An 87,508-nucleotide genomic window follows, 5' to 3' on the forward strand; every position below is an offset into this window, starting at 1 on the left:
TGGCGGCGGACGAGTTCTTGCCGGCGGTCGTGTTCGACCAGGGCGGCAAGTTCGACAAGTCCTTCAACGAGGCGGCCTACAACGGGGCGGAGCGCTTCAGGAAGGAGACCGGCATCGCCTACCGCGAGTTCGAGGTCACCAGCGAGGGCCAGCGCGAACAGGCGCTGCGCAACATGGCGCGGCGCGGCGCGACCGTCATCACGGCGGTCGGCTTCTCCCAGTCCGCCGCCGTGGACAAGGTGTCGCGGGAGTACCCCGACACGAAATTCTGCCTGATCGACGACAGGCTGGACCTTCCAAACGTCCAATCCGTGACCTTCAAGGAGCATGAGGGCTCCTTCCTGGTCGGCATGCTGGCGGCGCTGGCGTCGCAGACGGGGAAGGTCGGCTTCATCGGGGGCATGGACATCCCGCTGATCCGCAACTTCCTGACCGGCTACGAGCAGGGCGTGAAGCACGTCAAGGCGGGCGGGGAGGTCTTCACGAACATGACCGGCACCACCCCCGCCGCCTGGAACGACCCCACCCGCGGGGCGGAGCTTGCCAAGAGCCAGTTCGGGCGCGGCGCCGACGTGGTCTTCGCGGCGGCCGGGGCGACCGGTCTCGGCGTGCTCCAGGCCGCGGCCGACGCCGGGAAGCTGGGCGTCGGGGTGGACAGCAACCAGAACTGGATTCACCCGGGCAAGGTCCTGACCTCGATGGTCAAGCGGGTGGACGTGACCGTCTACGACTGCATGAAGACGGCCAGGGACGGCACTTGGGCGCCCGGCCACCGCGTCGTCGGCCTGAAGGAGGAGGGCGTCGGCTACGCGCTCGACGAGAACAACCGGAAGCTGGTCACGGTGGAGATGGAAAAGGCCGTCGAGGACGCCAAGCGCAAGATCATCGCGGGCGAGCTGGTGGTGAAGCCGTATCAGCCGTGAGGTGAGTTTCTGCGTCGCCAGCCATTGCCCCCTCCCTGACCCTCCCCCGCTTTCGCGGGGGAGGGGAAAAGCCTCCCTCCCTTGCCGAAGGCGGGGGAGGGGAAAAGCCTCCCTCCCTTGCCGAAGGCGGGGGAGGGAAGGGGCCCACGAAGTGGGAAGGGTGGGGGCAAGAACCTCGCCATAGGGTAACCCCATGCCCCAATCGCCTCCGCCCGCCCTCGAAACCCGCGACGTCAACAAATGGTTCGGCGCCAATCAGGCCAACCGCGACGTGTCGCTGGCCGTGCCGAAGGGCACCATCCATGGCGTGATCGGGGAAAACGGCGCCGGCAAATCGACGATCATGAGCATCGTCTACGGCTATCTGCCCGCCGACGGCGGCACGATCCTGGTGCACGGGCGTCCGGTCGCGGTGCGCAGCCCGCGCGACGCTCTGGCCGCCGGGATCGGCATGGTCCACCAGCATTTCATGCTCGTCGATCCCTTCACGGTGCTGGAGAACGTGCTTCTGGGCGCGGAGGGCGGCGTCACGCTGGCCGCCGGAATGGCGCGGGCGCGGGCGGAGCTGACGCGGCTCGCCCGCGATTACGGGCTGGAGGTGGACCTCGACCGCCCGGTCGGCGACCTGCCCGTGGGGGCGCAGCAGCGGGTGGAGATCCTGAAGGCGCTCTACCGCGGCGCCGACATCCTGATCCTGGACGAGCCGACCGGAGTCCTGACCCCGCAGGAGACCGACCACCTCTTCCGCATCCTCCGCGCCCTGCGGGAGCAGGGGAAGACGGTCGTCATCATCACCCACAAGCTGCGCGAGATCATGGAGCTGACCGACAACGTGACGGTCATGCGGCGCGGGCAGGTGGTGGCGAACGTCCCTACATCCGGCACCAGTCGGGAGCAACTCGCCGAACTGATGGTCGGGCGCAAGGTGCTGCTGCGGGTGGAGAAGGCCCCGGCAAAGCCCGGTCCGCCGGTGCTGGAGGTGGCGGGCCTGCGCGTTCGGGACGGTGCGGGGGTGGAGCGGGTGAAGGGCGTCGGCCTGACCGTGCGCGCCGGGGAGATCGTCGGAATCGCGGGCGTGTCCGGCAACGGCCAGTCGGAACTGCTGGAGGCGCTGGCCGGCATGCGTCCTCTCGTTGGCGGTTCCGTCCGGCTGCGGGGGGAGGAACTGGCGGACCGGCCCGCCCGCTTCAACGCGCGGGGGCTGCGCGCGCTCGGCGTCGGCCATGTGCCGGAGGACCGGCAGAGGGTCGGCCTCGTTCCGAGTTTCGAGGCGCAGGAATGCGCGATTCTCGGCCACCAGGGCGATCCGGCCTTCAACGGGCGGCTTCTGATGAACCGGCGCGCCCTGCACGACCGCTGCGCCGCGGAGATGGACGCCTACGACGTGCGCCCGCGCGACCCGCGCCTGCCCGCCGTCAACTTCTCCGGCGGCAACCAGCAGAAGATCGTGCTGGCCCGCGAGATCGAGCGGAACCCCGACCTGCTGCTGGTCGGCCAGCCCACCCGCGGCGTGGACATCGGCGCCATCGAGTTCATCCACCGCCGTCTGGTGGCGTTGCGCGACCAGGGCAAGGCGATCCTGCTGGTGTCGGTGGAACTGGACGAGATCCGCGCCCTGTCCGACCGCATCCTGGTCATGTTCGACGGCCATGTGGTGGGCGAGGTCGCGCCGGACGAGGCGGACGAGCGGCGCCTCGGCCTGATGATGGCGGGGGTGGCGGAGGCCGCGTAACGCCGACCCCGAACGCTCAGGCTTGCGCTGGACCGTTCGGCGGGGCACCTTCGATTGCATGAACGCCGTCCGGTTCGTGAACGGGCGTGACCATGGATGGAGCCGGGATGGCGCAGGAGGCGGCGCAGGGCGTGACGGGCCGGGGCTTCGGCCGGCCGGGGGAGGTTCCCGGCTGGGTCGGCCTCGCGCTTCTGCCGCTGCTGAACCTGCTGGCCGCCCTTGTCCTGTCGGGGCTGGTCGTCCTGGTGATCGGGGAGAACCCGCTGGACGTGCTGACGCTCCTGGTGACGGAGGCGGTCGGCTATCCGGAGGCCATCGGCTACACCCTCTACTACACGACCAGCTACATCTTCACCGGTCTGGCGGTCGCCATCGCCTTCCATTGCGGGCTGTTCAACATCGGCGGGGAAGGGCAGGCCTATCTCGGCGGGCTGGGGGCCGGGCTGGTCGGGCTTGCGCTGACCGGCTGGCCCTGGCCGGTGGCGGCGCTGGGGGCGGTGGTCCTGTCGGCGCTGTTCGGGGCGGCGTGGGCGGCGATTCCCGGCTGGCTTCAGGCCAGGCGCGGCAGCCACATCGTCATCACGACGATCATGTTCAACTTCATCGCCGCCGCGATCATGACCTATCTGCTGGTGGACGTGCTGATCCGCCCCGGATCGCAGTCGCCGGAAACGCGGGAGTTCGATCCGGGCGTCTGGCTGCCCACCATGGACCGGGCGCTGGGCTGGTTCGGCATCGCGATCCCGGCCTCGCCGCTGAACCTGTCCTTCCTGTGGGCACTGGCCTGCTGCGCGCTGTTCTACCTGTTCCTGTGGCGCACCCGCTGGGGTTACGAGATCCGCACGGTCGGGCGGAACGAGCGGGCGGCGGTCTATGCCGGCATTTCACCGGCCCGCAATATCATTCTCGCCATGGCGATCTCCGGCGCTCTGGCCGGCTTCGTCGGTGTGAACGAGATCATGGGGGTGCAGCACCGAATCCTGCTGAACTTCACGGGTGGGGTTGGCTTCGTCGGCATCGCCGTTGCGCTGATGGGGCGCAACCACCCGGTGGGGATCATCCTGGCGGCGCTGCTGTTCGGCGTTCTGGCGCAGGGGGGCGGGCAGGTGTCCTTCGAGTATCCCACCGTGAACCGGGAACTGGTGATGGTCATCCAGGGTCTCGTCATCCTCTTCGCCGGGGCGCTGGAAAATCTGTTCCGGCCGCAGGTGGAGGCTCTGTTCCGCCGCCGCGACGGGAGGGCAGGGAATGGATGACGCCCTGCTCGTCGCCCTGCTCCTTACCGATGCCACCATCCGCGTGGCGACTCCGCTGGTGCTCGCCGCCTTCGCCGCGCTCTACAGCGAGCGGGCGGGGGTGGTGGACATCGGGCTGGAGGGCAAGATGCTGGCCGGCGCCTTCTTCGCCGCCGCGGTGGCGTCCTCCACCGGCAACCCTTGGCTGGGCTTGGGTGCCGCGGTTGCGGCCTCGGTGGCGCTGGCCCTGGTCCATGGCTTCGCCTGCATCACCCACAAGGGCAATCAGGTGGTGTCGGGCATGGCGATCAACATCCTGGTCGCCGGTCTGGCGCCGACGCTGGCCTACGCCTGGTTCCGCCAGGGCGGCCAGACCCCGCTGCTGCCGGGGGATGCGCGCCTGCCGCAAGTCCATCTGCCGGGGGTGGAGGCGCTGTCCGGCATCCCCGTGCTCGGCCCCGTGCTCGGCCCCGTCTACCGGGAACTGATCGACGATGCCAACGTGCTGATCTGGCTGACCGTCCTTCTCGTCGTGGGGACCCACTGGGTGTTCACCCGCTCCCGCTTCGGGCTGCGGCTGCGGGCGGTGGGGGAGAACCCGTCGGCGGTCGACACGGCTGGGCTGTCTGTCACGCGGCTGCGCTATCAGGCGGTGATCATCACCGGGGTGCTGACCGGCATCGCGGGCGCCTATCTGTCCACCGCGCACGGCGCCGGATTCGTGCGCGACATGACGGCGGGCAAGGGCTATCTGGCGCTGGCCGCGCTGATCTTCGGGAAATGGCGGCCCTGGCCGACGCTGTTCGCCTGCCTGCTGTTCGCCTTCACCGACGCGGTTCAGGTGCGCCTGCAGGGGGTGCCGCTGCCGGTCGTGGGGGTGATCCCGGTGCAGTTCATCCAGATGCTGCCCTATGTGCTGACCGTGCTTCTGCTCGCCGGTTTCGTCGGGCGGGCGGTGGCGCCGAAGGCCGGCGGCATCCCCTATGTGAAGGAGCGGTGATGAGCGATCCGCAAGATTCCCTGATCGCCGCCGCCCGCGCCGCCAGGGCGCGGGCCTACGCGCCCTATTCGCATTTCTCCGTGGGGGCGGCGATTCTGGGCGAGTCCGGACGCATCCACGCCGGGGCGAACGTCGAGAACGCGGCCTATCCGCAGGGCCAGTGCGCCGAGGCCTCGGCCATCGGGGCGATGATCCTGGCCGGTGACCGGAGCATCGAGGCGATCGCGGTGATGGGCGGCCAACCCGGCGACGGGCGGCTCTGCACGCCTTGCGGCGGCTGCCGCCAACGCCTGCGCGAATTCGCCAAAGCCGACACACCGATTCACGTCTGTGGACCGGAAGGGCTTCGCCGCACGTTTACGTTGGAGGAGCTGCTGCCGCACTCCTTCGGCCCCGACAATCTGGACTTCTGAAGGAAACCGACCGCCATGACCGCCGCACGCGCCGCCGCGGAAATCCTCCACCGGGTCCCCGGCTTCCGCCCGCGGGTGGGGATCGTGCTCGGCTCCGGCCTGGGCGGGGTCGCCGACCGGATCGAGGGGGCGACCGCCATGCCCTACGGCGACCTGCCCGGCTTCCCTCTCCCCAGCGTGGAGGGGCACATGGGCCGGCTGGTGCTGGGCCATCTGGGCGGGCAGCCCGTCGCCTGCATGCAGGGCCGCGTCCACGCCTATGAGGGGAACGGGTTCGACGCGCTGAAGACCGCGATCCGCGCGCTGAAGCTGGCCGGTTGCGACACGCTGGTGCTGACCTGCGCCGCCGGCTCCCTGCGGGTGGAGGTCGGGCCGGGGCGGCTGATGGCGATTTCCGACCACATCAACATGCTGGGCGCCAACCCGCTGACCGGCCCCAACGAGGACAGCTTCGGCCCGCGCTTCCCCAGCATGACCGACGCCTGGGACCCGGCGCTGCGCGCGCTGATGCGCCGCCGGGCGCTGGACCTGAACATCGATCTGGTCGAGGGCGTGTACGCCGCCTATCCCGGCCCCTCCTTCGAAACGCCGGCCGAGGTCCGGATGTTGAAGGTCCTGGGGGCGGACGCGGTCGGCATGTCCACGGTGCCCGAATGCATCGTCGCGCGGCATTGCGGCCTTCGGGTCGTGGGATGCGCGGTCATCACCAACCTGGGGGTGGGCCTCGGCGACGGGCCGGTGGACCACGACCAGACCCTGCGCGCCGCCTCGGCCGCCGCCTCCGACCTGGAGCGGCTGCTGACCGGCTTTCTGGACGGGCTGAACGAAGACGAAGGACGCCGGTCATGAAACTTCCCGCCGACTTGCAACTGGCGCTCGACACCGCCGCCGCCGCCAAGGCCGACGCCAAGGGGGCGGGCCGGGCCATCGGCCTGCTGGACCTGACCAGCCTGAACGACGACGACACCGAGGCGACGGTGGAGGCGCTGTGCAAGCGCGCCGTGACCCCCGCCGGAAAGGTCGCGGCGGTCTGCGTCTGGCCGCGCTTCGTCAAGACGGCGCGCAAGGCGCTGAAGGGAAGCGGCGTGAGGATCGCCACCGTCGTCAATTTCCCGACGGGGGAGGCCGACGCGGCGACGGTCGCGGCGGACACCAAGGCCGCCATCAAGGACGGCGCGCACGAGATCGACGTGGTGCTTCCCTACCGGTCCTTCATCGACGGCGCCCGCACCCAGCCGATGAACGTGGTCCGCGCCTGCCGCGAGGCCTGCGGGACCGAGGTGACCATGAAGGTGATCCTGGAGTCCGGCTGTTTTCCCGATGTGGATCTGCTAGCCTGGGCCGCCCGCGATTCCATCGCCGCCGGGGCGGACTTCCTGAAGACCTCCACCGGCAAGGTCCAGCCCGCGGCGACGCTGGAGGCGGCGGCGCTGCTGCTGCACGTCATCCACGAATCGGGCAAGCCGGTCGGCTTCAAGGCGGCGGGCGGCATCCGCGACGCCGACGGGGCAGCGGCCTATCTGGCGCTCGCCACCGCGATCCAGGGGAAGGGCTGGGCCAAGCCGGAGACCTTCCGCTTCGGCGCGTCGGGGCTTCTGGACGCGCTCCTCGCCGCTGCCGGGCATGGCGGCAAGGGCGGTGGGGCGGTTGCCCAGCCGGCCGCCGCCGGTTACTGATCCGGGCGACAGCTTGACCAGAGGACGGACGCACGGATGCTCCCCCAGGAATTGATTCGCAAGAAACGCGACGGCGCCCTCCTGGACGCGGCGGAGATCGGCGCCTTCGTGCGCGGCATCACCGACGGCTCGGTCACGGAGGGGCAGGCGGCGGCCTTCGCCATGGCCGTCTTCTTCCGCGGCATGACTCTGGAGGAGCGGGTGGCCCTGACTCTGGCCATGCGGGATTCCGGGACGGTGATGCGCTGGGACCATCTGGACCTGCCCGGCCCGGTGGTGGACAAGCATTCGACCGGCGGCGTCGGCGACAAGGTCAGCCTGATCCTGGCCCCCGCGTTGGCCGCCTGCGGGGGCTTCGTGCCGATGGTGTCGGGGCGCGGGCTGGGCCACACCGGGGGCACGCTCGACAAGTTCGAGAGCATTCCCGGCTACCGGGCCAAGCCCGACCGGGCGACGCTGGAGCGGGTGGTGAAGGAGGCGGGCTGCGCGGTCATCGGCGCCACCGACGACATCGCCCCCGCCGACCGGCGGCTCTACGCCATCCGCGACGTGACGGCGACGGTGGAGACCATCGACCTGCTGACCTCCTCCATCCTGTCGAAGAAGCTGGCGGCGGGGCTGGACGCTCTGGTGATGGACGTGAAGTTCGGCTCCGGCGCCTTCCTACCCGACATCGGCAAGGCGCGGGAACTGGCGGACAGCCTCGTCACCGTGGCGGAGGGCGCCGGGCTGCCCACCGTCGCGCTGCTGACCGACATGAACGAGGTGCTGGGCCTGACCGCCGGCAACGCGCTGGAGATGCGGGAATGCATCGACATCCTGCGCGGCGGCAAGGCCGAACAGCGGCTCTACGAGGTCACCGCGGCCCAGGCCGCCGAACTGCTGGTGCTGGCCGGGCTGGCGCCGGACACCGCCGCGGGGCGTGCCCGGTTCGACCATGCGATGGCGAGCGGGCAGGCCGCCGAGCGCTTCGCCCGCATGGTCCACGCGCTGGGCGGCCCGGCGGACCTGCTGGACGCGCCGGACCGTTATCTGGACGCCGCCCCCGTCGTCCGCCCGGTCTTCGCGGAGCGCGAGGGCGTGGTGGCGGCCATCGACGTGCGGGCGGTCGGCATCGCGGTGGTGGCCCTGGGCGGCGGGCGCACGAAGACGACCGACCCCATCGACTTCGCGGTCGGACTGGCCGACGTCGCCGGGCTGGGCGCCACGGTCGGCCCGGCGGGGCGCCCCCTTGCCGTCGTCCACGCCCGCAGCGAGGCGAAGGCGGAGGAAGCGGCGGCGATGCTCCGCCACGCCTTCACGGTGGCCGACACCGCCCTGCCGGTTGGGCCGCTGATCGCCGACCGCATCCGGCTGTAAGGGGAATCGGGAGCGGGCGGTGCGCGGGCCAGACCTGCGGTTGCGGCATTGGGCAGGATCGCGGTTGCTCAGATAGTGTGCAACCATGACCCAAGCCGCCGCTCTGCCCCTCGCTTCCGAAGACGACACCCGCCGTGCCATCGGCTGTTTCCTGCTGGCCATCCTGCTGTTCGCGGGGATGGACACGCTCATCAAGTATCTGAGCGGCGGCTATCCGGTGGCCCAGCTCATGTTCGCGCGGTCGGTGGTGGCGCTCGTTCTGGTCGGCGGAATCTCGGTGGCGCGCGGCGGGTGGAGCGGGATGCGGACGCGGCGTCCCTTCGCCCACGTCTTCCGCTCGCTGGCCGGGCTGCTGTCGATGGGCTGCTTCTTCTACGCCTTCAAGCATCTGCCGCTGGCGGAGGTCTATGTGCTCAGCTTCGCCGGGCCGCTGTTCATCACGGCGTTGTCCATGCCGCTGCTGGGAGAGCCGGTGGGCTGGCGGCGCTGGGCGGCGGTTCTTGTGGGATTCGGCGGCGTGGTGGTGATGGCCCGCCCGGAGGCCGACGCACCGCTTCTGCCGATTCTGATCGGCGTGGCGGCGGCCTTCTTCTACGCGCTGGCGATGATTGCGGTGCGCGGTCTGGCGCGGACGGAGAGCAACACGGCCATCGTCGTCTATCTCTTGCTGACCACCACGGTGGTGAGCGGCGTGGCGGCGGTGCCGCACTGGGTGCAGCCGGGATGGTTCGACCTGGGGCTGATGCTTCTGGTCGGCACGCTGGGCGGGGCGGCCCAGGTGTTGATGACCCAGGCGTTCCGCCTCGGACGGGCGGCGGTCGTGGCGCCCTTCGAGTACACCGGGATGATCTGGGCGACGCTGTTGGGCTTCCTGGTGTTCGGCGACGTGCCGACGCCCGCGGTCCTGAGCGGGGCGGGCATCATCATCGCCAGCGGGCTCTATATCCTCTACCGGGAAACGCTGCGCCGCGGTGGCTGACGGCCCGGTGATTTCCGCGTCGCGGAATTGTGATTCCGCGCCAGCCCGCCGCTTGACAGCGGGGCGCCGGACACACACTGTGCACACGAACGGCTGGGGTGCCTGCCGCAAGGCGGGCTGAGACAACACCCATCGAACCTGATCTGGGTCATGCCAGCGAAGGGAGCCGAGCGTTCGAGGCTGTGCCGCCCCCATTCCCCTGGCCTCCTCGTGCTCGCGCGGTTCCCCGCCGGGCAGGAGGAGACACAACCATGCGGCGCTTTCTTTCCATCCTTTCGGCAACGGTCTTCTCGGCGTCCGTCCTTTCGGGGGCGTCCCTTGCCGGCGACGCCTCGGTTCCGGTGCTGGTGCCGCTGACCGGCTTCCTGTCGCTGGAGGGCACGAGCCAGCGCAACGGGGCGGTGCTGGCGTTGAAGGACGCGCCCGCGGGTGTGGCGGTGCGGTCGGAGGTCATCGACACCGGCACCTCGCCGGAGGCCGCCGTCACCGCGCTGGAGCGCGCGGCGGGCGGCAAGGTCACGGCGGTGGCGGCCAGCATGCTGGGGACGCAGATGCTGGCGATGCTGCCGCTGGCGCAGGACTACGGCATTCCGCTGGTCACCGTGTCCGGCACGGCCAGCATCACCGAGCAGGGCAACCCCTGGGTCTTCCGCTTCTTCCCCGGCGACGCCGTGACCAAGGAGGCCCACGCCCGCTATGTGGCGGAGGAGTTGGGTAAGAAGCGCCCGGCGGTGATCTACCAGACCACGGCCTACGGCCAGAGCGGCAAGGCCCATCTGGAGCAGGCGTTCAAAAAGCTGGGTGTCGAGCCGGTGTTCGAGGAGGGGGTGGACCCCGCCGCCAAGGACCTGCTGCCCGTTCTGACCAAGGCGCTGGCCGCCAAGCCCGACGTGCTGGTCCTGCACCTGCATTCCGGCCCGACCGCGCTGTTCATCCGGCAGGCGGCGGCCAACGGGGTGGAGGTGCCCATCGTCGCCGGCTCCGCCATGCACCAGCCGAGCACCGCGGCCCTCCTGGAGCCCGCCGAGTTGAAGGGCGTCTGCGCCGAAACCGCGGCCTCTCCCATCTCGGGCGGCAGCCCGGAATTGGAGGCTTTCACCGCCGCCTACCGCACGGCCTTCAAGGCGGAGCCCGACGCCTTCGCGCTCGGCCAGTATGACGGCATCCGCATGGTCCTGGAAGCGGTGAAGGGCGGGGCGGGCAGCGCGGAGGAGGTGCGCAAGGCGCTGTCCGCCGGAACGCACGCGGGCCTCGCCATGACCTACAAATCGGACGGCAAGGGCAACATGGCGCACTCCGCCGTGATCGTCTGCTACGACGGAGCCTCGCGCGTGCCGGCGGTCGCCAAGCGGTACGAGAATGTGACGGGCGTGGTGAAGTGAAGGGCGTGGTCGGGTTGAGCCTCCGCCCATGACCGCCCTGCAACTCCTCGTCAACGGCGTGGCCCTGGGCGCCGCCTACGCGCTGGTGGCGCTGGGCTTCGTGCTGGTGCTGAACGCCACCTCGGCGGTGAATTTCGCGCAGGGCGACCTCGTGATGGCCGGCGGGCTGCTCGGCGTGGCCCTGGCGCCGTACGTCCCGGCGTGGCTTCCGCTGCCCGGAATGATCCTGCTGCCGGTGGTGCTGGTGCTGATGGCGGGGCTGGGGCTTCTGCTGGCGGGGGCGGCCTACCTGCCGCTGCGGCGACGCCCGCCGGTGGCGGTCTTCATCAGCACCATCGCGGCGGGCATCATCCTTCAGAACGGCGCCTCCGTCCTGTTCGGGCCGGAGCCGCGGGCGGCACCGCCGCTGCTGACCGGGGGCACGCTGGACCTCGGCGGGCTGGTGGTGGCGGAACAGTCGCTGGCCATCATCGCCGTGGCGGCCCTGCTGATCGCCGGTCAGCAATGGCTGTTCGGGCGGACCCAGCTCGGCCGGCGCCTGCGCGCCACGGCGCAGGACCCGGAGATGGCGCGGGCCTGCGGCATCCCGGTCACGGCGATGATCCTGACCACCTTCTCGCTGGGCACGGCCTTCGCCGGAGCGGCGGGGCTGCTGCTCGCCAACCGCTATTTCGTCGCCCCCACGGCGGGCGGCGACCTGATCCTGAAAGCCTACATCGCCGTGACCATCGGCGGCTGGGGCTCGGTGCCCGGAGCGGTCGCCGGGGCGCTGCTGATCGCGCTGTTCGAAGTGGGGGTGTCGTCGGTGCTGTCCTACCCGGTGGCGCTGGGGCTTCTCTACGCGACGCTGCTGGTCATCCTGGTGGCCCGCCCGCAAGGGCTGTTCGGGGAGGCGGCGCGGCGTCGTGCGTAGGGGCGTGCACGAACTGCGGGCGCTTGCCCCCTCCCTGACCCTCCCCCGCTGGGCGGGGGAGGGGATCGGAGTTGCGGTCCTGGTGGCGTATGCTTTGCTGTACGCGTCGCCGTACGGGCTGCGGGTGCTGACGGTGGCGGGGGTGTACGCTCTGGCCGCCATCGGGTTCCAGATCGTCTTCGGGCTGGGAGGCGCGCTGTCGCTGGCCCATGGCGCCTTCTTCGGGCTGGGGGCCTACGCCACGGGCATCCTCGGCAGCCAGTGGGGCCTCGGTTTCGCGGCGACCTTTCCGGTGTCGCTTCTGGTGCCGCTGCTGCTGGCCCTGCTGGTCGGGTTGCCGGTGCTTCGGCTGGAGTCCCATTACTTCGCGCTGGCGACGCTGGGCATCGCGCAGGTGGTGCATCTGCTGGCGGTCAACAGCCCCGCCTTGACGGGTGGGGCCAACGGTTTGCCGGGCGTGCCGGGCATCGTCCTGTTCGGCTGGGCGGTGCCGCGCGGGCTGCCGCTGGCGGCGGTGGTCTGGAGCTTCGTAGCGCTCGGCGGACTGCTGGCCTGGAGGCTGGCGCGCGGGCGCTGGGGGCGGGCGCTGACGCTGGTGCGCGACGACCCGCTGGCGGCGGGCACGCTGGGGCTGGATGTCGGTGGGCTGCGTCTGGCCGCCTTCGCGCTGAGCGCCGTCTATGCCGGGGCGGCGGGGGCGCTGGCCGTTCACACCCAGCGCGTCGTCTCGCCGGAGGTGCTGGAGTTCCCCGTCATGGTCTCCGTCCTGACCATCGCCGTGGTCGGCGGGCGGGGCCGGGTGGCCGGGGCCGTGCTGGGGGCGGTGCTGCTGATCCATCTGCCGGAGTGGTTCCGCTTCCTGGAGCGCAGCTACCTGATCGTCTACGGCGTGGCCCTGCTCGCGACCATCGTGCTGGCGCCGCATGGGCTGACCGGGCTGCTGGACCGGCTGTTCAAGCGGTTGTTCGGGCCCCGCACGGAGCCGCTGCCGAAGCCCGCCGCTCCGCCGGAGACGGTCATCCCCACCGGCCCGCTGCTGCGGGTGGAGGGGCTGGGCAAGAGCTTCGGCGGGGTGCGGGCGGTGGACGGCGTGTCGCTGACGCTGGATGCGGGCACCATCACCGGCCTGATCGGCCCCAACGGCTCCGGCAAGACGACTCTGGTCAACCTGATCTCCGGTCTGGAGAGGCCGGACGGCGGGAGGGTTCTGATGGGCGGCAGGGATCTGGCCGGGCAGCGTCCGGACCGCATCGCGCGCGCCGGGATCGCCCGCACCTTCCAGGCGGTCAGCCTGCCGGAGGGGGCCAGCGTCCTGGCGGCGGTCGCCGCTGCGCGGCTGGAGCGCGACAGCTCCATCGCCCGTGCCGAGGCCCACGCGCTGTGGGCGTTGGAACGGCTGGGCGCGGCTGATCTTGCCCCAAGGCCCTGCGCCGCTCTGCCTGCGGCGCTGCGGCGCCGGGTGGAACTGGCCCGCGCGCTGGCCCGCCAGCCCGCCATCCTGCTGCTGGACGAACCCGCGGCGGGACTGACCGACGGGGAGAAGGCGGATTTGGCGGGTCATCTGCGCGCCATCGCCGCCACGGGCACGGCGCTTCTGGTGGTGGAGCACGACATGGGCTTCCTGCTGCCGCTCGCCGGGCATGTGCTGTGCCTGGACCAGGGGCGCACGCTCTACGCCGGTCCGCCGGAGGGGGTGCGGAACGACCCCGCCGTGGTCGCCGCCTATCTGGGGGAGGGCGCATGATGGGCGAATATCTTTTGCGCATCGAAGAATTGAGCGCCGGCTATGGCGGGGCGGTGGCGGTGGACCGCCTGTCGCTGTCCGTCGCGGCGGGGGAGGCGGTGGCCCTGCTGGGCGCCAACGGGGCGGGCAAGTCCACGCTGCTGAAGGCCATCCTGGGCCTCGTCCCCGCCACCGGCGGGAGGGTCTGGCTGGAGGGGGAGGAGATCGGCGCGCTGGCCCCGGAACGGCGGGTCCGCCGTGGCCTGGGCTATGTGCCGGAGGGGCGGCGGGTCTTCCCCGGCATGAGCGTGCGCGACAATCTGGAGGTGGCGAGCCGTCTGGGCCGGGCCGACCGCACCCATGACCTGGAGCGCGTCTTCGCCCTCTTCCCGGCGCTGGAAGGCAAGGCGGAGGAGCGGGCGTGGCGCCTGTCCGGTGGGCAGCAGCAGATGCTGGCGGTCGGCCGCGCGCTGATGGGCCGCCCACGGGTCCTGCTGCTCGACGAGCCGTCGCTCGGCCTGTCCCCGAAGCTGGCGGGGGAGGTCTTCGCCGCCGTCCGCGCCATCGCCGCGGCGGGAACGGCGGTTCTGGTCGCCGAACAGAGCGCCGCCCGCGCCCTGTCCGCCACCGGACGCGTCGTCCTGCTGCGGCTTGGCCGGACGGTCCATGACGGGCCGGTGGAGGCGCTGCCCGCCGATGCGCTGAGGGACGCCTTCCTGGGCGGCTGAGTGGGCGGCTGAGTGGGCGGGATGGCCGGTTGTGGAGGGGTGCGGTTGACGCATTTCGGCAATGCGGCAACAGGGCGGGATCTTTGTGGTGACCTTTTCGTCTTGCGCTTGCCGATCCGTAATGGCGGGGATAGCTTCCGGCGTCGCCCTGCCCGTAAGGATTACTCCCGCCATGTTGGCCGCCATGTTGGACAAGACCGTCGCCGCTGCTCTTTCCTCGCTTCTTCTGCTGGGCGCCACCGGCGTCAAGGCGGACGGGGCGCAGGTGGCGGAACTGGTCCCCGTCGATCCGCCGGTCATGTATTACCCCGCCCCGTCCTCCGGGCCGGGACCGTCCCGCGCGGCCCCGCAGCCGCAGCCGCAGGCGGCCGCCGACCCCCTGGAGAAGACCGGACCGGCGGAACTCGAGGACGGCTGGGAGGGCGGCCCGTCGCGCGACCGCGAGGGCAAATTCGCATATTGCGCCATCGAGGGCCGTTTCGACACCGGTCACGTCCTGATGATCGCGCGCAACGGCAAGGGCGAGGTCAATCTCGGCATGGGCATTCCGGGCGCCGAAATGCCGGGTGGGGAGCAGTGGAAGGTCAAGGTCACGGTGGACGGCAAGCTGACGCGCGAACGCCGCGCGCTGGCGCCCAAGCCCGACATGCTGGTGATCCCCAACGGCAAGGACGAGGAACTCTACACCGCGCTGATGAACGGCAAGGAGGTGGTCTTCTCCTCCGACGCCGACCGCATGGCCTTCGCGCTGAAGGGCACCAAGAAGGTGCTCACCGACCTGAAGACCTGCGTCGAGAAGGCGGGCGCCGTCCCCCCCATCGACACCCGCACGAAGAAGAACATGGTCCGCGCGGACGAACTGCCGGAAGGGCTGGCCGACCTGCTGAAGGCCGCCGGTGTGCGCGACGTCAAGCGCGTGTCGCTGGACAACGTGCCGAAGGGCGAGCGCCCCGCCGACATGGCCTGGCGGATCGGCCCCATCGTCGGCGGCATCCGCGAGCGGGTGGTGGAGGAGACGGCCAAGCTGGACGATCTCAGCGGCGGTTACGTGGACGCGATGAAGAAGCGCTGCGAGGGCGGCACGCCCACCGCGACGCTGAACCCCATCGAGGAGCTTCCCGGCCTGACGCTGCGCACCGGCTCGGTGGATTGCACGCTGAAGGAAGGGAAGATGCACGTCTCCCTGACCTTCTTCCTGTCGCCGGGCCGCCTGTTCACGATCCTGTTCCACGAGGCGCAGGAAGCCGACATCGGTCTGGCCGACAAGGTGCGGGACAATCTGGCGGAGGTGTTGCGCCGCCTGGCCGTGAACCCGCCGTCGGCCCAGCAGACCCAGTCCCCGGCGCAGGCCCAGACGGGCAAGCCCTAAGGAGGTAGGGCCGCGCCGCAAGGTTGACGGCGCGGCGGCGGCTTACAGATTGTCCGTCATGCCGGATGACATGACGGGAATCCGGGGTGCCGCGGGCGATGCCGCCGGTGCCCTGAACAAAGGACCAAACCCCGGCCGGCGGTTCCTGACGGTGCTGACGCGGCCGAACCTGCGCGACAGCGTGTTGGGCGTCCTGGTGCTCGCCGGGGCCATCGGCGCCGCGATCGGGCTGGCCGTGGCGCTGCTGCACGAGGTGGTGGTCTGGGCGCAGGCGGTCGCCTTTTCGGTCTCCCACGGGCAGGATCTGGGCGAGGCGGCGCTGGCCGATCCCTGGCGGACGCTTCTGGTGCCCGCCGTCGGCGGGCTGCTGCTCGGCCTGATGGTGAAGCTGGTGCGGCGCTGGCGGCCCAACGACATCGTCGATCCCATCGAGGCGAACGCTCTCTACGGCGGCAAGATGTCGCTGATCGACAGCCTGCGCCTGACGCTGGCGACGCTGCTGTCCAACGGGTCCGGCGCGTCGGTGGGGATGGAGGCGGCCTACACCCAGGCCGGGGCGGGCATCGCCTCCACGCTGGGACAGAAGCTCCGTCTGCGGCGGGCCGATCTGCGCACGCTCGTCGGCTGCGGGGCCGCCGCGGCCATCGCCGCCGCCTACGGCACGCCGCTGGCCGGTGCCTTCTACGCCTTCGAACTGGTCATGGGCGGGTACACCATCGCCACGCTGGCCCCTGTGGGGGCGGCCTCGGTCGCCGCGGTCGCCGTGGCCCACTGGCTGAGCGACCCGTCGCCGGTCTTCATCGTCGGGCGTCCGGTGGCGGTGGAGGGCTGGGACTATGTGGCCTGCGGCCTTCTCGGCTTCCTGGCCGGCTGGCTGAGCATCTTCGCCATGCAGGCGGTGACGGTGGCGGAGCGGACCTTCCGCTGGCTGCCCATTCCCGTCTGGGGGCGCCCGGCACTGGGCGGCCTCGCGCTCGGGGGGCTGGCCCTGGCGGTGCCGCAGGTGCTGGGAGCGGGACCCGGAGCCGATCCGTCGCAACTGGCGCAGGGGCTGCAGGCGATGGCGGTGCTTCTGGCCGCGAAGATCGTCGCGTCGGCCCTGTCGCTCGGCTCCGGCTTCCGCGGCGGCCTGTTCAGCGCCTCGCTTCTGCTGGGCGGGCTGTTCGGCGGTCTCGCCTACGGGGTGGTGGAGATGCTGGTGCCGGGGCTGGGGCTCGACCGGATGCTGCTGGTGCTCGCTGGCATGGGGGCGGTCGCCGCCGGCATCATCGGCGCGCCGGTCACGATGGTGCTCCTGGTCCTGGAATCGACGCAGGATTTCTGGGCGGCCTCCGGCGTGCTGATCGGGGTCGTGGTGTCCACCACCGTGGTCCGGCAGTCCTTCGGCTATTCCTTCGCGACGTGGCGCTTCCACCTGCGCGGCGTGCCGATCCGCGGCGCCTACGACGTCGGCTGGGTGTCGGAGCTGACGGCGATGCGGCTGATGCGGGCTGACGTGAAGACGATCCTGACCACCCAGACGCTGGAATCGCTGCGCCGGCTGCACCCGCTGGGCGCCGCCAAGACGGTCTTCGCGGTGGAGCCGGACGGGTCCTACGCCGGCATCATCGACATGGGCGCCGTGCACGATCCGTCGCTGGCCGAGGAGGAGGCGCGGAAGCCGGTCAGCGAACTGGCCCGGCACGCCGACGCCTTCCTGCGGCCCGGCGACGACGTGCGCAGCGTGCTGCGGCGCTTTTGCAGCGCGGAGGTGGAGTCCCTGCCGGTCCTCGCCTCGCCCACCGACCGGCGGATCGTCGGCTACGTCACCGAAGCCTATGCCCTGCGCCGCTACAGCCAGGAGTTGGAGCGGCAGCGTGGCGAGGAGCTGGGCGAGCGCAGCCTCTACGGGCGGGACTGAGCGTGGTCCGCGCCGGGGGTCAGTAGACCTCCGGCACCCAGTTCTGCTTCGACTTCTTCGGGCGCTTGTAGCCGTCGTCGCTTTGCCGCGGCGGCAGGTCAAGTTCCACCGGGGCGATGTCCTGGTAGGGGATCTGCTGAAGCAGGTGATGGATGCAGTTCAGCCGCGCCTTCTTCTTGTCGTCGGCATCGACGATGTACCAGGGCGTCAGCTTCCGGTCGGTGTGCTCCAGCATGGCGTCCTTGGCCTTGGAGTACTCGACCCAGTGCTTGCGGGATTCGAGGTCCATCGGGCTGAGCTTCCAGCGCTTGATCGGGTTGCGCATGCGCTCGGTGAAGCGCTTCTCCTGCTCCTCGTCGCTGACCGAGAACCAGTATTTGACGAGGATGATGCCGGAGCGGACGAGCATTTCCTCGAACAGCGGGCAGGCGCGCAGAAACTCCTGATACTCATCGTCGGTGCAGAAGCCCATGACATGCTCGACGCCGGCGCGGTTGTACCAGCTTCGGTCGAACAGCACGATCTCGCCCTTGGCCGGAAGCTGCGCCACGTAGCGCTGGAAATACCACTGCCCGCGCTCCTTCTCGGTCGGCGTTCCGAGCGCCACGATCCGGCAGACGCGGGGGTTGAGACTTTCGGTGATGCGCTTGATGACGCCGCCCTTGCCGGCGGCATCGCGTCCCTCGAACAGCACACAGACCTTCAGGCCGTTGACCCGCACCCATTCCTGCAGCTTGATCAGTTCGAACTGCAGCCGGGCCAGTTCGTCGATGTACTTGAGTTTCTTGCCGCCCTTCGACGGCTTGCCGCCGCTCAGGTCGCGCCAGTGGGCTTCGATGGCCGCGGCCTCCTTGGCGTCGCGCAGCACTTCGCCGCCGGTAGCCGGCACGCCGAGCCCGAGGTCCTTCAGCTTCAGCGCCTTGCGCTTCTTTCTCGGCTTGTCCTCGGATTCGATTCCGGCACCCGTCTTGACCTCGTCCATCGCACCACATCCCACTTATTGTTTTCCCCGCAAACCAACGCTAGGAGAAGCCGGCGCGTCAGGCAACCGCCCGTGGAAGCCCCGCGACGAAGTGACCGGGGCGGCCGGCTCCGTCCGCCGCGCTCAGTCCTTCCCGGGTCCGTCGAAGGTCAGGTGCACCCCCAGAACCTCCGCGGCGATCTTGGCGACGGTCAGGTCGATGGGCGGCGGCGCGATGTTGACGCCCCGACTCAACGCTTCCGTCACGATCTCCATCACCTTCAGGCGGGCGTGCCATTTGGAGTTGGCGGGGACGACCTGCCAGGGCGCCGTCTCGGTCGAGGTCTTGTCGAACATCGCCTCGATGGCCTTGGTGTAGTCGTCCCAGCGCGAGCGGTTGCGCAGGTCCTCCTCGGTCAGCTTCCAGCGCTTGTAGGGGTTGCTCAGCCGTTCGCGGAAGCGGTCGAGCTGCTCCTCCGGCGTGATGTGCATGAAGATCTTGATGATGCGCGCCCCGTCGTCGGTCAGCATCGTCTCGAACCGGTTGATCTCGTCGTAAGCGCGCTTCCACTGGTCCTTGTCGGCGAAGCCCTCCACCCGCTCCACCAGCACGCGGCCGTACCAGGAGCGGTCGAAGATGGCGAAGGTGCCGGGAGCCGGGAGCTTGGTCCAGAAGCGGTAGAGATAGTGCTTGCCCTGCTCGTCCGCCGCCGGGGCGCCGATCGGCCAGACGTGGAAGCCGCGGGGGTCGAGCGGTTCGGTCAGGCGGCGGATGCAGCCGCCCTTGCCGGCGGCGTCCCAGCCTTCGAACACCAGGATGGCGCGGCGCTTCTCGTGCCAGTAGGTCTGCTGGATGTGCAGCAGGTCCTTCTGGAGTTTGGCGAGGCGGCGCTCGTAGTCGTCCTTGCTGCCGATGCCCGAGGCCGTCATATCGAGCTTGTCGAGCCGGATCTTGCCGTTTCCATTGCCCATGAACGCTCCTTTCGAAATGTCTGGCCCGAGTATCCGGTCTCGGAACCTTCGCGCTTCGCGGGGGTTGAGCGCGTGCGCCCCGCGGGGCGCGCGTTGCAACCTTGCGACGGTCCTTCCTTGCGGCGGTCCTTTGCGACCATCGACGGAGGGTGTCGCGCTTGTCAACCAGCGGCGACCGGCTGGCGTGCCGCTGCCGACCAGGAGGATTTCCCCGATGGCCACCGCCGGACCGCGCATCTACAACCTGTTTCCCACGCTCGTCGGCCCGATGCGCGATTGGGCCGGGCACCTGCCCCGCATCCAAGGCATGGGGTTCGACTGGCTGTTCCTGAACCCCATCCATTACCCGGGCTTTTCCGGCAGCCTCTACGCCGTGAAGGACTATTACCGGCTCCACGACCGCATCCAGGGCGATGCGACGGAGCATCCGGACGAACTGCTGCGCGGTTTCATCGCCGAGGCGGGACGGCACGGGCAGTCGGTGATGCTCGACCTCGTCATCAACCACACCGCCAAGGACGCGCTCCTGGTGGGCGAGCATCCGGACTGGTACCGGCGCGACGCCGACGGCGGCCTCTACAGTCCACGGGCCGTGGACCCCGTTGATCCGTCGCGGGTCACCATCTGGGGCGACCTCGCCATGCTCGACTATGACCGGGCGGAGGTTCGGGCAGGGCTGACCGAATACTGGACCCGCTATCTGCGCCATTTCATCGGACTGGGTGTGAAGGGCTTCCGCTGCGATGCCGCCTACCAAATCCCGGCGGACGTCTGGAAGACGCTGATCGACCGGTCGCGCGACCTCGATCCCGAGGTGAAGTTCTTCGCCGAGACGCTGGGCTGCACGGTGGAGCAGGTGCGCGATCTGTGCGGCGCGGGCTTCGACTTCCTGTTCAACAGCGCCAAATGGTGGGACTTCAAGTCCGACTGGCTGCTCGACCAGTATGACGAGTTCCGCTGGATCGCGCCGTCCATCGCCTTTCCGGAAAGCCACGACACCGACCGTCTGGCGGCGGAGGTCGGAAGCCAGGACACCCAGCGGCTGGCCGCGCATCTGAAGATGCATTACCTGTTCGCCGCCTCCTTCTCCACGGGCGTGATGATGCCGGTGGGGTATGAATACGGCTTCACCCGCAAGCTGGACGTGGTGAACACGACGCCGGAGGACTGGGAGGACCCGAAGCTGGACCTGACCGGCTTCATCGGGGCGGTCAACGCCATGAAGGCGGACAGCCCGGCGCTGAACGTCGAGGGGCCGCAGCGGCGCGTGACGTCGCCGCACAACCCGGTCATCGGGCTGATCCGCAGCACTGGCGGCTGGGCCAACGGGGGCGGCGAGGGGTGTTCCGTCCTGCTCATCAACCCTGACGAGAGTCAGCCGCACCCCATCGACCCCGGCCCGATCCTGGCGAGCACCGGCGGCGGCTTCGCCGATTTCGAGGACGTGACCCCGGAGGCCGAACCGCTGCCCTTCGAGCCGGGTCACGAGCTGCGCCTGCGCCCGCTGGAGATGCGCGTCTTCCGCGCCCGCCCGGCGCAGAGCCGCCCCATCGAACTGAGCCATCTGGGAGAGCGCGGGCCGGAGCACGACGCCGGCAGCCGCGCCTGGATGGACGAACTGGCCGCGCGCCGGGTCACCATCGAGAACGTCTATCCCGAACTGGACGGCGGTCGTTTCCCGGTGAAGCGGGTGGTCGGCGACGTGATGGAGGTGTGGGCGGACATCTACACCGACGGCACCTTCGTCCTGGGCGCCGCCGTCACCTACCGCCCGGTCGACGAGGAGGAGTGGCGCGAGGTGCCCATGACCTTCTTCGACAACGACCGCTGGGTGGGCAAGCTGCCGCTGACCCGCAACACGCGCTACCAGTACAGCATCCTGGCGTGGCGCGACGTGTGGGAAAGCTGGCGCGCCGACTTCAAGAAGAAGCACGACGTCGGGATGGACGTCACCCTGGAGCTGATCGAGGGCCGCCGCTTCGTCGAGCATGCGGTCGGACTGAACCGTGACGGGGACGGGGGCGAGGGCCGCGCCGCGCTGGAGCGGGTTGTGGAGCGGATGAACAGCCTCCACGGGCCGGAACTGATCGCCTACGCCCTGTCGGACGAGCCGCGCCGGGCCATGGCGAAGTATGGCGAGCGGCAATATCTGTCCCGCTACGGCTGCGATCTGGAGGTCTATGTGGACCGCACCGCGGCCCGCTATTCCGCGTGGTTCGAAATCTTTCCGCGCTCCGCCTCCCCGGACCCGTCGCGGCCCGGCACCTTCGACGACGTGTCGAACATGCTGCCCTTCATCCGGGGCATGGGCTTCGACGTGCTGTATTTCCCGCCCATCCACCCGATCGGGCGCAGCTTCCGCAAGGGGCGCAACAACACGCTGAACCCCGGCCCGAACGATCCCGGCGTGCCCTACGCCATCGGTGCGACGGAGGGTGGGCACGCCGACATCGACCCGATGATCGGCGACTTCGAGGGCTTCCGCCGGCTGGTGAAGGAGGCGAGGCGGCACGGGATCGAGATCGCTCTGGACTTCGCGGTCCAATGTTCCCCCGACCATCCCTGGATCAAGTCGCACCCGCAGTGGTTCTACTGGCGCCCGGACGGCACCATCCGTTACGCCGAGAACCCGCCGAAGAAGTACCAGGACATCGTCAACGTCAGCTTCTACCGCGAGGCCTATCCGGACCTGTGGTACGCGCTGCGCGACGTGGTGCTGTTCTGGTGCGACGAGGGGGTGCGCATCTTCCGCGTGGACAACCCGCACACCAAGCCCTTTCCCTTCTGGGAATGGATGATCCGCGAGGTGCAGGACCGCTTCCCCGACGCGCTCTTCCTGGCCGAAGCCTTCACCCGGCCCAAGCTGATGCGGCGGCTGGCGAAGATCGGCTTCACCCAGTCCTACAGCTACTTCACCTGGCGCAACACCAAGGCGGAGCTGACCGAGTATCTGACGGAGCTGACCCAGGGCGAGTCCAAGGACTACATGCAGCCCAATTTCTTCGCCAACACGCCGGACATCCTGCCGCCCATCCTGGTCCATGGCGGGCGGCCAGCCCACATGATGCGCGCCGTTCTGGCCGGGACCCTGTCGGGCGTCTACGGCCTCTACACCCCCTATTTCGTCTGCGAGGCCGATCCCTATCCGGGGAAGGAGGAGTACAATCACTCGGAGAAGTACGAGATCCGGCACTGGGACTGGAACCGGCCCGGCAACATCGTGGACTACGTCACGCGGCTGAACAGGATACGGGCGGAGAACCCGGCGCTTCATCAGTTCACGAATCTGAAGTTCTGCAACGCCTACGACGACAACATCCTGCTTTACGGCAAGATGACGGAGAGCAAGGACAACGTCATCCTGATCGCCGTGAATCTGGACCCGCACAATGGCCATGGCGGCACCATCGAGGTTCCGCTGTGGGAACTGGGGCTGGACGACGGCGCCCATGTGCAGGTGGAGGATCTGTTCACCGGCCAGCGCTTCACCTGGATCGGCAAGTTCCAGCATGTCTGGCTGGACCCGCAACAGAACCCGGCGGCGATCTGGCGCATCCGTCCGCCGGGGCGGTGAGGGTAGGTGGTCGAACCGGGCCCCCCTCCCAACCTCCCCCCACCTTCGGCGGGGGGAGGAATTTAAGCCCTCCCTCGCCGAAGGTGGGGGAGGGTTTGGGTGGGGGCCCAACTCAACCACTCCACCCACCATTCCCCACGACCACCCCGCCGAAAAACTGGCATTCGCCGCAAACCCCAGCTAGAACCCCGCCGGTCCGTGTCAGTTTCTTCATGCGGGTGAGCGGTGCAGTACCGACTGGAGGACGAAGCGTCCTTGTGCTCGATCGACATTCTGGCGCAGGCGGTCGAGCGCATCTGCGTGAAAGGCGTGCTGGAGTTGCGCATGCTCCGCAATGCCCTGCGCGAGGCCGCCGCGACCCCCACGCCGGACGCGGTGAAGTTCGCCTTCGCCATGTTCTCGCGGGTGGACCGCGACTACCGCCGCTTGATCGCTCACGAGGCGCTGACCCTGGCCACCCAACAGAAAGGCCGCTACGCCCCCAAGACGCGGGCGGTCCGACCTCAGCGGATGCTGTAACTCACGCCCCCACCAGCCCGAACTCCATCGCGGGCTCCGCCACCAGCGCTTCCAGAGCCGGACGGGCGAACAGGTAGCCCTGCATCAGCGTGATGCCCAGATCGCGCAGCGCCTGCGCCTCGCCCGCCGTCTCGATGCCCTCCGCCACCGGGGTGATGCCCAGGTCGCGGCACACGGTCAGAATGGCGCCGACGATGCTGCGCCGGGCGCGGTCGCCGTCGATGGCGCGGGTCAGCTCCATGTCCAGCTTGATGATGTCCGGCTGGAATTCGGCCAGCAGGTTGAGGCCCGAATAGCCGGACCCGAAATCGTCGATGGCGGTGTGGAAGCCCTGGCGCTTGTACTCCGTGAAGATCGCCTTCAGATGAGCGCCGTCCACCACCCGCTCGTTCTCGGTCACCTCGAAGATGATGCGCTCCGGCGGGAAGCCGGTGCGGGAGGCGGCGGCGAGCGTGGCGCGGATGCAGGCTTCGGGCTGGTAGACGGCGTTGGGAAGGAAGTTGATCGACAGCCGGGCGCCGGTCTGCCCGAGCCCGAGCCCGGCGGCCAGTTCGATGGCCTTGATGCGGCAGGCCTGGTCGAAGGCGTAGCGGTTGTCTTCCGTCACCTGTTGCAGCACCCAGCCGGCGCCCTGGCCCGCCGTGCCGCGCACCAGCGCCTCATGCGCCCAGGGCCGCCCCGTGCCGACATCGACGATGGGCTGGAAGGCCATGGTGAAGTCGAAGCCCAAACCATTGGCGCACTGTCCGCCGCACCCGCCGATCCTGTTCCGCTCCGCCGTCATGCCCGTTTCTTTCATTGCGGTGTCTCTGGGGGGATTCTGAAAGCGCTTCTATTTCAGACTCTCAATAATGCTGATATTGTCTCAAATGTTTGCAACGCAAGGTGTGACATCGCCTTGGCGAGGGGCCTATGACCATTCTTTCCAAAGGTCCCGTCACTCCGCCGCAAGTCTATTATGGGACTGGATCAAAGACCAGACGGACAGTGGGGTTGCCGGCATGTCGACATGGTCGATGCCGTAGTCGGACAGCGCGTCCACCAGCGCGTTGATGACCGCGGGCGGCGCGCCGATGGCCCCGGCCTCGCCGGCGCCCTTCATGCCCAGCGCGTTGGTGGTGCTGGGCACGCAGTTCAGCTTGATGCGGATGTCCGGCACGTCCACGGCGCGCGGCATCTGGTAGTCCATGAAGGACCCGCTGAGAAGCTGCCCGCTGTCCGGGTCGAAGACCACCCGTTCCTGAAGCGCCTGCCCGATGCCCTGGGCGACCCCGCCATGGACCTGTCCCATGACCAGCAGGGGGTTCACCACCGTCCCGAAATCGTCCACGACGGTGTAGCCGACCACCTCGACCACGCCGGTCTCGGGATCGACCTCCACCTCCGCCACATGGCAGCCGTTGGGGAAGGTGTTGGCCGGCGGGGTCCAGCGGGCCACCTCCGTGAAGGCGACAGGACCCTCTGCCGCGGCCTTGGCGGCAACCTCCTTGAAGGAGACGCTGCGGTCGGTGCCGACGACGGCGAAGCGGCCCTCGCGGAACTCCACGTCCACAGCGGCGGTCTCCAGCAGGTCGGCGGCGACGTCGGTCGCCTTGGTCACCACCCGCGCCGCACCTTCCGCCAGAGCCGCCCCGCCCACCGGGACGGAGCGGGAGCCGCCGGTGCCCGCCCCCCAGGACACCCGGTCGGTGTCGCCCTGCACGACCTCCACATCCTCCGGCGGGACGCCCAGCCGGTCGGCGATGATCTGCTTGTAGGCGGTCTCGTGCCCCTGGCCGTTGGTCTGGGTGCCGATCATCAGGACGATGCGCCCGTCGCCGTTGACCTGGACGGTCGCCTGCTCCGCGCCGCCGCCCGCGCAGGCTTCGATGTAGGTGGCGATGCCCGCCCCGCGCAGCTTCCCGCGGGCCTTCGCCGCCGCCTTGCGGGCGGGCAGGCCGGTGTAATCGGCCAGTTCCAGCCCGTCGCGCAGGTTCCGCTCGAACTCGCCGGTGTCGTAGGTCTGGCCCATCGGTGTGGCGTAGGGCATGGCGTCGGGGGGGATGAAGTTGCGCCGCCGGATCTCCGCCGGGCCGAGGCCGGTGACGCGCCCGGCATGGTCGATCAGCCGTTCCAGCAGATAGGCCGCTTCCGGACGCCCGGCGCCGCGGTAGGCGTCCACCGGCTGGGTGTTGGTGAAGACGCCCTTCACCCGCACATAAACCGCCGGCGTGGTGTAGGAGCCGACGAGCATCGCCGACCCGGCGTCGGTCGGGATGAAGGGGCCGTAATTCGACAGGTAGGCCCCCAGATTGGCCACCGTGTCCACCCGCAGCCCCAGGAAGCGCCCGTCGCCGTCCAGCGCCAGCCGGGCGCGGCTGACATGGTCGCGCCCGTGGTCGTCGCTGAGGAAGCCCTCCGTCCGCTCCGCCGTCCATTTCACGGGCCGGTTCAGGCGGCGCGCGGCGAACAGGCAGACCATGTATTCCGGGTAGTTGAACAGCTTCATGCCGAAGCCGCCGCCGACGTCCGTGGTGACGACGCGGAACCTCTCCTCCGGCAAACCGAAGAGCTGGGCGAACTGCTTGCGCAGGCCATGCACGCCCTGGCTGGTGACGTAGATGACCAGCCGCCCGGTCTCCGGCTCCACCGCGGCGAGGCAGGCGCGGCCCTCCATCGGGTTGGCGACGACGCGGTTGTTGACGATCTCCAGTTCCACGACGCGGGCGGCCCCGGCGAGCGCCGCCTCGACCGCCGGCTCGTCGCCCTGGTCCCAGTCGAAGCAGAGGTTGCCCGGCGCCTCGTCCCACACCTGCGGGCGGTCCGGCTCCAGCGCGTCCGCCGTGCCGGTGACGGCGGGGCGGTCGTCGTAATCGACCATCACCAGCTCCGCCGCGTCGCGCGCGGCCTCCGGAGTCTCTGCCACCACCACGGCGACCGGGTCGCCGACATGGCGCACGCGCCCCTTCGCCAGCGCCGGGCGGGGCGGGGCGACGTAAGGGGAGCCGTCGCGCTGAGTCAGCGCCGCGGCGCAGGGGATCGGCCTGATGCCCTCGGCCTCCAGGTCGGCGACGGTGAAGACCCCCAGGACGCCCGGCTGCGCCGCCGCCTCCGCGATGTCGATGCCGCGGATGTCGGCGTGGGCGTGGGGGGAGCGCACGAACACCGCGTGGCTCTGGCCGGGAAGCGACACGTCGTCGGTGTAGCGCCCGCCGCCCGTCAGCAGGCGCGCGTCTTCGGTGCGGGGGACCGGCTGGCCGATGCCGAACTTCATCATGGGGCGGGGGCCTTTCCTGTGATGCGGGCCTGTGGCGCGGAGACACGGGGAAAAGATAGGCGGAGCCTTGGCCGGCGAAAAGCCTCGGTTGGTCGTACGCCGGCGGTGGCGTGGAGGCGCCGCGCCACCTATTCTAAGAGCATGTGCGGACGCATGATACTCGCCACGCCGGTCGCGGAGGTTCAGCGGCTGTTCGGTTTCCCCGAGCTTCCGAACCTCAAGCCCCGCTGGAACGTGGCCCCCACCCAGCCGGTGCCCGCCGTGCGGCGGGAGGAGGACGGGCGCCATCTGGTGACCCTGCGCTGGGGCCTCGTGCCCTTCTGGGCGGACGACCCGTCCATCGGCGCGCGGTTGATCAACGCGCGGGCGGAGACGCTGGCTGAAAAGCCGTCCTTCCGGGAGGCGTTCCGCAAGCGGCGCTGCCTCGTCCCCGTGGACGGGTTCTATGAATGGAAGGCGGAGGGCAAGCGCAAGCAGGGCTACGCCATCCGCCGCCGCGACCGCGCGCCCTTCGCCTTCGCCGGCTTGTGGGAGCGCTGGAACGGCCCGAAGGGAGGCCCCGCCCTGGTCGAACCCCTGGAAAGCCTGACCATCGTCACCACCACGGCCAACGCGGTGCTGAAGCCGTTGCACGACCGCATGCCGGTGATCCTGGACGAGACGAATTGGGACCTGTGGCTGGACTCCGCCGCTCCGCTTCCCGTCCTGGAGGGGCTTCTGAAGCCGGCGCCCGACGCGCTGCTGGAGGCGTATCCGGTGGGGCCGCGGGTGAACAACGTGCGCAACGACGACGCGGTATGCGCGGCTCCCTTCGACGACGCGCCGACCGACGATTCGTCGACCGACGATTCGCCGACCGACGATGCGCCGACCCTGTTTTGACGGGCGCAGCCTCTTGGTGGCGCTGCTCATCATTGGTTCGACCGGGGTGGCGTATGCCCAGGGCGGGACGACCAAAGGCAAGGTCGCCAACACCCCCAATGAAACGGTAAAAGGGCAGGGTGTCGCCGTGGAGGGCGATCTGCTGACCGTCAAGGGCGCGCCGGTTCGTCTCATGGGGATCGACGCGCCCGATGTGGGGCAGAAATGCCGGAACCGTTATGGGCACGAGCTTGACTGTTTCCGCATCGCCACCGCGGTGCTGGCGAGCCTGATCAAGGACCAGGAGGTGACCTGCACCATCGCCGAAAGGGACCGCAACGGGCAACAGATGGGCGAATGCCGGGTGCGCGGCGTCGATCTGGGTTCGGCCATGGTGTCCCGTGGCTGGGCCTTCGCCTACCGCAGCCTGTCGCCGGCCTACGCCTCCAGCGAGGCCTTTGCGCAGAGCCGGCGGCTGGGGCTGTGGGCGGGCAAGGTGGAGAAGCCCTGGCAGTGGCGCTCCCGTCAGCAGCGTGAGCAGTCGCGGTAGGCCCGGCGTTAGGTCCATCGGCAGATTTCGCCCATGCGGGGTCTGCCAACGGTAGAAGGGGGGTTCGGCTTTTTTTCGGTTCGCCCTCCTTGGGGGGCGTGATAGTGTTTCAGTGTGTTAACAAAACATGAATCGATCCCGCTGGTGGGCGCTTCTGGCGTCGGAACCGGGCGGGCCCACCCACCGGCGCGGAAGAACGGGTCATGCGAGTCTACGCACGACAGCTCTACGATCATCTCCCTTACCTGCGCCGCTACGCGCGCGCGCTGACCGGAGCGACCGAACGCGGTGACGATCTGGTGACGCGCTGCGTCGAGGTCGCCGTGATGGCCCCGTCGCGCTTCGGGTTGGAATCGGACGCGCGCGTGCCACTCTACGCCCTGCTGAACCTGCTGTTCGACGACGACGGGGATGGGCGCCCCGCACCGTCGCCGCACCCCATCGAACGGGCGCTGGCCTCCCTGCCGGAGGGGGAACGGCGCATGTATCTGCTCATCACGCTGGAAGGGCTGACCGTTCCCGAAGCGGCCCAGGTGCTCCAGATTTCCGCTCCGGAAGCCCAGGACCGGCTGACCACGGCGCGCGACAAGGTGCGCAACGCCCTGACCCAGCGGGTGCTGGTGGTGGAGGACAACCCGATCCTGGCGATGGAGATCGGCTCGCTGGTCACCGACATGGGCCACGTCGTCTGCGGCACCGCCAACAACGAGCAGGAGGCCCTGGAACTGCTGGAGGCCGAGAAGCCGACCCTGGCCCTGCTGGACGTCCGGCTGGCCGATGGCGGCAGCGGGGTGGAGGTCGCCCGCCGGTTGCGCCAGAAGCGCGCCATGCGGACCATCTTCGTCACCGCCTTCGACGGCGACCTGGAGGAGGCGGATGCCCGCCATCTGGGCCAGATCGTCCGCAAGCCCTTCACCAACGAGGCGATCCAGGCCGCGATCTCCCGCGCGGTCTTCATGCCCAGCCCAGTGGCGCTGGCCTGACGGAATCCGACGTAACGGTACAAAAGTAAAGGGGCGGCCCCAATGGAGCCGCCCCTTTCTTTATGCTGCCTTGTACCGTCTCGTCAGACGGTGGTCCGGCGCCCGGCGATCATGCGGTAGATGGCCAGGATGACGATGGCGCCCACGATAGCCCCGATGAAGCCGGCCCCTTCGCCCGCCCGGTACCAACCGACGGCCTCGCCCAGATAGGTGGCGACGAAGGCACCCGCGATGCCGAGCAGCGTGGTGATGATGAAGCCGCCCGGATCGCGGCCCGGCATCAGGAACTTCGCGACGACTCCGGCGAGAAAGCCGATGATGATCGTCCAGAGAATACCCATAACCTCTCTCCCTCCAGTATCGGTGTCCTCGATCCCACGCAGCCTTAACGCCCAAAACGGCGTTTGGTTCTGCCCGAAGGAGGAGCCCATTGTGGATAAACCCACCTGGAGCCCGGCCGGGAGGGAGGGAGAGGGGCGATCCTCAGCCCCGCAGGGAGCGGATGTTGGCCGCGTAGCGGTCCGGCCCGCCCGTGAATGTGGCCGTCCCGGCGACCAGAACGTCGGCCCCCGCCTCGATGGCGATGCGGGCGGTGTCGCCGTTGATGCCGCCGTCCACCTGGAGGTCGATGGGCTTGCCCAGCGCGTCGATGCGGCGGCGCAGCTCGTGGATCTTGGGAAGCTGGCTGGCGATGAAGCTCTGCCCGCCGAAGCCGGGGTTGACGGTCATGACCAGAACGAGGTCCAGGTCTTCCAGAAGATAGTCCACGGCCTCCAGCGGGGTGGCCGGGTTCAGCGACAGGCCGGCCTTCTTGCCCAGCGACTTGATGAGCTGGATCGTGCGGTGGACGTGCGGGCCGGCTTCCGGGTGGACGGTGATGATGTCGGCGCCGGCATCCGCGAAGGCGGCGATGTAGGTGTCCACCGGGGAGATCATCAGATGCACGTCGAAGGGCTTCGCCGTGTGCGGGCGCAGCGCCTTCACCACCGCCGGGCCGATGGTGATGTTGGGCACGAAATGGCCGTCCATCACGTCGATGTGGATGTAGTCGGCGCCCGCCGTGTCGACGGCGCGCACTTCCTCGCCCAGCCGGGCGAAATCGGCGGAGAGGATGGACGGGGCGATCTTGACCGGGCGCATGGCGAAATCCTCGACGTGAACGGGGCGGGGCAGGGTGGTGGAAACAGGGCGGTGGGAAAAGCCGCCTTCCCATAACATGGCTCACCCGCCGTCCCAACCCCCTCTCGCCCATCCCATAGGGCAATCGCTTGAAAGCCCTTCTCCCTCGATGGGAGATATGGGGCGCCGGTCCGGTTATGCTCGCGGATCACCGCGACCGGACCCGTCATGAAAGCCTTCGCACCGCCCGCTCCCCAGCGTCCCTGGGGGCACCGCCTGTTCTTTCCCGCCGCCGCGCTCTACGGGGCGTTGAGCGTGCCGCTGTGGGTGGCCGGCTATTTCGGCTGGCTCGGCATCGGCTGGACCCCGGCGCTGCACGCGCACGAGATGCTGATGGGCTACGCGCTGGCGGTGGTCGGCGGCTTCCTGCTGACGCGCCCGTCCGGGGCGGCGCTGTCCATCGCCTTCGCCGCGTGGCTGGCGGGACGCCTGGCGGTGCTGGGCGGCCTTCCGCCGGAGGTCGCGGCGCCGGTGGCGCTGGTCTATCCGGTGGTGCTGTTCGTGGTGGCCGGGGTGCCCTTCCTGCGCGCGGCCAAGAGCGGCCACAACATCCTCTTCGGTCCGGTGATCGGAGCCTTCGCCCTGGCCGAGTCCCTGGTCTGGTGGGGCGGTGACGGCGGACGGACGGGCGCGCTGTTCGCGCTTCATCTCGTCGGCATTCTGATGCTGGTGATGGGCGGGCGAATCATTCCGTCCGCCACGGCGGGCGAACTGCGCCGGCAGGGCGGAACTCTGGTGGAGCGCGTGCAGCCCCGCCTGGAATGGGCGGGCGTCGGCGGGGCGGTTCTTGCCGCCCTGACCATGGCCGCCGGGGACTCTTTTGGGCCGCTGGCCTGGATCGGGGCGGCGGGCGCGGCGCTGGCCGGGGTGACCGCCTGGGCGCGGCTGGCGCGCTGGCGGACGGACGCGGTGCTGAAGCGCCCGGACCTGTGGAGCCTGCATCTGGGCTATGGCTGGCTCGGCCTCGGCTGGCTGTTTCTGGGTGTCGAGCGGCTGGCCCCGCTGACCGGCGGTGCCGGCTGGCATGTGATCGGGGCGGGCGCGCTGGGCACGCTCGCCGCCTCCATGATGGTGCGCGCGACCTTGCAGCGGGAGGCGCTGCCCCCGGACTTCTCCCGGCCCGCCACCGCCGCCATTGCCCTGGTCGGATTGTCCGCCGCGCTGCGGGTCGCCGCCGCCAGCACGGCGCCGGACTGGCTGATGCCTGCCGCGGCGCTGGCCTGGGCAGCGGCGCATTTGCTGGTGCTGTGGGTGCTTCTGCGCGTGCCGAAGCGGATACGGGCCTGAACCCTTCCGCCATGCGGGGCTGCAACCACGGCTTGACGGTTCCCGCCGCAGCTTCGACACTCGACGAAACGGCCAACTCGAAGGGCCATGTCCGCAAGGGGGGATCATGAGCGACGGCGCGGAACCGGCCCGCAGCGCGGGTGTCATCGGGCTCGGCTCCATGGGGATGGGGGTGGCGCTGTCGCTGCTCCGCGCCGGCTTCCGTGTCGTCGGCTGCGACCTGGACGCCGCCCGATGCATGAGCCTCGTCACCCATGGCGGAGAGGCGGCGGGTTCGCCCGCCGACGTCGGGCGCCGGGTGAACCGCGTGATCGTCCTGGTCGCCACGGCGGAGCAGGTGGAGGAGGTGCTGTTCGGCGCGGAGGGCGTGGCCGGCACCCTGCCCAAGGGCGGTGTGGTCGTTCAATCCACCAGCATCCCGCCGGACATGGCCGCCGCGATCGGGCGCCGTCTGGCCGAGCGGGACCTGCCGATGCTCGACGCGCCGGTCGGCGGCGGGCCGGTGCGGGCCGCGGAGGGGCGCATGGTGGTCATGGCCTCCGGGCCGGAGGACGCCTTCGCGCGGGCGGAGGACCTGATCGCCGCCGCGTCGGGCACGCTGCACCGCGTGGGCACGGAGCATGGCCAGGGCTCCGCCGTGAAGGCCGTGGAGCAGATGCTGACCGGAATTCACGCCGCCGCGGTGGCGGAGGCCACGGCCTTCGGCGTCCGCGCCGGAGTCGATCCGCAACGGCTGTCCGAAATCCTCGCCGCCGGTCCCTTCCACATCCCCTCCCAAAGGCCGTTGGGGATCGTCGGGACGGATCTGGGCAACGTCATGGACGCGGCCCGGCGCATGACCGTCCCGACCCCGCTGGCCGCCTCCGCCCTGCAACTCTTCATGATGGCCGCCGCGGCGGGAATGGGACGGGAGAGCGACGGCGCGCTTGTCCGGGTTTTCGACAGGCTGGCCGGCAACCCCCAGGAGGGCTGAAGCATCATGTCATCTGCATTGAAGTCCCTGGCCTTGAAGTCCCTGGCCTTGAAGTCCCTGATCGTCACCGGCGGCGGCCGGGGCATCGGGGCGGCCGTCGCCCGGATGGCGGCGCAGCGCGGCTATGCCGTCACCTTCTCCTACATCGGCAACGCCGGGGCGGCGGAGGCCACGCTGGCGGCGATCCGCGAGGCCGGCGGGCAGGCCCAGGCCGTGAAGGGCGACGCCGCGCGGGAAGACGACATCCGCGCCCTGTTCGACGCGGCGGAGGACCGCTTCGGCCCCACCGCCGGGCTGGTCAACAACGCCGGCATCATCGGCCCCTACGGGCGGCTCGACGAGGCCGCGCCGGACGAACTGCGCCGCATGCTGGACATCAACGTGACCGGCGCCGTCCTCTGCGCGCGGGAGGCGGTGCGCCGCATGTCCACCCGCCATGGGGGGAAGGGCGGCGGCATCGTCAACGTTGGCTCCATCGCCGCCGTTCTGGGTTCGCCCAACGAGTATGTGGGCTACGCCGCCAGCAAGGGCGCGGTGGACAGCCTGACCGTCGGCCTCGCCCGCGAGGTGGCGAAGGACGGCATCCGCGTGAACTGCGTGCGGCCCGGCCTGATCGACACCGACATCCAGGTGATCCCCGGCGTCGGCAACCGGCTGGACAACCCCGCTTTGATCCCGCCCGCCGGTCGTGCGGGGACGGCGGACGAGGTGGCCGAGACCGTGCTGTGGCTGCTGTCCGACGCCGCGTCCTACGTGACCGGCGCCCTTCTCAACGTATCCGGAGGCCGCTGAGCCATGCCCGCGTCGAACCGCTTCGCCATCGGCCATCAGGACATCGTCGAGGCCGCCGGGCGGCTTGAGGGCTTCGCCGTCCGCACGCCGCTGCTGGAGAACGCCCTGCTGAACGAGCGGGCCGGCGGGCGCGTGCTGCTCAAGCCGGAAGTGCTTCAGCGCAGCGGCTCCTTCAAGTTCCGCGGCGCCTTCAACCGCCTGTCGCAACTGACGCCGGAGGAGCGCCGGGGCGGCGTGGTCGCCTGGTCGTCGGGCAACCACGCCCAAGGGGTGGCCGCGGCGGCGGCGCTTCTCGGCATGCCCGCCGTCATCGTCATGCCCAGCGATGCCCCGGCCCTGAAGATCGCCAACACCCGCGGCTACGGCGCCGAGGTGGTGCTCTACGACCGCTGGACCGAAAGCCGCGAGGCCATCGCCAAGGTCATCGCGGAGGAGCGGGGGGCCGCCATCGTGCCGCCCTACGACCACCCGCAGATCATGGCCGGGCAGGGCACGGTCGGGCTGGAGATTGCGGCCCAGGCGCAGGCCATCGGCGCGGTGCCGGACGACGTGATCGCTCCGTGCAGCGGCGGCGGCCTGATGTCCGGAGTCGCCACCGCGGTCCGCCACGCCTTTCCCGACACCCGGCTCTGGGCGGCGGAGCCGGCGGGCTTCGACGACGTGGCGCGCTCGCTGGCCGCGGGGGAGCGGGTGGAGAACGCCGCCGGGCAAAGCTCCATCTGCGACGCGCTGCTGACCCCGACGCCGGGCGCGCTGACCTTTCCGGTGATGAAGGAGCTTCTGTCCGGAAGCCTCGCCGTCACCGACGCCGAGGTGAAGGCCGCCATGGCCTACGCCTTCACCGTTCTGAAGCTGGTGGTGGAGCCGGGCGGGGCGGTGGGGCTGGCCGCCCTGCTGACGGGCAAGCTTCCCGCGGCGGGGCGCACGGTCGTGGTGGTGCTGAGCGGCGGCAACGTCGATCCTGCGACCTTCACGGATGCGCTGGCGGCGGGTTCGTGACGGCGTCGCGCTCCAGCACGTAATAGACGGCGCCGGGGGCGAACTTCCGGCGGAGCGAATCGCGGTGGTAGGCGATGTTCCACCGCGTCAGCGCGCAGGCCGCCTCGTCCAGCCGCACCAGCAGCGGATTGCCGTAGGGCAGGCGGACGCCCAGCAGCGGCCCCAGCCGCTCCGTCAGCGGGAAGGAGCAGAAGCGGCGCTGCCGCACCGTGAAGCCCAGCCGGGCGAAGCGCTCCTCCAGCCATTGGACGGGAAAACCGCGCTCGTTCGCGGTCAGGCCGCGGCGGGGACGGCGCCAGTCGCCCATGGTGCTGATCGGCTCGCGCAGGATGAACAGCCCGCCGGGGGCGGTGACGCGCGCGAACTCCGCCAGCAGCGCGCCCGCGTTCGGGATGTGGTGCAGCGTGTGAAGACAGACCGTCAGGTCGTTGGCCCCGTCCGCGCAGTCGATCCGCCCGCCCAGCGTGGGGCGGCGGTACTCGGCGGGAGTGCCGGCGATGTCGGTCCGCCAGAAGCGCTCGATGGGTTCCACGGCCAGGAAGCGCTCCACCTGCCCGGCAATGGGCGCCACGTCGTCGCCCGCCGCGCAGCCGAAGGCCAGCGCCTGCCGGAAGCGCCGCCCGGCCAGAAAGCGGAAGGCGTGCCGGTGGTTCAGCGCGTGGTATTCGTAACGGTAGCCGGGCCGGTCGGGCGCGCTGCGGGCGAAGCCCCGCGCCGGGTCCCGGGTGTCGACGCCGTACCAGTCGGCGATCCGGTCCGCGTCGAAATCGTCGCCGTAGACGGCGGCTCCGGAGAAGTACCGTTCCTCGAAACTGGCGGTCATTGACGCTGGCGCTCCGCTGGATGGACCGCGCGACGATAGCGCGCCGGTTCCGGCGGAAACATTCAGCTTGGCCGCCTAGGACGGAGGGGGAGTCCTATGGCGGAGCGGGATCGGTGGCGCGAAGGTGGCGCCTCTTAGGGAGAAGGCAGCGCCGGCACGATGTCGGTGTGGGGAAAATCCTTCCCTTTGAACAACAACGGTTCATTGGTGGCTTTCGATAGGGCGTAGGCGAAGCAATCACCGTAATTGAGCTTGGCCGGGTGTCCGCTGCCACGCCCGAAACGGCGATAGGCGTCCCGCGCCGTCCGCGCCTGCTCCTCGGTCACCGGTTCGATGATGAGCCCGGCAACGCTGACCAGCTTGTCGAAACTGCTGCTCGCAACGTCATTGCGGCTTCCGTCGATGACGATGGCCGTTTCCAGAAAATTGGCTGCCGAGATACGGTGTATCGGGGCCTTCTCAATGGCGAACGCATAATCCGCCGCATCCGGTTCGCTGCGTAGGATCGCAACCAGGGCTGACGTGTCCACGATCATCGTGGCAGCCCCTTGTCGTCGTACAGAAGATCACCGTGGTCGGCAGAGCGGTAGGGTTCCTTCAGGCGGGGCGCGCATTCACGTCCGATGTCCAGCAAACGATCGGCCAAGCCAGTGCTCTGCTCGCTGCGCAGCCGGTCGAGGCGTTCGCGAAGCGCCTGGGTGACGACGGTGGACATGCTCTCGCCGGTCAGGGCGGCGAGTTGTTCCGCCAGCCGTTGCGCTTCCTCGTCCTTGATGGTCAGTCCCATGTGCGGGTCCCTCCCCGGCGCCGGTAAACGGCATTTCTACCACCGGGCGCCCGAGCGCTCAACGTGGGCCGAGCGCTGGTCCCTCACCGCTTCACAACCGGATGTCGCTCTGGAACAGCCCGAGGTCGAGGTGCTCCATCGGGGTGCGGCGGGCGCGGCGGCGGCTGAAGCGCTGGACGGCGTCGCGGGCGCGGCCGATGAGGGCGGCGTAGTTCTTCAACGTGGTCGGCATATCCGTTCGTCCCGGTCTGTTTGGAACTTGAACGGACAACAGCTATGCCGGGTTCATGTGACAGATTCCATCGCGCCTGAATCCTTCCTCCGGAACGCCGCTCCGCGCCGTCTGTTCGAAGGGGAATACCCCCAATGGCACCCGCAAACCATGGTGAGGAGGCTGCGATGAGCGGCGTTCTGAGGGCCGTCATCTTCGATGTGGACGGCACGCTGGTCGACTCGGTGGATCTGCACGCCCACGCCTGGGTGGAGGCGATCCGGCATTTCGGCTACCACGCGGAATTCGACGCGGTGCGCTCGCAGATCGGCAAGGGCGGCGACCAGTTGATGCCCGTCTTCGTGCCCGAAAAGGATCTGGCCCGCGTCGAGGACGATCTGGACCATTTCCGGCACGAGCTGTTCGCCCGCAAATACATGCCGAAGGTCCGCGGCTTCCGCCGGGTGCGCGGCCTGTTCCAGCATCTGCACGCCGAGGGGCTGCGCATCGCGCTCGCCTCCTCGGCCAAGGGGGACGAGTTGGAGCACTACAAGCGCGCGGCGGAGATCGGCGATCTGGTGGATGTGGAGACCTCGTCCGACGACGCGGAGCGGTCGAAGCCCCATCCGGACATCTTCGAGGCGGCGCTGGAAAAGCTGGGACTGCCGGCGGAGGCGGCGGTGGTGGTGGGCGACAGCCCCTGGGACGCGAAGGCCGCCGGGCGGGCCGGGCTGACGGTGGTGGGCGTGCTGTGCGGCGGCTTCGCGGAGCAGGACCTGCGCCGGGCCGGCTGCGCGGAGATCTTCCGTGATCCGGAAGACCTCCAGCGCCGCTTCGCCTCCAGCCTCATCGGGAAACGCAGTCCACGTGCGATGGGCCTTTCTCAGTCTGGTGGGTCTCAGCCGGGGCGGCCGTCGGCCCGCGGAGCCAGCAGGATGGGGGCATAGACGTACAGGTAGCAGGCGAAGGCCGCGATCCAGGCCGCACCGGCGCCTTCCAGGGCCATCCAGTAGAGGCCGCCCGGCAGTTCGGGCGCCAGCACCCGCAGCAGCGCCGCGGCGGTCAGCAGGACATAGGCGGCCACGGTCGGGCGGGTCACCACCAGCATCCGCCCGGTGTGGCCGAGCGAGGCGCGGGTCATCACCGCCACGATCATGGTGGCGAAGGCGCCCGCCGTCAGGGCATGGACCCAGGCGGAGGCATCGATGCCCGCGCCCAGCAGATGCGCGGCCTTCAACGCCAGCGCCGCCGGCACCCAGGCGTAGCCGAGATGCAGCACCCAGAGGATCGGCTGGTCCAGTGTCTTCGCCGGCTGCCATCCCGCCAGCCGCACTGCATGGGCCAGAGCCGCGACGAGCGCCAGCAGGCCGGCGGCGACGCTGCCCGGCAGGGCAAGGTCGGCGGGGATCATCAGCAGCGTGGAGACGAGGGTCACCTTCTCAACCCAGGGGCGGGAGACGACGGTGCCGTCCAGCCCGCGCAGGCGCAGCGCGTTGCGGGTGAAGGCCGGGACGATGCGCCCGCCGATCACCGCAACCATCATCAGGACCACGCCGATGGCCAGCGTCTCGCCCAGAGCGGTGCCGCCGGACAGCACACCCAGCCAGTCCAGGTGGAACAGCAGGTTGGCGGCGGTCAGCAGGCCAAGCAGGACGAGAAAGGCGGTGTTGCGGATCTTGCCCGCCGCCACCAGCGGCCCGGCCAGCGCGACGCCGAGCGCCGGCAGGAAGGCGAGGTCGAGGATGGCCGCAACGGGCAGAGGCACACCCAGGAAGGGCAGCAGGGCCAGCCGCCCGGCCAGCCACAGCCCGGTCAGCCCGGCGAGCGGCAGGCCGGACAGGGCCTTCGTTCCCGTCCAGCTCGGCACCGCGGTCAGCAGGAAGCCGGCCACGGCGGCGATGACGAAGGCGAACAGCATCTCGTGCGCGTGCCAGGACGCCGCCGGGACGGCGCCGTCCGGCCAGGACCCCGTCGCCAGCACGGCGATCCAGGCGGCCAGCAGAACGGGCGCGGCGAGGCCGGACAGCAGAAAGAAGGGCCGGAACCCGTAGGCGAAGATCAGGGGGACCGGAGGACGGTCCGGTCGGTCGGCAACGGAACTGGTCATGGCGTTTCCCGCGCGTTGGAGGCATCGGTCATGCCGTCACACTGCGCCGGGGGCGGTCCCCCTTCTTTGACCGCCGTCAAACAGAACCCGCCGCGCCGGAGAAAATGCCGGAGAAAAGCGCCGTCAGACCGTGATGCCGTTCTCGGCCATCAAACGCTTCAGCGCGTCGCGGGCCGGACCGTCCAGGATGGGCAGCCCGTCGCGGGCCGCGAGGACGAAGGCGCCGGGATCGGCCAGCGTGCGCAGGGCGAAGCCCGTCACGCGTGGCGGCCCGCTGGACAGCGGCGTGTCGTCGTAGATGGGCGAGAAGGTGCAGCCCAGCAGCATGGCGCGGGCAATCAGCGTTTCGTCCGACGAACCGCCCGACGCCGGGCTGTTGATGCCGAACAGCAGCCGTTCCGCCTCGCCGTTGGTGACGAGCCCGCGCTCCAGCAGGATGTCCACCATGGCCGACGTGGTCATCACCGGCGCGGCGCGGCCCTTCCAGCAGAAGCGCCCGTCGTCCCACCCGATGTCCAGGCAGCGGTAGATCATGTGCGGATCGGCGCCGCCGGGCGATCCGGCGACGATGTAGTTGACCCGAAGCAGTCCGTTCCACGCCCCCGCCGGTGCGACGATGCAGGAAACGCCGCGCCGGGTCAGGCGCAGATAGGTGTCGTTGATGCCCGAAGGCTCGAAATCGAACAGCATGGCTGGCTCACCTTGATCGGGGACCCCGCTCCCCTCGAACGAAAAAGGTGAGCACGGGTTCCCGCAAGGCAACATGGCCATGCGTATGGTATTCCTCTCCGCACGCGCAAAAAGGGTATAGGCAAAAGCTCAGGACTTCGGGCGGAACGCCTTGCAGACCAATGGGTCGGTGTCGATGCGCGCCGCGCCGATCAGATCGAGGCAATACGGAATTGCCGGGAAGACCGCCATCAGGCAGTCGTGAATGGCCGAAGGCTTGCCCGGAAGGTTCACGATCAGGCTGGAGCCCCGGATTCCCGCGGTCTGGCGCGACAGGATGGCGGTCGGCACCACGGTCAGGCTGACCGACCGCATCAGCTCCCCGAAGCCGGGCATCATCTTTTCGCAAACCCGCTCCGTCGCCTCCGGCGTCACGTCCCGCGGGGCGGGGCCGGTGCCGCCGGTGGTGACGATCAGACCGCAGCCCTCCCGGTCGGCCAGCTCGATCAGCGTGGCGGCGATGCCGTCGAGGTCGTCGGGGATGACGCGGACCACCGGTTCCCATGGGGAGGCGACGATGCGCTCCAGCTCTTCCCGGATGGCCGGACCGCCCTTGTCCTCGTAGATGCCCCGGCTGGCCCGGTCGGACACGGTGACGATGCCGATGCGGGCGGGGTTCGGAGAGGTCATGGGCGGCGGTCCTCGGCGATGCTCAGGGGGGCGCTGGCGGTGTCTAGTTGCCCGGCCCCAGGAACACGCTCCTGTAGCTGTCCCGGTCGCCGTTGTTCGTGTCGGTCAGCTCGAAGGTGACCGGGGTGGAGGTTTCCGGCACGGAGTCGCGCGGAACCGTGACGTAGACGCGGTATGTCGCCACGCTGTCCGGAGAGGCGGAGATGTGGCTGCTCGCGCTGCCGCTGTCCTGCTCGCTCTCGCCCACCACCTTCACCTCGGCCCCGGCGATGCCGTTGGCGACCAGCGCGTAGGAGCGGTCCTGCCGGGTCTTGTTGGAGACCTTGAAGGTGTAGGCGTTGCGGATGGTGCCGTCCTGAAGCGTGACGAAGAGCGGCGCGCGGTCGCGCTGCACGGCGATGTCCAGCCGGGGGCGCAGCGCGTAGCTCCAGGCCATGGCGCCGGTGATGACCAGCATCAGCAGGCCGTAGACGATGGTGCGCGGGCGGATCAGCCGCCACTGGTAGGTCTTGCCCTGGGCGCGGGTCTCCTGGGCGGCCAGGCTGTCGAAGCGGATCAGGCCCTTCGGCAGGTTCTGCGAGACCATGATGCTGTCGCAGGCGTCGGCGCACAGGCCGCAGTTGATGCAGTCAGCCTGCTCGCCCGTGCGGATGTCGACGCCGACGGGGCAGACCTGCACGCACTGGCCGCAGTCGATGCAGTCGCCGAAGCCCTTGGCCCGGCGCTCGTCCCAGTTCTGCGACTTGCGCTTCGGGCCGCGGGTGTCGCCGCGCAGCGTGTCGTAGGTGACGACGAGGCTGTGCTCGTCCAGCATCGCGGTCTGGATGCGCGGCCACGGGCACATGTAGTAGCACATCTGCTCGCGCGTCCAGCCGGCCATGACGTAGGTCATGCCAGCGAACAGGGCGAAGAAGCCCGCCGCCTCGTAGGTCGCGTCGAAGGTCAGGAGATCGGCGGCCAGCCGCGGCGCGTCGGTGAAGTAGGCGACGAAGCCGAAGCCGGTGACGACCGACAGGGCCAGCCAGCCGGCGTGCTTCCCGGTCTTGCGCAGAACCTTCTTCGCGGTCCAGGGGGCCTTGTCCATGCGGATGCGCTCCGCCCGGTCGCCTTCGAAGGCGCGCTCGATCCAGACGAACAGGTCGGTCCAGACCGTCTGGGGGCAGGTGAAGCCGCACCACACGCGCCCGGCCAGCGCCGTCGCCAGGAACAGCCCCAGCGCCGAGACGATCAGAACGCCGGTGAGGTAGTAGATCTCCTGCGGCCAGATCTCGATCCAGAAGACGAAGAAGCGCGGCGTCGTCAGGTCGAGCAGAACCGCCTGGGCCGGCGCGTCGGGGCCGCGTTCCCAGCGAATCCAGGGGGCGATGAAGAAGACCGCCAGAAGCACCCAGGTCAGGATGGTCTTCCAGCGCCGGTAGCGCCCGGAGACGGCCTTCGGGTGGATTTTCTTCTGGCTTTCGAAGAACTGGATCTTCTCAGGCGTGACAGCGCTTCCGTCGGGCATATCGTCTGCCTTGGGCTCCGGATAGGGACGCAAGACCGGACCATAGCGGACGGGACCCGAGCGCCCCTTGATCGTGATCAAGAAGTGTGCGGATTCGGAAAATCCCCAGAGACAAAAAGGATTTTCCGTTGCGCCGGTGACCGGCCGGATTGTGGCGCTGTAATACGTCTCTTGGCCGGCCGGCTCAAGCCTCGTTTCGCAATGCGGAAACGTTTCCCCCGTCCTCCGCGGCCACGACGTCGGGCTCCTCTTCCTCGGAAGCCGGGCCGGACGGGGACGGGCGGGTGACGATGTAGGCGGCCACCGCGGCCATGCAGGCCCCGGCCAGGATGGGAACCAGCGGCCCGCTGGCGGTCAGCACCACGATGGCCCAACTCACGCTCATGCCGATCAGCGCCGCCGCCTTGGCCTTGCGCGGGATCGCCCCCTGCGCCTGCCAGTCGCGCAGCAGCGGCCCGAAGCGCGGGTCCCGGTACAGACGGTCGCGCAGCGCCGGGCTGCTCTTCGCGAAGGCCCCGGCGGCCAGGAGAAGGAAGGGGGTGGTCGGCAGAAGAGGCAGCACCGTACCGGCGATCCCCAGCCCGAGCGCGGCGTAGCCCAGCGCCAGCCACAGCCGGCGCCGCAGAGGGGAGGTGCCGGCGGTCGAGCCTTCCGGATTGGCGGTCTGGTCGTCCATGGGGTGAATGTAGGCCTCTCAGATGGCCAGGACCAGCACCGCGTAGCGGGCGGCCTTGCCCGCCGTGACGAGCAGCAGGAACAGGCGGATGTCCACCCGCAGGATGCCCGCCACCAGGGTCAGCGGGTCGCCGATGAAGGGCATCCAGGCCAGCAGCAGCGACCAGACTCCGAAACGCTGGTACCAGCGCGTGGCCCGCGCCACCATGGCGCGCGGGACGGGGAACCAGCGGCGGTCCTGGAAATGCATCAGGTAACGCCCGAGCGCCCAGTTGACCACCGATCCCAGCACGTTGCCCGCCGTCGCGAACAGCAGCAGCGCCACATGATCGTAGTTGCCGGTGGCGTGCATGCCGGCCAGCAGGATTTCCGATTGGGCCGGGAAGATGGTCGCGGCCAGGAACGCGGTCAGGAACAGCCCGCCGTAAGCGGCAAACTCGGACATGCGGCGGTCGGTCCTTTCCGGGGGTGAGCGAAGGCTAGAACATGGGGGCGGGGAACGGAATGCGGGAGGCGCCATGTGCAGCCGCAGCGAACTGGTGTAGATTCAGGTCGTGTCGATGGAGGACGCTCGGACCGGCCCCTCGCCAAGGGCGCCGCCGGGGGTGACGGAAGGGAGTGCTCGCGGATGGCCGCTGCCGGGCTTGCCCGCTTCGATGCCGGTGGGCGCCTGCTTTGGGCGAACGCCGCTTTTCGGGAGCGCCTGGGCGTGCGTGCGGGGGACAGCCTCGGCTCCCTTCTGGCGGCGGCCCTGCCGAGCGGCGCCATCGCCGGGGCGGCGGACCGCCTGCGCGCCGGGCAGTCCATGACGCTCGCGGCTCCGCCGGGCGGAGGGCGTGCGGTGCTGATCCCCGCGGAGGGCGAGGACGGCGAACTTGTGCTGACTCTTGCCCCCGATGGCGCCCCCGATGGCGCCGCCAATGGCGCCGTTTCGGCGCCTGCGCCGGAGACCTCGTTCGTCGGGCTGGAGGATCTGCTGGGCGACCGGGCTGGGGAGGCGGAGCGGCAGATCATGCAGGCCATCGCCGTTCCCCTGGTGGTGACGCGGCTGGCCGACGGTCTGGTGATGGCGGTCAACCAGCCCGCCGGCCTGCTGTTCGAGGTGCCGCTCGATGGCGTCGTGGGGTGCAGCTTCGCCAAGTCCTATTACGCCGATCCGGCGGAGCGGGACCGGCTGCTCGCCGCCCTGCGCGACGGGGCGGGTTGCGTGGACGGATTCGAGACCCGGCTGCGCCGGCCCGACGGCAGCGACCTGTGGGCGATGGTGTCCGCCCGGCTGTTCCGCTTCCAGGGCGCGGACGCCATGCTGGCCTGCATCAGCGACATCTCCGCCCGCAAGCGCACCGAACAGGCGCTGGAGGTCCAATGGGACCAGACCAGGGCCGTTCTGAACGGGCTGGGCCAGGGCGTGATGGCCTTCGACCGGGGGCTGCGCCTCGTCGCCTGGAACGTGCGGGCGGCGGAGCTTCTGGGGCTGGAGCCGGAATTCCTGCGCTACCACACGCCCTACGCCGCCATCGCCTTGCGCGTCGGAGAGGGGCTGGCCTTCGGGCCGGGAAGCGGGTGTCCCGCGACGGAGCCTCTCCCGTCCCGCCCGGCACTGTCGGAGCGGTCGTGGGAATGCACCCGCTCCGACGGGCAGGTGGTGGAGTGCCTGACCCGGCCGCTGCCGGACGGCGGCTTCGTCGTCACCTACACCGACGTGACCGAGCGGGCCTGCGCGGAGGAGCGCGCCCACGCCGCGCGGAAGGAGGCGGAAGGCGCGCTCCGCGACCTGAAGGAGGCGCAGGCCCACCTGATCCAGTCGGAGAAGATGGCGGCGTTGGGGTCCCTGGTGGCGGGGGTGGCGCACGAGATCAACACGCCCATCGGCATCGCCCTGACCGGCGCCTCGCTGATGGCGGAGCGGACCCGCGGCATCCGGCGCGATTTCGAGGGGGGAACGCTCCGCAAGCCCGACTTCGCCGACTTTCTCGACACGGCGGGGGAGGCGGCGCACCTGATGCTCCTGAACATCGACCGCGCCGCCCAGCTCATCCAGAGCTTCAAGCAGATCGCCGTCGATCAGGCGAGCGAGGAGCGCCGCGTCTTCGAGCTGGGCGGCTACATCGACGAGGTCCTGCGCAGCCTGGGGGTCCGAATCAAGCGGGCGGCCCACACGGTGGTGGTGGACTGTCCGGCCGATCTGGTCGTCGACGGTTATCCGGGCGCGCTGAGCCAGGTGCTGACCAACTTCGTCATGAACTCCATCGCCCACGGCTACGCGCCGGGGCAGCGGGGAGCGCTGCGCGTCGCCGTGCGCGCGGTGGGGGACGACGAGGTGGAACTGGTCTATGCCGACGACGGGCGGGGCATCCCGCGCGAGCTGCACGGCAAGGTGTTCGAGCCCTTCTTCACCACCAGCCGGGGGACCGGCGGCAGCGGGCTGGGGCTGAACATCGTCTACAACATCGCCACACGCAAGCTGAAGGGCCGCATCGCGCTGGACAGCGGGCCGGGCCGCGGCACGGCCTTCACCCTGCGCTTTCCGCGCGTCGTGCCGGCGGACGCGCCGCCGGCCTGACCGCGCTGCGATGCCCCGCGATGCATCGCAGCGCCTTGTTGCGCCTTACTGGGCCTCGACCCAGGCGATGCGCAGGATGTTGGTGTTGCCCGGGGTGCCGAAGGGGACGCCGGCGGTGATGACCAGCCGCTGGCCCTCCACCGCCAGCCCATCCTCGAAGGCGCAGCGGGCGGCCTTCTGGACCATCTCGTTGAAGTCGGCCACATCGTCGGAATGCACGCTGTGCACCCCGTAGGCGAGTTGGAGCCGCCGCGCCGTTTCCAGGTTGGCGGTCAGGCACATGATCGGCACCTCCGGACGCTCGCGCGCGGCGCGCAGGGTGGTGGAGCCGCTGGTGGTGTAGGTGACGATGGCCGCGGCCTGGATCGTGTGGGCCACCTGCCGCGCCGCCGCGGTGACGGCGTCGGTGGAGGTCCGCTGCGGGTCCGGGTGCTGGGCGTCCGTGATGGTGCGGTAGAGCGGGTCGCTCTCCACCCGGCGGGCGATGCGGTCCATCATCGACACCGCCTCGATGGGGTAGGTGCCGGTGGCCGTCTCCGCCGAAAGCATCACCGCGTCGGCCCCGTCATAGACGGCGGTCGCCACGTCCGACGCCTCGGCGCGGGTCGGGGCGGGAGAGCCGATCATCGATTCCAGCATCTGGGTGGCGACGATCACCGGCTTTCCGGCCTTGCGCGATTCGCGGATGATCCGCTTCTGGATGCTCGGCACATCCTCCGCCGGCATCTCCACGCCCAGGTCGCCGCGGGCGACCATCACGCCGTCCGACAGTTCGACGATGCGCTCCAGATGCTGGATGGCCTGCGGCTTCTCCATCTTGGACAGCAGCGCCGCCCGGCCCGCAACCAGCTTGCGCGCCTCGGCCACGTCCTCGGGCCGCTGCACGAAGGACAGCGCCACCCAGTCCACCCCCTGGTCCAGGGCGAAGGCCAGATCCTCCAGATCCTTCTCGGTCAGCGGGGACAGCGGCAGGACGACCCCCGGTACGTTCACGCCCTTGCGGTCGGACAGGCGGCTGCCGGACAGGACGACGCAATCGGCGTGGTCCGGCCCGCAATCGACGACCCGCAGGCGGACCTTGCCGTCGTCCACCAGCAGCTCCGCCTGCGGCTCCAGCGCCGCGAAGATTTCCGGATGGGGAAGGCCGACGCGGGCCGCGTCGCCCGGTTCGGTGGAGAGGTCCAGCCGGATGCGGTGTCCCGCCTCGATGTCGATCGGACCCTTCGCGAAGGTGCCCAACCGCAGCTTCGGCCCCTGGAGGTCGGCCATCACGGCGATGGGGTGGTCGATCTCCGCTTCCAGGGCGCGCAGCGTGGCGAGGCGTTGCCCATGGTCTTCGTGGGTGCCGTGGCTGAAGTTCAGCCGGAAGACGTCCACGCCCGCCTCGAACAGCGCGCGGATCTGCTCCGGCGTGGAGGTGGCCGGCCCCAGCGTGGCGACGATCTTGGTCAGGCGGAAGCGGCGGAAGGGGATGCCTTTGCGGATCATGGGTCTGCCTTCTGAGGTGGCCAATCGGGGTGAACGCTTTCGGGCGGGTCCGGTCATCTCAAAATCTGCCGTCCGGCTTGTCAACCGCGGCGAACCTCCCCACAATGGCCGGGCGCCGGGAAAAGCACGGTACCGCGCAGAACGGCCTTGACAGAATTTCGGCTTTTTCTATAGTCGCACCCTCCCGCGGCCCACAGGGCCTTCGGGAGACATTGTGCGTCCCGCATCCGGGCTTCGCCTTCGGCGTTCCGTCCGGATCGGGGATCAATCGGTGTGTAGGCGGCCCATGAGGGCTGCCGTTGAGATATCGAGGAGAGCAGGCGTGGCGCGTATCGCTGGCGTCAACATCCCCGCGCAGAAGCGCGTGGAGATTGCGTTGACCTACATTCATGGCATCGGCCAGTTCAAGGCCAAGGAAATCTGCGCGAAGCTGGCCATCCCGGCGGAGCGTCGTGTGAACCAGCTCACGGACGATGAGATTCTCAAGATCCGCGAGACCATCGACGCCGACTACCGCGTCGAGGGCGACCTGCGCCGTTCGGTCGCGATGAACATCAAGCGTCTGATGGACATGGCCTGCTACCGCGGCCTGCGTCACCGCAAGGGCCTGCCGGTCCGCGGCCAGCGCACCCACACGAACGCCCGCACCCGCAAGGGTCCGGCCAAGCCGATCGCCGGCAAGAAGAAGTAAGAGGACGCACGGACCATGGCCAAGCCCTCCGCCGCTTCGCAGCGTCTTCGCCGCCGCGAGCGCAAGAACATCACCGCCGGCGTCGCCCATGTGAACGCCTCCTTCAACAACACGATGATCACCATCACCGACGCGCAGGGCAACACCATCGCCTGGTCGTCGTCGGGCACGATGGGCTTCAAGGGTTCGCGCAAGTCGACCCCCTACGCCGCCCAGGTCGCCGCCGAGGACGCGGGCCGCAAGGCCCAGGAGCACGGCATGAAGACCCTCGAGGTCGAGGTGAAGGGGCCGGGTTCGGGCCGTGAGTCGGCGCTGCGCGCCCTCCAGTCGATCGGCTTCCAGATCACCTCGATCCGCGACGTCACGCCGATTCCGCACAACGGCGTCCGTCCGCCGAAGAAGCGTCGCGTCTAAGAAGCATCGCTACTCCGCACCCGCGGGGACCCGCCGTTCCGGGACAGGCGCCGCAGCCATCGCGGCGCCATCGGATGGGAACGGTTGGTCCCCGCGTACGTGTGTCCATCCCGATGGCATGAGGTAATACCGTGGCTCTTCAGAAGAACTGGCAGGAACTGATCAAGCCGAACAAGCTGGACATCCAGCCCGGTGACGACGCCGACCGCACGGCGACCGTCGTGGCCGAGCCGCTGGAGCGTGGCTTCGGCCTGACTCTGGGCAACGCGCTGCGCCGCGTCCTGCTCTCCTCGCTCCAGGGTGCCGCCGTCACGTCGATCCACATCGACGGCGTGCTGCACGAGTTCTCCTCCATCCCCGGCGTGCGCGAGGACGTGACCGACATCGTCCTCAACATCAAGTCGATGGGCCTGCGCATGGGCGGTGACGGCCCGAAGCGCATGCGCCTGCGCGCCGAAGGCCCCGGCGAGGTGAAGGCCGGCATGATCGAGACCGGTGCGGACATCCAGGTGATGGACCCGGATCTGGTCATCTGCACGCTGGACTCCGGCGCCCGCCTGAACATGGAACTGACGGTCGAGACCGGTAAGGGCTACGTCCCGGCCAGCCAGAACCGTCCGGAAGACGCCCCGATCGGCCTGATCCCGGTCGATGCGCTGTTCTCGCCGGTCCGCAAGGTGTCCTACAAGGTCGACAACGCCCGCGTCGGGCAGGTCACCGACTATGACCGCCTGTCGATGGTCGTCGAGACCAACGGCGCCGTGAAGCCGGACGACGCGGTGGCGCTTGCCGCCCGCATCCTTCAGGACCAGCTTCAGCTCTTCATCAACTTCGAGGAGCCGACCCACGCGGTCGCCGAGGAGAAGCACGAGGAGGTTCCGTTCAACAAGAACCTGCTCCGCAAGGTGGACGAGCTGGAACTGTCGGTCCGTTCGGCCAACTGCCTCAAGAACGACAACATCGTCTACATCGGCGATCTGGTGCAGAAGACGGAGGCGGAGATGCTCCGCACGCCGAACTTCGGCCGCAAGTCGCTGAACGAGATCAAGGAAGTGCTGGCCCAGATGGGTCTGCACCTGGGTATGGAAATCCCGAACTGGCCGCCCGAGAACATCGAAGAGCTGGCCAAGCGTCTGGAAGAGCCGTACTAAGTCTCGCGTGTTTTATTGCCCCCTCCCTAACCCTCTCCCGCGAAGCGGGGGAGAGCCGGGGAGGGGGCCAGTGTTCCCAGGGCCACTGACCGGCCCGCCCCGCGCCGTACCAGCCCCAGGCTTGGGCGGTCGGGTTCACCATCGGCTCCCCGAGGGGGGCCACGCCATGAAGGAGGACCGTCATGCGTCACGGCGTTTCCGGACGTAAGTTCAGCAAGACCACCAGCCACCGCAAGGCCATGTTCTCGAACATGGCGAACGCGCTCATCAAGCACGAGCAGATCAAGACCACCCTGCCGAAGGCGAAGGATCTGCGCCCGATCGTCGAGCGTCTGATCACGCTCGGCAAGAAGGGTGGCCTCGCCAACCGCCGTCTGGCCTTCGCGCAGCTCCGCGACGACGCGATGGTGACCAAGCTGTTCACCGTGCTGGCCGACCGCTACAAGGACCGCCAGGGCGGCTACAGCCGCGTCCTGAAGGCCGGCTTCCGCTACGGCGATGCCGCCGCCATGGGCGTGATCGAGCTGGTCGACCGTGACGTCGCCGCCAAGGGCCAGGATTCCGGCCCGGTGGAGATCAAGGAAGAGGCCGAGGCCGAGGGCTGAGCCCACGGTTGAGCTTTTGTGAAATCTTATCGTCCCCGTTGCCCATCGGGTTCCGGACGACGATATAGGTGACCGACCGGCCCTCCCTTCGGGTTCATCCCCGGAGGGAGGGTTTCCGGTTTCTGGGTTCCGCCATATCTTTCCGGGTTCCGCCACATCGGGAGGGCGCCGCGCGCGCGGTATGCTGAGACCTCTCTACAACCGTATTCTGCAGCTTTCCGCCCGCAAGGACGCCGTCTGGTGGATGTCCGCCGTCTCCTTCGCGGAAAGCTCCTTCTTCCCGCTGCCGCCCGACATCATGCTGGTGCCGATGTGTCTGGCGGAGCCCAAGAAGCTCTGGCGCTACACCAACATCTGCGCTCTGGCCTCGCTGATCGGCGGGCTGTTCGGCTACGCGGTCGGGTTCTATCTGTTCGAGAGCATCGGGCGGTTGATCATCGACCTCTACAACGCGCAGGAATCGTTCCAGCGCTTCCAGGACATGTTCGCCGAATTCGGTCCCTGGTTCCTGATCCTGAAGGGCATAACGCCCATCCCCTACAAATTGCTGACGATCACCGCGGGATTCGCGCACCTCGACCTGACGGTGTTCATCCTGTGCTCGATCGTCGCGCGGTTCTCGCGATTCTACATGATCGCGATCCTGCTGCATTTCTACGGGCCGCAGGTGCGCGACATCATCGAGAAACGGCTGATGCTGGTGACGACCGTCCTTCTGGTCATCATCATCGGCGGGTTGCTCAGCTTCAAGTTCGTATGAGCGGCGCGGGGATCACCCCCGCGCGTCACCCGCCTTCACCCGCGCTCAGTCCGGCATGCCGCGGTCCTGCCGGTCGCGCTCCGACGGGGGCAGGGCGTTGCGCTCGCGCCGGTCGCGCATGACCATCACGCCGATGGCCAGAGCCATGCCCACGCCGGCCAGAAGGGGCAGGACGACGTCCCAGCCGCTGACCGTCGGCATGAAGGCCATGCGGACGATGAGCAGCAGCAGACCGGCGACGAGAAGCGCCACGAAGATGGTGACGGACGTGCTCCGGCGCGGAGACGGGCCGGGATCGTTGGGACTCATTTGAGGCATTCCCTTATCGCTAGCGTTCCCGGCATAGTGGGCGCCGAGCCCGCGGCATGGTCCATGCGGGGGACCTTCCGCCAACGTCCGGGGTCACGCAAGAACAATGGGAGTCAAAGCCGAGATGTTCCGTCCAAAACTCATTCTGGGGCCGGTGCTGGCCCTCGCCCTGGTTGCGCTGGCCGCCTGCGCGGACGCGCCGGGTCGTTCGTCCGGCGCCGCCGCGGGCGGTGCTCCGGCGGCTTCCGGTGCGGTCTCCACGGGGGCGCCGGCCGCGCCCCGCGCGACTCCGGCGCCGTCCCGCGGAGTCGAGGACCCGTCGCTCCGCCTGGACGGCGCCGCGGGCAGCGGCGATTCCTGCCGCGTCCAGTGCGAGCGCAGCAACAACTCCTGCATGGACTCGGTGGCCGCCCGGACGCAAAGCGGGCTGGACCGTCCGGACCGCGGCGGCATCTTCTCGCCGACCGACAATTGCGAGCATTCGCTGCGCATGTGCTACCAGCGCTGCGGCGCGGCCACGAACCAGTGACCGTTCCGGTGAGGCCGGTGGATCGGCGATGAGCAAGCGCGGCGATTCCGGAGCGACCGGCGGCCTGTTCGAGGCGGGCGCCCCCCGCCCGCTGGCCGACCGGCTGCGCCCGCGTGGCCTGGGCGAGGTCGTCGGGCAGGAGCATCTGCTGAAGCCCGACGGGCCGCTGGGCCGCATGGTCGCCGCCCGCCGGCTGGCCTCCATGATCCTGTGGGGGCCGCCCGGCTGCGGCAAGACGACCATCGCGCGGCTGCTGGCCCAGTCCACCGACCTGCATTTCGAACCGCTGTCGGCGGTCTTCTCCGGTGTCGCCGATCTGCGCAAGGTGTTCGACTCGGCCAAGGCCCGGCGCGCGGCGGGGCAGGGCACTCTGCTGTTCATCGACGAGATCCACCGCTTCAACCGGTCCCAGCAGGACGGATTTCTGCCTTATGTGGAGGACGGCACCGTCACCCTGGTCGGCGCCACCACCGAGAACCCGTCCTTCGAGTTGAACGCCGCGCTGTTGTCCCGCGCCCAGGTCTTCGTTCTGAACCGGTTGGACGACGCGGCGTTGGAGAAGCTGCTGACGCGGGCGGAGGCGGAGATGGGCCGCCCCCTGCCGCTGACGCCGGACGCGCGGTCCGCGCTGAAGGCGATGGCCGACGGGGATGGGCGCTTCTGCCTGAACCTGTGCGAGGAGCTGTTCGCCCTGCCGGTCCCGGAGAACGGGGCGCTTCTCGACAACAACGCGCTCGCCACCGCCATCCAGCGCCGCGCGCCGCTCTACGACAAGGCGCAGGAGGGGCACTACAACCTCATCAGCGCGCTGCACAAGTCGCTGCGCGGGTCGGACACCGACGCGGCGCTCTACTGGTACGCGCGGATGCTGGAGGGCGGGGAGGACCCGCGCTACATCGCCCGGCGCCTGACGCGATTCGCGGTCGAGGACATCGGCATGGCCGACCCGAACGCCCTGGCGCAGGCCACCGCCGCCTGGGAGGCCTACGAGCGGCTGGGCAGCCCCGAGGGCGAACTGGCCATCGCGCAACTGGTCATCTATCTGGGCACGGCGCCCAAGTCGAACGCCGGCTACACCGCCTACAAGAGCGCGGTGCGCGCCGCCAAGGAAACCGGCAGCCTGATGCCGCCCAAGCACATCCTGAACGCGCCGACCAAGCTGATGAAGCAGATCGGCTACGGCAAGGGCTACGAGTACGACCACGACACGGCGGACGGCTTCTCCGGCCAGAACTATTTTCCGGAGGGGATGGCGCGGCGTCCGTTCTACCAGCCGGTGGAGCGCGGTTTCGAACGGGAGATCAGGAAGCGCCAGGACTATTGGGCGCGCCTGCGCGAGCGCAAGGCGGCGGAGGGGGAGGAGTAGGCGCCCGTCACGGCTTCGGGTAGGCGGTCGCAAGTATCCAGAATGGGGCCTCCGGCGGGCCGACGACCTCGAACACGTAGGTGACCGTCGCGCTGGTGAAGGGCATCGCCTGGACGCAGCGCCCGCTTCCGTCTGCGGCGTTGCACAGCATCGCCGGAACCCGGACGGCCAGGGTCTTGCCGTGCTGCGTGCCGGGCGGAGACCCGGCGGGGCACAGGACCTGCCCGGGGAAGCCGGTCATGGCGCTCCAGGCGGCGTCCCAGGACGCCGGGCCGGCGAACATCGGGGTTCCCGCCGCCTGCACGCCTTGCGGCGGTGTCATGGCATGGATCTGCCGGCCGAGTCGCCCGCCGTCCGCCGCGTTGCGGTCGAGCCGGGCCGAGCGCTGGACGCTGGGCATCGCCGTGCACGGCTCGCTCCGCGCCGGGGCGGCGGCCAGGAGCAGGAGGAGAACCGCGGCGAGCGGGCCGGCGATGGCGCGGATCGGCATTCGAACGTCCTTCCATGATGAGACCATCTCATCCACCCGACGTTTGAGGTTGGCATTTCGTGAAACAGCGGAGCGACAGACAGGCATGACGACGGGCGATGCGGTTCCGGCCTTTCCGCGCTTCATCGCCATCGACTGGTCCGGCGCCGCGGGAAAGCGCTACGCCGGGATCGCCGTGGCGGAATGCGGCGCGGAGGGACCGCCCCGGATCGTCGCGCCGACAGAGCGCCAATGGTCGCGCTCCGCCGTGTTCGCGTGGCTGCTCGAGTCTCTGGAGCGCGGGCCGGCGCTGGTCGGGATCGACTGCGCCTTCTCGCTGCCCTTCGCGGTGGCCGGGCGCTACTTCCCCGACCCCGGCGCGGCGACGGTGTTCGACCTGTGGGACCGGGTGGAGGCGGTGGCCGGGGCGGAACCGGACTTCGCCGGGGGCGGCTTCGCGGCGCATCCGGACTACGGGACGGATTTCTGGCGCGCCGGGACGCAGCCGGACTGGTACCGCGACCCGCACCGGCTGACCGAGCGGGTGTGCCGCGCCGATGGCTATGGCAGCCCGCAGAGTCCCTACAAGCTGATCGGGGCGAAGCAGGTCGGGAAGGGCGGGTTGGCCGGGATGCGGATGCTGCGCGCGCTGAGGCTGGCGGCGCCGGACCGGGTGGCCGTCTGGCCCTTCGACCCGCCGCGGCCGGGATCGACCGTCTTCTGCGAGATCTACCCGCGCCTGTTCCTGATGCGCGCGGGCTTCGGCCTGCGCAAGGTCCGCGAGGGCGAGGCGGTGGACGAGGCGCTGGCCCATCTCGGCTCCCCGCCCGCCGGGCTGACCGGGGCGGTGACCGACCATGATGCGGACGCGCTGGTTTCCGCGGCGGGGTTGCGCTGGCTGGCCGGGCGGGCCGAGGTGTGGACTCCGCCGGCGATGGACGCCCAGGCGCGGCGGCAGGAGGGATGGATCTTCGGCGTGGGCGACCGGCCCGCCGGGAGCACGCCGCCCGATGCGTGACAAGCCGCCGCATTTCTGGCTCTATGCGGCACGGGAACCCAATCGCCCCGTTCGTCCGGAGGTCCCGTGCTCGCATCACCGTCCACGCTCGTCGCGGTCGCCCTTGGCGGTGCCGTCGGTTCCGCGGCGCGCTATCTGTTGATGACGGTGGTCGGCCACTGGTTCGGCACGCAGTTCCCCTATGGTACGTTGGTGGTGAACGCCGTCGGCTGCTTCACCATGGGGGTGCTGGCGGAGCTGGCCGCGCTGGTGTGGTCGCCCTCGCCGGAACTGCGGGCGCTGGTGATGGTGGGCGTGCTGGGGGGCTTCACCACCTTCTCCTCCTTCACGCTCGACGTCGGCGTGCTGGTGGCGCGGAACGCCCTGCCGGCGGCGGCGGGTTACATCCTGGCCTCGATGGTGCTGACCATCGCGGGCTTCTTTGCCGGCCTTGCGGTCGTGCGTTCTCTTGTTTCGGTGCCCGTTTGATGAGTGAGAACAAAGCCGCCAGCGTGGAAACCCGGACCGTTACGTCCGACGAGGCCGATGTCCGCCTCGACCGCTGGTTCAAGCGCCATTTCCCCGATGTGGGGCACGGCTATCTGCAGAAGCTGCTGCGCACCGGCCAGATCCGCGTGGACGGCAAGCGGGCGGAAACCTCGACCCGGCTCGCCGCCGGCCAGTCCATCCGCATCCCGCCGCTGGCCGACTGGGCCAAGCCGGACGCCGCCGCCCCGGCCCCCGCGCCGAAGAAGCCGGCCATGTCGGACAAGGACATCGCGGCGCTCCAGGCGCTGGTTCTCTTCAAGGACGGCGACGTCATCGCGCTGAACAAGCCGGCGGGGCTGGCCGTGCAGGGCGGCACCAACACCACCAAGCATCTCGACGCGATGCTGGACGCCCTGCGTTTCGACGCGAAGGAGCGGCCCAAGCTGGTGCACCGGCTGGACAAGGACACCTCGGGCGTTCTGCTGCTAGCGCGCAACACCTTCGCGGCGTCCAAGCTGACGGAGCAGTTCCGGGGCCGCGACGTGCGCAAGATCTACTGGGCCGCCACGGTCGGCGTGCCGAAGCCCTATCAGGGCAAGATCGATCTGGCGCTGGCCAAGGAAGGCGGTCCGCAGGGTGAGCGGGTGGCCGGCGACGAGGACGACGGCAAGCGCGCCGTCACCTATTACTCGGTGCTTGAGAATCTGGGCAAGCAGGCGGCTTTCGTCGCCATGTGGCCGCGCACGGGCCGCACCCACCAGCTCCGCGTCCACATGAACGCCATCGGCACGCCGATCCTGGGCGACGGGAAGTACGCCGGGCAGGGGGCTTACCTGCCGGGCGCCGAGGTGCAGAAGAAGCTTCACCTGCACGCCCGCCGCCTGATCCTGCCGCACCCGCGCGGCGGCAGCCGGATGATCGACGTGACGGCGCCGCTGCCGGACCACATGCTGACGACGTGGAAGTATCTGGGCTTCAGCGCCAGCCTGAAGGGCGATCCGTTCGAGGGGGTGGAGTAAAGGCTGGGGATTTTTTACCACAAAGACACGAAGGCACGAAGATTCACAAAGGCGTTCGGGATGCTGGCCGAACAATTCCCTGTGGGAACGTCTTCGTGAAATTCTTTGTGCCTTTGTGTCTTTGTGGTGAATCGCCCCCATCGAAGGCACTTCTTCACCCCGCCTCGCGCGCGCCCCAGAAACGCCGCAAGCTGCTCCGCCGCCTGCACCCCTGACGGAGGGTTCCCGCCATGGCCTCATCCGATTCCGCCCCGGCCACGGGCTTGTCCCTGCGCGCGATGGGCGCCGGCCTTCTGGCGGCCCTGGTCGGCTACGCCAGCTCGGTGGCGGTGGTGATCCACGGGCTGACCGCTGTCGGGGCGAGCACGGAGCAGGTGGTGTCCGGCCTCGTGCTCGTGGGCTTCGCCATGGGCGTGACGGCCATGGGCCTCAGCCTGCATCGGCGCAAACCGATCAGCATCGCCTGGACCACGCCGGGCATGGCGCTTATGGCCGCCACCGGGGCCGTGGAGGGCGGATTCGCCGCGGCGGTCGGGGCCTTCGTGGTGACCGGGGTGCTGATCGTGGTCGCCGGGCTGTGGTCGCCGCTTGGCCGCTGGATCGCCGCGATTCCGAAGCCGCTGGCGAACGGCATGCTGGCCGGCATCCTGCTGAAGCTGTGCCTTGCCCCCTTCCTGGCGGTGTCGCAGGCGCCGGGCGTGGCTCTCCTGGTGCTCGCGACCTGGGCGGTGGTCGGGCGGGTGGCGCGGCTCTACGCCGTTCCCGCCGCGGTGGCGGTGGCGCTGGGAGCCATGGCGCTGGACAGTTCCGGCGGGGCGGCGCTGTCCGGCGCGGTGTGGCCGGGCGTGACGTTCGTCCAGCCGGTCTTCACCTGGGAGGCGCTGGTCGGCATCGCGCTGCCGCTCTTCGTCGTCACCATGGCGTCGCAGAACATCCCCGGCCTCGCCGTGCTGGCGGCCTACAACTACGCGCCGCCGACCCGCCCGATCTTCCTGGCGACGGGCGCCGCGTCCGCCCTGACCGCGCTGGGTGGAGCGCCCACCGTCAACCTCGCCGCCATCACCGCCGCGCTCTGCGCCAGCCCGGACGCCGACCCGAACCCGGCGCGGCGCTGGCAGGCCGCCTTCGTCGGCGGCGTCGGCTACATCCTCTTCGCCGGGCTGGCCGGGGTGACGGCGGTCATGGTCACCCGCTCCCCGCCGGTGCTGATCGAGGCGGTGGCCGGGCTGGCGCTGGTTGGGGCCTTCGGCTCCGCCCTGATGGGCGCCGTGCAGGCGGAGGAGAACCGGACCGCCGCGCTGGTCACGCTTCTGGTCACCGCGTCGGGGCTGTCCTTCGCGGGGGTGGGGTCGGCCTTCTGGGGGCTGCTGCTGGGCGGGGCGGTTCACCTGCTCCATTGGCGCCCGGTGGCCCTGCAACCTGCGAAGTGAGTTGCGCTTTCCCGGCGCGGACCGCATAAGTCCGGTACGACCCGCGTCCCGGAGGCGATGCCCGTGAGCAGTTCAGTGAATGCCCGTCCGCTGCGGCTGGCCCTGTTCGATTGCGACGGCACGCTGGTGGACAGCCAGTTCGCCATCATCGACGCCATGACCACCGCCTGGACCACCCACGGTCTGGGCGAGCCGGACCCGCTGGAAGTCCGCCGCATGGTCGGGCTGCCGCTGATGCAGGCGGTGGCCCTGCTGCTTCCGGACCAGGACACCGATCGCCACGTCGCCGTCACGGAAAGTTACAAGGACGCTTTCGCCGCTCTGCGCCGCCGCGGCGACCTGCACGAGCCGCTGTTCCCCGGCATCCTCGACACGCTGGACGCTCTGGAAGCCACGGGCGTTCTGCTGGGGGTGGCGACCGGCAAGTCGCGGCGCGGGCTGGACGCCGTGCTGGCGCACCACCGGCTGACCCATCGTTTCGTCACCTTGCAGACCAGCGATATCGGCCCCGGAAAGCCGCACCCCGACATGGTGTACCGCGCCCTGGCCGAAGCGGGTGTGGAAGCGGCGGGAACGGTTGTGATCGGCGACACCACCTACGACATTCAGATGGCCCGCAACGCGCGGGTCGCGTCGGTCGGCGTCTCCTGGGGCTATCACGCGGTGGCCGAACTGGAGGGCGCCGGGGCCGACCGCATCGTCCACCGCGGACGCGAGGTGGCCGGCGCCGTGCTGGCCCTGCTGGACCGATAAGAGAAAAGCCGAAGGACTCCAATGAAGCGCTTCTACAAGACCACCTCCGTCGCGGAGGCCGCCGGCGGCGGCTTCGAGGTGCGCCTGGACAACCGCCCGATCCGCAGCCCGGCCAAGGCGCCGCTGGTCTTCGCGAGCTGGCCGCTGGCCCAGGCCGTCGCCGCCGAGTGGGAGGCGCAGCCGGAGGACATCACCCCCGACAGCATGCCGCTGATGCAACTCGCCAGCACGGCGGTCGATCTGATCGGCAAGGGCCGCGCCGCCATCGTGGACGGCGTGGCCGCCTATGCGGAGACGGACCTGCTCTGCTACCGCGCGGAGCATCCCAGGACGCTGGTGGAGCGGCAGGCGCAGTCCTGGCAGCCGCTTCTGGACTGGGCGACGCTGCGCTACGACGCGCCGCTGCACGTCAACGCCGGGCTGATGCCCAAGCCGCAGCCGCCCGAGGCGTTGCGCGCGCTGCGCAACGCGGTGGAGGCCTACGACGATTGGACCCTGTCGGCGCTCCAGACCGCCACCGGGGCCTGCGGCTCGCTGATCGTGGCGCTGGCCCTGGTCGAAGGGCGCATCGACGCCGAGGAGGCGTTCGCGGTGTCGCAGCTCGACGAGACCTTCCAGATCGAAGCCTGGGGAGAGGACCCGGAGGCGACCAAGCGCCGCGCCGCCCTGCGGGTGGACATCGCCGCCTGCCGCCGCTTCGTGGATCTGCTGAGGGCGTAAGACCCCCGACCATGACCACCGTTTCCGAAGCCCTGCGGACCGCGGTCGACTTGCATCAAAGGAACCGGCTTCAGGAGGCCGCGGATCTCTATGTCCGCATCCTCCAGGCCGATCCGTCCGCCGCGGATGCCTGGCACCTGCTGGGCGTGCTGCACCATCAGGTGGGCCAGCACCGCAAGGCCGAGGAGTTCATCGGCGCGGCCATCGCCCGCGATCCGGCCTGCGCCGCCTATCACGACAATCTCGGCTCCGCCCGGCGCGGCGCGGGAAATCCCGGCGGGGCGGCGGACTGCCACCGCCGCGCCATGGCGCTGTCACCGGATTGGGTGAAGCCGCTGGGCAATCTGGGCAACGCCCTGCTGGACGCGCAGCATCCCGAGGCAGCGGCAACGGCCTACCGGCGGGCGCTTCGGCTGGAGCCGGTTCAGGACAGCCTGCGGCTGCGGCTGGCCGATTGCCTGCACGGGATGGGGCGGTCCGGGGAGGCGGAACCCCTCTACGCGGCGCTGCTGGAGGCCCAGCCGGAGCGGCCCGACCTGCGTCATCGCCTGGGGCTTGCGACGCTCGGGACCAGCGGGCTTCTGACCGCCAAGCTCGCCGAGGCCGCACGCACCGTCGATCGCGACCGGCTGAAGACGGCGCTGTCCCTGTTCGGCGGCGCGGCGCGGGCCGGGCTTGCCGAGGCCCGCAGGAACCTGTTCGGTACGGCCATCCTGGCCTTGCAGAACGGGGTTCTGGACGACCAAACCCTGCATGGGGTTGCGGTGGCGGCGCGCGAACGGCTGAGGGTTGACCGGCGGGACGCGGCGGCGCTGGCGGTGGTCTGCTACAACCTGTACCGGCGCGACCGGCTGGAGGTCGCCCACCGTTTCTTCCGCAAACACGCCCGCCATTTCGCGCCGGAGGAGATCGGCGGCGCGTTCGAATTGCTGGTGTGGTCCATCGTCGACGCATCGCGCGCCTTCCTCACCCGTTTGGAGGGGTATGAGCCCCGTCTGTTCCAACGGGCGGTGCATCGGGATGTGGTGCCGGCGGCGGGGGATGGACGCCCGGTCCTGCTGATCGGCTGCGACGACGGCTACTGGCGGCGTTTCGGAGTGCCGTTCCTGGACTCCTGGCGGGAGAAGGCCAGCTCCTGCGCCTTGCACGTCCATCTCGTCAACCCGTCGGACGAGACGGTCGATGCCCTGCGGCGGCTGGCGGACGAGGTGGGCGGCGGCTTGTCCTGCTCCGCGGAAGCCATCGATCTCGACGCCATGCCCGAGCCGGTGCGGGTGACCTACTTCGCCTGCGCCCGCTTTGCCGTGGCCCGGAGGCTGCTGCGGCAGGGGACCGCTCCGGTGGTTCAGGTCGATGTGGACGCCGTGATGCTGGAGGATGTGGGAGCCGCCATGCGGCAGTGGCCGCCGGGCTGGGACATCGCGGTCATGCGGGACCGGCGCGGGCGCGGGCCGATGCGGGATTTCCTGGCGGGCTTCATGGCCTTCAACGCGACTCCGGCAGGACGAGCCTTCCTGGAGCGGGTGGCCGCCTACATCGGCTGGCATTTCGACGCCGGGCGGGTTTACTGGATGCTGGATCAGGCCGCCCCCTATTGCGTGTATGACGGGATGCGTCGGGCGGGAGAGCCGCCATCCGTCGTCTGGCACGATTTCGCGGACTTTCCCTATCTGCGCTTTGCGGACAAGTGAATCGTTGGACGGAATAAAGCGCTCCCGAAGGCGTCCTGGGAGTGGGGGCCGGGCAGATCGCCCGCCCCGTCACGACAGGGAGGCACCGTCCATGTTTCGCTTCGCCCGCTTCACCGCCGCCGCCGCGCTCGCCCTGGGGATTCTGGCGCCGTCCGCCTTCGCGCAGGATGCCATGCCGGCCAAGACCGGCCAGACGGCCGGCGGCCCCGTGCTGACCGACAGCAAGGGCATGACGCTCTACGTCTTCGACCGCGATTCGGGTGGCAAGTCCGCCTGCAACGGGCAATGCGCCACCAACTGGCCGCCGTTGATGGCTCCGGCGGGCGCCAAGCCGATGGGCGATTACACCGTCATCACGCGGGACGACGGCTCCATGCAGTGGGCCTACAAGGGCAAGCCGCTCTACGGCTGGGCCAAGGACGGCAAGCCGGGCGACGCCACCGGCGACGGGGTGAACAACGTCTGGCACGTCGCGCGCCCGTAGAATTCGGGAAAAGGAAGAAGCCCCCGCAGCGCGTGGCCGCGGGGGCTTTCCATGTCTGGACCAGCGGTTGCTGGCCGGCGGTTACAGGCCTGCCTTTACTGGCCTGCCTTTACTGGCCGGTGCCCGACGGGGCGGCCGGCGGAGCGCCGGTGGCGCCGCTCGGCGCGGTCATGGTGCCGGTGGTGCCGGTGGAGGAGCGGCTGGCCGCGCCGTTCACCGTGTCGCCAGCGCGATCCTTGTTGCGGTTCAGCGAGGTGGTGGTGTCGGAGTATTCGAACTCCGCCATATCCTTCACCTGATCGCGGGTCATGCCGGAAAGCTGGACGCGCTCCTGCTGGGCGTCCCAGTTGGCCTGATTGATGTCGATGGCGATCTGCTTCTCGCCGATGCCGAGGAAACCGCCCGAGGAGATCACGAGCTGACGGGCCTGGCCGTTGCTGTCCAGGATCACGTCCTCGACCTCGCCGACCTTCTCGTTGTCGGAGCCGTAGACGTTCTTGCCCATCATGTTCTCGGCGCTGGCGAGCTGGCCGCCGGTCAGGCCGGACGCGCTGCCGGTCGCGGCGCTGCCGCCCGGAGCGGTGGTGCCGCTTTTGTTCATTTCGGTCGCGGTCGGGGCGCCGGTGGCGGGGCTGCCGGTCGCCGGCGACGAGCTCTGTGCCATCGCCGTGCCGGTCATCAGCGCCAGGACGGACGCAGCCGCGATGATTTCCCTCCGCATAACTCACTCCTTTCAGTTTATCGGCGTGTCTGTTGCGTGCCTTGTTTGCCTCGGTAAGGCAGAACGACAACAGGGCGCCAAGGCGATTGGTTGCGCGTCAGGTCGAAGAAATCTTTCGGCTAGTCCGGCGAAGTTTCGGGAATAAAAACCGGCAAGAACTCAGAAGCTTGCCCAGACTGGCTTTGCCGGCGTGACTGTCGCCTCTCCGGCTGTCAAGAGCAATCCGTCTTGCCTCGCTCGGGTGATATCTTCCAGGCGCAGCAAGGCGAGGGCGCAAGTCCCCCGGCCGCTGCGGATCTCACCGGCCTCCTTGCCGTTCAGGGTCACCGGTGTGCCGGGAGCGGGCAGGGGGCCGTCGACGGTCACCGGGAACAGCTTCTTCTTGATGAGGGCGCGGTACTTGGTGCGGGCGGTCAGTTCCTGCCCCATGTAGCAGCCCTTGTCCCAGGAGATGGCGTTCAGGTCGTCCAGATCGTTTTCCAACGGAAGGGATTTGTCGGGAACGAGGTCGCGGCTGCCCTCCGGCACCCCCAGGGAAAGGCGCTGCCGGTCGTAGTCGTCGGCGCTCCGCGGCGCGAAGCCCGCCGCCTCCAGCGCCGCCGCGGCGCCGTCGTGCGGCAGGAAGGCGCGGGCGCCCAGCGCCGGCAGGCGCGGATCGGTGAAGGCGACGCCGCCCGCGAAGGGCACCGCCGCGCCGGCCTCCTCCGGCAAACCCAGCCCAGGCAAACCCAGCCCAGGCAAACCCAGCCGGGCGAGGGCGTCCCCGCCGAACAGGGCGACGGCGGCCAGGGTCCCGGCCCGGTCCTCCAGCGTGATCCTGGAGCGCAGCCTGTACATCTTCAGGCGGCGCAGCAATTCCTCCCGCCGGTCCGTTTCGGGGTCCAGCAGAAGGGCGCCGTCCGATTCGGCGATGCGGAAGTCGTGCAGGAACTTGCCCTGTGGCGTCAGGAACAGCGCGTAGACGGCGCGGTCCGGGCCGACGCGCCGCACGTCGTTGGACACCAGCCCTTGCAGGAAAGCCGCGCGGTCCTCGCCCGCGACCGCGATCACGCCCCGGTCCTCCAGAACCGCGTAGCCCGCCCGTTCCGCCGTCATGCCCTTGCTCCGACTGTCCCGTTCATGCCCCCGATAGTTGGGCGAAGGGTGCGGAGGAGGCAAGTATGGCGAGGGTGGAGCGACTGCATGGCGCGTCCGCCTTTTCCGCGGACGCGCCTTGGAGCAAGCCGTGGTCGGGCAGCCGTCAGGCGGCCGGGAGGTCGATCCGCAGGACCTGCACCGACTTGGTGCGGCCGTCGAGCGTGCCGTAGGCGATCGACTGACCCTCGGACAGGCCGAGCAGGGCGGCGCCGACCGGGGTCAGGATCGAGATGCCGTCCTGGCGCTGGGTCGCCTCGTCCGGCGTGATGAGTGTGGCGGTGTGCCGCGTCCCCCGGTCGTCCATGAAGGTGACCCGGCTGCCGAGCCGGACGAAGGGGATGCCGGCGCCGTCGGAAGTGTCCGCGACATCGGCGCGGTCCACCTCGCGCTGGAGGAAGTCGATGACTCCGGCGGGGCGGCTGAGATGGGCGAGAAGGACGTCGAGACGCCCAAGATCCTGAGGAGTGATTCGGATCGGCGGCGGGTCGCCCAGCATCGACTTGCGGTTCATATCATCAGCTCCATAAGCAAAGGCCGCCGGAAATGGCGGCCCTTTCCATAACTGATGATGCCTGCGCCCTCTTGTCAACCGTGCGGCGGCGTGGCATCTGTCCGTGTGCGAAGCAACTGCTGATTTGTTGGGTCATCTGCCGCTTTGTTGGGCTGCCCAGGTGCCTGGAGCGGGGCAACTGAAACGGGGCGAATGACCGCAGGCTGGGCAACCGCTTCCCCTGTTGACGGCGAACAGCCTTGACGGGCAAGACTCTCCGAAAGTGGCATGGCTTTGGCAATGCCCTGCCGACTTCACCCCTATCCGGTCCGTCTCCTTGGATTCCCCATCCGTGTCATCCCCTCCGCACCGGCTTGAACTGCGCGGCATCACCAAGCGCTTTCCGGGCTGTCTGGCGAACGACAACGTCGATCTCGTCCTGAGGCCGGGCGAGATCCACGCGCTGCTGGGCGAGAACGGCGCCGGCAAATCCACGCTGGTGAAGATCATCTACGGCGTGCTGCACGCCGACGCCGGCCAGCTTCTGTGGCAGGGGGCGGAGACCGTCGTCCCCGATCCGGCGGGCGCGCGCCGTCTGGGCATCGGCATGGTGTTCCAACACTTTTCCCTGTTCGACACGCTGACGGTCGCCGAAAACATCTCGCTGGGGCTGGACCGGCCCGGCCCGATGGACGCGCTGTCCGCGCGCATCGCGGAGGTGTCGGAGCGCTACGGCCTGTCGTTGGACCCGCGCCGCCACGTCCACGACCTGTCGGTCGGCGAGCGTCAGCGGGTGGAGATCGTGCGCTGCCTGCTCCAGGACCCGAAGCTGCTCATCATGGACGAGCCGACCTCGGTCCTGACGCCGCAGGAGGCGACCCGCCTGTTCGAGACGCTGCGCCGTTTGGCCGCGGAGGGCTGCACGATCCTCTACATCAGCCACAAGCTGGAGGAGATCCGCGCGCTCTGCGACACCGCCACGGTGCTGCGCGGCGGGCGCGTGGTCGGCAGTTGCGATCCGCGGAAGGAAACGGCGCGCAGCCTCGCCGAGATGATGATCGGGACGGAGCTGTCCACCCCCGAACGCCTGCCGCAGGGCGAGGCCGGGGCGCCGAAGCTGCAGGTGCGGCATCTCTCCACCACCTCCGACAACCCCTTCGCCACCAACCTGAAGGATGTGTCCTTCGAGGTACGGGCCGGCGAGATCCTGGGCATCGCGGGCGTGGCCGGCAACGGGCAGGCGGAACTGATGGCCGCGCTGAGCGGCGAGGCCCTGGTGCCGGAGCCGGCATCGGTCGCCATCGAGGGACGGCCCGCCGGGCATCTCGGCCCGCGGGAGCGGCGCCTGCTCGGCCTCGCCTTCGTGCCGGAGGAGCGGCTGGGCCGCGGCGCCGTGCCGGAGCTGAGCCTGTCGGAGAACGCGCTGCTGTCCGGCTACGCCCGCGAACCGCTGGTGCGCAGCGGGCTGGTGCATTTCGGGCGCGCGCGCTCCTACGCCGAGCGGATCATCGGCGCCTTCAACGTGGTCACCCACGGCCATCGGGCGGAGGCGCGGTCGCTGTCGGGCGGCAACCTTCAGAAATTCATCATCGGCCGCGAGATCCTTCAGAAGCCGCGCCTGCTGGTGGTCGGCCAGCCGACCTGGGGCGTGGACGCGGGGGCCGCGGCGGCGATCCACCGGGCGCTGATCGACCTCGCGCGGTCGGGGGCCGCCGTTCTGGTCATCAGCCAGGACTTGGACGAGCTGTTCGTGCTGAGCGACCGCATCGCCGTGCTGTTCCACGGCCATTTGTCGGAAAGCCGCCCCACCCACCACACCAGCGTGGAGGAGATCGGCCTGCTGATGGGCGGCCTGTTCAACCACCCGCCCGACGAGGATGAGGTGGACCGTGCGGTGTGAACGCGAACCGCTCTCTCTCCCGCCCCGGGAGAGGGAAGGGACCCGCGCCGCGCGCGGGAAGGGTGAGGGTTCGGTGCGGAGAGAGCGCCTGATCCTTGCGTCACCCTCACCCGGCCGCCTGCGGCGGCCACCCTCTCCCGGGGCGGGAGAGGGGACGACGTGCGTCGGAGCCTTTTCATGACCCTCCTCCGTCTCGAACCCCGCGGCGAGGCGTCGCGCGCGATGGTCTACGCCACGCCGTTGCTGGCGGTGGCGCTCACGCTCGCCAGCGGCTTCCTGCTGTTCTGGGTCATGGGCTTCGACCCGGTGAAGGCGCTGCACGCCTTCTTCATCGCGCCGCTGCTGTCGCTGCGCGGCCTGGGCGAACTGGCGGTGAAGGCCACGCCGCTGGTCCTCTGCGCCATCGGGCTGGCCATCGGCTTCCGCGCCAACGTCTGGAACATCGGTGCGGAGGGGCAGCTCACGCTGGGCGCCATCACCGGCGGCGGGCTGGCGCTGGCCTTCTACGGCGAGGGCGGCTGGTGGCTGCTGCCCCTGATGGTCGTGGCGGGCATGGCCGGCGGCGCCTTGTGGGCGGCGATCCCCGCCTTCCTGCGGGTCCGCTTCAACGCCAGCGAGATCCTGACCAGCCTGATGCTGAACTACGTCGCGCTGCATCTGCTGAACTATCTGATGCACGGCCCCTACCGCGACCCGGACGGCTTCGCCTTCCCGGAATCCCGCCTGTTCGAGTCCGACGCGGTGTTGCCGCTGCTGGTCGCCGGGACGCGCGTGCATCTGGGGTCGCTGTTCGCCCTGCTGGCGGTGGCGGCGGGCTGGTTCCTGATGGCGCGGACCTTCATCGGCTTCCAGATCAAGGTCATCGGCCTGACCCCGACGGCGGCGGGCTACGCCGGTTTCAATCAAAAGAAGATCATCTGGATGACGCTGCTGCTGTCTGGCGCACTGGCCGGTCTGGCCGGTCTGGGCGAGGTGGCGGGGCCGATCGGGCAGATGAACCCGACCATCTCCCCCGGCTACGGCTACACCGCCATCATCGTCGCCTTCCTGGGGCGTCTGCACCCGGTGGGAATCCTGCTGGCCGGCTTCCTGATGGCGCTGTCCTTCATCGGGGGCGAGGCGGCGCAGATCGCGCTGGGCTTGCCGAAGGCCATCACGGGCGTGTTCCAGGGCATGCTTCTGTTCTTCCTGCTGGCGACCGACGTGCTGATCCGCTACCGCGTGCGCTTCGGCGCGAAGAGCGTTGTGGGGAGGGCCGCGGCATGAGCGCGGAGCTGGCCCTTCTCGGCCCGATCCTGGCGGCGATGCTGGCCGCCGCCACGCCGCTGCTGTTTGCCGCACTCGGTGAACTGGTGGTGGAGAAATCCGGCGTCCTGAACCTGGGCGTCGAGGGCATGATGCTGGTGGGCGCCGTCTGCGGCTTCGCCGTGGCGGTGCAGACCGGAAGCTCGACGCTCGGCTTCGTCGCGGGTGCCGCGGCGGGGGCGGGCATGGCGGCGCTGTTCGGCGTGCTGACCCTGCTCCTTCTGGCCAATCAGGTGGCGACCGGCCTCGCGCTGACGCTGTTCGGCGTCGGCCTGTCGGCTCTGATCGGGCAGGGCTTCGTCGGCATTCCCATCGCCGACGTGCCGGAGTTGTACATCCCCGGCCTGACCGACCTGCCGGTGATCGGCAAGGCGCTGTTCGGGCAGGACGCGCTGGTCTATCTGGCGCTGGCGGCGGTGCCGGCGGTGCACTGGTTCCTCTACTCGACGCGCAAGGGGCTGATCCTGCGCGCGGTGGGCGAGAACCACGCGGCGGCCCACGCGCTGGGCTACAAGGTCGTCCGCATCCGCTTCCTCGCCGTGCTGTTCGGCGGCGCGATGAGCGGCATGGCCGGGGCCTATCTGTCGCTTGACTACACGCCGATGTGGTCGGAGGGCATTTCCTCCGGGCGCGGCTGGATCGCGCTGGCGCTGGTGGTCTTCGCCACCTGGAAGCCGGGCCGGGTGCTGCTCGGCGCGTGGCTGTTCGGCGGGGTGACCATCGCGCAGCTCCATGTCCAGGGGCTGGGAATCGACATTCCGTCACAACTCTTGTCGATGCTGCCGTATCTGGCTACCGTCATCGTCCTGGTGGTGATTTCACGGGATGTCGCCCGAATCCGGCTGAACGCGCCGGCCAGCCTCGGGAAGGTCTTCCATCCGGATGCCTGACGGGCCGATGCCTGACGGGTGCCGGAATATGTGCAAATCTTACGTTCGTGCCCAACCAAATGGATCAGGGAGCAAACACGTGAACAGAAGGACCATGGGCAAGGCCCTGATGGGTCTGGCCACCGGCGCCGCCATCCTGGCGCTGGGCGTCGGCGCGGCCGGTGCGCAGGAGAAGATGAAGGTCGGCTTCGTCTATGTCGGTCCGATCAGCGACCACGGCTACAGCTACCAGCACGACCAGGGCCGTCTGGCCGTGGAGAAGGAGCTGGGCGACAAGGTCACCACCACCTTCGTCGAGAACGTGCCCGAGGGCGCGGACGCCGAGCGTGTGATCGAACAGCTCGCCTCCTCCGGCCACAAGCTGATCTTCACGACCTCCTTCGGCTTCATGAACCCGACGCTGAAGGTCGCGCAGCGCCACCCCGACGTGAAGTTCGAGCACGCCACCGGCTACAAGCGCTCGGCCAACGTCGCCACCTACTCCGCGCGCTTCTACGAGGCCCGCACGGTCATCGGCCAGATCGCCGGCAAGATGACCAAGTCGAACATCATCGGCTACATCGGCTCCTTCCCGATCCCCGAGGTCATCAGCGGCATCAACGCCTTCACGCTCGCCATGCGCGAGGTGAACCCGAAGGCCGAGGTGCGCGTGGTCTGGGTGAATAGCTGGTACGACCCCGGCAAGGAGGCCGAGGCGGCCAAGGCCCTGATCGACCAGGGTGCGGACGTGATCTCGCTGCACACCGACAGCCCGGCGGCGATCCAGGTCGCGCAGGAGCGCGGTCTGTGGGTGTTCGGCCAGTCCTCCGACATGACCCGCTTCGGCCCGAAGGCGCACCTGACCGCCATCGTGGACGACTGGCGCGAGTATTACGTGGGCCGCGTCAAGGCGGCGCTGGACGGCTCCTGGAAGTCGCAGGACACCTGGGGCGGCTTCAAGGACCACATGCTGTTCCTGGCCCCCTACAACCCGGCGCTCCCGGCGGACGTGGTCGAGGCGGCGGAGAAGACCCGCACCGACATCATGGAGGGCAAGCGCCACTCCTTCCAGGGCCCGGTGAAGGACCAGTCCGGCAAGGTCGTGATCGCCGAGGGCAAGCAGGCCACCGACGAGCAGATCCTGAAGATGGACTGGTACGTCGAGGGCGTGCAGGGCAAGGTTCCGAAGTAAGCCGGAAACGGTTGCCGCGGGAACGAGGGGAGGCTTCGCGCCTCCCCTTTTTCATGGCCGCTTCTCAGCCCGGCCGGCGCCCCAGCGCGGCCCAGCCGGCGGGGGCGAGGCGCATCACCTCCGGCCCGCTGCCGGCGGGGTTGGGCTCCATCGTGACCAGCTCCCGGTTCTCGAACCAGACCCAGCGGGGCACCTCGGCGGCCGTGGGAGCCCAGCCGTCGGCCATCCTCTCCAGCACCGCCAGATCGGCCGCGGCGATGGGGAATTTCGGCTTGGACGGGGCGCGGCTGGCCGGCGCGGCGGCGGACGGGCCGGGCGGCGGGGCGTGCTCCCCGGCGCGGGCGTGTATCCAGCCGGTCTGCCAGGCACGGAGAGCCTGCTCCAGCTCGGCGCGCAGCGGCTCCGCCGGGCAGCGCAGATAGCGGTCCAGCAGGGCATGCAGGGACTCGGCGGTGGGAGTGGGGGATTCGGCCATGGGTTGCGGCTCCGTGGAAGCGTGGTCCGGCTCCGCAGGCTTAAGCACAGGGGCGCTCCACTCCGCAAGTCATGGGGGCAAGGGGCGGGAAAAGAAAGGCTCCGCCGCTTCAGGGAGCGCGGCGGAGCCTGTCGAGGAGGCACAATCCCCTGTGCTGCCTGGGTGAAAACACACCCGCAAGGCTTCGGGTTCCCGACCGCCTTCCGGGGTGACCCGCAAGATTCGCCCCACGGGGACGCCGTGTGGGACGCATCCCCGGAAAGGGGGCCGGGCCGCGCGCAGGTCAGCCGCCGGGCGGAGACCATCGACCCGAAGGAGGGGGATTTCTGACCGGCCCGCGAGTCCCAACATTGCGGAGAGGAGTCTCCACGCCGTCAGCCCCACCTCTCTCAGCCAGAGCGGAGCGCGCCCATGTTCGATCCCGCCCAGATCGGCCGCATTTCCCCCGTGGAGCAGGCCGACGCCCTGCGCACCCTGATCGCCCTCTTCGCCACCGCGGTGGTGCGGCCCGGCGAGAAGGCGCCGCGCAACGCCGTCAGCGCCGAGATCATCGACATCCTGGACGAGGTTCCGGCGGAGCGGGCGGAGGCGGTGGCGCAGCTCTTCACCATGATGGCGCTGCGCCTGCGGCGGAAGGGCCGCCCGCGGCGCACCGCCTTCCGGCTGACCCTGGAGACGGCGCTGCTCGCCCGCTCCTATGTCGGGGAGCCGGCGCCTTCGAACGAGACCAGCTATCTGACGTCCGACCGGCCCGGGCTCGGGGCGATCGACCACGCCTGCAACGAGATGCTGGAGCGGATGGCCGGCGTGCCGGACACGGACCAGAGGGCGTGGCTGACGGCGCAGGTGATCGCCACCGGCCTGATCGACGCCGACCGCCGGCACCGCCTGGGCGGCGCCGACCGCGACCGGGGCGACATGGCGGTGGCGGAATTCCTTCTGCGCACGGCTGCCCAGTATCTGGCCGCGACCGCCGTCCGCCCCCCGCCCGGCGAAGCGCCGCCGGAGGGAGGGAAGGGCTGAGGCCGTTCATTGCAGGGCGATGATCGCGGCCATGGTCGCGTAGCGTTCGATGGACTGGGAGGAGGGCGACCGCATCGCCTGCCGGGTGATGGCGAGTTGGTTCTCATGCGAGACCGGCTGCCGGACCCCCAGATGGTTCACCACCTTCGCCAGCGGCACGACATGGGCCGAGGACAGCTCCCAATTCACGATGGAGCCGCCCGCCGGGCGTCCGGGCGTGACGGCGGAGGGCGCCACGCGCAGGTTGATCGAGGAGGCCAGCGACTCCAGCCCCGTCACCGGGACGAAATACAGCATGAAGCTGCGCGAGGTGGGCCGCCAGGGCTCCGCCGTCCGGCCGTCGGGGAAGGCGACGCCGGTCTGCTCGCAGAACAGGCGCTGAAGCGCGGCGAGAGGGCTGCCGACGCTCTCGAAACCGCCGCCCGGCACCGCCCACTGGCCCGCGGCGTCGACGATCCGCGGCTCCGCGGGGCCGCGGCCCCACCATGTGCTGATCTCGCGCCGCCGGACGATCAGAACCTTCGACCCCTCCAGAAACGCCACATGGACATGGCGCATCGCCTCTTCCCCGCATCCCGTTGGCTCCGCTGCCGGAGACGCCCGGGAGGGGCGGGGCGTGAACATTCGGCGGAGGATCAGCCGGCGGCGGCCACCACGCGGTTCCGTCCGTCCGCCTTGGCCCGGTACAGCGCGGCGTCGGCGGCCCGGAGCGCCGCGTCGATTCCGTCGGCATCGCCGAGCCCGACCGCGGCGACGCCGAAGCTCGCCGTCATGCGGAACGCGTCGCCCTCCGGTCCCATCTCCTGCGCGGCGACATGGCCGCGCAGGCGCTCCGCAAGGGCCGCGGCGTCGGTCTGGGCGGTGTTGGGCAGAAGCACCACGAACTCCTCTCCGCCGTAGCGCCCGATCAGGTCACCGGGACGCAGGGCGTCGTCCAGCGCCCGGACGAAGCGCTTCAACGCCTCGTCGCCGGCGGCGTGGCCGCGGCTGTCGTTGATGCGCTTGAAATGGTCGATGTCGGCGATCAGCAGCGACAGGGGAAGGCCGGACCGGCGCGCCCGCCGGATCTCCTCGTCCGCCCTTTCCAGAAAGGCGCGGCGGTTGGCGGCGCCGGTCAACGGGTCGGTCCGGGCCTGCGCGACGAGAAGCCGGTGCATTTCGGTGATGCGCCCGCCGGCCTTCAGCCGTGCCTTCAGGTGGGCGCTGTTCACCGGCTTGTGGATGAAGTCGTCGGCCCCGGCGTCCAGCGCCTTGAACTCGTAGAAGGGCGCATCGTGCGACGTCATCAGGATCAGATAGCTGTAGGCGGTGCGCGGGTCGGCCTTCAGGTGCCAGCACACCTCCAGCCCCGACAGCCGGGGCATCTCCCAATCGATGATGGCGATGTCGAAGGGCTCCGCCCTGGCGCGGTCGAGCGCTTCCTGCCCATCCCTGGCCAGGATCACCTCGTGCCCGTAAGACGCCACCTGCTCCGACAGCATGGCGCGCATCAGGACGGTGTCGTCGGCGATGAGCACGCGCATGGCGGGAAGGTGCCTCATTCCTTTGTCTGCGGTCAATGAGGGGCGGAGCGGTCCGGCCCTTTTGCAGGCATGCCGCTCAGGACGTCCTATCGCCTTCTCGGTAACGTTGCGCCTAAGGTTGTGGTCGCCCCGGCGCGGCCCATGCGGCATAGTACGGCCTGAACGGGGCGCCCGAATCCGGGCGCGCAACGCAGAGGGGACAGCATGGCCCGCTATACGGGCGTCTATGGATTTCCGGAGTCGGAGGACGGCGCGCGGCGTCTGGCCGATGCCCTGAAGGTTCCCTGCCACATCGCCGAACTGCACCGCTTCCCGGACGGCGAAAGCCTCGTCCGCCTGCCCGAGCCCGTGGAGCGGGCCGTGGTCTACCGTTCGCTCGACCGCCCGAACGACAAGCTGGTGGAACTGACGCTGGCCGCCTCCGTCCTGCGCCGCCAGGGTGCTGCGGAACTGTGCCTGGTCGCCCCCTACATGGCCTACATGCGCCAGGACGCCGTCTTCCGTCCGGGCGAACCGGTCAGCCAGACGGTGGTGGGGGACTGGCTGGGCCGGCTGTTCGACCGCTTCGTCTGCGTGGAGCCGCATCTGCACCGCACCCACACGTTGGACGAGGTGTTCGTCGGGCGCCCCTCCCTCTGCCTCAGCGGCGCGGGGGCCATCGCCGAGCGGCTGCGCGCCGACGGGACGGGGCCGGATGCCGTGATCGTCGGGCCGGACGAGGAGGCCGCCCCGCTGGTGGAGGCGGTCGCCGGTCCGCTCGGCCTCACCCCGCTGGTCGGACGGAAGGAGCGGCGCGGCGACCGCGACGTGACGGTGACCCTTCCCCCCGACGCGCCGCTGGCCGGGCGGCCCGTGGTGATCGTGGACGACGTCATCAGCTCCGGCGAGACCATCTTCTCCTGCGCGCGGGCCGCGCGGGCCGCGGGAGCGGCGTCCGTCCGGGTGTTCGGGGTCCATGCCCTGTTCGACGCGGCGGTGAGCGCCCGCTTCGAGGCGGAAGGGCTGGGGGTGCCCCTGTCCTGCGACGGAGTCCCGCACCCCAGCAACGCGCTGCCGCTCGCCCGGCTGATCGCCGACGCTTTGGTTGCGGCGTGTTGACGACACGGTAACCCTTCGGTGGCAGGATAGGGGACAGGGCACAAAAAAGGCGGAGCTTCGCCATGGCACTGTCCCTCACCTTCCACGGCGCCGCCGGCACGGTGACCGGCTCCTGCTTCCGCATCCGGACCGGCGACGGCGATCTGCTGATCGACTGCGGCCTGTTCCAGGGCACCAAGACGGTCAAGGAGCTGAACTACCGGCCCTTCCCCTTCAAGCCGTCCGCCGTGAAGGCGGTGCTGCTGACCCACGCCCACATCGACCATTCCGGGCTGCTGCCGAAGCTGGTCCGCCAAGGCTTCAAGGGGCGAATCCACGCCACCGCCGGCACCGCCGACCTGCTGGCCTACATGCTGCCCGACAGCGGCTACATCCAGGAGACGGAGGTGGAGCGGCTGAACCGCCGCAACCGCCAGCGCGGGCGCCCGGCGGTCGAGCCGATCTACACCCAGGCGGACGCCCAAGCCGCCATCCGCCATCTGCACGCGGTCGATTACGGGGAGTGGGTGAAGGTCCTGCCCGGCATCCGCGCCCGTTTCTGGCAGGCCGGGCACATCCTCGGCTCCGCATCGGTGGAACTGGAGGTGACGCGCGGCGGGGTGACGGAGACGATCCTCTTCTCCGGCGATCTGGGGCCGGGCGGCAAGTCCTTCCACGCCGACGCCGACGGCCCGTCGCGGCCCGACTGGATGGTGCTGGAGACCACCTACGGCAACCGCGAGCGGGTGGAGGTGGGCGAGGCCGGGCGGCAGGCCCTGCTGCGCGACGAGGTGCGGGCGGCGCTGGCCACGGGCGGCACCCTGCTGATCCCCGCCTTCGCGGTGGAGCGCACGCAGGAGCTTCTCTACGACCTGCACCGGCTGTTCGACCGGGGGGAGATCCCGGCGGTGGACGTGTTCCTCGATTCGCCGCTGGCCGACGCGGTGACCGGGGTGTTCCGCCGCCATCTGGCCGATCTCGGCACCGGGGGCGACCCCTTCGCCCGGTCCAACCTGCACCGCGTGCGTTCCGCCGCGGAAAGCCAGAAGCTGAATGCGATCAAGGGCGGCGCCATCATCATGGCAGCCAGCGGGATGTGCGACGCCGGGCGCATCCGCCATCACCTGAAGAACCATTTGTGGCGTCCGGAGGCCACGGTGCTGCTGGTCGGCTATCAGGCGCCCGGCACCCTTGGGCACCTGTTGCAGCAAGGGGCGGACAATGTGCGCATCCATGGCGAGGAGATTGCGGTGCGCGCCCGCATCCGGTCGCTGGACGTCTATTCCGGCCACGCCGACCGCAGCAGCCTGCTGGCCTGGGTCGCGGCCCGGCAGGGGGTGGGGCGCGGCCTGTTCCTGGTGCACGGGGAGGAGGAGGCCCGCGCCGGACTGCGCGACGCGCTGCTGCGCCGCGGCTGGGACCCGGCGCTGATCCGGCTGCCCGATTTGGACGAGGTGGCCGACCTGACCGCCGCCGCCCCGGCGCGGGCTCCGGACGGTCCGCCGCGGCTGGAGCCGGAGGCCGTGGCCGCCGGGCGGGACTGGCACAACCGCTACGCCGCCTTCCTGCTGGACCTGCATCGGGCGCTGGACGCGGCCCCCGACGACTCGGCGCGCGAAGCGTTGCTCCGGGGGATGGGCGACCGCCTGCCGCAGGCGGAACGGGGCGGGGCGGAATGATCGCCCTGCCCACGGTCGGGCCGCACATGCTATAAATCCGGAGCTGCGGCGAAGGAAGGGATGGGGCAGGGCGATGGGGAAAGTGGCGGGCATCGTGGTCCAGATGGCGCGGAAGCTGACCGACGACAACGCCCGGCTGGGCCGTGTCCGCAACGCCGGCAAGCCCAAGACCTTTCCGCATTTCCGGGAGATCCGGAACGCCTACCTGGACATCCAGGGCCTGGTCTTCTCCATCCAGGAGCGCTTGCAGGAGGCGGGCGACGATCTGCCGTCCAACTTTCCGCAATGGGTCATCCGGCAGAAGCTGACCGCCATCGCCTATTTCACCGACATCAGCCACGCCTTCGTCAGCGACCCGCCGCTGGCGCTGACCAGCTCGCTCGGTGCTTTCGACGTTCTTCAGGCGGAGCAGAAGGCGTTTTCAGAAACGTTGAACGCCTTCGACATGATGCTGATGGAAGCCGGCATCGACGACAAGACCGCCGACGAGCTGGACGCCACCCGCACCAAGATCGAGGAAATTCTCGGCATGATCGCGACGCTTCTGGAAAACAGCCCTAAGGTGTTGCAGGAGTTCTGAGCACCACCACACGTAAAGAGAGACTGTCCAAGGATTTATACGCTTTCCGAGTACGCCTATTCTGGCTAAGGTCTACTGGTGCGCGCCGTGCCGGCCAACGGCCTCCGGATGGTCCGGCGAGCGGGCACGGGCGCCCCCGGCGGGGCGTCGCAGCGGCGTGACAGGCAGCTTCGGTACGACCATGCAGAGGTCCTCCAGCCCCGATCCGATCGACCTCGCGCCGGGCGGCGAGTCCGCCGCGGATTCGGCGGCCATTCCGAAGAACCTTCCCCTGCTGGCGCTGCTGGTCGCGCTGCTGCTGACCGCCTTGGCCTGGCATGACACCACGCAGCGCGTGACCGAGGACGCCGAGAGCCGATTCGCCCTGCGGGTGGAGGAACTGCACCGCCGTTTCGAAAACCAGATCCAGACCTATGTGCAGGTGACGCGCTCCGCCGCCGCCCTCTTCACCGCCTATCCGGACGTGAAGCGCGTGGAATGGAACCGGTTCGTGGACGGGCTGAACCTTGCGGAGCGATTCCCCGGAATCACCGGTGTCGCCTTCGCGCGGCTGGCCGATCAATGGACGGGGCCGCATCTGGTGACGGAGGCGCGGATCGACGGGCTGCGCAGCTTCCGCATCTGGCCGGACGTGGCCGGGCCGGAACGGCTCGTCACCCTCTACGCCGCGCCGGTCAACGAACGCAACCTGCGCACGCTCGGCTACGATCTTCTGTCGGAACCGGTGCGCCGCGCCGCCGCCGAGCAGACGCGCGACAGCGGGGAACCGGCGATCACCCGCGCCGTCTCCCTGCGGATCGACGACAACGAGCTTCCCCTGCCGGCCTTCATGGTCTTCCAGGCCGTCTACCGCGACGGGCAGACCCCAACCACGCCGGAGCAGCGGCGGGCCGCCTTCGCCGGGCTGGTGCTGACCCCGGTGCGCGTCGCCCCGCTGGCCGAGTCGGTGTTCGGCGGGATGAGCGACGTGGCGGCGGCGGTGTTCGAAGGACGGACGGAGTTCCCGCTCTACCGCAGCCGCCCGGAGCCTTCGGAGCCGCCGCTGCTGACCACCGACCGGGACATCGCCTTCGGCAACCGCGTCTGGTCCGTCCATTACGAAAGCCGGCCCAGCTTCGAGGCGGAGGTGGACACCTGGAAGCCGGCGCTGGTCCTGGCGGCGGGGCTCTCGCTCAGCGTGCTGCTGTACACGCTGCTGTGGGCGCTGGCCGCGACGCGCCACCGGGCGCTGGTGATCGCCGGGCGCATCACCGCCTCGCTCCGCCGGCGCGAGACGGAACTGGACCTGCTGTTCAACCAGGCGCCCCTGGGAATCGCCCTGATCGGGCAGGATGCGAAGATCATCGACTGCAACCCCGCCTTCGCCCGCGCGGCCGGGGTGCCGCGCGACGGGCTGATCGGCATCGACACCAAGCTGCGCGCCCAGGACCCGGCGATGACCGACGCCATCGACGCCGCCATCGCGGGGGAGAGCGTGCGGCTGGAGGTCGACCGGCTGCTTCTCGCCGGCGGGAGGCACAGCCATTTCTCGGTCCATCTCCAGCCGGTCTCGACCCCCGGCGATCCGCCCTTCGTCATGGCCTTCGTCGAGGACATCGGCGACAAGCGCCGGGCGGAGCAGCACATCCATTATCTGGCCCATTACGACCCGCTGACCGGCCTGCCCAACCGCGTCCTTCTGTTCGACCGGATCGCGCAGGCGGCCCGGCAGGCGCGGCGCGACGGGTGCAAGGTGGCGGTCCTGTTCATCGATCTCGACCGATTCAAGGTCATCAACGACAGCCTGGGCCATTCCTTCGGCGACGAGGTGCTTCGGTCGGTGGCGCGGCGGCTGCACGGCGGCATGCGCCAGACGGACACGGTGGGACGGCTGGGCGGCGACGAGTTCCTGATCGTCATCCCGCAGATCCAGAAGCCGACGGAGGCCGCCGCGGTGGCGGAAAAGGTGCTGCTCCAGCTCGCCGCCCCCTTCGCCATCGGCGGGCGGAACTTCGTCGTGTCGCCCAGCATCGGCATCAGCCTGTTTCCCGACGACGCGGAGGACGCGGAGGGGCTGATCCGCTGCGCCGACATCGCCATGTACAACGCCAAGGACGCCGGACGGAACGCCTTCCGGTTCGTGACGCGGGAAATGGGCGCGCGGTCGCGCGAACGGCTGGACCTGGAGGCCGCGCTGCGCCGCGCCCTTCAGAACCGGGAGCTGTTCCTGGTCTACCAGCCGCAGCTCCGCATTTCCGACGACCTCGTCGTCGGGGTGGAGGCGCTGGTGCGCTGGCGCCATCCGGAAGCCGGACTCATCATGCCCAACCGCTTCCTGCCCGTGGCCGAGGAGACCGGCCTGATCCAGGCCATCGGCGACTGGGTGCTGGACGAGGTGTGCGACCAGATCCGCCGCTGGCGGGACCAGATCGGCCTGACCGTCCCGGTCGCCGTCAACGTCTCCGCCCAGCAGTTCCGCGACGGGCAGCTTCCCGCCAAGGTGGCCGCCGCGCTGGACCGCAACGCCCTCCAGGGCTGGGAGTTGGAGATCGAGGTGACCGAAGGCACCCTGATCGACGACATCCAATCGGCCATCGCGACGCTGCGCGCGCTGAAGCAGCGCGGCTGCCTGATCGCTTTGGACGATTTCGGCACCGGCTACTCCTCGCTCAGCTACCTGCACCGCTTCCCGATCGACAAGCTGAAGATCGACCGCTCCTTCATCCACGATCTGGAGCAGGATGGGGCGGGCGACTCCGTTCCCCGCGCCATCGTCGGGCTGGGCCGCAGCCTGGGCCTGTCGGTGGTCGCGGAAGGGGTGGAGACGGAGGCCCAGCTCCAGCTTCTGCGCAGCCTGAAATGCGAGAGCTTCCAGGGCTACCTGTTCAGCCGCCCGGTGCTGGCGGAGGAGCTGGAGCCGATCCTGGCCCTGCGCGCCGCCCGCAGCCGTCACATCCCGACGACGGAGCCCGTGACGGCGGGGTAGGGCAGGGCGTCAGGGGCGGTCACCGGGGAAAGGTGACCCGTCCCTCCTCCGCGGCCTGCCAGGCGGGCTTGGCGTTGTGGCCGATCTCGCCCCGCTCCGGCTCCATCCCGTCCCTGTACCGCCGCATCGACGGGCGGTGCCGGTTCGCCCCCGGCGCGCCGTCGTCGCGGACCCAGCCGCGCGTCACCGCCGCCCCGGCCAGAATGCCGAATCCAGCAACCACCGCGGCGGTGATCCAGGGATGCATCTGGGCCTCGGTGTAGAGGCTGGTCTCGCGCACGAAGCGGTGCCTCCCGGCGCGCTCCCGCCCGTCGTCGCCATGGCTGTGCAGCGCGTCGTTGCGGCGGCGGAGCGGCCCGCCCGAGCGGATGACGCGCGGCAGGGTCCGCTCCATCACGTAATCGGTGAGCCGAGGCGCGAAGGTCTCCGCCAGAGAGAACAGCTTGGCCCCGCCGCCGACATAGAGGTCGCGCGTCGGACGGCGGGCGCAGTGCAGGATGGCCTTGGCCACGATCTCCGGTGCGTAGACCGGAGGCGGGTTGTTCGGCTCCACATCCATCAGGTTCAGGGCGTGGTCCTCGTACAGGCTGTCGATCGCCGCCGGCTTGATGAGGCTGACCGAGATGGGAGCGCCCTCGGCTTCCAACTCCATGCGGAGCGCGTCGGTGAAGCCCTTCACGGCGTGCTTGGTGGCGACATAGGCCCCCTGGAGCGGGATGGCGCGGTCGGACAGCACGCTGCCGATGTTGATGAGCGCTCCGCCGTTCCGGCGCAGATGGGGGATCGCCGCCAGCGAACCGTTGACCACGCCCCAGTAGTTCGTCTCGAACAGGCGGCGGTGGTCGTCGGGTGCGGTGTCCAGAAGCTTGCCGATGATCGCCACGCCCGCGTTGTTCACCCAACTGTCGATCCGGCCATAGCTGCGGACCGCCGCGTCGGCGACCTGCCGCAGGGCGTCGGGATCGGCCACATCGGCAACGCAGTGGATGGCGTCCCCGCCCTCGGCGCGGATGTCCTCCGCCACCTGGGCAAGGGCCTCGCGGTCGCGGGCGGCCAGAACGACCTTCGCGCCCTGCCGGGCCGCCATGCGGGCCGTGACCAAGCCGATGCCGCTGGATGCGCCGGTGATGACGATCACCTGTTCGTCGATGGGTTTGAGCCGCGGTTTCATGGGGGTCGCTCCTCCGTTCCTCGGGCTGCGGATTCCCCGCTGCATGCGCTGTGAACAGCGGTTCCGGCGGAGCGTTGCCGCTGGACGTCCGTCCGGGCCACTCCGAAAGGAGGGTTGGCGGGCAAGCGGAGCGGCACAGCTTTACCGTGACCTGTCAGGCGGGGGAGGACCTAGCGCCCATGCTCAGAACAGCCGTCCAGACCGGCGGACTTGCCGAACGCTTCCGCCGGGTGCGCGCCACCTCGGCGGAGCTTGCCCGCGGGCTGTCGCCGGAGGATCAGGTGGTGCAGTCTATGCCGGACGCCAGCCCGGTCAAATGGCATCTGGCCCACACGACGTGGTTCTTCGAAACCTTCCTGCTGATCCCGAATCTTCCGGGCTACCGGCCCTTCGACCCGGCCTTCGGTTATCTGTTCAACTCCTATTACGAGACCGTCGGCGCCCGGCATCCGCGTCCGCGGCGCGGTCTGGTGACGCGGCCCGGCGTGGCGGAGGTGGCGACCTACCGCGAGCATGTGGACGCCGCCATGCTGACCCTGCTGGATCGCGCGGAGGCGGAGCGGCTGGCCCCGCTGGTGACGCTCGGCCTCGCCCATGAGGAGCAGCACCAGGAGCTGATCCTGATGGACCTGCTGCACCTGTTCTCCTGCAACCCGGTGGCGCCGGCCTACCGACCCTATCGCCCGGCCTCGCGTGGCCCTGCCCACGAAGCGCACCACGAAGGGCGCTGGATCGGGGTGGACGGCGGGATCGTCGCGGTGGGCCACGGCGGAGAAGGCTTCGCCTTCGACAACGAGGGGCCGCGGCACGAGGTGCTGCTGCGCCCCTTCCGGCTGTTCTCCCGCCCGGTGACCAACGGGGAATGGCGCGCCTTCATCGAGGATGGCGGCTACCGCAACCCGGCGCTCTGGCTGTCCGACGGCTGGGCCACGGTCAAGGCGGAGGGTTGGGAAGCGCCGGCCTACTGGCGGCGCGGCGAGGACGGCGGCTGGACGGAGTTCACGCTGCTGGGCGAACACCCGCTGGACGAGGACGCGCCGGTTTGCCACATCGGCTTCTACGAGGCCGACGCCTTCGCCCGCTGGGCCGGCAAGCGCCTGCCGACGGAGGCCGAATGGGAAACCGCCGCCGCCGGGCTGGCCCCCACCGGCAACACGTTGGGCAGCGGCCTGCTGCGCCCGGTGGCCGCGGCGGGGGGCGCCGTGGGAGTCGGGGGCCTTGCCCAGATGTTCGGTGATGTCTGGGAATGGACGGCCAGCGCCTACAGCGGCTATCCCGGCTTCCGCCCCGCCGCGGGGGCGGTCGGGGAATACAACGGCAAGTTCATGGCGAACCAGTTCGTGCTGCGCGGCGGGTGCTGCGCCACGCCGGACGGCCATGTCCGCGCCACCTACCGGAATTTCTTCTATCCGCACCAACGCTGGATGTTCAGCGGCGTGCGCCTTGCGGAGGACGTCTGATGACCGCAGTTTCCGCCGCCCGTGCCCGTCCGGCGCGGGACGACGTTTTCCTGAACGACGTCCTGGAGGGCCTGTCCCGACCGGACAAGAGCCTGCCCTGCAAATACTTCTACGACGCCGAAGGCTCGGCCCTGTTCGACGAAATCTGCACGCTCGACGAATATTACCCGACGCGGACCGAAACCGCGCTGCTGCACGCCCATGCGGGCGAGATCGCCGGCCTCGCCGGGCGCGGCGCCACGCTGGTGGAGTTGGGCAGCGGGTCGAGCGTCAAGGTGCGCATCCTGCTCGACGCGCTGGACGCGCCGGCCATGTATGTGCCGGTGGACATCAGCCGGGACCATCTGATCGCGGCGGCGGCGCGGCTGGCCGGCGACTATCCGGCGGTGACGGTGGTGCCGGTCGCTGCCGACTATGTGCGCGGCTTCGCCCTGCCGCGCGGGGTGGCGCCGGAACGGACGATGGCCTTCTTTCCCGGAAGCACCATCGGCAATTTCCGGCCCGCCGAGGCGATGGGGTTCCTGCATGGTCTCGGGCAGCGGCTCGGCGCCAGGGCGCGGCTGCTGATCGGGGTGGACCTGCGCAAGGACCCGGCGGTTCTGGAGGCCGCCTACGACGACGCCCGCGGCGTCACCGCCGCCTTCAACCTGAACCTCCTGGCCCGCATCAACCGGGAACTGGACGGCACCTTCGACCTGGACCGCTTCGCCCATGCCGCCCGCTACGACACCGCGCGCGGGCGGATCGAGATGCATCTGCGCAGCCTGGACGACCAGACCGTGCGCATCGCCGGCCATCCCATCCGCTTTGCCCGCGGGGAGACGATCCACACGGAGAATTCCTACAAATACTCCGTCTCCGGTTTCCGCCGCCTTGCCGCGCGTGCCGGCTGGCGGACCGAGCGGAGCTGGACCGACGATGGGCGCCTGTTCAGTCTCCACTGGATGGTGCGGCAGGGCTGACCCCGTTTGGAATGGGGAACACCGCTCCGGGGGCGGGGTTGTTCGGAGTGGATACACCGCAACAACGGGACAGGACCGATGACCAGCATCTTCGACCAGATCAAGCAGGACCACGACACCATCCGCCGCCTGCTCGACGAGGCCGAAAAGGCGGACGGCGACCCGCGCGCCGCCTATGAGGATCTTCAACGCGAGCTGTGGGCGCACGGCAAGATCGAGGAGGCCGTCTTCTACCAGTCGCTGTCCAAGGCCAAGAACACCAAGCAGGAAACCACCGAGGGCCTGAACGAGCACCACATCATCAACGGTTTCCTCGACGAGCTGAACGCCATGCCCGCCGACAGCACCGCCTGGAAGGCCAAGCTTCAGGTGTTGGGCGAGGTCACCCGCCACCACCTCGACGAAGAGGAGGAGGAGCTGTTCGAGGAGGCCAAGAAGGCGCTGGACGACACGCGCGCCGAGGAACTGGGCGGCATCTACGCGGAACGCAAGAAGCAGATGCTGGCCGCACTGGCCCCGCTGCCCAAGAGTGCGTGAGGTTCTGTCTGCAACCTTGCGCGAAACGCCCGGGGCGCGTAGTTTAGGAGGGGAGGAAGCCGGAGCCTAGCCCCGACTCCCCCACCTTCAGATCAGGTACTCGACGGCGAAGCGGAACTGCCATCCGCTCGCCGTCTTCCTGAACTTCAGGCTAAAGCGCAGCCTGCTCAGCATGGCTTTGCCCTCCTGAATGTCAGCCGGGGTAAGTCCCGTCTGACGGGTGCAAGTGTATGGCATTTTCGCCGTTTCGTACATGCTGTGCGTCATGATGGCGCTGCGATCCGACGCACTCCCTTGCGCCGGGGCTTCCCGCCGTGACAGGCTGCGGTCACCCGTTCCGCAGCGCGATCCAAGCCTATGCCCCCGATTTCCAAGCCCGCTCCCAAGTCCGCCGCCGGCTCGCTCGCCTCCTTCGCGCCCTGGGCGGCGGAGAGCGGCGTCCGCGTCTATCTGAGGCCGGTCGGGCTGCTGCCCATAGCGGCCTGGAGCGCCGGGGCGGCGGTGCCGCTGGCCGGGGGCCGCTTCGCCTTCGCCACCGCTGAACTCATCGTCCGGCAGGGTGCCAGGATCGAGCGGGCCTTCGCGCCGCTGACCGAGATCATGGCCTGGGGGTGGGAGCGCGGGACCGCCGTCGCGCAGAGCCTCGACCGCCGGCTGGGCGCTTTGACCCGCGGGCGGGCGCCCTTCGGCGGGGTGGATCTCGCACGGCCTCGGATCATGGCCATCGTCAATGTGACTCCGGACAGCTTTTCCGACGGCGGCGACTTCTTCGACGCCGCAACGGCCATCGCCCACGGCGAGTCGATGCTGGAGGCGGGGGCCGACCTGCTGGACGTCGGCGGCGAATCCACCCGCCCCGGTTCCGCCCCCGTATCGCCGGAGGAAGAGGAGGCCCGCGTCCTGCCGGTGGTCCGCCATTTCGCGGCCAAGGGCGCCGTGGTGTCGGTGGACACGCGGCACGCGCGGGTGATGCGCGCCGCGCTGGACGCGGGGGCCGCCCTGATCAACGACGTGGCCGGGCTGCGCGATCCGGGCGCCCTGCCGCTGGTCGCGGAGAAGGCCGCTCCGGTCGTGGTGATGCACATGCGGGGCGATCCCGGCACCATGCAGCAGAACCCGGTCTATGAGGATGCGGCGCTCGACGTGTTCGACTGGCTGGAGGAGCGGGTGGACGCCTGCCTCGCCGCCGGGGTGCCGGTGGAGCGCATCGCCGTCGACCCCGGCATCGGCTTCGGCAAGACGGTGGAGCACAATCTGGACATCCTGCGTCACACGGCCCTCTACCACGGGCTGGGCTGTGCCCTGCTGATCGGCCTGTCGCGCAAGCGCTTCATCGGCGCGCTGTCGCGGAACGAACCGCCCAAGGAGCGGCTGGCGGGATCGCTCGCCGCCGGGTTGGAGACGCTGAACCAGGGTGCCCACATCCTGCGTGTGCACGACGTCCCCCAAACGGTCCAGGCGCGCGCCGTCTGGGAGGGGCTGCATCTCGCATGGGTGCCGTGACCGCCGTGTGCGTATAACCCTTTGGCGTGCGCGCGGAAGGGTTCTTGACCCCGCCCCCCGTGGCAAGCGATGACATTTTCACACATCCGCGCTTGCGGTACAGTGACTGGGCCATTCCCGAGGGTTTTCATGACGCGACACCTGTTCGGCACCGACGGCATCCGCGGCACCGCCAACATCGAGCCGATGACGGCAGAAACCGCCCTGCGCGTCGCGATGGCGTCCGCTTTGCAGTTCCGCCGGGGCGACCACCGGCACCGCGTGGTGATCGGCAAGGACACCCGCCTGTCCGGCTATCTGCTGGAACCGGCGCTGACCGCGGGCTTCATTTCGATGGGCATGGACGTGGTGCTGCTCGGCCCGGTGCCGACCCCTGCCGTCGCCATGCTGACACGCAGCCTGCGCGCCGACCTGGGCGTGATGATCTCCGCCTCCCACAACCCGTACCAGGACAACGGCATCAAGCTGTTCGGGCCGGACGGCTACAAGCTGTCGGATGCTGTGGAAATCGCCATCGAGACGCGCATGGGCCAGCCCTTCGCGCCGGACCTTGCCGGTTCCGCCGATCTCGGCCGCGCCTCCCGCCTGGAGGATTCGACGGGCCGCTACATCGAGTATGTGAAGAACACCTTCCCGCGCGGCCTGCGGCTGGACGGGCTGAAGATCGTCGTGGATTGCGCCAACGGCGCCGCCTACCGCGTCGCCCCGAAGGTGCTGTACGAGTTGGGCGCGGACGTGATCCCGGTCGGGGTCAGCCCGGACGGCCTGAACATCAACAAGGACTGCGGCGCCACCGCCACCCGGACCCTGCAGGAGCAGGTGGTGGCCCATGGCGCCCATCTGGGCATCGCGCTGGACGGCGACGCCGACCGCCTCATCATGGTGGACGAGGCCGGGCGCGTCGTGGACGGCGATCAGGTGATGGCGCTGATCGCCTCCTCCTGGGCGCAGGCGCAGACGCTGAGGGGCGGCGGGGTGGTCGCCACGGTCATGTCCAACCTGGGCATGGAACGGCATCTCCAGGGGCTGGGCATCGCGCTGGTCCGCACGCCGGTCGGCGATCGCTATGTGGTGGAACATATGCGCGAGCACGGCTACAACGTGGGTGGGGAGCAGTCGGGGCACGTCGTGCTGTCCGATTATTCCACCACCGGCGACGGGCTGATCGCCGCACTCCAGGTTCTGGCGGTGCTGATCCAGTCCGGCGGCCGGGCGGCCAGCGAGGTTTGCCAGGTCTTCGCCCCGGTGCCGCAGAAGCTGACCAACGTCCGCTTCGCCGCCGGTTCGAAGCCGCTGGACATCGCTTCCGTCCAGGAGGCGATCCGCGACGGCGAGGCGCGGCTGAACGGGTCGGGACGCATCCTGATCCGCAAGTCGGGGACCGAGCCGGTGATCCGCGTCATGGCCGAGGGCGACGACGAAGGGCTGGTGCACAAGGTGGTGGCGGACATTGCCGGCGCCATCACGGACGCCGCCCGGCTGGAGACCGCGTCCTAGGCGCAACGACCAACCAGACGAAAGCGATCCCGATGCAGGCCAACCCGATCAACGGCCGTGTTCTCATCGTCGCCGGTTCCGATTCCGGCGGCGGTGCCGGCATCCAGGCGGACATCAAGGCGGTCAGCGCGCTGAACGCCTTCGCCATGACGGCCATCGCGGCCCTGACCGCGCAGAACACGACGGGGGTCTATGGGGTCGTGCCGGTGGACCCGGCGTTCGTCGCGTTGCAGATGAAGGTGGTGCTGGAGGATCTCGGGGCCGACAGCATCAAGATCGGCATGCTCGCCAACGCCGCCGTCATCGAGGCGGTGGCCGGCGAGTATGAGGAGCGGGCGATCAACGTCCCGTTGGTCGTCGATCCGGTGATGGTGTCCAAGAGCGGCCATTTCCTGCTGGAGCCGGACGCCGTTCAGACTCTGCGCAAGCGGCTGCTGCCGCACGCGGAGGTGGTCACCCCCAACCTTCCGGAGGCGGAGGCCCTGACCGACATCCCGGTGCGCAACCTGGACGACATGCGCCGCGCCGCGGAGATGATCCGCACCTTCGGGCCGAAGGCCGTTTTGCTCAAGGGCGGCCATCTGGAGGACGAGCGGTTGTGCGACCTGCTGCTCACCGAGGATGGGGAGGAGGTGTTCGAGGGGCGGCGCGTCCACACGCCGCACACCCATGGAACCGGCTGCACCATGGCTTCGGCCATCGCCGCCGGCATCGCCCAGGGCATGACGGTGCGCGATTCGGTCGCCCGCGCCCGCGCCTATGTCGAGCAGGCGATCCGCACGGCCCCCGGCTTCGGCCACGGCCACGGTCCGCTGAACCACCTGCACACGGTGAGGCCGTTCCCGTAAGGGCGCGGCCTTTCCCCCTTCGTCACACGATCGACAGCATCGCCGTCTGCGGGTTCTCCAGAAGCTCCGCCAGGGTGCGCAGGCCGCGCGCCAGCTCGTCCCGTCCGTGCGGGTGGCATAGGCCGAGCCGGACGGCGTGGGGAGCGGCGGCCCGGCCCACGGCGAAGACGTCGCCCCCGGTCACCTTCACGCCGCGCCGCAGCGCCTCCTCGACGAAATCGTCGCGCCGCCAGGGCTCAGGCAGGACCAGCCACAAATGCTGCGCCGACGGGTGCCCGCAGACGGCGCTGGCGGGCAGGATCGAACGGGCGATCTGCTGGCGCGCCATGGCCTCTCCCCGTTGGGCATCGGCCACACGGTCGGCGGCGCCTTCGGCGATCCAGCGCGTCGCGACCTCCGGCGGCAGGGGCGGGGAGGAGTACTGCAGGGCGCGGATGACCGCCTCCACCCGCGGCACCAGGGGCGGCGGAGCGACCACATAGCCGACCCGCAGCCCGGCGGACACGCTCTTGGACAGGCTGCTCACATAGAGCGTCACGTCCGGGGCAATGGCCTGGATGGGTTTCGCGTCCTGGATGAGGAAGCCGAACACGTCGTCCTCCACCAGCACCACGCCGTGACGGCGGGCGATGGCCGCGATCTCCATGCGCCGCGCCTGCGGCATGACCGAGGCGGTGGGGTTGTGCAGGGTCGGCACCAGATACAGCGCCTTGGGCGCCAGCCGGCGGCAGGCGCTGTCGAAGCTGTCCGGCACCACCCCATGCTCGTCGATGGCGATCCCTTCCAGGTGGTAGCCCTCGACCGCGCTCAGCGTCTTGATGCCGTAGTTGGTCAACCGCTCCGTCAGCACCACGTCACCGGGGCGGGCCACGGCGGCCAGAGCCACCGCCATGGCGTTCTGCGCGCCGGTGGTCAGAAGGATCGTGTCGGCGGAGGCCGCGACCCGGTGCTGCCGCGCCAGCCATTGCGCTCCGGCGGCGCGATGGGCGGGCAGGCCGGCGTGCGGTGCGTATTCCAGCAAAGCGCCCAGGTTCCCCGACGCGCCGATGGCGGCGAGGGTGACGCCCATCATCTGCGCCGACATCGGGTGTTCCGGCGTGACGACCGTCATGTTGATGAGCGAAGGCTCGGGACGGGGCGTCCAGGTGAAGGGATCGGAGGGGGGCATGTGCCGCTGCCCCAGCACGAAGGTGCCGCGCCCGACCTCGCCGCCGATTAGGCCGCGCTTTTCCGCCTCCGTATAGGCGCGGGTGATCGTTCCGACGGTGACGCCGAGGCGGTAGGCGAGGTCGCGGTGGGTGGGAAGCCGCGTGCCGGGGGGAAGCCGCCCGCTGGCGATGTCGTCGGACAAGGCGTCGGCGATGGCGCGGTAACGCGGGCCTTGCCGGCCCGCCAGATCGGGAACCCAATTTGTCATGGGGACAATGATGACATTGTGCCGAACCTCCGGCAAGTGTCACCGCATTGTCGCCATCGTCGGGGGGCAACGGAGTCGCGTGGGCGGGAACTGCAAAGGCAAGGCGGGCGTTGCAGTAGGAACGCCCGGCGCCCTTTCGCCATCCCCCTCGCGCCGGGCACAGCCGGGAGAGCACAGGCATGAGCGCCGAAAACGCCATCCGACACACCTACGACCGCTTCTTCGGAGGCGCGCAGAATCTCGGGCCGCTGGAGCGTGCGGTGTCCACCGGCCTTGGCCTCGTCATGGCCGCGGGCGGCGTTCGCCGCGGGGCCGACGTGCGGGGCGCCATCATGGGGCTGGCCGGCGCCGCCCTGGTCGCCCGCGGCATGAGCGGACATTGCCCGGTGAAGGCGATGATGACGGACGACGGTCACGAGCGCCTGTCCGGCCCGGGATCGGTCCGCTACAGCCCCGGGGAAGGGCCGCTGGAGCGGACTCCGGCCCGCACGGGCTCCTATTCCTGACGGAACGGGTTCGTCATGAGGATGAGGAGGCGGCGCGGCGGCGCCGCTTCCATTCCTTCCAGCGCCGCTCGCCCCGCACCAGGACGCGGTTGATCGGCGGGCGAAGGAAGGGAACGTCGTAGGCGAGCAGGACAAGGCCGAGCGGCAGCATCCAGATGCCGAGAATCGGCAGGAAGCTGAACAGGCCGCCGAGCATCAGCAAGAGCCCCGCGGGCACGCGCACCCATGTCGCCCGCGGCTCACGAAGCCAGCGCAACGCCCGCGCCATGGAGTTGGGAAGCTTCTCCTGGATGCGGTCCACCCGCCGTTCGAGGCGTCTGTGGTGCAGGTCGCTCAACGCGGCGCTCTCCATGCTGTTGATCCGGCTCTGTGGTTGGTGGTGGGGTGGTTGTTCAAAGGGCGAGCGGCGGCCCGGCCCTCCGGACCGTTCGCTCCATGCCGCCATATGGGAACAGGCGAGCGGGTTCCAAGCTCCCTCTTCTTGCGGGAATGTCCGGGATGCCGGGCATCTTGAAAGGCGCCGGCCACGCGGCCAATTATTAGGGCATCCAGGGTCCGGGCCCCTCTGGCAGCCGAGTCGTCGGTTGCGATGTCGGATCTCTTCATCTGCTCTTGCGCCGACGGGCGCGACCGCATCTGGAGGGTTTTTCGATGGACTCCGCAGCCATTCCATTTCCGCAGCCGCTTTCCTACGCCCGATCCGCCTCGAATGTCTGCCGGACGAATGCATGCCGGAGAGACGATTCGCGCCTGTGCGCCGCGGGCGGGTTGGGATAAGACTTGCCGGAAACAACGGGCCGGAACAACGGGCCGACCGAAGGCCGCTCAGAGGCTTGAACGAGGGAGTTTTACCAATGTTCGACCAGTATCCCAACCAGAGCCGTTGGGGCACCGGCGCCGCGGGCTTGGACCGCGCGGCGTTCGACGAGGGCCTGCGCAAGCACATGCTGCGGGTCTACAACTTCATGATGCTTGGGCTGGGCGTGACCGGCCTCGTGGCGTTCTTCGTGGCGAGCACGCCGGCGCTGTACGTGCCGAT

General features: G+C 69.7%; 86 protein-coding genes, 1 pseudogene and 1 riboswitch (1 of these 88 cut by a window edge). Of the genes and pseudogenes, 58 read left to right on the forward strand and 29 right to left on the reverse strand.

The features are described from left to right. From DS843_RS11750 to DS843_RS11820, 15 genes are all read left to right on the forward strand, one after another. Positions 1-923, forward strand: the 3' portion of a protein-coding gene (locus tag DS843_RS11750; protein WP_149469065.1) for a BMP family lipoprotein. The gene continues 73 nt to the left of window position 1, outside the view; the window shows 923 of its 996 coding nt (coding positions 74-996); the start codon falls outside the window, past its left edge; the stop codon is at positions 921-923. A gap of 193 nt (positions 924-1,116) precedes the next feature. Further along, positions 1,117-2,655, forward strand: a complete 1,539-nt coding sequence (locus DS843_RS11755) for an ABC transporter ATP-binding protein (RefSeq protein WP_149469066.1) — start codon at positions 1,117-1,119, stop codon at positions 2,653-2,655. A gap of 92 nt (positions 2,656-2,747) precedes the next feature. Next, positions 2,748-3,911, forward strand: coding sequence for an ABC transporter permease subunit (locus DS843_RS11760; protein WP_475849102.1), 1,164 nt, complete (start codon positions 2,748-2,750; stop codon positions 3,909-3,911). Continuing rightward, entirely contained in the window at positions 3,904-4,890 is a 987-nt protein-coding gene (locus DS843_RS11765; protein ID WP_149469067.1) for an ABC transporter permease, read from the forward strand. The genes DS843_RS11760 and DS843_RS11765 overlap by 8 nt, the downstream gene beginning before the upstream one ends. Next, positions 4,890-5,303, forward strand: coding sequence for a cytidine deaminase (gene cdd, locus DS843_RS11770; RefSeq protein WP_149469068.1), 414 nt, complete (start codon positions 4,890-4,892; stop codon positions 5,301-5,303). Before DS843_RS11765 ends, cdd begins: the two co-directional genes overlap by 1 nt. Positions 5,304-5,318: 15 nt before the next feature. Next, the gene (locus DS843_RS11775) at positions 5,319-6,152 is read left to right on the forward strand and encodes a purine-nucleoside phosphorylase (RefSeq protein ID WP_149469069.1); all 834 of its coding nucleotides are present in this window, start codon (positions 5,319-5,321) and stop codon (positions 6,150-6,152) included. Continuing rightward, complete coding sequence (gene deoC, locus DS843_RS11780; protein WP_149469070.1) at positions 6,149-6,979, forward strand: deoxyribose-phosphate aldolase; 831 nt, start codon at positions 6,149-6,151, stop codon at positions 6,977-6,979. The genes DS843_RS11775 and deoC overlap by 4 nt, the downstream gene beginning before the upstream one ends. Before the next feature lie 36 nt (positions 6,980-7,015). After that, positions 7,016-8,338: a thymidine phosphorylase gene (gene deoA, locus DS843_RS11785; protein WP_149469071.1), complete on the forward strand. Its 1,323-nt coding sequence runs from the start codon at positions 7,016-7,018 to the stop codon at positions 8,336-8,338. An 85-nt stretch (positions 8,339-8,423) separates the two neighbouring features. Further along, the gene (locus DS843_RS11790) at positions 8,424-9,317 is read left to right on the forward strand and encodes a DMT family transporter (protein WP_149469072.1); all 894 of its coding nucleotides are present in this window, start codon (positions 8,424-8,426) and stop codon (positions 9,315-9,317) included. 84 nt (positions 9,318-9,401) lie between these two features. Beyond that, positions 9,402-9,499: riboswitch (TPP riboswitch) on the forward strand. 69 nt (positions 9,500-9,568) lie between these two features. Further along, positions 9,569-10,699 (forward strand): ABC transporter substrate-binding protein, encoded by a 1,131-nt coding sequence (locus DS843_RS11795; RefSeq protein WP_149469073.1) that lies wholly within the window; start codon positions 9,569-9,571, stop codon positions 10,697-10,699. Between the two features lie 28 nt (positions 10,700-10,727). Further along, positions 10,728-11,612: a branched-chain amino acid ABC transporter permease gene (locus tag DS843_RS11800; RefSeq protein ID WP_149469074.1), complete on the forward strand. Its 885-nt coding sequence runs from the start codon at positions 10,728-10,730 to the stop codon at positions 11,610-11,612. Positions 11,613-11,694: 82 nt separating this feature from the next. Then, entirely contained in the window at positions 11,695-13,356 is a 1,662-nt protein-coding gene (locus tag DS843_RS11805; RefSeq protein WP_286192059.1) for a branched-chain amino acid ABC transporter ATP-binding protein/permease, read from the forward strand. Further along, positions 13,353-14,063, forward strand: a complete 711-nt coding sequence (locus DS843_RS11810) for an ABC transporter ATP-binding protein (RefSeq protein WP_286192060.1) — start codon at positions 13,353-13,355, stop codon at positions 14,061-14,063. Before DS843_RS11805 ends, DS843_RS11810 begins: the two co-directional genes overlap by 4 nt. Before the next feature lie 172 nt (positions 14,064-14,235). Then, on the forward strand, positions 14,236-15,432 hold the full coding sequence (locus tag DS843_RS11815) for a hypothetical protein (RefSeq protein WP_286192061.1): 1,197 nt from the start codon (positions 14,236-14,238) through the stop codon (positions 15,430-15,432). 70 nt (positions 15,433-15,502) lie between these two features. After that, entirely contained in the window at positions 15,503-17,332 is a 1,830-nt protein-coding gene (locus tag DS843_RS11820; protein WP_286192062.1) for a chloride channel protein, read from the forward strand. A gap of 19 nt (positions 17,333-17,351) precedes the next feature. On the opposite strand, the gene ppk2 is transcribed toward DS843_RS11820, so the two are convergent. Together ppk2 and DS843_RS11830 are read right to left on the reverse strand one after the other, a co-directional pair. Continuing rightward, positions 17,352-18,314: a polyphosphate kinase 2 gene (ppk2, locus tag DS843_RS11825; RefSeq protein ID WP_208852219.1), complete on the reverse strand. Its 963-nt coding sequence runs from the start codon at positions 18,312-18,314 to the stop codon at positions 17,352-17,354. Positions 18,315-18,437: 123 nt separating this feature from the next. Beyond that, entirely contained in the window at positions 18,438-19,265 is an 828-nt protein-coding gene (locus tag DS843_RS11830) for a polyphosphate kinase 2 family protein (RefSeq protein WP_149469076.1), read from the reverse strand. Positions 19,266-19,479: 214 nt separating this feature from the next. On the opposite strand from DS843_RS11830, the gene DS843_RS11835 reads away from it, so the two are divergent. Next, entirely contained in the window at positions 19,480-22,839 is a 3,360-nt protein-coding gene (locus DS843_RS11835) for a maltotransferase domain-containing protein (protein WP_149469077.1), read from the forward strand. 255 nt (positions 22,840-23,094) lie between these two features. Next, positions 23,095-23,358, forward strand: coding sequence for a hypothetical protein (locus DS843_RS11840; RefSeq protein WP_149469078.1), 264 nt, complete (start codon positions 23,095-23,097; stop codon positions 23,356-23,358). 1 nt (position 23,359) lies between these two features. Here the strand turns inward: DS843_RS11840 and DS843_RS11845 are convergent, their stop codons facing one another. Both DS843_RS11845 and DS843_RS11850 read right to left on the reverse strand, forming a co-directional pair. Next, positions 23,360-24,157, reverse strand: a complete 798-nt coding sequence (locus DS843_RS11845) for an EAL domain-containing protein (protein WP_475849097.1) — start codon at positions 24,155-24,157, stop codon at positions 23,360-23,362. 138 nt (positions 24,158-24,295) lie between these two features. Then, positions 24,296-26,614: a xanthine dehydrogenase family protein molybdopterin-binding subunit gene (locus DS843_RS11850; protein ID WP_149469079.1), complete on the reverse strand. Its 2,319-nt coding sequence runs from the start codon at positions 26,612-26,614 to the stop codon at positions 24,296-24,298. A 153-nt stretch (positions 26,615-26,767) separates the two neighbouring features. Here DS843_RS11850 and DS843_RS11855 point away from each other — a divergent pair, with 153 nt between their 5' ends. The 3 genes from DS843_RS11855 to DS843_RS11865 all read left to right on the forward strand — a co-directional run bounded on the left by DS843_RS11855 (position 26,768) and on the right by DS843_RS11865 (position 29,008). Next, positions 26,768-27,496 carry an SOS response-associated peptidase gene (locus DS843_RS11855; RefSeq protein ID WP_149469080.1) on the forward strand — a complete coding sequence of 243 codons (729 nt, stop codon included), beginning with the start codon at positions 26,768-26,770 and terminating at the stop codon, positions 27,494-27,496. 16 nt (positions 27,497-27,512) lie between these two features. Further along, positions 27,513-28,025, forward strand: a complete 513-nt coding sequence (locus tag DS843_RS11860; protein WP_286192063.1) for a thermonuclease family protein — start codon at positions 27,513-27,515, stop codon at positions 28,023-28,025. A gap of 203 nt (positions 28,026-28,228) precedes the next feature. Beyond that, positions 28,229-29,008, forward strand: coding sequence for a response regulator (locus DS843_RS11865; RefSeq protein WP_149469081.1), 780 nt, complete (start codon positions 28,229-28,231; stop codon positions 29,006-29,008). Between the two features lie 83 nt (positions 29,009-29,091). Here the strand turns inward: DS843_RS11865 and DS843_RS11870 are convergent, their stop codons facing one another. Together DS843_RS11870 and rpe are read right to left on the reverse strand one after the other, a co-directional pair. Then, entirely contained in the window at positions 29,092-29,349 is a 258-nt protein-coding gene (locus DS843_RS11870; protein ID WP_149469082.1) for a GlsB/YeaQ/YmgE family stress response membrane protein, read from the reverse strand. Positions 29,350-29,491: 142 nt separating this feature from the next. After that, entirely contained in the window at positions 29,492-30,148 is a 657-nt protein-coding gene (rpe, locus tag DS843_RS11875) for a ribulose-phosphate 3-epimerase (protein ID WP_149469083.1), read from the reverse strand. A 207-nt stretch (positions 30,149-30,355) separates the two neighbouring features. Here rpe and DS843_RS11880 point away from each other — a divergent pair, with 207 nt between their 5' ends. From DS843_RS11880 to DS843_RS11895, 4 genes are all read left to right on the forward strand, one after another. Beyond that, on the forward strand, positions 30,356-31,474 hold the full coding sequence (locus tag DS843_RS11880) for an NnrS family protein (protein ID WP_149469084.1): 1,119 nt from the start codon (positions 30,356-30,358) through the stop codon (positions 31,472-31,474). Between the two features lie 106 nt (positions 31,475-31,580). After that, positions 31,581-32,447: an NAD(P)-dependent oxidoreductase gene (locus DS843_RS11885; protein WP_149469085.1), complete on the forward strand. Its 867-nt coding sequence runs from the start codon at positions 31,581-31,583 to the stop codon at positions 32,445-32,447. Between the two features lie 6 nt (positions 32,448-32,453). Beyond that, on the forward strand, positions 32,454-33,239 hold the full coding sequence (locus DS843_RS11890; protein WP_167525273.1) for an SDR family oxidoreductase: 786 nt from the start codon (positions 32,454-32,456) through the stop codon (positions 33,237-33,239). Between the two features lie 3 nt (positions 33,240-33,242). Further along, complete coding sequence (locus tag DS843_RS11895) at positions 33,243-34,238, forward strand: threonine ammonia-lyase (RefSeq protein ID WP_149469086.1); 996 nt, start codon at positions 33,243-33,245, stop codon at positions 34,236-34,238. Here DS843_RS11895 and DS843_RS11900 read toward each other — a convergent pair. The 4 genes from DS843_RS11900 to DS843_RS31160 all read right to left on the reverse strand — a co-directional run bounded on the left by DS843_RS11900 (position 34,210) and on the right by DS843_RS31160 (position 36,080). Then, positions 34,210-35,061, reverse strand: a complete 852-nt coding sequence (locus DS843_RS11900) for a class I SAM-dependent methyltransferase (protein WP_149469087.1) — start codon at positions 35,059-35,061, stop codon at positions 34,210-34,212. The two genes, DS843_RS11895 and DS843_RS11900, sit on opposite strands and share 29 nt — an antisense overlap. Positions 35,062-35,195: 134 nt before the next feature. Beyond that, positions 35,196-35,597, reverse strand: a complete 402-nt coding sequence (locus tag DS843_RS11905; protein ID WP_149469088.1) for a type II toxin-antitoxin system VapC family toxin — start codon at positions 35,595-35,597, stop codon at positions 35,196-35,198. Beyond that, positions 35,594-35,848: a type II toxin-antitoxin system VapB family antitoxin gene (locus tag DS843_RS11910; RefSeq protein ID WP_149469089.1), complete on the reverse strand. Its 255-nt coding sequence runs from the start codon at positions 35,846-35,848 to the stop codon at positions 35,594-35,596. The genes DS843_RS11905 and DS843_RS11910 overlap by 4 nt, the downstream gene beginning before the upstream one ends. Before the next feature lie 91 nt (positions 35,849-35,939). Then, the gene (locus DS843_RS31160; RefSeq protein WP_167525274.1) at positions 35,940-36,080 is read right to left on the reverse strand and encodes a hypothetical protein; all 141 of its coding nucleotides are present in this window, start codon (positions 36,078-36,080) and stop codon (positions 35,940-35,942) included. 167 nt (positions 36,081-36,247) lie between these two features. On the opposite strand from DS843_RS31160, the gene DS843_RS11915 reads away from it, so the two are divergent. Then, positions 36,248-37,006 (forward strand): HAD family hydrolase, encoded by a 759-nt coding sequence (locus DS843_RS11915; protein ID WP_149469090.1) that lies wholly within the window; start codon positions 36,248-36,250, stop codon positions 37,004-37,006. On the opposite strand, the gene DS843_RS11920 is transcribed toward DS843_RS11915, so the two are convergent. The 6 genes from DS843_RS11920 to DS843_RS11945 all read right to left on the reverse strand — a co-directional run bounded on the left by DS843_RS11920 (position 36,958) and on the right by DS843_RS11945 (position 42,149). Then, positions 36,958-38,166 (reverse strand): NnrS family protein, encoded by a 1,209-nt coding sequence (locus DS843_RS11920; RefSeq protein ID WP_149469091.1) that lies wholly within the window; start codon positions 38,164-38,166, stop codon positions 36,958-36,960. The two genes, DS843_RS11915 and DS843_RS11920, sit on opposite strands and share 49 nt — an antisense overlap. A 123-nt stretch (positions 38,167-38,289) precedes the next feature. After that, positions 38,290-38,856, reverse strand: a complete 567-nt coding sequence (locus DS843_RS11925) for a hypothetical protein (protein ID WP_149469092.1) — start codon at positions 38,854-38,856, stop codon at positions 38,290-38,292. Positions 38,857-38,985: 129 nt separating this feature from the next. Beyond that, positions 38,986-39,525: a molybdopterin adenylyltransferase gene (gene mog / locus DS843_RS11930; RefSeq protein WP_149469093.1), complete on the reverse strand. Its 540-nt coding sequence runs from the start codon at positions 39,523-39,525 to the stop codon at positions 38,986-38,988. 43 nt (positions 39,526-39,568) lie between these two features. Beyond that, the gene (gene ccoG, locus DS843_RS11935; protein WP_149469094.1) at positions 39,569-41,029 is read right to left on the reverse strand and encodes a cytochrome c oxidase accessory protein CcoG; all 1,461 of its coding nucleotides are present in this window, start codon (positions 41,027-41,029) and stop codon (positions 39,569-39,571) included. Between the two features lie 184 nt (positions 41,030-41,213). Further along, positions 41,214-41,705 (reverse strand): YbaN family protein, encoded by a 492-nt coding sequence (locus tag DS843_RS11940; RefSeq protein WP_149469095.1) that lies wholly within the window; start codon positions 41,703-41,705, stop codon positions 41,214-41,216. 18 nt (positions 41,706-41,723) lie between these two features. Next, positions 41,724-42,149 (reverse strand): YqaA family protein, encoded by a 426-nt coding sequence (locus DS843_RS11945; protein ID WP_149469096.1) that lies wholly within the window; start codon positions 42,147-42,149, stop codon positions 41,724-41,726. Between the two features lie 183 nt (positions 42,150-42,332). On the opposite strand from DS843_RS11945, the gene DS843_RS11950 reads away from it, so the two are divergent. Next, complete coding sequence (locus tag DS843_RS11950) at positions 42,333-44,267, forward strand: ATP-binding protein (protein ID WP_149469097.1); 1,935 nt, start codon at positions 42,333-42,335, stop codon at positions 44,265-44,267. A 45-nt stretch (positions 44,268-44,312) separates the two neighbouring features. On the opposite strand, the gene pyk is transcribed toward DS843_RS11950, so the two are convergent. Beyond that, the gene (gene pyk / locus DS843_RS11955) at positions 44,313-45,755 is read right to left on the reverse strand and encodes a pyruvate kinase (RefSeq protein WP_149469098.1); all 1,443 of its coding nucleotides are present in this window, start codon (positions 45,753-45,755) and stop codon (positions 44,313-44,315) included. 322 nt (positions 45,756-46,077) lie between these two features. Here pyk and rpsM point away from each other — a divergent pair, with 322 nt between their 5' ends. The 5 genes from rpsM (at position 46,078) to DS843_RS11980 (ending at position 49,376) form a co-directional block, all read left to right on the forward strand. Continuing rightward, positions 46,078-46,446, forward strand: coding sequence for a 30S ribosomal protein S13 (gene rpsM / locus DS843_RS11960; RefSeq protein WP_149469099.1), 369 nt, complete (start codon positions 46,078-46,080; stop codon positions 46,444-46,446). Positions 46,447-46,461: 15 nt separating this feature from the next. Continuing rightward, positions 46,462-46,860 (forward strand): 30S ribosomal protein S11, encoded by a 399-nt coding sequence (gene rpsK / locus DS843_RS11965; protein WP_012974490.1) that lies wholly within the window; start codon positions 46,462-46,464, stop codon positions 46,858-46,860. Between the two features lie 131 nt (positions 46,861-46,991). Then, positions 46,992-48,011, forward strand: coding sequence for a DNA-directed RNA polymerase subunit alpha (locus DS843_RS11970; RefSeq protein ID WP_149469100.1), 1,020 nt, complete (start codon positions 46,992-46,994; stop codon positions 48,009-48,011). A 182-nt stretch (positions 48,012-48,193) separates the two neighbouring features. Next, the gene (gene rplQ, locus DS843_RS11975) at positions 48,194-48,616 is read left to right on the forward strand and encodes a 50S ribosomal protein L17 (protein WP_149469101.1); all 423 of its coding nucleotides are present in this window, start codon (positions 48,194-48,196) and stop codon (positions 48,614-48,616) included. Positions 48,617-48,797: 181 nt separating this feature from the next. Then, entirely contained in the window at positions 48,798-49,376 is a 579-nt protein-coding gene (locus DS843_RS11980) for a YqaA family protein (RefSeq protein ID WP_149469102.1), read from the forward strand. A 45-nt stretch (positions 49,377-49,421) separates the two neighbouring features. Here DS843_RS11980 and DS843_RS11985 read toward each other — a convergent pair whose 3' ends face one another. Beyond that, the gene (locus tag DS843_RS11985) at positions 49,422-49,685 is read right to left on the reverse strand and encodes a hypothetical protein (protein WP_149469103.1); all 264 of its coding nucleotides are present in this window, start codon (positions 49,683-49,685) and stop codon (positions 49,422-49,424) included. A gap of 124 nt (positions 49,686-49,809) precedes the next feature. On the opposite strand from DS843_RS11985, the gene DS843_RS11990 reads away from it, so the two are divergent. Continuing rightward, complete coding sequence (locus tag DS843_RS11990) at positions 49,810-50,214, forward strand: hypothetical protein (protein ID WP_149469104.1); 405 nt, start codon at positions 49,810-49,812, stop codon at positions 50,212-50,214. Positions 50,215-50,242: 28 nt separating this feature from the next. Continuing rightward, entirely contained in the window at positions 50,243-51,580 is a 1,338-nt protein-coding gene (locus DS843_RS11995; protein WP_149469105.1) for a replication-associated recombination protein A, read from the forward strand. A 7-nt stretch (positions 51,581-51,587) separates the two neighbouring features. Here the strand turns inward: DS843_RS11995 and DS843_RS12000 are convergent, their stop codons facing one another. Then, positions 51,588-52,070 (reverse strand): hypothetical protein, encoded by a 483-nt coding sequence (locus DS843_RS12000; RefSeq protein ID WP_149469106.1) that lies wholly within the window; start codon positions 52,068-52,070, stop codon positions 51,588-51,590. An 85-nt stretch (positions 52,071-52,155) separates the two neighbouring features. Between DS843_RS12000 and DS843_RS12005 the strand changes: the two genes are divergently transcribed. The 8 genes from DS843_RS12005 (at position 52,156) to DS843_RS12040 (ending at position 59,632) form a co-directional block, all read left to right on the forward strand. After that, the gene (locus DS843_RS12005) at positions 52,156-53,067 is read left to right on the forward strand and encodes a hypothetical protein (RefSeq protein WP_149469107.1); all 912 of its coding nucleotides are present in this window, start codon (positions 52,156-52,158) and stop codon (positions 53,065-53,067) included. 66 nt (positions 53,068-53,133) lie between these two features. Further along, the gene (gene crcB / locus DS843_RS12010; protein ID WP_149469108.1) at positions 53,134-53,535 is read left to right on the forward strand and encodes a fluoride efflux transporter CrcB; all 402 of its coding nucleotides are present in this window, start codon (positions 53,134-53,136) and stop codon (positions 53,533-53,535) included. Further along, entirely contained in the window at positions 53,535-54,554 is a 1,020-nt protein-coding gene (locus DS843_RS12015) for an RluA family pseudouridine synthase (protein WP_149469109.1), read from the forward strand. Before crcB ends, DS843_RS12015 begins: the two co-directional genes overlap by 1 nt. Before the next feature lie 230 nt (positions 54,555-54,784). Then, entirely contained in the window at positions 54,785-55,984 is a 1,200-nt protein-coding gene (locus tag DS843_RS12020) for a benzoate/H(+) symporter BenE family transporter (protein WP_149469110.1), read from the forward strand. 63 nt (positions 55,985-56,047) lie between these two features. Continuing rightward, on the forward strand, positions 56,048-56,737 hold the full coding sequence (locus tag DS843_RS12025; RefSeq protein WP_475849098.1) for an HAD-IA family hydrolase: 690 nt from the start codon (positions 56,048-56,050) through the stop codon (positions 56,735-56,737). Positions 56,738-56,758: 21 nt separating this feature from the next. Next, entirely contained in the window at positions 56,759-57,457 is a 699-nt protein-coding gene (locus DS843_RS12030) for an ATP12 family chaperone protein (protein WP_149469112.1), read from the forward strand. An 11-nt stretch (positions 57,458-57,468) separates the two neighbouring features. Beyond that, positions 57,469-59,148, forward strand: a complete 1,680-nt coding sequence (locus tag DS843_RS12035; protein ID WP_149469113.1) for a tetratricopeptide repeat protein — start codon at positions 57,469-57,471, stop codon at positions 59,146-59,148. Positions 59,149-59,239: 91 nt separating this feature from the next. Then, positions 59,240-59,632, forward strand: coding sequence for a COG4315 family predicted lipoprotein (locus tag DS843_RS12040; protein ID WP_149469114.1), 393 nt, complete (start codon positions 59,240-59,242; stop codon positions 59,630-59,632). 109 nt (positions 59,633-59,741) lie between these two features. On the opposite strand, the gene DS843_RS12045 is transcribed toward DS843_RS12040, so the two are convergent. The 3 genes from DS843_RS12045 to DS843_RS12055 form a co-directional block, all read right to left on the reverse strand. Continuing rightward, on the reverse strand, positions 59,742-60,353 hold the full coding sequence (locus DS843_RS12045) for a PRC-barrel domain-containing protein (protein WP_149469115.1): 612 nt from the start codon (positions 60,351-60,353) through the stop codon (positions 59,742-59,744). Positions 60,354-60,512: 159 nt separating this feature from the next. Further along, positions 60,513-61,448 carry a CAF17-like 4Fe-4S cluster assembly/insertion protein YgfZ gene (gene ygfZ, locus DS843_RS12050; protein ID WP_149469116.1) on the reverse strand — a complete coding sequence of 312 codons (936 nt, stop codon included), beginning with the start codon at positions 61,446-61,448 and terminating at the stop codon, positions 60,513-60,515. A gap of 145 nt (positions 61,449-61,593) precedes the next feature. Further along, on the reverse strand, positions 61,594-62,001 hold the full coding sequence (locus tag DS843_RS12055) for a GreA/GreB family elongation factor (RefSeq protein ID WP_149469117.1): 408 nt from the start codon (positions 61,999-62,001) through the stop codon (positions 61,594-61,596). Between the two features lie 331 nt (positions 62,002-62,332). Here DS843_RS12055 and DS843_RS12060 point away from each other — a divergent pair, with 331 nt between their 5' ends. From DS843_RS12060 to DS843_RS12075, 4 genes are all read left to right on the forward strand, one after another. After that, entirely contained in the window at positions 62,333-63,880 is a 1,548-nt protein-coding gene (locus DS843_RS12060) for an ABC transporter ATP-binding protein (RefSeq protein ID WP_149469118.1), read from the forward strand. 177 nt (positions 63,881-64,057) lie between these two features. Beyond that, entirely contained in the window at positions 64,058-65,146 is a 1,089-nt protein-coding gene (locus DS843_RS12065) for an ABC transporter permease (protein WP_149469119.1), read from the forward strand. Next, entirely contained in the window at positions 65,143-66,075 is a 933-nt protein-coding gene (locus tag DS843_RS12070; RefSeq protein WP_149469120.1) for an ABC transporter permease, read from the forward strand. Before DS843_RS12065 ends, DS843_RS12070 begins: the two co-directional genes overlap by 4 nt. A gap of 79 nt (positions 66,076-66,154) precedes the next feature. Next, positions 66,155-67,246: a BMP family ABC transporter substrate-binding protein gene (locus DS843_RS12075; RefSeq protein WP_475849100.1), complete on the forward strand. Its 1,092-nt coding sequence runs from the start codon at positions 66,155-66,157 to the stop codon at positions 67,244-67,246. 64 nt (positions 67,247-67,310) lie between these two features. Here DS843_RS12075 and DS843_RS12080 read toward each other — a convergent pair whose 3' ends face one another. Beyond that, positions 67,311-67,721, reverse strand: a complete 411-nt coding sequence (locus DS843_RS12080) for a hypothetical protein (protein ID WP_149469121.1) — start codon at positions 67,719-67,721, stop codon at positions 67,311-67,313. Between the two features lie 411 nt (positions 67,722-68,132). Between DS843_RS12080 and DS843_RS12085 the strand changes: the two genes are divergently transcribed. Then, entirely contained in the window at positions 68,133-68,744 is a 612-nt protein-coding gene (locus tag DS843_RS12085) for a hypothetical protein (RefSeq protein ID WP_149469122.1), read from the forward strand. A gap of 6 nt (positions 68,745-68,750) precedes the next feature. Here DS843_RS12085 and DS843_RS12090 read toward each other — a convergent pair whose 3' ends face one another. Together DS843_RS12090 and DS843_RS12095 are read right to left on the reverse strand one after the other, a co-directional pair. Further along, entirely contained in the window at positions 68,751-69,302 is a 552-nt protein-coding gene (locus DS843_RS12090; protein ID WP_149469123.1) for an NUDIX hydrolase, read from the reverse strand. A gap of 77 nt (positions 69,303-69,379) precedes the next feature. Next, on the reverse strand, positions 69,380-70,285 hold the full coding sequence (locus DS843_RS12095) for a diguanylate cyclase (protein ID WP_167525275.1): 906 nt from the start codon (positions 70,283-70,285) through the stop codon (positions 69,380-69,382). Between the two features lie 186 nt (positions 70,286-70,471). On the opposite strand from DS843_RS12095, the gene prs reads away from it, so the two are divergent. From prs to DS843_RS12115, 4 genes are all read left to right on the forward strand, one after another. Beyond that, the gene (gene prs / locus DS843_RS12100) at positions 70,472-71,365 is read left to right on the forward strand and encodes a ribose-phosphate diphosphokinase (RefSeq protein ID WP_149469125.1); all 894 of its coding nucleotides are present in this window, start codon (positions 70,472-70,474) and stop codon (positions 71,363-71,365) included. Between the two features lie 62 nt (positions 71,366-71,427). After that, positions 71,428-73,023 carry an MBL fold metallo-hydrolase gene (locus DS843_RS12105; RefSeq protein ID WP_149469126.1) on the forward strand — a complete coding sequence of 532 codons (1,596 nt, stop codon included), beginning with the start codon at positions 71,428-71,430 and terminating at the stop codon, positions 73,021-73,023. 73 nt (positions 73,024-73,096) lie between these two features. Further along, positions 73,097-73,603 carry a hypothetical protein gene (locus DS843_RS12110; RefSeq protein ID WP_149469127.1) on the forward strand — a complete coding sequence of 169 codons (507 nt, stop codon included), beginning with the start codon at positions 73,097-73,099 and terminating at the stop codon, positions 73,601-73,603. 181 nt (positions 73,604-73,784) lie between these two features. Continuing rightward, positions 73,785-76,568 (forward strand): bifunctional diguanylate cyclase/phosphodiesterase, encoded by a 2,784-nt coding sequence (locus DS843_RS12115; RefSeq protein WP_149469128.1) that lies wholly within the window; start codon positions 73,785-73,787, stop codon positions 76,566-76,568. A 19-nt stretch (positions 76,569-76,587) separates the two neighbouring features. On the opposite strand, the gene DS843_RS12120 is transcribed toward DS843_RS12115, so the two are convergent. Continuing rightward, positions 76,588-77,739: an SDR family oxidoreductase gene (locus tag DS843_RS12120; protein ID WP_149469129.1), complete on the reverse strand. Its 1,152-nt coding sequence runs from the start codon at positions 77,737-77,739 to the stop codon at positions 76,588-76,590. Positions 77,740-77,918: 179 nt separating this feature from the next. On the opposite strand from DS843_RS12120, the gene egtB reads away from it, so the two are divergent. The 3 genes from egtB to DS843_RS12135 all read left to right on the forward strand — a co-directional run bounded on the left by egtB (position 77,919) and on the right by DS843_RS12135 (position 80,698). Then, complete coding sequence (gene egtB, locus DS843_RS12125) at positions 77,919-79,199, forward strand: ergothioneine biosynthesis protein EgtB (protein WP_149469130.1); 1,281 nt, start codon at positions 77,919-77,921, stop codon at positions 79,197-79,199. Then, entirely contained in the window at positions 79,199-80,161 is a 963-nt protein-coding gene (gene egtD / locus DS843_RS12130; RefSeq protein ID WP_149469131.1) for an L-histidine N(alpha)-methyltransferase, read from the forward strand. The genes egtB and egtD overlap by 1 nt, the downstream gene beginning before the upstream one ends. 78 nt (positions 80,162-80,239) lie before the next feature. Then, positions 80,240-80,698 (forward strand): hemerythrin domain-containing protein, encoded by a 459-nt coding sequence (locus DS843_RS12135; protein WP_149469132.1) that lies wholly within the window; start codon positions 80,240-80,242, stop codon positions 80,696-80,698. Positions 80,699-80,785: 87 nt separating this feature from the next. Here DS843_RS12135 and DS843_RS12140 read toward each other — a convergent pair whose 3' ends face one another. Continuing rightward, positions 80,786-80,965: a hypothetical protein gene (locus DS843_RS12140; protein ID WP_149469133.1), complete on the reverse strand. Its 180-nt coding sequence runs from the start codon at positions 80,963-80,965 to the stop codon at positions 80,786-80,788. Positions 80,966-81,055: 90 nt separating this feature from the next. Between DS843_RS12140 and folP the strand changes: the two genes are divergently transcribed. The 3 genes from folP (at position 81,056) to thiD (ending at position 84,546) form a co-directional block, all read left to right on the forward strand. Further along, entirely contained in the window at positions 81,056-82,201 is a 1,146-nt protein-coding gene (folP, locus tag DS843_RS12145; protein ID WP_149469134.1) for a dihydropteroate synthase, read from the forward strand. 129 nt (positions 82,202-82,330) lie between these two features. After that, on the forward strand, positions 82,331-83,698 hold the full coding sequence (gene glmM / locus DS843_RS12150; protein ID WP_149469135.1) for a phosphoglucosamine mutase: 1,368 nt from the start codon (positions 82,331-82,333) through the stop codon (positions 83,696-83,698). Between the two features lie 47 nt (positions 83,699-83,745). After that, a complete protein-coding gene (thiD, locus tag DS843_RS12155) occupies positions 83,746-84,546 on the forward strand; it encodes a bifunctional hydroxymethylpyrimidine kinase/phosphomethylpyrimidine kinase (protein WP_149469158.1) in 801 nt (266 codons plus the stop codon). Between the two features lie 22 nt (positions 84,547-84,568). Here thiD and DS843_RS12160 read toward each other — a convergent pair whose 3' ends face one another. After that, a complete protein-coding gene (locus DS843_RS12160; RefSeq protein ID WP_149469136.1) occupies positions 84,569-85,963 on the reverse strand; it encodes an aminotransferase-like domain-containing protein in 1,395 nt (464 codons plus the stop codon). A 179-nt stretch (positions 85,964-86,142) separates the two neighbouring features. On the opposite strand from DS843_RS12160, the gene DS843_RS12165 reads away from it, so the two are divergent. Next, entirely contained in the window at positions 86,143-86,469 is a 327-nt protein-coding gene (locus DS843_RS12165) for a YgaP family membrane protein (RefSeq protein WP_149469137.1), read from the forward strand. Between the two features lie 13 nt (positions 86,470-86,482). Here DS843_RS12165 and DS843_RS12170 read toward each other — a convergent pair whose 3' ends face one another. After that, positions 86,483-86,821, reverse strand: a complete 339-nt coding sequence (locus DS843_RS12170) for a hypothetical protein (protein ID WP_149469138.1) — start codon at positions 86,819-86,821, stop codon at positions 86,483-86,485. Positions 86,822-87,323: 502 nt separating this feature from the next. Between DS843_RS12170 and DS843_RS12175 the strand changes: the two are divergent. Continuing rightward, positions 87,324-87,508: pseudogene (locus tag DS843_RS12175) on the forward strand (hypothetical protein); the annotation flags it as partial.

Source organism: Roseomonas genomospecies 6 (assembly GCF_008365375.1).
GTDB lineage: Bacteria > Pseudomonadota > Alphaproteobacteria > Azospirillales > Azospirillaceae > Azospirillum.

What these genes read in the sequence shown, in the direction of transcription:
- DS843_RS11885 (WP_149469085.1), top strand. Translation starts at nt 31,581, where the DNA reads ATGAGCGACGGCGCGGAACCGGCCCGCAGCGCGGGTGTCATCGGGCTC.
- DS843_RS12005 (WP_149469107.1), top strand. Translation starts at nt 52,156, where the DNA reads ATGACGACGGGCGATGCGGTTCCGGCCTTTCCGCGCTTCATCGCCATC.
- deoA (WP_149469071.1), top strand. Translation starts at nt 7,016, where the DNA reads ATGCTCCCCCAGGAATTGATTCGCAAGAAACGCGACGGCGCCCTCCTG.
- glmM (WP_149469135.1), top strand. Translation starts at nt 82,331, where the DNA reads ATGACGCGACACCTGTTCGGCACCGACGGCATCCGCGGCACCGCCAAC.
- DS843_RS11920 (WP_149469091.1), bottom strand. Translation starts at nt 38,166, where the DNA reads ATGACCAGTTCCGTTGCCGACCGACCGGACCGTCCTCCGGTCCCCCTG.
- DS843_RS11900 (WP_149469087.1), bottom strand. Translation starts at nt 35,061, where the DNA reads ATGACCGCCAGTTTCGAGGAACGGTACTTCTCCGGAGCCGCCGTCTAC.
- DS843_RS11995 (WP_149469105.1), top strand. Translation starts at nt 50,243, where the DNA reads ATGAGCAAGCGCGGCGATTCCGGAGCGACCGGCGGCCTGTTCGAGGCG.
- DS843_RS12085 (WP_149469122.1), top strand. Translation starts at nt 68,133, where the DNA reads ATGTTCGATCCCGCCCAGATCGGCCGCATTTCCCCCGTGGAGCAGGCC.
- prs (WP_149469125.1), top strand. Translation starts at nt 70,472, where the DNA reads ATGGCCCGCTATACGGGCGTCTATGGATTTCCGGAGTCGGAGGACGGC.
- rpe (WP_149469083.1), bottom strand. Translation starts at nt 30,148, where the DNA reads ATGCGCCCGGTCAAGATCGCCCCGTCCATCCTCTCCGCCGATTTCGCC.
- DS843_RS12170 (WP_149469138.1), bottom strand. Translation starts at nt 86,821, where the DNA reads ATGGAGAGCGCCGCGTTGAGCGACCTGCACCACAGACGCCTCGAACGG.
- DS843_RS11765 (WP_149469067.1), top strand. Translation starts at nt 3,904, where the DNA reads ATGGATGACGCCCTGCTCGTCGCCCTGCTCCTTACCGATGCCACCATC.
- DS843_RS12095 (WP_167525275.1), bottom strand. Translation starts at nt 70,285, where the DNA reads ATGAGGCACCTTCCCGCCATGCGCGTGCTCATCGCCGACGACACCGTC.
- DS843_RS12055 (WP_149469117.1), bottom strand. Translation starts at nt 62,001, where the DNA reads ATGAACCGCAAGTCGATGCTGGGCGACCCGCCGCCGATCCGAATCACT.
- DS843_RS11940 (WP_149469095.1), bottom strand. Translation starts at nt 41,705, where the DNA reads ATGGACGACCAGACCGCCAATCCGGAAGGCTCGACCGCCGGCACCTCC.
- egtB (WP_149469130.1), top strand. Translation starts at nt 77,919, where the DNA reads ATGCTCAGAACAGCCGTCCAGACCGGCGGACTTGCCGAACGCTTCCGC.
- DS843_RS12045 (WP_149469115.1), bottom strand. Translation starts at nt 60,353, where the DNA reads ATGCGGAGGGAAATCATCGCGGCTGCGTCCGTCCTGGCGCTGATGACC.
- pyk (WP_149469098.1), bottom strand. Translation starts at nt 45,755, where the DNA reads ATGATCCGCAAAGGCATCCCCTTCCGCCGCTTCCGCCTGACCAAGATC.
- DS843_RS11895 (WP_149469086.1), top strand. Translation starts at nt 33,243, where the DNA reads ATGCCCGCGTCGAACCGCTTCGCCATCGGCCATCAGGACATCGTCGAG.
- rplQ (WP_149469101.1), top strand. Translation starts at nt 48,194, where the DNA reads ATGCGTCACGGCGTTTCCGGACGTAAGTTCAGCAAGACCACCAGCCAC.
- DS843_RS12120 (WP_149469129.1), bottom strand. Translation starts at nt 77,739, where the DNA reads ATGAAACCGCGGCTCAAACCCATCGACGAACAGGTGATCGTCATCACC.
- DS843_RS11865 (WP_149469081.1), top strand. Translation starts at nt 28,229, where the DNA reads ATGCGAGTCTACGCACGACAGCTCTACGATCATCTCCCTTACCTGCGC.
- DS843_RS11755 (WP_149469066.1), top strand. Translation starts at nt 1,117, where the DNA reads ATGCCCCAATCGCCTCCGCCCGCCCTCGAAACCCGCGACGTCAACAAA.
- DS843_RS12000 (WP_149469106.1), bottom strand. Translation starts at nt 52,070, where the DNA reads ATGCCGATCCGCGCCATCGCCGGCCCGCTCGCCGCGGTTCTCCTCCTG.
- ygfZ (WP_149469116.1), bottom strand. Translation starts at nt 61,448, where the DNA reads ATGACGGCGGAACGGGCGGGCTACGCGGTTCTGGAGGACCGGGGCGTG.
- DS843_RS11890 (WP_167525273.1), top strand. Translation starts at nt 32,454, where the DNA reads ATGTCATCTGCATTGAAGTCCCTGGCCTTGAAGTCCCTGGCCTTGAAG.
- DS843_RS11800 (WP_149469074.1), top strand. Translation starts at nt 10,728, where the DNA reads ATGACCGCCCTGCAACTCCTCGTCAACGGCGTGGCCCTGGGCGCCGCC.
- DS843_RS12105 (WP_149469126.1), top strand. Translation starts at nt 71,428, where the DNA reads ATGGCACTGTCCCTCACCTTCCACGGCGCCGCCGGCACGGTGACCGGC.
- DS843_RS12115 (WP_149469128.1), top strand. Translation starts at nt 73,785, where the DNA reads ATGCAGAGGTCCTCCAGCCCCGATCCGATCGACCTCGCGCCGGGCGGC.
- DS843_RS11790 (WP_149469072.1), top strand. Translation starts at nt 8,424, where the DNA reads ATGACCCAAGCCGCCGCTCTGCCCCTCGCTTCCGAAGACGACACCCGC.
- ccoG (WP_149469094.1), bottom strand. Translation starts at nt 41,029, where the DNA reads ATGCCCGACGGAAGCGCTGTCACGCCTGAGAAGATCCAGTTCTTCGAA.
- rpsK (WP_012974490.1), top strand. Translation starts at nt 46,462, where the DNA reads ATGGCCAAGCCCTCCGCCGCTTCGCAGCGTCTTCGCCGCCGCGAGCGC.
- DS843_RS11880 (WP_149469084.1), top strand. Translation starts at nt 30,356, where the DNA reads ATGAAAGCCTTCGCACCGCCCGCTCCCCAGCGTCCCTGGGGGCACCGC.
- DS843_RS11850 (WP_149469079.1), bottom strand. Translation starts at nt 26,614, where the DNA reads ATGATGAAGTTCGGCATCGGCCAGCCGGTCCCCCGCACCGAAGACGCG.
- DS843_RS11830 (WP_149469076.1), bottom strand. Translation starts at nt 19,265, where the DNA reads ATGGGCAATGGAAACGGCAAGATCCGGCTCGACAAGCTCGATATGACG.
- DS843_RS12065 (WP_149469119.1), top strand. Translation starts at nt 64,058, where the DNA reads ATGACCCTCCTCCGTCTCGAACCCCGCGGCGAGGCGTCGCGCGCGATG.
- DS843_RS11945 (WP_149469096.1), bottom strand. Translation starts at nt 42,149, where the DNA reads ATGTCCGAGTTTGCCGCTTACGGCGGGCTGTTCCTGACCGCGTTCCTG.
- DS843_RS12030 (WP_149469112.1), top strand. Translation starts at nt 56,759, where the DNA reads ATGAAGCGCTTCTACAAGACCACCTCCGTCGCGGAGGCCGCCGGCGGC.
- DS843_RS12040 (WP_149469114.1), top strand. Translation starts at nt 59,240, where the DNA reads ATGTTTCGCTTCGCCCGCTTCACCGCCGCCGCCGCGCTCGCCCTGGGG.
- DS843_RS12070 (WP_149469120.1), top strand. Translation starts at nt 65,143, where the DNA reads ATGAGCGCGGAGCTGGCCCTTCTCGGCCCGATCCTGGCGGCGATGCTG.
- DS843_RS11760 (WP_475849102.1), top strand. Translation starts at nt 2,748, where the DNA reads ATGGATGGAGCCGGGATGGCGCAGGAGGCGGCGCAGGGCGTGACGGGC.
- folP (WP_149469134.1), top strand. Translation starts at nt 81,056, where the DNA reads ATGCCCCCGATTTCCAAGCCCGCTCCCAAGTCCGCCGCCGGCTCGCTC.
- DS843_RS12080 (WP_149469121.1), bottom strand. Translation starts at nt 67,721, where the DNA reads ATGGCCGAATCCCCCACTCCCACCGCCGAGTCCCTGCATGCCCTGCTG.
- DS843_RS11980 (WP_149469102.1), top strand. Translation starts at nt 48,798, where the DNA reads ATGCTGAGACCTCTCTACAACCGTATTCTGCAGCTTTCCGCCCGCAAG.
- DS843_RS11910 (WP_149469089.1), bottom strand. Translation starts at nt 35,848, where the DNA reads ATGGGACTGACCATCAAGGACGAGGAAGCGCAACGGCTGGCGGAACAA.
- DS843_RS11795 (WP_149469073.1), top strand. Translation starts at nt 9,569, where the DNA reads ATGCGGCGCTTTCTTTCCATCCTTTCGGCAACGGTCTTCTCGGCGTCC.
- cdd (WP_149469068.1), top strand. Translation starts at nt 4,890, where the DNA reads ATGAGCGATCCGCAAGATTCCCTGATCGCCGCCGCCCGCGCCGCCAGG.
- DS843_RS11925 (WP_149469092.1), bottom strand. Translation starts at nt 38,856, where the DNA reads ATGCTGTTCGATTTCGAGCCTTCGGGCATCAACGACACCTATCTGCGC.
- DS843_RS11905 (WP_149469088.1), bottom strand. Translation starts at nt 35,597, where the DNA reads ATGATCGTGGACACGTCAGCCCTGGTTGCGATCCTACGCAGCGAACCG.
- DS843_RS12015 (WP_149469109.1), top strand. Translation starts at nt 53,535, where the DNA reads ATGAGTGAGAACAAAGCCGCCAGCGTGGAAACCCGGACCGTTACGTCC.
- DS843_RS12160 (WP_149469136.1), bottom strand. Translation starts at nt 85,963, where the DNA reads ATGACAAATTGGGTTCCCGATCTGGCGGGCCGGCAAGGCCCGCGTTAC.
- DS843_RS12135 (WP_149469132.1), top strand. Translation starts at nt 80,240, where the DNA reads ATGACCAGCATCTTCGACCAGATCAAGCAGGACCACGACACCATCCGC.
- DS843_RS11855 (WP_149469080.1), top strand. Translation starts at nt 26,768, where the DNA reads ATGATACTCGCCACGCCGGTCGCGGAGGTTCAGCGGCTGTTCGGTTTC.
- DS843_RS31160 (WP_167525274.1), bottom strand. Translation starts at nt 36,080, where the DNA reads ATGCCGACCACGTTGAAGAACTACGCCGCCCTCATCGGCCGCGCCCGC.
- egtD (WP_149469131.1), top strand. Translation starts at nt 79,199, where the DNA reads ATGACCGCAGTTTCCGCCGCCCGTGCCCGTCCGGCGCGGGACGACGTT.
- DS843_RS11845 (WP_475849097.1), bottom strand. Translation starts at nt 24,157, where the DNA reads ATGAAAGAAACGGGCATGACGGCGGAGCGGAACAGGATCGGCGGGTGC.
- DS843_RS11915 (WP_149469090.1), top strand. Translation starts at nt 36,248, where the DNA reads ATGAGCGGCGTTCTGAGGGCCGTCATCTTCGATGTGGACGGCACGCTG.
- DS843_RS11820 (WP_286192062.1), top strand. Translation starts at nt 15,503, where the DNA reads ATGACGGGAATCCGGGGTGCCGCGGGCGATGCCGCCGGTGCCCTGAAC.
- DS843_RS11870 (WP_149469082.1), bottom strand. Translation starts at nt 29,349, where the DNA reads ATGGGTATTCTCTGGACGATCATCATCGGCTTTCTCGCCGGAGTCGTC.
- DS843_RS11810 (WP_286192060.1), top strand. Translation starts at nt 13,353, where the DNA reads ATGATGGGCGAATATCTTTTGCGCATCGAAGAATTGAGCGCCGGCTAT.
- deoC (WP_149469070.1), top strand. Translation starts at nt 6,149, where the DNA reads ATGAAACTTCCCGCCGACTTGCAACTGGCGCTCGACACCGCCGCCGCC.
- DS843_RS11990 (WP_149469104.1), top strand. Translation starts at nt 49,810, where the DNA reads ATGTTCCGTCCAAAACTCATTCTGGGGCCGGTGCTGGCCCTCGCCCTG.
- DS843_RS12140 (WP_149469133.1), bottom strand. Translation starts at nt 80,965, where the DNA reads ATGACGCACAGCATGTACGAAACGGCGAAAATGCCATACACTTGCACC.
- ppk2 (WP_208852219.1), bottom strand. Translation starts at nt 18,314, where the DNA reads ATGGACGAGGTCAAGACGGGTGCCGGAATCGAATCCGAGGACAAGCCG.
- DS843_RS12090 (WP_149469123.1), bottom strand. Translation starts at nt 69,302, where the DNA reads ATGCGCCATGTCCATGTGGCGTTTCTGGAGGGGTCGAAGGTTCTGATC.
- DS843_RS12035 (WP_149469113.1), top strand. Translation starts at nt 57,469, where the DNA reads ATGACCACCGTTTCCGAAGCCCTGCGGACCGCGGTCGACTTGCATCAA.
- DS843_RS11950 (WP_149469097.1), top strand. Translation starts at nt 42,333, where the DNA reads ATGGCCGCTGCCGGGCTTGCCCGCTTCGATGCCGGTGGGCGCCTGCTT.
- DS843_RS11815 (WP_286192061.1), top strand. Translation starts at nt 14,236, where the DNA reads ATGTTGGCCGCCATGTTGGACAAGACCGTCGCCGCTGCTCTTTCCTCG.
- DS843_RS11775 (WP_149469069.1), top strand. Translation starts at nt 5,319, where the DNA reads ATGACCGCCGCACGCGCCGCCGCGGAAATCCTCCACCGGGTCCCCGGC.
- DS843_RS12020 (WP_149469110.1), top strand. Translation starts at nt 54,785, where the DNA reads ATGGCCTCATCCGATTCCGCCCCGGCCACGGGCTTGTCCCTGCGCGCG.
- DS843_RS11985 (WP_149469103.1), bottom strand. Translation starts at nt 49,685, where the DNA reads ATGAGTCCCAACGATCCCGGCCCGTCTCCGCGCCGGAGCACGTCCGTC.
- DS843_RS12110 (WP_149469127.1), top strand. Translation starts at nt 73,097, where the DNA reads ATGGGGAAAGTGGCGGGCATCGTGGTCCAGATGGCGCGGAAGCTGACC.
- DS843_RS11835 (WP_149469077.1), top strand. Translation starts at nt 19,480, where the DNA reads ATGGCCACCGCCGGACCGCGCATCTACAACCTGTTTCCCACGCTCGTC.
- DS843_RS12165 (WP_149469137.1), top strand. Translation starts at nt 86,143, where the DNA reads ATGAGCGCCGAAAACGCCATCCGACACACCTACGACCGCTTCTTCGGA.
- mog (WP_149469093.1), bottom strand. Translation starts at nt 39,525, where the DNA reads ATGACCTCTCCGAACCCCGCCCGCATCGGCATCGTCACCGTGTCCGAC.